Origin of the sequence: Aquipuribacter aurantiacus, from assembly GCF_051216895.1 — a bacterium.
Taxonomy (GTDB): Bacteria; Actinomycetota; Actinomycetes; order Actinomycetales; family JBBAYJ01; genus Aquipuribacter.
In genome coordinates, this window is record NZ_JBPKAO010000007.1 from 1 (window position 1) to 113563 (window position 113563).

A 113563-nucleotide genomic window follows, 5' to 3' on the forward strand; every position below is an offset into this window, starting at 1 on the left:
GCCGCGGGGCAGGGACGGGGGGGTGCCGAGCTCGGGGGAGGGGTGGCTCACGTGCACGCTCCTAGGTGGTGGGACAACGGGTCGATCAGGTCGGTTGGCGTGTCGTCGGGGGCCGCCAGCAGGCAGCCGCGCCGCGTCACGCGAGACCTCGACCGTAGCGTGCCCGAGCCCTCGCCCCGCTCAGACCGGGCCGATCACCTGGTCCACGGCCTCGGCGACCGGGGTCGGACCGCCGACGCACTCCACGACCAGCCTCGACGGCGTGGTCCCGGCCTCCGCCCGGCCGAGCAGCTCCACGACCACCGCGGCGACGTCGTCCCGGGGGACCTGCCCCATCTCGACGGAGCGGGCCAGCTGCACGCGCTCGGTGGCGTCGTCGTCGGTGAGCCCGCCCGGGCGCAGCACGAGCGAGCGCAGCGCGTCCCGCGCCAGCACGTCCTCCTCCGCAGCCAGCTTGGCCCGCAGGTAGGCGAGGAACACGTCGTCGACGCCGTCCGGGGTGGCCCCGTCCCGGACCTGGTCCACGCCCATGCTGGAGATCAGCAGGTACGTCGCGACCCCGGCCAGCTCGGCCGCCTCGGCCAGCAGGACGGCGGCCCCGCGGTCCACGGTGTCCTTGCGGGCCACCCCGCTGCCCGGACCCGCACCGGCGGCGAACACGACCGCGTCCGCCCCGGCGAGGGCCTCGGCGACCTGCGCGGTCCGGGCGGTCTCCAGGTCGATCACGACGGCGCCGGCGCCGTCGGACACCAGGTCCGGCACGTGGTCGGGGTTGCGGACCATGCCCACGACCTCGTGCCCGTCGGCGACCAGACGCCTGGTGCTCAGGCGGGCGATCGCGCCGTGCCCTCCGGCGATGACGACCTTCATGTGAGCTCCTCGTCCTGCGCCCGGCCGGTCCGCGACGTCGCCCCCATCCCACCGCGCCCGGGCGCCCGACGCGACCCGTGGCACCGCGACGGCTCCCGCGACGTCGGCCGGGACCCACCGATGAGTTGGACGTGGTCGCGCCGTCTGCACCGTCGTGGACCGGTCGCTGGAGCAAGGCCGGCGCGACGACGAACGCAGGAGGACCCATGGAGACCGCCGTCCTGGCCATCGGCACCCGCAAGGGCCTGTGGCTGGCCACCAGCGAGGACCGGACGAGCTGGCAGCTGTCACCCCCGCACTTCCTGATGCACGAGATCCCCAGCGTCGCCGTGGACACCCGCGGCGGTCGGACCCGCGTGCTGGTGGGGATGCGCTCGGAGCACTGGGGACCCACCGTCGTGCACTCCGACGACCTGGGGGCGACCTGGAGCGAGCCCGAGCAGGGCGCCATCACCTTCGGCGCGGGCGACGGGGCCGCGCTGGAGCGGGTGTGGCAGATCCAGCCGGACGGCGAGGACCGGCCCGGCGTCGTCTGGGCCGGGTGCGAGCCGATCTCGGTGTGGCGCTCCACCGACCACGGCGAGCACTTCGACCTCGTCCGCGGGCTGTGGGACCACCCGCACCGCGGCGAGTGGGGGGCCGGCTACGGCGGGGCGGCCGCCCACACCGTCCTGCCCAGCCCTGACGACGACACGGTCCACGTCGCGATGAGCACCGGCGGCGTCTACCGCAGCACCGACGCCGGGACGACCTGGCGACCCCGCAACTCCGGCATCTCGGCGTACTTCATGCCCGGGTCGGAGCCGGAGTTCGGCCAGTGCGTGCACAAGGTGGCCCGCGACGCGGAGGACCCGCACCGGCTCTACGCGCAGAACCACCACGGCGTGTACCGCAGCGACGACGACGGTGACACCTGGACGTCGATCGCGGACGGGCTGCCCAGCGACTTCGGGTTCGTCATGCTCGCCCACCCCCGGCGCGGCGGGACCGTCTGGGTCGTCCCCCTGGTGGCCGACGGCGAGCGGGTGCCGCCGCAGGGACGGCTCGCGGTGCACCGCAGCGACGACGGTGGCGCGACCTGGACGGAGCTCGCCGACGGGCTGCCGGACGGTCACTTCAACGCCGTCCTCCGCGACGCCGCCTGCGTGGACGCCGCGGACCCCACCGGGGTCTACCTGGGCACCCGGGCCGGGGACGTGTACGCCTCGGCGGACGAGGGCGGGGCGTTCGTCCGGGTGGCCGACCGGCTGCCGGACGTGCTCAGCCTGCGCGCCGCCGTGGTGTCGCGTTGACGGCGGCTCGCTGATGGGGCCCGAGACCCCCGCCGGGGTGCTGCTGCGGGTGCCGCGCGTCCTGGCGGCCGACCTCGGGGGGCACCGCGAGGTGGTGCTGCCCGTGCCCGGGGACGGCCGGCTGGTGGGTCTGCTCGACCAGCTGGTGGGCCCCCACCCCGCCCTGGCCCGGCGGCTGCGGGACGAGACCGGCACGCTGCGTCGCTTCGTCAACATGTACGTCGACGGGCTCGACGTGCGACGCAGCGACGGCCTGGCCACCCCCGTGGGGGTGGGCCAGACCGTCGAGGTGATCCAGTCGGTGGCCGGGGGCTGAGCCCCGGCCACCGACGGGATCGGTCGAGCAGGTGCTCAGTCGAGCCAGAAGGCGTTCGCGACCTGCTCGAACATGCCCTCCGGGTGCGAGCGGTACATCGGCTCGGTGCCGAACAGGGTGACGTCCGCCCCTCGGGCGGTGCCGCTGACCACGACGGGCTGACCCGCCGCGGCCTCCTGGCCGATCCAGTGCCCGGCGAGGAAGAAGTCCCCGGTGGCCAGGCGCTGGTCGACCCGGACCCCGGCCCCGACGGTGCTGAACCACCGCGGCGAGCTGACGAAGGACTCGGTGATGGCGTCACCGGTGATGGGGGAGGCGGGGTCGTTGACGACGGCCGCGATCCCGTTGGCGTCGCCCCGGCCGGCCGTCGCCGTGACCGGGAGCAGGCCCGCCCGGGTGTTGAAGGTGACCCCGTTGGCCCCTCGACCCACCACGTTGTGCCCCTCGGCCAGCCACGCCTCGAACGCCGCGGCGGCCTCGGGGGTGAACGACAGCGGGTTCAGCGCCGTGGACGACACGTACAGCGCGTCCAGGTCGTCGAACGACACGGTGCCGTCGTTGACGGTGGCCGTGCTGACCACGGTGACCTGGAAGCCCATCCGACGCAGCGCGAAGAGCTCGTCGGCGGGGCCGGAGAAGCCGATCCGCAGCGCGTCGACGGGCTCCGCCGCGGGCAGCTGCCCGGGACGGACGGCCGTGAAGTCGACCCCCAGGTCGGTGGCGACCGCCCGGACCACGGCGTAGTCGGCCCGGACGACGAACTCACCGCTCGGGGTGCGCGAGACCGCGACCCCCTCGGCCTGGAGCCGGTTGACCGCCTGGACGCCGGCGATGCTGTCGACGTCCAGCACGTACGCCGGGCGGCGGCCGGTGGGCGCGCTGCCGGTGGGGGCGGCCTCGGTGGCCTCACGCAGCTGCCGCTCCGGGAGGTCGCCGTCCTGGACCGTCACCACGTCGGCACCCCACAGGGAAGCCAGGCTCCACGCGGAGATGTCGTACATCGTCGGGTAGAAGGTCGTGACGTCGGTGCCGACGTCGAGGATGACGTTGGCCATGCCGCGCTTGGCCTGGTGCATGTCCACCACGTAGGAACCGGCGGCGTACCGGGTGCCGTCGATGGTCACCGGCGCGATGGTCCGGTCGACCTGCACGTCGTTGTCGAGCAGGAACTCCACGACGCGGGCGGTGGCGGTCTCGCTGCGCTGGGCGTCGCCCGCGGGCAGCACGTAGGCGCGGGGGTAGTCCTTGTCGAGGGTGTCGATGTTGGTCCCGAGCGCCAGCTCGATGGCCAGCGGGTCGTCGATCGGGCGGGACGACTCACCGGCGGCCCCACGGCGGAACAGCTCGATCTGGTCCGCGAGCAGGGTCGACTTGTTCTCGGTGGCCCAGGCCAGGTTGGCCTGCATCGTGTCGTGGGCGATGTTGGTGTTGATCCGGGTCCGGTTCCAGCGCTCGTCCTGCGTCAGGTTCCCGCGGGGGTTCAGCGGGAACTCGATGGTGTGCCCGATCGCGCCGTGGAACATGGCGTACATCGGGGTGAAGATCGGCGGCCAGTCGTCCCAGCCGGTGGCCCGGTCCCGGAACGGGATGCTCACCTGGGTGTACTCGCCGTAGTACGGCGCCAGGTCGGCCGCGTTCTCCGCCACGACCTGGGCCTCCATCGCCAGCGCGTTGCGCAGGGCGTTGCGGATGTAGAGGTCGTACTCGTAGTTCTCCCCGTGCGGGCCCGTGGTGGGCTCGATCAGGGTCCGGCCGACGTAGCCGTGCAGGTCGATCATGGTCAGCGGGTCGTAGCGGATGAGCTGGTCCCGCATGACCTGGACCTCGGGCTGGGACTGGGTGATGAAGTCCCGGTTCATGTCGAAGCTGTTGGCGTTGGCGCGGGTGGCGTTGACCCGGCCGTCCGGGTTCATCGACACCACGACGGCGACGACGTTGCGGTCCAGCAGGTCGTCGGTCGTCGCGTCCTCGCCGAACGCCAGCTCGTCCAACAGCCGGAACGCCGCGTCGGTGCCCTCCCACTCGTTGCCGTGGATGTTGTTGTTGATGAAGAGCGGGGACTTCCAGTCGTCGTACTCCCCGGCCTCCAGCGCGGCGGCCGCGGCGACGGGGTCGGAGGTGCGCAGGTCGGACAGGCGCTGCCACTCGGCCCACTCCGCGTCCGTCATGGGGTTGGTGACGACCACCATGTGCAGGTCGCGGCCCTGGACGGACTGGCCGATGATCTCCACGCTGATGCGGGGGCTGGCCTGCAGCGCCCGCAACCGCGGCGCGAACTCGTGGTACGGGATGAGGTTGAGGGGGATGGACGCGTCGGCGGGGTTGACCGGGACGTCGACGATGACGTCGTTGCGGGGCTTGCCGGCCAGCTGGCCGACGGACTGGGCCGCGCTGACCGAGGCGATGCCGCTGCGGGCCGAGGCGGCACCGGCGGAACGCCCGGCGGAGCGCTCCGCCGCGACGGCGGCCCCCGGGACCGCGCTGCGGTCCTCGGTGACGCGGGTGGGGGACTCCTCGGGTTCGGCGGGGGCCGCGTTGGCGGCGGGGACGAGCGATAGCGCGAGTGCGGACGCGACAGCGGCCGGCACCCAACGTCGACGGTTCATCGGGACCTTTCCGGAGCGGAGCCCGGTGGCGACGGCGCCACCGGGGCGAGGGGCGGGGGTCGCCGTCACTATGGTCCGAACGGGTGACGCCCGACAAGGGTCGGCGACCGTCCGGTCGGGAATTGACACGCCCGAAACACGACGACGCGCAGGCCGGACGGGCCCACAGTCAGGCCAGGCCGACGAGGACCAGCACCGCGAGGGCAGCCGCCGCCACGCAGAACCACACGGCCGCGGCCAGGACCACGGGCGCCCAGCCGGCACGCGTCACGTCCCGCAGCCGGGTCGAGCAGCCGACCGCCGCCAGCGCCCAGGTGATGAGCACGTCGACCGCCAGGGCGACGGCCTGCGCGACGGCGTCCGGCACCACGCCGGTGGCTGCGACCACCACGGCCAGCACGAAGAGCAGCAGGAACGGCGGCACCAGCCGACGCCCCGCGCCGGAGCCCTGGTTGAGCCGGGCGAGCACCAGGGTCACCGGCACCAGGGCCAGCACCCGGGTCAGCTTGACGACCACCGCGACGGCGAGGGCGCTGCCGCCCCAGCCGCCGGCGAGCGCGACCACGGCGCTGGTGTCGTTGACCGAGCTGCCCACCCAGGCCCCGAACCCCTCGTCGGACAACCCGAGCCCCCGCGCCGCGACGGGCAGGGTGAGGATGGCGACCAGGTTCATCAGGACCACCACCGACAGCGCGTAGGACACGTCGGCCGGGCGCGCCCGCAGGACGCCGGCCGTCGCGGCGATCGCCGACGCGCCGCAGATCCCGGTGCCGGCCGAGACGAGCGTCCGCAGGTCCCGACCGACCCCCAGCGCGCGGCCCAGCAGGGACCCGACCAGGAACGCGGTGGCCACGGCCGCGACCACCACCGGCAGGGCGCGCGGCCCGACCTCGAGCAGGCTGCTCACGGGCACGGTCAGGCCGAGCAGGACGATGCCGGCCTGCAGCAGCCGGCCGGACGCCCAGGCCAGCCCGGGACCGGCCCGCGGCCCCGGGGCACGGACCGCGGTCAGGACGAGGCCCAGCACCAGCGCGAGGACGGCCGACCCCGGCGAACCGGTCGCGGGGCCCAGCAACCGGTCAAGCCCCGTGGCCAGGGCAGCCACGACGAGGGCGAGCAGCAGCCCGGGCAGCACCCGCCCGACGCCGCCCGGCTGCGGCGCACGGAGCGACGGCTCGGCCGGTCCGTTCACGCGCCGGGGACGACGGCAGGCAGGTCGCCCCGCAGGGCCGTCGCGACCTCGGCGAGAGCGTGCCGGGTGCGGACCCGGTCCACCCCGGCCACCGCGAGGAACCCGTGCACCGCGCCCGGGTAGTCGCTCAGGCGCACCGGCACGCCGGCCGCCCGCAGGGCCTCGGCGAACCGGGTGCCGTCGTCACGGAGCGGGTCGTGCTCGGCCGTCAGCACCGTGGTGGGCGGCAGGCCGACCAGGGAGGGGGCGTGCAGCGGGCTCAGCCACGGATGACGCGTGTCGACCCCGGTCCCCGCGGTGTACAGCTGCAGGAAGCGCTCCATGTCCGCCCGCGTCAGGATCGGCGCGTCGGCGTTGGCGGCGACCGACGGCGAGGACAGCGTGGCGTCCACCGCGGGGTAGACCAGGGCCTGGTGCACCACGACCGGGTCGCCCGCGACCGGTTCGTCGCGCAGCCGGGCCGCGGTGACCGCCGCGAGGTTGGCCCCGGCGCTGTCGCCGACCAGTGCGAGCCGGTCGACGCGCACCCGGGCCTGCGCCCCGACGTGCTCCGGGTGGGCCGCCACCCAGCGGACCGCCTCCAGGCAGTCGTGCACCGCGGCCGGGTACGGGTGCTCGGGAGCGAGGCGGTAGTCCACCGACACCACCACCGCGGGGACCGCCCGGGCCAGGGCCGCGACCCACCAGGGCGTGTCGTCGACCCCGCCGAGCACCCAGCCGCCGCCGTGCAGGTGCACGACGACCGGCAGGACCGTCCCGGGGGCGACGCGAGGCGTGTGCACGACCAGGGCGACCCCGGACGCGGTGCGGGCCCGGCTCCGGCGGACGTCGGCCGCGGGACGGCCCAGCACCCAGCCGGAGACGGTGCCGAGCGCAGGGTGGGGCACCCGGTCCCGCGAGGCCACCACCTGCTGGGCCTCGACGCCGCTGATGCCGACGGCGCCGAGGCGTCGGCCCACGGCCGACACCAGCCGGACCGCCGCGGACGGCGGCAGCGAGGTGTCGGACGTCACCGCCGTCCTGCTCAGTCCTGGCCGAGGTCGGCCAGCAGGCCCGTGAACCAGTCCGTGGAGGTGTCGAACGCCTTGCCGCCGGCGATCCGGTCGAACTCGATCGCCCGCAGCCGGCCGTCGGCGCCCTCGTCGTGGCCGACGACACCGCCCTCGCGGCGCAGCGCGCACTCCACGGCCAGGTCGGTGCAGGACTTGATCAGGCGCAGGTCGTCGGCGTTGGCCGCGGCCGAGCGCGAGAAGTAGCCGGACTTCTGGACCATGGTCTTCTCGGCCCCGATCCCGGCGGCGAACTGCTTGGCGAACCAGGCCCCCGGGTTGATCGTGTCGATCTTGACGTGGCCGAACGGGTCGCGGCCGACCTCCTCGCCCGCCTTCTCCAGCTCGGCCACGATGGTCTGCACGCCGGCGCCCTCGGACACGAACACGTTGACGCAGCCGGTCTCGTCCATGACGGTGCGCAGGCGCGCGGACTCGGCGGCGACGTCGAACTCGCGCTCCGGCAGGTACACCCCGTGGACGTCCCAGCGCCGGGGGTCGTTGCCGATGCCCGGCACGTACTCCTGCTGCGCGACCCAGCGGTGGTGCGCCAGCGCGGTCGCGGCCGTGAGCCAGCCGCAGCCGCGGCCCATCACCTCGTGGACGACGAGCATCCGCGGGTTGGAGGAGTGCTCGGCGATGATGTTGCGGGCGAAGAGCGCCCCCTGCTCGGCCGCGGTCCAGGCCCCCAGCGACTGCCGGATCGGGATGACGTCGTTGTCGACCGTCTTGGGCAGGCCCACGACGGTGAGCTCGTAGTCGTTGCGGGCCAGGAACGCGGCCAGGTCGGCGGCCGTGGTGTTGGTGTCGTCGCCGCCGATGGTGTGCAGCACGTCGACCCCGTCGGCCGTGAGCTGGTCCGCGGCGACCTTGAGGGCGTCCTGGCCCTCGGTGATCAGGCCCCGCTCGACGAGGTTGGCCGCGTTGGTCAGCTTGACGCGGCTGTTGCCCAGCGGGCTGCCGCCGAAGCGGTGCAGCAGGTGGGCGTCGCGGCGGACCTCCTCGGTCACCGTGACCGAGCGGCCGGACAGCAGACCGGCGTACCCGTCCAGGTAGCCGATGATCTCGATGTCGGGGGCGATCTCGGTGTACCGCTCGATGAGGCCGCCGACGGCCGAGGACAGGCAGGGCGCGAGGCCTCCGGCCGTGAGCATCGCGACCTTGCGGACGGGGCGGTCGGACATGCGTTCCTCCTGCGGGGCGTGGCGCAACGGGGCGGTGCGGACGTCGCGGGCCACCCTAATGTCCGCGCCGGAGCTGTCCCGGCCATGATCGACGGGCGAGCGACGCCGGGCAGGCGCAGAGTGGTCCGCGACGTCCGGCCCGGGCGTCGACCACCGAGCCAGCAGGGGAGCCACCCATGTCCGAGAGCACCGACGTCCGAGGGTCCGGGACCACCAACATCGCCGACTTCGGCCGCGAGATGTGGTCGTTCCTCACCGGCAAGGGCGCCGTCATCGACTACACCTTCGTCGACATGACCATCGAGGTCCCCCGCGAGACCGGCCCGGACTCCCCCCGCGCCACCTGGAAGGTCGACGGGACCGTCCGCATCACCACCACCGACCGCGACGCGGCCGGCGCCATCGGGTCATGAACGGGGCCGGGGGAGCCCGGCTCGTCGTCGACGCGGACCTGACCGTCCAGGTGAGGGACCCCCGGGGCCGCACCGCGACCGTGGTGGTGGACGACCACGGGGGCGCGGTGCGCGTACGGGTCGCCGGGCCCGCCGACCTGCCCGTCCTCCTCGGATCGCTGCCGCGGCCCGGGGCGGGCGGTCGCGGGGCGGCCCAGGCCCTGCACGCCCTGCGCCCCGGCGCGGGGCCCGGCGGGTTGCGCTGGGACCAGGACGTGGAGGTCCTCCTGGGGCGGCGGCTGCTGCTGCGCCGACGGGACGGCCGGTGGCGGCCGACCCCGACCGCCGTCGTGCCGGTCGCCCTCGCCGCCACCTCGGCGCTGGTCGCGACGGGGGTCGCGGTGTCGGTCGTCGTGCTGCTCGTGCGCCGGGTCCTGGGGGCCCTGGCGCGACGTCGTCCCGGTGGTGGTGCGACCGGGTGACACCGCGGCGCCGGCCTCCGGGCCGGGCGTCGTCGCGCCGATGCTGCCCGGGTGACGGCGACGGCGACCACCTCGTCGCGCCTGCTGGTGGCGCTGCTCACGGTCCTGCTCTGCTCGGGCGGGGCGCTCGGGGTGCTGCTCGTCGACCAGGCCGGTGGACCGACGGCCTCCGGGGGGCAGCCGCTGGCGACGCCCCCGCAGGTGCCCGACCCCGGCGGCTACACGTTCCTCGCCACCACGGCCGACGGCGACCCGGTCCGCTGGGACCCGTGCCGCCCCGTGCAGGTGGTCGTCCGCCCCGACGGCGAGCCACCCGGTGGGCGCGAGGCGGTCGTCGCGGCCCTGGCGGACGTCGGGACCGCCAGCGGGCTGGTGCTGCAGGTGGAGGGCGAGACGGACGAGGCGCCGTCGGTCGACCGACCGGGCGCGGACGTCGCCCGCTACGGGGACCGGTGGTCGCCCGTGCTGCTGGCCTGGAGCGACGGCTCGGAGCACCCCCCGCTGGCCGGTGCCCTCGGGGTGGCCGGACCCGTCGCGAGCGCGCCCGGCCCCGGTGCGGGGGCCACGTCCAGCTGGGTGAGCGGCACGGTCGTCCTGGACGCCACCTGGTTCGGCGACAACCTGGCCCACGCCACGGGCGCCCGGCGCGCGGCGGCGGTCCTGCGCCACGAGGTGGCCCACCTGGTGGGCCTGGGCCACAGCCAGGACCCCTTCTCCCTGATGTCGCCGGCCTACCAGTCCGTCTTCGAGCCGTCCCTGTCCGACCGGGCCGGGCTGGCGCGGCTCGGAGGCGGGCCCTGCTCCTGACGGCTCGGGGGATCATCCGGGGACGACGTAGCGTTGGCACCCACGGGCGGCCCCTGACGGGCCCGTCCGACCCGCCCACGAACCCGGAGGACCCCGTGCACCGTCCCGACAGCGACCCGCTCGTCCGGTTCGTCGACGACGTCGACGTGCCCGACGGCCTGGTCCTGGCCCACCACCTGACGGGGTTCTCCGACGCCGGCTCCGCGGCCAGCAGCGCGGTGACCGCGCTGCTCACCGACCACCACCGGGTCGACGTGGCCCACCTCGACGCGGACGTGCTGGTCGACCACCGCAGCCGGCGCCCGACGATGCACTTCGACACCGACCGCTGGGTGTCCTACGAGGCGCCCCACATCACGGTGTCGCTGCTGCGCCGCCACGACGACCCGGGCCAGGCGCTGCTGCTGCTGCACGGCCTGGAGCCCGACGTGCGCTGGGAGGCGTTCACCCGGGCCGTCATCGGGCTGGTGGAGCAGCTCGGGGTCCGCCTCGTGGTGGGTCTGAACGCCATCCCCATGGGCGTGCCGCACACCCGACCGGCCGGTGTCATCACCCACGGCACCAGCGCGGAGCTCGTCCGCGGGCGGCGCGCGTGGATCGGGCAGGTGCGGGTCCCCGGCAGCATCGGCAACCTGCTGGAGCTGCGGCTGGGCGAGGCCGGGCTCGACGCCGTCGCGTTCACCGTCAACGTGCCCCACTACGTGGCCTCCTCGGAGTACCCGGACGCCGCCGCCGTCCTGCTCGAGCACCTGTCCGGCGTCAGCGGGGTGCCGATCGACGTGGACGGGCTCAGGGTCCGCGCGGTGCAGACCCGCGGCGAGATCGACGCCGAGGTGGCCAAGAGCCCCGAGGTCGCCGCCGTCGTGCAGGCCCTGGAGGAGCAGTACGACAACCTGGCCGAGACCGCGGCCACCGACCTGCGCAACGACCTGCCTGACGCCGACGAGCTGGGGGCCGAGCTCGAGCGGTTCCTGGCCCAGAACGACCGCGAGACCGGGGCCGGCGACGCGGGTGGGTCCGGTACCGGCGGGCCCGGAACGGGTGGACCCGGCGGCAACGGCCTGTGAGCGTGCGGGCGCTCGACGCGGCGGAGGTGCTGCCGGTGGCGGCGGGCCGTGCGCTGCGCGAGGCGGGCCTGGGGTGGCGCCCCACCGCCGGGGACCGTTTCGTCCTGGCCGACCGCGACATGGACGCCGAGGTGTTCGTCGTGTCGGACATGGTGGCCGACGTCCACGACTTCCCGTCGGGGCCCGTCATCGGGTTCAACGGCACGGTCGAGTGGGCCCTGGACAGCGTCGGCACCGAGCAGGCCGTCTGGCTGCCCGCGGAGGACCAGCTCCGCCGCCTGCTTCAGGGCACGTTCCGCCGGCTGGAGCGGACGCAGGACTCGTGGGCCGTCACGGTCCACCTCCCCGGGGACCCCGCCGAGACCGTCGCGGTGGCCGGCACGGCCGCAGAGGCCTACGCCGACGCGCTGCTGCAGCTGCTCCGCCGTGCGCTGACCTGAGGCGGGCGGTCCGGGGCGGCTCACCCGGTTGCGCCGCGGCCCCACCTCAAGGGCGACCGCCCGGGCGCCGACCAGGTAGGGGTGACTGACCCCGTCGTGCCGATGGTCCGCCCCCGCCGCACGGCCACGGCCACGCTCCTGACCCCCGACCCGACCCCGACCGCCGGCGGTCCCGGGGTCGCCGCCATGGTCGCCGCGCTCGGGCAGGGGGTCCTGCTGCACGACAGCGTCGGCCGGCTGACCCACGTCGACGAGACCGCGGCCGCCGTCCTGGGCGTGGCGGCCGACCGTCTCCTCGGGCGGACCTGGCACGACCCGTCCTGGTCCGCGGTGCGGGAGGACGGCCGTCCGCTGGCCGGGCACGAGCACCCCGTCATGCAGGTGCTGGCCGACGGCCGGACCCGCCACGGGGACCTGGTCGGGATCGGCACCGGCGACGGTGTCCGCTGGTTGCGCTTCGACGTCGCGCTGCTGGAGCAGCAGGACGGCCCCGCGGTGGTGGGCGCCCTCGTCGGCGACGTCACCCGCGACGTGCACTCCGGCTTCGCCCTGGCCGTGGAGACGCTCCGGTCGCGTCGGCTGCTGTCGCCGGAGCGCGACGTGCTGCTGCGCGTGTCCCGCTGGGGCCGGGTCGTGGGCGCCGGTCCGGCCGTCGAGGACGTCCTCGGCCGGACCGTCGACGAGGCCGTCGGCTGCTCGGTGGTCGAGTTCGTGTCCCCGGCCGACCGTCCCGCGGTCAAGGCACGCCTGGAGTCCCTGGCCTTCGACGAGACCGCCGTGATGCGCGTCCGGGTCCGACGCCGCGGTGGCGAGCGGCGCTGGACCCGCCTGGGCATGCGCTGGATCGACCCGGACATGTCCGAGGCGCACGTCGTCCTCGCCGACGAGCACGACGCCGTGGTGGCCTCCGACGACGCGGACGAGCTCCGGGCCCGGCTCCGGACGGTCAGCCTGCTGTCCCAGGACACCGTGGCCCTGCACGGCGCCGACGGCACGTACACCTGGGTCTCCGCGCGCGCGACGCAGGACCTGGGCTGGGAGCCGGAGGACCTGCTCGGTCGACCGCTGCACTCCCTGGTCCACCCGGACGACCAGGGCCGGGTGGACGGCGCGCACTCCGTGGCCGCGTCCGGGGACACCGTGGCCGTCCGGTACCGCTTCCGCGGCGCCGACGACGTCCACCGGGTCGTGGAGACCTCGCTGTCCGGCACCCTGGACCCCGCCACCGGCCGGCTGGTGGAGCTGCGCTCGGCCACCCGGCCCGCCGAGGAGCTGCAGCGCAGCGAGCAGCGTCTCGACGTCGCCGAGGCGCTGCTGCGCCGCTGCATCGAGCAGTCTCCCGTCGGGCTCGCCGTGCTCGGCCCCGACGGGTCCTGGCGCACCGTCAACGACGCCCTGCTGCGCGCCGTCGGTCACGCCCGCGGGTCGTTGCTGCGCCGCCGGCACGACGACCTGCTGGTGGGCGGCACCCGGCCCGACGCCGTCGACGGCCTGGCCGCCGTCGCGGCCGGCCGTCGAGACGTCTGGCAGGGCCGGGCCGAGTACGCCGGCGCCGACGGTGCGCCGGTGCCCGTGCGGCTGTCCGCGTCGTCGGTCCGGACCGCCGAGCAGGAGCTGGTCAGCCTCGTGCTGCACGTGGCGCCCGAGTCCGGCAGCACCCCGGCGGTCCCGCGCACGGCGGCCGGCGACACCGACGACCTGACCGGCATGTCACCGTCGGAGCTGGCCGTCGACCGGCTCGTGAACGCCCTGGAACGCTCCACCCGGACGGGACGCTCCGTCGGGGTGGTGTGGATCGTGCTCGACGGGTTGGACGACGTCGTCGCGCAGCACGGCCAGGCCGCGGGCGACTCGGTGCTGGTGGAGGTGTCCTCGCGGCTGCGGAGCACGCTCCGGCTCGGCGACACGCTGGCCCGGGTCGGTGGCGACGCGTTCGTCGGGGTGTTCGAGGACGTCCACGAGCTCGAGATCTCCCGCGTCGCCGCGCGCACCGCCGGCTGCGTCGAGGTCCAGGCGCCCGGCACGCCCCGTGGTCGGGTGACCGCCAGCGTCGGCTCCGCCGCCCGGCCCTGCTCCGGCACCGAGGACCCCGCGCAGGTGGCGGAGGACCTCGTCGCCGCGGCCGACGCCGCGGCGCGCCAGGTGCGCCTGCGGGGCGGGGCGGGCTGGCACCACAGCAAGCGCACGTTCCGCTGACCGCCGCCCCCGGCGCACGCACGGCGCCCCCCGCCGCACCCTGCCGCACCACGTCGGCCGGCAGCGCCATGACCTGAGCCAGCTGCGGTGGTGAGGCACCCGGCGGCGGCGTGCTTGCATGGCCTCCCGTGAGCACAGACGACACCGCCGAGGCCCGAGACGTCCGCGCAGTCCGTCGGGTCGCCGACGACTACGTGCGCGCCTGCACCGTCCTCAACCCCGTGCTGGCCACGCAGCTGGGCACGGACCCGCTGGCCGACGGGCTGCCGGACCTCACCCCGGACGGCGCCGACACCCTCGCGGCGCTGCAGCGGAGCACCCTGGCGGACCTGCGGGGGCTGGAGGCCCACGACGGGGTCGGCCCCTCGGACGCCGAGCGACGGTGCGCGACGCTGCTGCGTGAACGGCTCGGGGCCGACCTCGCCGCCCACGACACCGGGGAGCACCTGCGGTCGCTGAGCAACCTGTTCAGCCCGGTGCAGTCCGTCCGCGCCGCGCTGCTGGTCATGCCCACCGGCACGCAGGACGCGGTGGCGGCCGCGGTACGACGCGTCGCGCGGGTGGGGCAGGCCTACGACGAGTACGCCGCCACCCTGCGCGAGGGCCTGCGTCGGGGTCTGCTGGGAGGACCGGCCCAGGTCGGCGCCGTCCTCGGCCAGCTGGACGACTGGGCCGCCGTCGGGGACGGGCGCGGCTGGTTCGCCGAGCACCTGTCGGGCCTGCTCGGGGAGCTGGGCGACGCCCCGGCCGGTCTGCGGGCCGACGTGGAGGCCGCCGGGGCCTCCGCGGCGGACGGGGTCCGACGGCTGCGGGTCGTGCTGGCGCAGGAGTACCTGCCCGCGGTCGCCGACGCCCCGGACGCGGTCGGCCGCGAGCGCTACCTGGTCGGCGCGCGCCGCTGGACCGGCTCCGACATCGACCCCGTCGAGGCCTACGACTGGGGCTGGCGCGAGCTGGCCGGCATCCACGCGGAGATGGTCGAGGTCGCCGCCCAGGTGCTCCCGGGGTCGACGCCGGCCGAGGCGATGGCCCACCTCGACCGGCACGGCGAGGCCGTGACCGGCGTCGAGGCCGTCCGCGAGCGGCTGCAGCAGATCATGGACGCCGCGATGGACGAGCTCCACGGGACGCACTTCGACATCGCCGAGCCCATCCGGGTCGTCGAGGCCAGGATCGCGCCGCCCGGCTCCGCCGCCGCGCCGTACTACACGCGCCCCAGCCTGGACCTGGTCCGGCCGGGCCGGACCTGGCTGCCGACGCTCGGCCGGGAACGGTTCCCGATGTGGGACCTGGTGTCCACCTGGTACCACGAGGGCGTGCCCGGGCACCACATGCAGCTGGCCCAGTGGGCGCTCCTGTCCGACGAGCTGTCGATGTTCCAGACCAGCACCGGGTCGGTGTCGGCGGCCACCGAGGGCTGGGCGCTGTACGCGGAGCGGTTGATGACCGAGCTGGGTCACCTCGACGACCCGGGCCACCGGATGGGGTACCTCAACGCGCAGGCGCTGCGCGCGGTGCGGGTCGTCATCGACATCGGGATGCACCTGGGCCTGACCGTCCCCGACCACCAGCACGGGCTGCCGGTGTTCGCCCCCGGCCGGCGCTGGACCCCGGACCTGGCCGCCCGGTTCCTGGCCGAGCGGACCGGTCTGGACGAGGCGTTCCGGTCCTCGGAGATCGTCCGCTACCTGGGGATGCCCGGGCAGGCGATCAGCTACAAGCTGGGGGAGCGGGCGTGGCTGGCCGGACGAGAGGCCGCCCGGGCCCGGGCGGCGGCGCAGGGCCGGGACCTCGACCTGAAGCGGTGGCACATGGCGGCCCTCAGCACCGGCGCGCTCGGGCTGGACGACCTGGCCCGGGAGCTGGCCGACCTGGGTTGAGGTCCTCGACGGCGGGGAACCTCGGGGCGGTCGGAACGGCGACGGTCGGCGTACCGTTGTGCTTCTCGAGGAACGGGAGGACGAGGATGAGACCAGGACGCGTGGCAGCCCTGCGGGTGCTGCTGGAGGTGTTCCGCGGTGGAGGCCCCTACGGCCTCGCCCAACGGCTGGGTGCGCTCCCACGGCTCGTGCTCACCGCTGCCCGCGGGGCCTACCGCGACTGGGACCGCCGACGGGCGCTCGGGGTCGTGGCCGGGATGCTCTACGTCCTGTCCCCGGTCGACCTCGTGCCGGAGGCGCTGCTCGGCGTCTTCGGCCTGGCCGACGACGCCCTCGTGGCCGCCTGGCTCGCGGGCGCGGTCCTGTCCGAGGTCGACCACTTCCTGGACTGGGAGAAGGCCCGGGACCGGGTCGTGCAGGGGTCCGTCGCCTGAGCGGTCGTCCACAGCCCTGAGGGTTCGTCCACAGCCCGAGGTCGCCGGGTCGCCGGGGGGCTGGCGGGGCCAGCCTCGGGGGATGGACCCGCGAGCGACCCCGACGCCCACCGCCTCCCACCCCCCGCCCGACATCCGGCTGCGCGACCCGGCCGGGGCGGTCGCGGCCGTGCCCTACCTGCTCGGCTTCACCCCGCAGCGGTCGTTGGTGGTGATCGGGGTCGCCGACGACCGCTCCGTGGGGGCGTCGCTGCGCTGCGACTACGAGCCGGGCGGCCCGCCGGCCACCACCGGGCTCCTCTGGGAGCACCTGCAACGGGTGCTGCTGCGCAACGGCTGCAGCACGTCGCTGCTGCTGGTCTACACCGCGCAGGACCCCGACGACCTGCCGACCGGGTGGGCCGACGCGCTCCTCGGGGCCGCCCTGCCGGTCCGTGGGGCCGGTGACCCGGCCGACAGCCACCCGGACGACGGAGACCCGGCGGACGGCGACCCGGACGACGAGGAGGTCGTCGACGGAGCACCGGGACGGCTCGGGGTGCTCGACGTGCTCGTCGTGGGTCCCTCGCGGTTCCGGTCGGTGCTGTGCGAGGACCGGGCCTGCTGCCCGCCGCAGGGGACGCCCGTCACCGAGGCGCGCCACCACCCCGTCGCGGCCGGCTTCGTGCTGGCCGGTCGCAACCCCGCGACGGACCGGGACTCCGTCGCCCCCGAGGGCACCGTGACCCAGGCCGAGCGGGCCCGGGCGCTGGCCGCAGCGCGGTCGGTCGCCCCCACGCCCGCATCGACGCCCGCATCGACGCCCGCCCCCACGCCCGCACCGACCGGTGTCACCGACGCCGTGTCGGACCGGTTGCTCGCCCGGTGGGTCGACTGCCTGCCCGAGGGGCCGGACCCCGAGCTCGCAGGCACCCTGGCCGCGGCGTGGTGGGTCAGCCCCGCGCTGCGGGACGCCTGCCTGGCCGTCCTGCTGCCCGGGGGGTCGCTGCGCCCGGCCGGGCCGGCCCCGGTCGCGCCGACGTCCTCCGCGGCCCTCGCGGCGCGGCGGGACAGGGCGGGGGCGCGTCTGCACGAGGTGCTGACCGACCCCGCCTGCGCCCGGGCCACCCGGGTGGGCTCACCGGTGCTGCGTCGCATGGCCGCGCTCACCTCCGGGCCCGAGCGGGCGACGGTGCTGGCCGCGCACGCCTGGCTCTGCTGGGCGGCGGGCGAGGGGACCGCGGCCGGGGTGCTGGCGGAACGGGCGCTGCTGGGCGGGGACGACGAGCCCCTGGCCGCGCTGGTCCTGCGGTGCCTCGACCACGGCCTCGGGGCGCCGTGGACGTCCTCGGCCCGGGGCAGGGCGGCCGGGCCGCCGCGTCGGTGGTCATGATGCTGCGGCGGGTATCAACCGCCGGCCATGACCGCTCCTGCGGTCATGGCTGGAGGCTGGTGGTGGTGATCGGGGAGCGGGTACGGTCCGTCCGCACCCGTCCTACGTCGGCAGCCTGTCCAGCGACGGAGCCGCCGAGCACCCAGCGCGTACCCGACGAGACCCGTCGGCGTCCGTCAGGAGGTCCGATGGTCAGCAACCGCACCGTCCCCCCTGCGGGTACGGCCGGTACCGCGGCCGTGCCGGGGGCGCGGGACGCCACGGCGCGACGCCCCGGTGACGCGCTACCGGACCTGGCCGTGGTGCCGGCGCCACCCGGGCCCAGGCGGCACGAGCTCGCGGACCGCTCCGCGGCGCTGTTCCGTGCCTGGTGCGACGGGGACAACCGCGCCAGCGCCGAGCTGGTCACCCTGCTGACCCCCACCCTGTGGCACACCGCCCGGGCCTACCGGGTCGACCACGCCACCGCCGAGGACGTCGTGCAGAACGCCTGGATGGCGCTGGCGCGTCGGCGGGACCAGGTCCGGGACCCGCAGGCGGTCCTGGCCTGGCTGCTGGTGACCGTGCGCCGGGACGCGGCCCGCACGGCCGCGGGCGCGCGGGTCGCCGTCGCCGACCCCGAGCCGCTCCTGGCGGTCAGCCCCGACCCGTCCCCCGGTCCCGCGGCCACGGTCATCGACGACGACCGGGCCCGGCGGCTGTGGTCGGCGGTCGGGAGGCTGTCGGAGCGCTGCCAGCGGCTGCTGCGCGTGGTGGCCTTCTCCGACCGGCCCGACTACGCGTCGCTGTCGGTCGACCTGGGCATGCCCATGGGCAGCATCGGCCCCACCCGGGGCCGGTGCCTCAAGAAGCTGCGGGAGCACCTGGGCGAGGAGTCGCAGTGGACGACGACGTGAACCGCGCCGATGGCCGGCCGGACCGGGCGGGGGACGCCGGGGACCGCGTCGCCGAGCAGCGCGGCGGGGAGCACGAGCCGGCCGCGGCGTCGTCGTTGGCGGCCGAGCTGCGCCAGATGTGGCAGCAGCTGGACCCGGTGCCGTCGGGGCTGTCGGAGCGGGTGGTCTTCTCGCTGGAGGTGGAGGCGTTCACCGGCATCGACCTCGACCTGGAGCTCGAGCTGATGCGACTGCAGCAGACCCAGTCCACCGGGGTCGGCGCCCGCGGCGACGACGAGGTGCGCACCGTCACCTTCGGCAGCGAGTCGATGACCGTCATGCTCGCCATCAGCGACGTCGAGGGCGGGCACCGGATCGACGGCTGGGTCGCGCCCGGCGGCCGGCGGGGGATCGAGGTCCGCACCGCCGCCGGGGCCAGCCGGGAGGAGTGCGACGAGACGGGACGGTTCGCGCTCGCCTTCGTGCCCCCGGGGCACTTCCAGCTCGTCCTGGTCGGCGACGACCCGGGCGACGCGCAGCGCGCGGTCGTCACCCCCGCGCTGACCCTGTGACCCCGGCCGTCCCGGCCCTCGCGGTCGGCCCGCTCGTCGCGGTCGGCCCGCTCGAGGCCACGCACGCGGCGGGTGACCCGTCCGGGTTCCGTCATCCGGACGCCTGGCGGCCTGCCGACCCCGTGTCGTAGGCTCCGCGCAGGTCATGAGCACCAGCGTCAAGCCCCGGCTCGCTGGTCGGCAACCCTCCTCCGCGGTGGGGTGCCCCGGGTGAGGACCTGGCCGTCACCGATCGGTGACGGCAAGCGCGGGCCCGCTCGGCGGGCCCCGGTGACCACGGAGGTCCACCCCTGATGAACGACGCCTGGTCCTTCGAGACCCGTCAGATCCACGCCGGCCAGCAGCCCGACCCCACCACGGGAGCCCGGGCGCTGCCGATCTACGCCACCACCTCCTACGCCTTCACCAGCACGGAGCACGCGGAGAACCTCTTCGCGCTCAAGGAGTTCGGGAACATCTACACCCGGATCATGAACCCGACGCAGGACGCCGTCGAGCAGCGCATCGCCAGCCTCGAGGGCGGGGTCGGAGCGCTCCTGCTGGCCAGCGGCCAGGCCGCCGAGACCGTCGCGCTGCTCAACGTCGCGGAGGCGGGCGACCACATCGTGTCCAGCCCCCGCCTCTACGGCGGCACGTACAACCTGCTCCACTACACGTTCCCCAAGCTGGGCATCCAGGTGTCGTTCGTGGAGGACCCCGACGACCTGGACAGCTGGCGCGCCGCGGTACGGCCGAACACCAAGGCGTTCTTCGGCGAGACGATCTCCAACCCGTACCAGGACGTCCTCGACATCGAGGGGGTCGCGACCGTCGCGCACGAGGCGGGTGTCCCGCTGGTCGTGGACAACACGGTCGCCACGCCCTACCTGATCCGGCCCCTGGAGTGGGGCGCGGACGTCGTCGTGCACTCGGCGACCAAGTTCCTCGGCGGGCACGGCACCGCGGTGGCGGGCGCCATCGTCGACGGCGGCCGCTTCGACTACACCACCCAGCCCGAGCGGTTCCCGGGCTTCAACACCCCGGACCCCAGCTACAACGGCCTGGTCTACGGCCGTGACCTGGGCGTCGGCAGCCCGCTCGGCGCCAACCTGTCCTACGTCCTCAAGGCGCGGGTCCAGCTGCTGCGTGACATGGGCTCCGCCGTCAGCCCGTTCAACGCGTTCCTCGTCGCCCAGGGCATCGAGACGCTGAGCCTGCGCATGGAGCGGCACGTCGACAACGCCCGTGCCGTCGCCGCCTGGTTGCAGGACCGCGACGAGGTGCAGCGCGTGGCCTACGCGAGCCTGCCCGGCAGCCCGTGGTTCGACCGGGCGCAGAAGTACGCCCCGCGTGGTTCCGGGTCGGTGCTCGCCTTCGAGATCGCCGGGGGGGTCGAGGCCGGGCGTCGTTTCGTCGAGGCGCTCGAGCTGCACAGCCACGTCGCCAACATCGGCGACGTGCGCAGCCTGGTCATCCACCCCGCGTCGACCACGCACAGCCAGCTGAGCGAGGCGGAGCAGGCGGCCAGCGGGGTCACGCCCGGACTGGTCCGGCTGTCGGTCGGGCTGGAGCACCTCGACGACATCCTCGCGGACCTCGAGGCGGGCTTCCGGGCGGCCAAGGGCGCCTGAGGTGAGGTCATGGCGGGACGGAGACCCCCTCGGCGGGCGCACGGTCGTCGGGGTCGGGGCGGTGGGCACGGAGTCCGGGACGGTGCTGCCTGACGTCCGGGTGTCCTACGAGAGCTGGGGCACCCCGCGGACCGGGCCGGACGGGACGGTCGAGAACGCGGTGCTCGTGCTGCACGCACTCACCGGCGACTCCCACGTCGTCGGACCGGCCGGGCCCGCCCACCCCTCGCCCGGCTGGTGGGGCGGTGTCGTCGGCGACGGCCTGGCGCTGGACACCCGGCGCTGGTTCGTCGTGGCCCCCAACGTCCTGGGCGGCTGCCAGGGCACGACCGGCCCCGGCAGCCTGGCCCCGGACGGCCGGGCCTGGGGGAGCCGGTTCCCGCGCATCAGCATCCGCGACCAGGTCGCGGTGGAGGCCCTGCTGGCCGACCGGCTCGGCGTCCGGCGCTGGGCCATGGTCACCGGCGGGTCCATGGGGGGGATGCGCGCGCTGGAGTGGGCCGTGGGCCACCCCGGGCGGGTCGCCTCCGTCGCGGTGCTCGCCAGCACGGCGGTGGCCAGCGGGGACCAGATCGCGTGGTGCGCGCCCCAGGTCGCCGCCATCACCTCCGACCCCGGCTGGCACGGCGGTGACTACTACGACCGACCGGGCCCCGGACCGGTCGACGGGCTGGGGGTGGCACGCCGCATCGCCCACGTGACCTACCGCTCGCGGTGGGAGATGGACACCCGCTTCGGTCGCGACCCGCAGCCGGGCGAGGACCCGGACCTCGACGGTCGCTACGCCGTCGAGTCCTACCTGGACCACCAGGCCGGCAAGCTGGCCGGCCGCTTCGACGCCGGTTCGTACGTCACGCTGACCCGGTCGATGAACTCCCACGACGTCGGTCGAGGCCGCGGCGGCACCGCCGCGGCCCTGGCGACGGTGAGCGCCCGCACCACCGTCGTCGCCGTCGACTCCGACCGGCTGTACCCGCCGGAGCAGCAGGAGCAGGTCGTCGAGCACGTCCCCGACGCCCGGCTGGAGCTGGTCAGGTCCCGGTACGGCCACGACGGGTTCCTCGTGGAGACGGAGGCCGTGGCCGCGGTCCTGGCCCGGACCCTGGCCGGGGCGGACCACGACCTCAGGCCACGCGACGACGACCGCTGCCGGGCGTAGGGGCGGACGCCTCGGCGCCGCCTCAGCCCGCGGCGGCGCTGCGGACGTGCTCGGACAGCCGCTGCCAGTCCCGCGCCAGCCCGTGGTGCAGCGGCAGGTCGGGGACGAGCGTCACGGGCACCCAGCTGAGGTCGGCGGTCTCGTGGTTGGCGGCGTGCACCCGCGCGTCCTCACCCGCCCGCGCCAGGACGTAGTCGTAGCGCCAGTCGTCGTGGTCGGTGCCGGTCAGCGTCGCCCACACCTGCACGTGCCCGGCGGAGACGCCGACCTCCTCGTTGGCCTCCCGCAGGGCTGCGGCGACGGGGTCCTCGTGGGAGTCCCGGGCGCCCCCCGGCACCGCCCAGGTACCGCCGTCGTGGACCCACGAGGCTCGGTGCTGCAGCAGCACCTCGGCCCCGTCCGCGCCGTCGCGGTAGAGCACCAGGCCCGCCGCGCCGTTCAGCCCCCAGTGTCGCGAGCCGCACCGGCAGCTCACCCACCCGTCCCCGTCACGGCTCGCCACCGTCCCAGCGTACGAGGCCCGGCGGGGACCGTTACGGTGGCACCGGTAGAACCCGTCCGACGAGGGACGGGACCGTCGACCAGGAGGTGCCATGGCCGTCGTGGTGGGCTATCTGCCCAGCCGTGAGGGACGAGCGGCGCTCGCCCACGGGGTGGACGCGGCGGTCCGTCGGAACGTCCGCCTGGTGGTGGTCAGCAGCAAGGAGGACACCGCCGAGGCGGTGGAGGCCGACCTGGCCTCCTTCACCGAGCAGCTGCACGAGCACGGTCTGAGCTACGAGGTGCGGCACCTGCCGCGCAGCAGCGACCCGGCCGACGACCTGCTCGCGGTGGCCGACGAGGTCGAGGCCCACGTCATCGTGATCGGCCTGCGCCGTCGTTCGCCCGTCGGCAAGCTCATCCTCGGCAGCAACGCCCAGCGGATCCTGCTCGACGCGACCTGCCCCGTGCTGGCGGTCAAGGGCGACGGCGGCTGATCGTGGCGGGGCTGCGGCTGACCGGCGACGACCGGGCCGACCACCTGCTGGGCTCCGACCCGTTCGCCCTGCTCGTCGGGATGCTGCTCGACCAGCAGATCCGGATGGAGACCGCGTTCGCGGGCCCGCGGCGGCTCCTGGACCGGATGCCCGGCGCCCCGGAGCGGCTCGACCCGGTCCAGGTCGCGCAGATGGACCCCGAGGAGCTGGGCGCCGCCATGGCGGGTCCCCCCGCCGTGCACCGCTACCACGCCAGCATGGCGCGGCGCCTGCAGGACCTGGCCCGGGCCGTGAGGGACGAGTACGACGGCGACGCCGCCGCGCTGTGGGACACGACCGACGGGGCCGAGCTCCTGCGCCGGGTCAAGGCCCTGCCCGGCTTCGGCGAGCAGAAGGCGCGCATCTTCGTCGCGCTGCTGGGCAAGCAGCTGGCGGTCCGGCCCGAGGGCTGGCGCGAGGCGGCGGGGGAGTACGGCGAGGACGGCGTGCACCGCTCGGTCGCCGACGTCGTGGACGACGACACGCTGAACCAGGTCCGGGACTTCAAGCAGGCTCGCAAGGCCGCGGCCAAGGCCGCCTCCGCGTCCACCTGACGACGGCCCTGCACGGCCCTGCACGCCGTCCCGGCCGGGCCCTCCGCGGGCCCCCGGACGGCGACGAGGCGCGACCCTCCGGCCTGCCGGCGGCCCGGCCGGACCCGCCTCCCGGCGGAACAGGTGACGCCGTCGCGGCGTTGCCGCAGTGGTAGCAGGAGTGAGTGCGCCGTGGGCCACACGCACGGCGACGTGTCGGGCCGGAGGCCACGATGGCACTACAATGGTACTACAATGGTACTCGCTGGTCGTCGCGTTGACGGACGACGCCAGTCCCCCTGACCGTAGTCGACGAAGGGCTGTGCGTGTCGTCGGAGCACGAACCTCGTACCTTGCAAGACATCCTCTCCCACCCCGCTCTCACGCGGATGCGTGAGCGCATCGGGAGCGGTGCCCCGGTCTCGGCGGTCGACCTCCGTCAGGTGGTCACCGAGGCGGACGTCCCCTCCGGCCGGATGAAGGCCGTCATGGCCGACCTCGTGGGTGCCGGACTGGACATGGGCTCCATCGGACTGCCCCAGACCACGGCGCGACGCACCGTGGCGGCCGCCCGGACGCGCACGCCGGCGGCCACGGCCACGATCGACGACGGGAGCGTGATGACGATGACGACGACGACCAGCAAGACGACGCCCAAGAAGGCGACCGGCGCAGCGGTGGCCACGCCTGAGGCCAGCGAGGCCGCGGCGGAGCCCAAGAAGACGGTCAAGAAGGCCGCGGCCAAGAAGACGGCCGCAAAGCCGGCCGCCAAGGCTGCGGCCAAGCCGGCTGCGAAGAAGACCGCCAAGAAGACCGCCACCAAGGCCACCAGGGCGAGCACCGCCGCGACCGACGCCGACGACGTCGAGCCCGACCTCACCGAGGTCGTGGACGTCGTCGTGGACCCGGTCGCCGAGGTCGCTGCGGTCGCCGCCGTGCCCACCCCGGTCGTGGCCGACGACGAGGACGACGACGACGAGGACGCCAAGCCGGCGGCCCCCGTCACCCGGGGCAAGGGCGCCTCGGAGTCGTTCGTCCTCACCAACAAGGACGACGACGACCCGGCCCCCACCGTCGTGCAGGCCGGCGCGACGGCCGACCCGGTCAAGGACTACCTCAAGCAGATCGGCAAGGTCGCCCTGCTGAACGCCGAGCAGGAGGTCGAGCTGGCCAAGCGCATCGAGGCCGGCCTGTTCGCCGAGGAGCGGATGAGCGCCGAGGGCGACTCGATCGACCCCAAGGCCAAGCGCGAGCTGTGGTGGATCTCCGAGGACGGCCGCCGGGCCAAGAACCACCTCCTCGAGGCCAACCTGCGTCTGGTCGTCAGCCTGGCCAAGCGGTACACCGGGCGCGGCATGCTGTTCCTGGACCTGATCCAGGAGGGCAACCTGGGCCTGATCCGTGCGGTCGAGAAGTTCGACTACACCAAGGGCTACAAGTTCTCGACCTACGCGACGTGGTGGATCCGCCAGGCCATCACCCGCGCCATGGCCGACCAGGCCCGCACCATCCGCATCCCCGTCCACATGGTCGAGGTCATCAACAAGCTGGCCCGCGTGCAGCGCCAGATGCTCCAGGACCTGGGCCGCGAGCCCACCCCGGAGGAGCTGGCGGTCGAGCTCGACATGACGCCCGAGAAGGTCGTCGAGGTCCAGAAGTACGGTCGCGAGCCCATCTCGCTGCACACCCCCCTGGGGGAGGACGGCGACAGCGAGTTCGGCGACTTGATCGAGGACTCCGAGGCCGTCGTCCCCGCCGACGCGGTCAGCTTCACGCTGCTGCAGGAGCAGCTGCACTCGGTGCTGGACACCCTGAGCGAGCGTGAGGCCGGCGTCGTCAGCATGCGGTTCGGCCTCACCGACGGCCAGCCCAAGACGCTGGACGAGATCGGCAAGGTCTACGGGGTCACGCGCGAGCGGATCCGTCAGATCGAGTCCAAGACGATGTCGAAGCTGCGGCACCCGAGCCGTTCGCAGGTCCTGCGCGACTACCTGGACTGAGATCGACCGGCACCACCAGCAGGCCCGTCACCGACCCGGTGGCGGGCCTGCTGCACGCCGGCCCACCGGCTCGACCCGCCCCGGGCCCGGCGACGACGTAGGGTCGTATCGGCGACGGGGCGAGAGGGGCGACGTGCGACGCAGCGGCATCGTGGCGGGCGCGACAGCGGTGGCGCTGCTGGTCGCGGTGGTGGCCGTGCGGGGCGGCACGGCCGCCGACGAGGCCGACCTCGCGGTGAACCAGCCCGAGCCGTCGCCGGCACCGTCGAGCGCCGGGGCGGGACCGGTGCTGCTCGCGGCCAACGGGGTGCCGGGGCTGCGGCTGGGCACCGCGCCGCCGTCCGCGACGGAGTCCCTCACGCAGGAGACCGGAGCCGGTTGCCTCATGGTGTGGGCACCGCTGGACGGACCGTCCGGGGTCGGCGGGACCCCGCCCCAGGTCACCTGGGAGACCACCGCCTGGGTGGTCGACGGCGAGGTCGTGTCGGTCGTCCTCGCCTCCTGGTCCGACGGGACCGACGTCACGGCCGACCTCGAGACCTGGCTGGGACCCACCTTCGGGTCGCCGATCGAGGCGGCCCAGGAGCTGCCGGGCGCGCGCAGCGTCACCGAGCGGCCGTTCGGGACGCTCGGGCCCGCGGTCGAGGTGGTGACCGTCCCGGCCCGCGGGGTCGAGGTCGTCGTGTCCGACCTGCCCCCGTTCGGGACGTCGGACCGGGCCGGGACGCCCGCCGGGCGCATCACCACGATGGAGGTGCGCAAGCCGGCGGCCCGGGACTGCGCGCTCGCCGACGTCGCCGACCCCACGGGGACAGGTTCCCGGGGCTGGACCGTCGACCTCGACGGCATCGGGCCGCTGCGGCTGGGGCTCGCCGCCTCCGAGCTGCAGGACGCCGAGGGGGTGACGGCGGACGGGCTCCCGTACGACACCGGCGCCGTCCTGTCGTGCCAGTCCTTCAGCCTGGCCGGGGGCGAGGGCCTGACGGGCGTCGCCCGGGCGGTCGCGGTCGACGGGGTCGTCACCGAGGTGCAGGTCTACGACACCGACCTCGCCACGTCGTTCGGGCTGCCCGCCGGCGCGGACGCCGACGACGTCCGCGCCCGCTTCCCCGAGGTGTCGGGCCGGACCGGCAGCATGATGGGGTCCGGGGTCGTCCAGGTGGTCGTGGACGGGGTGACGGTCGAGCTGCAGCTGCAGAGCCGCACCGAGTGGGTCCCCGACCTGGAACGACCCGCCGAGGGTGGTGTGCCCACGGTGTCGGGCGTGGTGGTCCGCTCGGTCGGGGCGCCCCTGTACCCCTGTTGAGGCCGGGTGCCCGGGCCGACGCAGCAGGACGTCCGGGAGACCGCCGTCCCGTGCCGCCTCGCTCCGGGCTGCCCCGTCCGGTCGGGCGTGCGACGCTGAGGCGTGGCCCGACCCCGCCCCGCCCGGCTGCTCGTCGTGGCCGGCTGCGTGACCGCCCTGGCGGTGGTGGCCGTGCTGGTCCGGCCGGGGACCGCGGCGGACGAGGGTGCCGTCGCGCGGGCCCAGGCCTCGCTCGCCCCGCCGTCGGCCCCGGCGGCGCCGGCGGTGCCCGACCTCGGTCCCGGCGACGACCTGGTGGTCCGCGCCGAGGGGGTCGACGGGCTGCGGCTGGGCATGGGGGCCGACGAGGTCGCGGCCGCCGGGTTCTCGCTGCCCCCCCGTTCCTACGACGGCTGCCGGCGGGTGCTGCCCGGTCTCGCCGACACCGGGCCCGGACCGGGGGTGGCGGGCTGGCTGGTGGACGGGGAGGTCGTGGCGGTGACCGTCGACGCGCGGGCCGGGTCGGGTCCGTCGTTCCTGGGAGCGGGCCTGGGGGACCGGCTCGACGACCTGCCGGACGGCGAGGGCCTCGTCCGCGCCTCCCGGTCCCACCCGGTGCCGTGGCAGTCGGCACCCGTGCGGGTGGACGTCGCCTCGTTCGTGCCGTCGCCCGGCCGTCGGGCCTCGTTCGTCGACCTGACCGGGGACGGGACCATCGACCACGTGCAGCTGCGCACCGACGAGGGCGCCCGGTGCGGCCGGGCGTACGACGAGGGCACCGAGGCGGACCGGGCCGCCGTGCCCGTGCTCCGGCCCGACGGCTGGGGGGAGGTGTCGGTAGGCATGCCGCTGGCGGAGGCGGGCGAGCGGGTCGACCTGCAGCCGACGGCCGCCGCGCTCGGCGACCGGGGGCGGTGCCGGCTGGTGCTGGGTGACGGCGTACCGGGCCTGGCCTACCTGCTGGCCGGGCTCACCACCAGCAGCGGGGCGCGCGAGGGCACGTACGTCGTCCGCGCGGTGGCGGTCGACGCGGGGGCCACGGTCACCGGTCTGCGGGTGGGGGACCCGGCGGAGCAGGTGCAGGAGCACTACCCCGGTGTCACCTCGGCGTTCCTGCTGGACCGCTGGGACCAGGGTCTGGTGGCGGAGTGGCAGCTGCCGGAGGGCCCGCTGCGGTTGGCCCCGACCCGTGAGCGGGTCCTGGTCCCCGACGTGGACGCCGTGCTGACCGGGCCCCGCAACGTCGTGGGGACCGTGCAGCTGGGTCCCGGCTGCTGAGCCCGGGTCGGCCGACGGCCGGCGCGGTGCCTCAGCGGCTCGCGAGGGTCCAGGCGATCACGTAGGTCGCCACGCACAGCATCCCGCCGGTCAGCTCGATGAGCTGGGAGATGCCCACCGCGATGACGGCCTGCCAGGTGGAGGCCACCGACCGACCCAGGTGCTTGGCCCGCAGCGACTGGACGAGGTAGATGGTGCCCACGAAGAACAGCGGCAGCCCGAGCACCGGGATGACGAAGAACCCCACCACGCCCGCGAGGCCCGCCACCACGATCACCCAGGTCGGGACCCCGGCGTCGACCAGGCGCTTGCCGGGGACGAGGTACTGCAGCAGGAACGCCGTGCCCCACAGGAGCAGGCAGACCGCCAGCGCCACCCAGCCGTAGGGGCTCTGCTCCAGCAGCGCCCACACCAGCACGGCGGCGTTGATCAGCCCCAGGCCCGGCAGGACGGGGATGATGATGCCCGCCAGCCCGACCAGCATCACCAGCAGCAGCAGCGTGCCGGTCAGGACGTCGGTGCTCATACGGCGACCCTAGGGGCCAGGACGACGAAGGCACCCCGGCCGCGGCCGGGGTGCCTTCGTCAGGACGTGTACCGGGTCAGCTGTTGGTCGCGTCCTCGGTGAGCCGAACCGTCTCGTCGACGACGTCAGCGCCCTGCGCCTCGAGGGTGGGGGCGAACGCACGACCGTGGTGGCCGCAGAACAGCAGCTCACCCCCGCCGGGCAGGACCGCCTTGACGTAGGCCTGGGCGCCGCAGCGGTCGCAGCGGTCGGCGGCGTTCAGAGCCGGAGCCGTCAGAGTCGTCATGATGCGGATACCGCCTTTCCGGGCAGTTCGGATGCACCCGTGAGGGTGCGGGGGGAGGGGGTCGGTGCTGTGGGGTTCTCACTCATGTCGTCCGGTACAACCATGCCCGTTGCCGAGTCGTTCCCGTCGGACATTCGTTCCGCTCGCCGCGAAACCGGTGTGTCCCACCCCACTGGCCCCCTGCCCCCGGCGAGCGCTGCCGAGGTGGGCGTCCGGGCGTGGGTACCGTGACGACGTGCCCGACACCACGACCCGACGACGCGCCGTAGCCGCCGGCGACTCCTCCTACACCGCGAGGCACCTGTCGGTGCTGGAAGGCCTGGAGGCCGTGCGCAAGCGGCCCGGCATGTACATCGGCTCCACGGACACCCGCGGGCTCATGCACTGCCTGTGGGAGCTCATCGACAACTCCGTGGACGAGGCCCTGGCCGGTCACGCGACCGTGGTCGACGTCACGCTGCACCCGGACGGCTCGGCCGAGGTCCACGACGACGGTCGCGGCGTCCCGGTCGACACCGAGCCGCGCACCGGGTTGAGCGGCGTCGAGGTCGTCTTCACCAAGCTGCACGCCGGCGGCAAGTTCGGCGGGGCCTCCTACGCGGCCTCCGGCGGGCTGCACGGGGTCGGCGCCAGCGTGGTCAACGCCCTGTCGGCCCGCCTGGACGTCGAGGTGGACCGCGGCGGCCGCACCCATGCCATGAGCTTCCGCCGGGGTGAGCCGGGGGAGTTCACCGACGGTGACGCCCCGGCCCCGGGGTCGCCGTTCACCGCGTTCACCGACGACTCGCGGCTGCGGGTGGCGGGGAAGGTGCGCAAGGGCGTCAGCGGCACCCGGGTCCGGTTCTGGCCCGACGCGCAGGTGTTCGTCGCCGGCGCGACGTTCGAGCGGGACCACCTGGTCGCGCGGCTGCGGCAGACCGCGCACATCGTCCCCGGTCTCACCCTGACGATCACCGACCGCCGCGGCGGGGACGCCGTGCACGAGGAGTTCCGCTACGACGGCGGGATCGCCGAGTTCGTGGACTACCTCGCCCCCGGGGAGGCCGTCGCCGGCACCTGGCGGCTGCAGGGCAGCGGCACCTTCACCGAGACCGTGCCCGTGCTGGACGCGACCGGGCACCTGGAGTCCCGTGAGGTCGAGCGGACCTGCGAGGTCGACGTCGCCGTGCAGTGGGGGACCGGGTACGAGACCGTCGTCCGCTCCTTCGTCAACGTGGTGGCCACCCCGCACGGCGGCAGCCACCTGCTGGGTTTCGAGCAGGCCATGCTCAAGACGCTGCGCGCGCAGGTGCACGCCAACGCCCGCAAGCTCAAGATCGCGGCCAAGGACGGCTCGGACCGGGTCGAGAAGGACGACGTCCTGGCCGGGCTGACGGCCGTGGTCGCCGTCCGGCTGCCCGAACCGCAGTTCGAGGGCCAGACCAAGGAGGTGCTGGGCACCCCCGCGGTCCGCCAGATCGTCGCCCGGGTCGTGGAGACCGAGCTGACGGGTCTGCTGACCTCGACCCGGCGCGAGGACAAGGCCCCGGCCGCCGCCCTGCTGGAGAAGGTCGTCGGCGAGATGCGGGCCCGGGTCGCGGCCCGGCTCCAGCGCGACACGCAGCGGCGCAAGAACGCCCTGGAGTCCAGCTCGCTGCCGGCCAAGCTGAAGGACTGCCGCAGCAGCGACGTCGGGCGCAGCGAGCTGTTCATCGTCGAGGGCGACAGCGCCCTCGGCACGGCGATGAGCGCCCGCAACTCCGAGTTCCAGGCCCTGCTGCCCATCCGCGGCAAGATCCTCAACGTCCAGAAGGCCTCGGTGACGGACATGCTCCGCAACGCCGAGTGCGCGTCGATCATCCAGGTGATCGGCGGCGGGTCGGGGCGGACGTTCGACCTGGACGCCGTCCGCTACGGCCGCATCGTGATCATGACCGACGCCGACGTGGACGGGGCCCACATCCGGACGCTGCTGCTCACGCTGTTCTTCCGGTACATGCGCCCGCTGGTCGACGCGGGCCGGGTCTACGCGGCGGTGCCCCCGCTGCACCGCATCGACATCGGGTCCGGGTCGTCGAAGGAGGTCGTCTACACGTACTCCGACGCCGAGCTGGCCAAGGCCCTCAAGGACGCCCAGCGTCGTAACCGCGCCGTCAAGCAGCCGATCCAGCGCTACAAGGGCCTGGGCGAGATGGACGCCGACCAGCTGGCCGAGACCACCATGGACGTCGGTCGCCGCACGCTGCGACGGGTCCGGGTCAGCGACGCGGCCGCCGCGGAGCGCGTGTTCGAGCTGCTCATGGGCTCCGACGTGGCCCCGCGCAAGGACTTCATCGTCGAGCGCTCGGACCACCTGGACCGGGACCGCATCGACGCCTGAGCCCGGTCGCGGTCCGGGGCCCGCCCGCTCAGACCGGGGGGCCGGCGGGCACGAGCACCGGGTGCGACACCGGGTCCCAGCCGGGCACCGGGGCCCCGGCGACCCCGACGTGGGCGGTGAAGAGGCGCCCGGAGTCCGGGTGGGCCTGCGCCTGCTCGGGCGTCAGCTGGGAGCTGCCGGTGGTGATCACCAGGACGTCCAGGTCCGGCCCGGCGAAGGCGACGCTCGAGGTGTGCGGGGCGTCCACGGCCACCGTGGCCAGCACCGACCCGTCCGCGGCGGAGTAGCAGCGGACCTCGCCCGCACCCCACACGGCCACCCACAGGTCTCCGTTCGCGTCCAGGCACATGCCGTCGGGGCTGCCGTCGGTGACCTGCAGGTGCACCGACCGGGGCCCGGCGGTACCGGTGGCCGGGTCGTAGTCGCGGACGTAGATCGTGCCCGCGTCGGTGTCGGTGCTGTAGAGCCGCCGACCGTCCGCGGTCCAGGCCAGGCCGTTCGACAGCGTCAGGTCCTCGTCCAGCGCCCGCAGGTCGGTGGCGTCGTGCACCACGACCAGCCGTTCCTGACCCGTGCGGTCGTCCAGCGCCATGCTGCCGACGACGAAGCGACCCGCCGGGTCGCAGGCCCCGTCGTTGAGGCGGCTGCGCACCCCGTCGGGCAGCACGTGCACCCCGGGGCGGACCCGGCCGTCGGTCTCCACCACGTGCAGGGCGCGGGTGCCGGCCACCAGCAGCCGCCCCTGCTCGTCGGGCACCACGGCACCCACGGTCCGGTCGACGTCGACGACGCCCGTGGCGTGCACGGTCCCGCGGGTGAGCGAACCCTGGTGCACCTGGCCCGCGTCGACGTCCACCCACAGCAGCCGGTGCCGGGGGGCGTCCCAGAACGGGCCCTCGGCGAGCTGGTGGACGTCCTGGGACGCCGGTTCGGCGACGTGGTGCTCGGTCACGGTGGGCCTCCTGCGTGGGCGTTCGGTCGACGGGGGCCGCGACGAGGCTCGAGCCACCCCGTGCGGGTCGGGCAAACCCGTGGCACCGCCGGTGGGCATCCTGCCAGGATCCGGGCGTGGCCCACGTCTCCGCCCCGGTCGCCGGGCTGCGCTTCCGTCCGCCCACGGCCGCCGACGCCGGCGGGCTCCACGCCCTGATGCTGGCCTGCTACGAGGCGGACGACGCCCAGGAGCGCGAGACCCTCGAGGACGTCCAGGAGCTGTTCGCGACCCCGTGGTGGGACCCGGCCACCGACGGCCTGGTGGCCCTCGACGACGAGGACCGGGTCCGGGGCTACGCGCAGACCGTGCACCGGCCCGGTCAGCTGCGGACCCGGCAGGTGCTGCTGCTCGGCGGGGTGCACCCCGACGTGCGCCGCCGCGGGGTGGGTCGGTCGCTGCTGGCCTGGCAGGTCCTGCGGGGGCGGCAGGTGCTCGCCGACGTCGACGCCGGCCTGGACGTCCCGCGGCTGCTGCGCACCTACGTCGAGGACCACGTCGAGGACCGGCCCCGGCTGCTGCGCTCGGCCGGGTTCGAGCCGCGGCGGTTCTCGGCCACCATGGACCGCCCGGTGGCCCCGCCGCTGCCGGACGGCCCGCTGCCGGACGACGTCCGCCTGGTCGGCCTCGGCACCGCCGGCGACGAGCTGCACGAGCGGACCCGGCGGGCGCACAACGACGCGTTCGCCGGTCACTGGGGCAGCGAGCCGATCGAGCCCGACGACTGGCGCCGGGCGGCGGTCGAGGGTCCCGGCGCCCGGCCGGACCTGTCGTTCGCGGTCCTCGACGGCGAGGACCGGGTGGTGGGCTACCTGATCAGCGGGACGTACCCCCAGGACTGGGGGCCGCAGGGGTTCTCCGAGGGCTGGACCAACCTGCTGGGGGTGACCCCCGCGCGGCGGGGCCAGGGCCTGGCCCGGGCGCTGCTGGTGCGGGCCATGGGCGCCTACGCCGCCGCCGGGCTGCAGCGCGCCGGGCTGTCGGTCGACGTGGACAACCCCCGGGCCCTGGAGCTGTACACCGGCCTGGGTTACGCCGAGCGGGGCCGGGAGACCAGCTGGGTGCTGGACGTGCCGGCCCACCCCTGAGGGCCTCCGTCCGGTGGGGGCCCCGTTCCTGGGGGCCCGGTCGCTCAGACGCCCACGTAGATCCCGGGGACGTTGTCGGAGTCCACCTCGGTCGAGAACACCACGACCGGGCCGGGCGGGGCCCCGCAGGTCACGGGCCGGAGCAGGTCGGTCTCGACCCGCTCCACCAGCACCCGGAACGTCCGGCCGCCGCTGTGCCGGACGAACACGCGACGGAGCGGCTCGGCGGGGTCGAGCGCCTCGCTGCCGTCCACCCGCACGTCGTCGGGACCGGCGTTGATGCCCAGCATCGCCAGGTGCCGGCGCACGGCGGTCTCGGCGGCCTGCTCCGCCGCGGGGTAGGTGGACCGGCCGCGGTAGCCGTCGAGCACGGGACGACCGTCCAGCAGGGCCTCGACGCCCTCCACGAGGCCGGCCGGGTCGGGGCCGAGGCCGCCCAGCACCATCCCGGAGGGCAGCAGCGCCGCGGTCGGGGCGAACCGGCCGCCGTCCAGGTGGGAGGACTCCCAGACGTCCGCCCGGGACGTGGTCCTCCGGCGCAGCAGGGTGGTGCGGGTGGTGGACAACCGGGAGCGGAGCCCGGTGGCGGCCGGTGGGCCGTAGCGGGCGCAGCAGGGGTCGCAGGCCCCGTCGACGCAGACCAGGACGGCCGGGCGGTCGGTCGGCCGACCCAGACCTGGGTCGCGGGCGGTGCCGAGCCGGGTGACGGCCTCGCCCCGGGGGTCGGCGAGGGCCTGCAGGGCGGCCGGGGTCTGCTCGGTCGGCACCTCCCGCAGCCAGGACCGACCGGGGACCGTCCCGGCCAGCAGCAGCCCGGTGGTGCTGCGGACGCCGCCGGCGGGCCGCACCAGGACGACCCGGACCCCGGGCGAGGCGGCCAGGCCGGCCCGCAGCTGCTCCGGCACCCGGCTGCGGTCGTCGCGGGGCCACGCACCGGGGACCACGACGCCGACCCAGGCCACGGCGTGCGGGGCGGTGGCCTCCACGGGCTCGTCGGCCTCGCGGGAGGCGGTCCCGCAGGCCACGTCCTCGGCGCCGGTCGGCCCCGCCCGCGGCCCAGGGCTCGGTCCCGCGGTCCCGTCCTCGAGACCGTCCGCGGGCCCGGTCACCGGGGCACCCCACCCAGCACGACGACCGTGCCCGCCGGCCGGGCGCCCGAGCCGTCGCGCCGGGTGTCGGTCGGGGGCATCCCGACCGGGACCCCGGTGGCTCCGGCGGCCAGCGCGGGACCGACCCCCACCCAGGCCGCGACCAGCACGTCCTCGCCCTTGAGGAAGCGGTGGGCCCGCACCCCACCGGTGCCTCGGCCCTTGGCCGGGTAGAGCTCGAAGGGGGTGACCTTGACGGAGGAGGCGGGGCTGCCCGGAAGCTGCCCGGCGCCGCCCGCCGCGGTCGCGAGCACCACCGGCGCCTGCGCCCCGTCGTCCCCGGTGGGCGCCACCGTCCCGGCGAACAGCACCCTGGCGCCGGCGGCCAGGCGGATCCCGGCCATCCCGCCTGCGGGGCGGCCCTGCGGCCGGACGGCCGTGGCCGGGAAGTGCAGCAGGCTGGCGTCGTCGGTGACGATGACGATCTCGTCGTCGTCGGCGACGTCGAACGCCGCGACCACCTCGTCACCGTCGACCAGCCGCACCACCTCCCACTCCTCCCGCCCGGGCGGGGCGTCCGGGACGACCCGCTTGACGACCCCGCGCGCGGTGACCAGGCCGGGCCCGGCCCCCGGCCGGGAACCGGCCGCCAGGTCCACCAGGCCCACGACCCGCTCCCCGGCGGCCAGACCGGCGGCCTCGCTGACCGACACCCCGCCCGACAGCGACACCGGGGACGCGGTCGAGGGCAGTGCGGGCAGGTCGACCACCGGGAGCCGCACCAGACGGCCCGTGCTGGTCACCACCCCGACGTGCGCCCGCGCCGACGTCGTCACCGCGGCGAGCATGACGTCGTGGCGGCTGCGGTCGCGGGCGGTCAGCGGCAGGGTCAGCGGGCTCAGGTCGGCCGTACGGGCCAGCAGTCCGGTGGCCCCCCACAGCACCCGGCAGGGCTCGTCGGCGATCTCCAGCGTGACGTCGGCCGCCCGGCCGCGCTGGACGGGCAGGTCGCCCTCCAGCAGGACGGTGCGCCGGGGGGTGCCGTGCTCGGCCACCACGGCGTCGAGCTCGTCGGCGACCAGGTCGCGCAGCCGCTCCTCGCTGCCCAGCAGCTCCCGCAGGCCCTCGATCCGCTCCCGCAGCTCGTCGCGGCGGGCCTCCAGCTCGATGGTCGAGAACCGGGTCAGCCGGCGCAGCCGCATCTCGAGGATGTGCTCGGCCTGCACCTGGGACAGCTCGAACACCGTCATCAGCCGGTCCCGGGCGGTGCCGGAGTCGTCGCTGGTCCGGATCACCTGGATGACCTCGTCGATGTCCAGCACGGCCACGAGCAGGCCCTCGACCAGGTGCAGGTCGCGCTCGGCGACCTGCAGCCGGTGCGCCGTCCGGCGGCGAACCACGCCGATGCGGAAGTCGACGTAGACCCGGAGCAGCTCGCGCAGGCCCAGGGTGCGGGGCTGGCCGTCGACCAGGGCGACGTTGTTGACGCTGAACGCCTCCTCCAGGGGGGTCAGGCGGTACAGCTGGTGCAGCACGGCGTCGGGGTCGAACCCGGACTTCAGCTCGACCACGACCCGCATGCCGCGGGTCCGGTCGGACAGGTCGGTGAGGGCGGAGATGCCGTCCAGCTTCTTGGCCTGGACGGCGTCCTTGATCTTCTCGATCAGCCGCTCCGGGCCCACGCCGTAGGGCAGCTCGGTGACGACCAGGCCCTTGCGGCGCGCGGTGACGGCCTCGACCTCGACCCGCCCCCGCACCCGGAACGACCCGCGGCCGGTCTCGTAGGCCTCACGGACGCCGTCCAGGCCGACGACGATGCCGCCGGTGGGGAAGTCCGGCCCCGGCACGAAGCGCCCCAGGTCGGCCGTGGTGGCCTGCGGGTGGCGGACCAGGTGCCGGGCGGCGGCCACGACCTCGGCCAGGTTGTGCGGCGGCATGTTGGTCGCCATCCCCACCGCGATGCCGCTGGCGCCGTTGACCAGCAGGTTGGGGAAGGCGGCCGGCAGCACCTCGGGCTGCTGCAGCGACCCGTCGTAGTTGTCGACCGTGTCGACGACGTCCTCGTCCAGGCCGGCCGTGAGCAGGGCGGCGGCGGGGGCGGGGCGCGCCTCGGTGTAGCGGGCGGCGGCGGGACCGGCATCCAGGGAGCCGAAGTTGCCGTGCCCGTCGACCAGCGGCAGCCGCATGGTGAACGGCTGCGCCATCCGGACCAGGGCGTCGTAGATCGCCCCGTCGCCGTGCGGGTGGAGCTTGCCCATCACCTCGCCGACCACCCGGGCGCTCTTGACGTGCCCCCGGTCCGGCCGCAGCCCCATGTCGGCCATCTGGTAGACGATGCGCCGCTGCACGGGCTTGAGCCCGTCGCGGGCGTCGGGCAGCGCCCGGGAGTAGATGACCGAGTAGGCGTACTCCAGGAACGCGCCCTGCATCTCCTCCTCGACGTCGATGTCGACGACGTGGCCGCCGTCGACGGAACCGTCGGGCGCGTCGTCCGGGCGTCGTCGTGTGGGGCTCACCCCCCGATTGTGACGGAGCCCACCGCCTCGACCCGCGACCGGTGCGGCGGCGCGTCGCGCGGGCGGCCCGGTAGCGTCGGGGTCGTGAGCGAAGCCGTGGTCGCGGCCTACCCGTCGCACTGGGAGGCGGACGTCGTCCTGAGGGACGGCGGGGTGGCGCACGTCCGTCCGGTCCGCCCCGACGACGCACCCCGGATCGAGCGCTTCCACGCGGCGCAGAGCCCCGAGAGCATCTACTTCCGCTTCTTCGCGCCGATGCCCCGCATCAGCGCGGCCGACATGCGCCGTTTCGTCCACGTCGACCACGTCCGTCGGGTGGCCCTGGTGGCCACGGTCCGTGACGAGATCGTCGGCATCGGCCGGTACGAGGGCACCTGGCGCGCGGGGGCGGCCGCGGCCCGGGACCGCACGGCGGAGGTGGCCTTCAACATCGCCGACGCCCACCGCGGACGGGGGATCGGGTCGGTGCTGCTGGAGCACCTGGCGGCGGCCGCCCTGGAGAACGGGGTGTCGCGCTTCACCGCCGACGTCCTGCCCACCAACCAGCGCATGCTGGGCGTGTTCCGCGAGGCCGGCTACGAGGTCGCCCACCACCTGGACGACGGCATCATCGAGGTCGGCTTCGACATCGACCCGACCGAGCGGTCGATCGCGGTGATGGCGGCCCGGGAGCACCGGGCGGAGTCGCTCAGCATGCAGGCGCTGCTCAACGCCCGCTCCGTGGTCGTCGTGGGGGCCAGCCGGGACGCGTCGTCCTTCGGGGCCCGGATGCTGCACGCGGTCACCCAGGGGCGCTTCGCGGGCCCGGTCCACGTGGTCAACCGCGAGGCCCTCGAGGTGGGCGGGGCCCCGTCCTACGCCTCCGTCGACGAGGTGCCCGGACCGGTCGACCTCGCCCTGGTCGCGGTGCCGGCCGCGTCGGTGCCGGAGGTGCTGGGCCAGTGCATCGACCTGGGCGTCAAGGGCGCCGTGATCGTGTCCAGCGGGTTCGCCGAGGTCGGTCCCGAGGGCGTGGCCCTGCAGCACGAGGTGGTGCGGATCGCGCGCGCCAACGGCATCCGGGTCATCGGCCCCAACAGCTTCGGGATCATCAACACCGACCCGATGGTCAGCCTCAACGCCTCCGTCGCCCCGGCGATGCCGTCCGCGGGCCACCTGGCCCTGTTCAGCCAGTCCGGCGGCCTGGGCGTCGCCGTGCTGTCCAGCGCGGAGCGACGGGGCCTGGGCCTGTCGTCGTTCCTGTCCGCGGGCAACCGTGCCGACGTGTCCGGCAACGACGCCATGCAGTACTGGCTGGACGACCCGCGGACGTCCGTGGTGGGGCTGTACCTGGAGAGCGTCGGCAACCCGCGCAAGTTCTCGCGCATCGCCCGCCGGCTGGCCCGGGTCAAGCCGACCATCGTCGTCAAGTCCGGGGTCAGCGCCTTCGGGGTGCCGCCGGGCCACGAGGTGCGCGAGTCCGCGGCACCCCCCGAGGCGTTCGACGCCATGCTCCGCCAGGCCGGGGTGATCCGGACCGAGAACCTGCACCAGCTGTTCGACGTGGCGCAGATCGTGCTGCACCAGCCGCTGCCGGCGGGTGACCGCGTCGCGGTGGTGGGCAACTCGCCCGCGCTCAGCGCCCTGGCGGCCGACGCCTGCGCCTCCTGGGGCCTGACGGTGGTGGGGGAGCCCCTGTCGGTGCGCTCGGAGGCGGACGCGGCGGAGTTCGACGCGGCGCTGAAGCAGGTCTACGACCGCGACGACGTCGACGCCGTGGTCGCCAGCTTCATCCCCCCGCTGCAGGCCGACACCGACCAGGTCCAGCTGGCGCTGCAGGAGCGGGCCGACGGGTCGGGCCGCACCACGGTGGCGTGCTTCATCGGCCCCCGCCTGGTGGGCTCGGCGACCGGTGACCTCGCCCCGGTCCCGGCCTACCCGCTGCCCGAGGACGCCGTGCGGGCCCTGGCCTCGGTGGTCCGCTACGCCCAGTGGCGGCGACGGGAGACCGGTCCGCCGGTCGACCCGGCCGGGGTCGACACCCGGGCCGCCCGCGCCCTGGTGGACTCCGTCCTGGCCGGGGCCCCCGCCGGTCGGGACCTCACCCGCGCGGAGGTGACGAGCCTGCTGGGCGCCTACGGCGTGGACCTGTGGGACAGCCGTGAGGTGCGCGACCCCGCCGCGGCGGCGGCCGCCGCCGCCGAGCTCGGCTACCCGGCCGTGCTCAAGGCCGCCGGGCTCCGGCACCGCCTCGACACCGGGGGGATCCGGATGAACATCGACGACGAGGACGAGCTCCGCGCCGACGTCCAGGGGATGCAGGCCGAGCTGGGGGCCGACGACGCCGGCATGCTGCTGGTGCAGCGGCAGGCGCCGCGCGGGGTGTCGACGGTGCTGACCACCACCGAGGACCCGTTGTTCGGCCCGATCGTGTCCTTCGGGCTGGCCGGGGACGCCATCGACCTGCTGGGCGACGTGGCCCACCGGATCCCGCCGCTGACCACGACCGACGTCCACGACCTGGTCCGGGGGGTCAAGGCCGCGCCGCGCCTGTTCGGGCACGGCGGCCGGGTCGCGGTGGACGTGGGCGCGCTCGAGGACGTCGTGGCGCGGGTCTCGCGACTCGCCGAGGACCTGCCCCAGGTCGCCCGGCTGCGCCTGCAACCGGTCCACGTGCACCCCGGCGGCGTCGCGGTGCTGGACGCCACCGCCCGGGTGGCGCCGCCACCGACCCGCGCGGACGGCGTCCGGCGGGCCCTGCTGGCGCTGCCCTGATGGGCACGCCGTGAGGCCCACCCGGGCGAGCCTGTGGGCACCCGTCCACGGCCGGGCCTCCCCGGTGGCAGGATCGTCCCGTGCGTGAGACCCGGCCCGGCGCCCGCAGCGCCGACGACGTCCAGCTCCCCCCGCAGCTGCTCCGCGCCATCGAGCGCGCCGGGTACTACCCGGCGGTGGTGGCCGACGTGGTCCGCACGGCCGTGGCGGGCGAGGAGTGCGTCGACCACTTCGTGCACCCGGAGACCACGTTCGACGAGGGCGACCAGGTCCGACGGCACGTCACGGTGCTGGTCCTCACCCCCAACCGCCTGATCGTCGCCCACGCCGACGACCACAGCGAGGCCGACGGCCACGCCGCGACGGCGGCCACCCACCCGGACCCGGTGCGCGCGGTCGACGCCGGGCGCACCTACGCGGCGGCCAGCACCGAGGCCGTACCGCTGGACCGGGTGACGGCCGTGGTCGTCACCCACGTCATCGACCGGCCCGAGCGCTACCGACCCGGCGGGATGCCGCGCGAGGTCACCCTGGGCGTGGCGTGGGGCATCGCCAGCCGGGTGGACCTGGAGCCCGCCGGCTGCGCCGACCCGGAGTGCGAGGCCGACCACGGCTACACCGGCAGCGTGACCGGCGACGACCTGTCCCTGCGGGTCAGCGCCGAGGCCGAGGGGCACACCGCGGTGGAGGAGGCGCTCCGCTTCGCCCGCACGCTGTCCGCCGCGACGTCCCGGCCGCGGGCGTGACCTCGCCCGACCCCGGTCAGCGCGTCCAGGTCGGCGGGGCCGGGGGACCCGCGCTGCCGGACTACTCGGCCGGGTCGCTGGCCCAGCTGCTGCCGTCGGTGGCCGGGGCGATCGGGGTGCCCGGCTACACCGACTCCCTCGGTCTGGGCGAGCAGAACCGGGTCTGCACGGTGCTGGTCGACGGCCTGGGGGCCCGGCTGCTCGCCGAGCGGGGGGGCCATGCCCCGTTCCTGCGCCGCGCCGGGGGCTCGCAGCCGGACGGCGTCCCCGCCGAGCTCCGCACGGCCGTGCCGTCGACGACCGCCACCGCGCTGACGACGCTGGGCACCGGGCGGGCCCCCGGCGCGCACGGCGTGATCGGCTACCGCGCGTTCGAGCCGGGCACGCTGCGGGTGGTCAACCACCTGACGTGGCCGGCCGACCTCGACCCCGAGGCGTGGCAGCCGTGCGCCACGGTCTTCGAGCAGGTGGCGGCGGCCGGGGTGCCGACGACGATGGTGGGTCCGGCGGCCTTCGAGGGCTCCGGGCTCACCCGGGCGGCCCTGCGGGGACCGGCCTACGTCCGCGCGGAGTCGCTGGAGGCCCGGGTCGAGGCCGCGGCCGCCGCGCTGGCGGCCTCCCCGCGCGCCCTGGTGAACGTGTACTGGGGGGACGTGGACAAGACCGGCCACGCCAAGGGCTGGCTGTCGCACGAGTGGGCGATGGAGCTCGAACGGGTCGACGAGGCGATGCAGGCGCTGCGCCGTCGGGCCCCTCGCGACGCCCTCGTCCTGCTGACCGCCGACCACGGCATGGTCGACTGCCCCCCGGCCGCGGTGTTCGACGTGGCCGACCACCCGCAGCTGCGCACCGACGTGCTGGCCACGGCCGGCGAGCCCCGTCTGGTGCAGCTGCGGGTGCGCAACGGCAGCGCCGAGGACGTGGCGTCGCGCTGGCGGGCCGTCCTGGGCGACCGGGCCTGGGTGCTCACCAGCGACGAGGCCGTGGCCGCCGGGTGGTTCGGGGCGACGAGCGCGGACGCCGCGACGGGCGCCGACGGCGGCGCCATGCGTCGCGTGGGCGAGGTGCTGGTCGCCGCCCGCGGGGACCTGGCCGTCGTCGACAGCGAACGGGACGACCGGGCGGCGCTGTCCATGGTGGGCCAGCACGGGTCGCTCACCGACGACGAGACCGCCGTCCCCCTGCTCCGGCTGCACGGCTGACCCCGGTAGCGTCGCCGTCCATGGCCGAGCTGGTGTTCTTCTGCGGCACCATGGACTCCGGCAAGTCGACGTTGGCGCTGCAGGTCGACCACACCCGCGCGGCCCGCGGGCTCGTCGGCCTGCTGTTCACCCGTCGTGACCGGGCCGGTCGGGGCCTGCTGTCCAGCCGCCTCGGCCTTGAGCGTCCGGCCCGTGAGGTGGACGACGGCGACGACCTGTGGCAGGCCGTGGTCGAGGAGCGCCTCGCGGGCCGGCGCACCGACTACCTGGTCTGCGACGAGGCGCAGTTCTACACCCCGGCCCAGGTGGACCAGCTGGCGCGCGTGGTCGACGAGCTCGACGTCGACGTGTTCACCTTCGGCATCACCAGCGACTTCCGGGCCAAGCTGTTCCCCGGCTCCCAGCGCCTGGTCGAGCTGGCGGACCGGGTCGAGGCCCTGCAGGTGGCCGCGCTGTGCTGGTGCGGCTCGCGGGGGACCCACAACGCCCGGACCGTGGACGGGCGGATGGTCGTGGACGGCGCGCAGGTGGTGGTGGGAGACGTCACCAGCGCTCCCGGCGTGGAGGAGACCGAGGTCGCCTACGAGGTCCTCTGCCGCCGGCACTTCATGCGACGGATGACCGCGTCCGCGGCCCGGGCGGCGAGCCTGTCGCCCGACGTGCTGCCCTGGGCCCCGGACCAGTGCCCGATCGACCCCCAGGCCCAGCTCGCGGTCACGCTCGAGGCGACCTGAGCCGGTCCGCCCCACCGAGCAGGACGCTCAGCCGTCCTCGCGCTTGGCGCCGAACACGATCTCGTCCCAGCTGGGGACGGCGGAGCGTCGCGCCCGCCGCGAACGGCGCTCGCCCGCGGCCACGGGCGTCGCCCGCACCACCGGGGTGCTGCTCGGGACCGCGTCGCGGTCCAGGTCGAGCTCGGTGAGCAGGTCGGGCTCGATGCTGACCTCGCGGCCGTTCTCGTCGTCGCGGCCACGGCGGCCGGCGCCGGGGCCCGCTCCGGCGGCCCCCGTGCCCACCTGCACCACCGGAGCGGCAGCGCTCCCGGCCTGCTCCTGGTCGGGGCCGCCGGGCTGCGCGCCCGGCTGCTCGGGGGCGTCGTCGTGGTCCGGCTCGCCGTCGTGGCCGTCCGACGTCTGGGTGGCGTCGTGGCCGCGCCCGGTCCCGGGGGCGCCCGTCCCGGGCTGCGGCCCGCTGGTGTCGGACCCGGTGGTGTCGGACCCGGTGGTGTCGGACCCGGTGGTGTCGGACCCGGTGGTGTCGGACCCGGTGGTGTCGGACCCGGTGGTGTCGGACCCGGTGGTGTCGGACCCGGTGGTGTCGGACCCGGTCGCCTGCTCGGCGGCGGAGGCCTCGGCGTGAGGGGCCCCGGAGCCAGCGGGGGTGTCCACGGCGGGGACGGGGCGTCGGCCCCGCTGACGGGCCAGGGCGTCCAGCAGGTCGACCGTGCCGCCGCGCGGGGCCGTGGCCGCGGGTCGCTCGACGTCGAAGACCGTGTCGCGCACCGCGCTCAGCCGGCGACGTCGTTCGACCCCGGTGAGCCGCTCGGCCTCGCCGTCCACCGGCTCCAGGGAGCGGGTGCTGGTGTCGAAGGCCCAGGTGGCCTGGCTGCGGGTGGTGCCGGCCCCGGCGACCACGACGACCTCCCAGCGGGTGCCGTCGCTACGACGGGAGTCCCAGGTGATGTCGTCCACGTCGTGGCCCTCGCCCGTCAGCACGTCCAGGACGACGCGTTCCAGGGTCAGGGTCGGGTCGCCGCCGCGGTCCACGGCCGTGGCCTGGGCCAGCTCGGCCACGTGGGCCCGCTCGGCCAGCACCGGCCCCTCGAAGCGACGCACGTAGTCCACGTCCAGGCCCGTCTGCAGGGCCACCTGCTCCGCGTCGGCGCCCGCCCGGATCCGGGACTGCACCTCGCGCGGGCCCGGCCGGTCGGAGGTGGGTGCGACGTGCGTGCCGTTGCGGGAGCGGCGCACCGCCGACCGCACCTGCTCGTCCACCGACAGCGAGAACCGGCGACCGTCGCCCGTCATCAGCACGAGGTCTCCCTCGGCGGTGACCTCCACCAGTCGCAGGGTGTCCATCCGTGGTCCTCCGTCCCGACGCCGGCGACCTGCAGTCGCAGGGGCATCCGTCCCAGCACTGTGCCATCGCCGGGCACCTCGGTCGCGCAGGCCGGGCCGTGTGTCTGCGACGCCCGGCGTGCCGACCCCCGCGGTCGCAGGGGAGGATGGGCGTGTGACCGATGCCGACCTCAGGCCCTACGACGCCCTGCTCCTGCTGTCCTTCGGTGGTCCCGAGGGCCCCGACGACGTGATGCCGTTCCTGGAGAACGTGACCCGCGGGCGCGGCATCCCCCGCGAGCGGCTCACCGACGTCGCCGAGCACTACCTGCACTTCGGCGGGAAGAGCCCCATCAACGACCAGAACCGGGCCCTGCTGGACGCCCTGCGGGCCGACCTGGACTCCCGCGGGCTCGACCTGCCGCTGTACTGGGGCAACCGCAACTGGGCGCCCTACCTGACCGACACCCTGCGCGAGGCGCACGAGGCCGGCGCCCGCCGGGTGCTCGCCGTCATCACCTCGGCGTACTCCTCGTACTCCGGCTGCCGCCAGTACCGCGAGGACGTCGCCGCGTCGGTCATCGCGCTCGCGCAGGAGGGCCGTCAGGTCGCGGTGGACAAGGTCCGCCACTACTTCAACACCCCGGGGTTCGTGGGGGCCAACACCGACGGCGTCGTGGCCGCCTTCCGTCGGCTGGCACCGGAGCTGCGCGACGAGGCCCGGCTGGTGTTCGTCACGCACTCCGTCCCCGACGTGATGGAGGCTGCGTCCGGCCCGCAGGGCGGCGCCTACAGCGCCCAGCACCGCGAGACCTGCGCGGCCGTGGCCGCGGCGGCGGGCCAGGAGCTGGGCACCACGCCGCAGTGGGACCTCGTCTACTGCTCCCGCTCCGGACCGCCCACCCAGCCGTGGCTCGAGCCCGACGTCAACGACCACCTGCGGGCGCTCAAGGCCGCCGGGGTGCCCGCGGTCGTGGTGTCCCCGGTCGGGTTCGTCTCCGACCACATGGAGGTGAAGTTCGACATCGACACCGAGGCCGAGGAGACCGCGGCCGAGATCGACCTGCCCTTCCAGCGGGCGGCGACCGTCGGGGTCGCCCCGCAGTTCGTCGGCCAGCTGGTCGACCTCATGGTGGAACGGGCCGAGGTGGCGCGCGGCGGGACCCCCGCCCAGCCCGCCGTGGGGCCCTGGGGTCCCAGCCACTCCGTCTGCCCGGTCGGCTGCTGCGTCAACCAGCGCACGCCCGACAAGCCGGCGGCGTGCGGCGACGACTGGCAGCAGCCGGAGGTGGCCGGTGACCGCGTCGCCGGCGGCTGAGCAGCACCCGTCGTCGGAGGACCTGCGGGCCCTGGCCCGCGACCTGGCCCGCGCGGCCGGGGCCGTGCTGCGCGAGCACCGCCGGGGCGTCGTCACCGTCGCCCGCACCAAGTCCAGCGGGACCGACGTGGTCACCGCGGCCGACCTGGCCTCGGAACGCGAGCTGCGCCGCCTGCTGGCCCTGGCGCGCCCCGACGACGGCGTCCTGGGCGAGGAGGAGGGGGGCGAGGCGGGTCGGAGCGGTCTCACCTGGGTGGTCGACCCGCTCGACGGCACCGTCAACTTCCTCTACGACACCGGCACCTGGTCGGTCAGCGTGGCCGTCGTGTCCGGCCCGCCCGACCCGGAGCACTGGCAGGTGCTCGCCGGGGCCGTCTACGACGTCGAGCGGGACCAGATGTACTCGGCCTCGGCCGGCGGCGGGGCCGACCTCGACGGCACGGCGCTGCAGGCCTCCGCCTGCGCCAGCCTCGACGCCTGCCTGCTGAGCACCGGGTTCGCCTACGACGCGGCGGTCCGGGCCGAGCAGGCCCGCGCGGTCGCCCGGCTGCTGCCGCAGGTCCGGGACGTGCGGAGGATCGGCTCGGCCGCGGTCGACCTGTGCATGGTGGGCGCGGGTCGCCTCGACGCCCACGTCGAGCGCGGGCTCAACCCCTGGGACCACGCGGCGGGCGCCCTGGTCGCCGCCGAGGCCGGCGCCGTGGTGACCGCACGTGACGACCGACGCCCGGGTGCCGACCTGCTGGTCGCCGCGGCGCCGGGCGTCGCGGCCGCGCTGCGCGCCGCCGTGACGGCGTCCGGCTACTGAGGGACGACGCCGCGGGACGGCTGCGGGACGTCCAGCGGGTGACCCCGACGTGGTGCTCGACGGCAAGGTAGGGCACAATCCGCGCCGCACCACCGTTCCGGGCATCAAACGCGGCCCGCGAGCGTTGGCGTGACAGCCCCAACGGGACCGATGGGGCAGACGACTTCCAGACGTGGAGTGACGACGCCAGTGGCGACCGACTACGACGCACCGCGCAAGACCGAAGAGGACTCCGAGGACTCGATCGAGGAGCTCAAGGCTCGTCGCGGCGATGCCAAGACCGGACAGGTCGACGAGGACGAGACCGATGCGGCGGAGGGCTTCGAGCTCCCCGGTGCCGACCTGTCCAACGAGGACCTGTCCGTGCAGGTCCTCCCGGCGCAGCAGGACGAGTTCACCTGCGGCTCCTGCTTCCTGGTCCACCACCGGAGCCAGCTCGCGGGCGAGAAGGACGGCTTGCCCATCTGCTCCGAGTGCGCCTGAGCGCACACCCCGGACGGTGACGTGCGGTCGCGCCTGCGGGTGCGACCGCACGCCGCACGTGCCGGGACGGCCTGCCGGCACCGACCGCGACGTCCCGGCGCTCAGCCGTCGTGGGGGACCGGCTCCGACGCGAGGGCTGCGGCCAGCGCGGCGGGGTCCCGGCTGCTGACCAGCCAGTACGGCACCGGGTCGCGCACGTCGGTCACCGGCAGGCGGACCCCGGTCGCGACCCACCCCCGGATGCAGCGGTGCGAGCGGGCGTCCAGGTCCGGGCCCAGGGCCGAGCGCATCTGCTCGGCGTCCAGCGCCACGGCGGCGCCGAGCGCCACCGCCGGGATCCTCGCCTGGCCGGCCTGCAGCCACAGGCCGGCGCCCTCCCCGGGCTCCACGACCTTCAGCACCGGGCTCCAGTACCGCAGCAGCAGGAACATGCCGACCAGGGCCAGCAGACCCACCACCACCGCGGTCGGGATGCTGGTGGCCGGGACGAACACGACTCCCAGCGTGGCGGCCACGAGGACACCACCGGCCCAGACCCAGGCCGCGGGCCACAGTCGTTCGACATAGACGGTGCGCACGGGAACAGCCTGCCACGGCCGTGGCTAGAGTCGTCGGGTGCACCTGCAGCAGGACGAACCCGTGGCCGGACCGCCGCATGGCTGACGGCGAGGACGTGCACGTCCTGCTGCGCCGCGCCGACGGGGTGCCCCGGCCGGCCCACGCCCGCCCCGGTGACGCCGGGCTGGACCTCACGACGACCGAGGAGGTCACCCTGCCGCCCGGGGAGCGACGCACCGTCGGGACCGGGGTGGCGGTCGCCCTGCCCGCCGGCACCGCGGCGTTCGTGCTGCCGCGGTCCGGGCTGGCCGCCCGTCACGGTGTCACGGTGCTCAACGCCCCCGGCACGGTGGACGCCGGCTACCGCGGCGAGATCCGGGTGACCCTGCTCAATACCGACACCTCGACGCCGGTGACGCTGCTGGCCGGGGACCGCGTGGCGCAGCTCGTCGTGCTGGCGCTGCCCACGGTGCACCTGGTGGAGGTGGACCGGCTGCCCGGCTCGGACCGCGGCGAGCACGGCTTCGGCTCCACCGGGACCGGGGCCGTGGTGGCCACGCGTGCGACCGGCCCGACCGGTACCGACCGACGTACGGACACGAGCGCCCCGACCCACCCCGCGTCGGGCGCAGACAACGGAGGACACCAGTGAGCCCCTTCTGGAGCGGCAGGACCCGCCCCGACCCCAGCGAGCCGGACCCGGCGACCGCCGAGCAGGTCGTCTCGCCCGAGACCGGGCCGATGGACTCCCGGGACCCCGCGGCCCCCACCGAGGGCGTGCTGGACCTGGGTGCGCTGCGGCTCCCGGCCCGCAAGGACCTCAAGATCCGGCTCGACGTGGACAAGACCTCGGGCAACGTCGCCGCGGTGACCGTGCAGGCGGACGCCTCCTCGGTGCAGCTCACGGCGTTCGCCGCCCCCCGCAGCGCCGGGGTCTGGGACGAGGTGCGGCCGGAGATCGCGGCCGCCGTCGCGTCCGGCGGTGGCTCGACGGAGGAACGCGAGGGCAGCTTCGGCACCGAGCTGGTGGCGCGGGTCCCCACGACCCTGCCCGACGGCCGCAAGGTGCTCCAGGTGCAGCGCTTCTGCGGGGTCGACGGGCCCCGCTGGTTCGTCCGGGCGGTGTTCAGCGGACCCGAGGTGCTCCAGTCGGTGGGGGCCACCCTGCCCGAGGAGCTGGCCTCCCGCGCCCGCGGCGGCGACCTGGAGGACCTGGTCCGGACCACGGTCGTGGTGCGTGGCACCGACCCGATGGCCCCCCGCGAGCCGCTGCGGCTGCGGGTGCCGGAGTCGGCGCGTCGCGTCGGCCCGACGGAGGGGACCCGGTCCGCCGCCGCGCAGCCGGGGCTCGCCGGGCCCGAGGCCGGGCAGCCGGTCCCGGACCGGCCGGCGACGGCGCCGGCCGTGGACGGTGACGCGGGCGGGGCCGCCGACGGCGACCGATGACGCTCCGGCCTCACGTGCACGAGCACCCCGTCGGCGGTCGTAGTCTCGACACATGAGCGATCGCAGCTGGCGGAGCGCGCTGTCGTCCCTGACGCGCAGCGACGACGAGGTGGCCGCCCGGCGTCAGGCCGAGACCTCCGGGCGCCACGGCGGCACCCCGGTCACGTCGCTGCCGGACCGGTGCCGCGCGACCCTGTGCGGCACGCTCCGCTCGGTCACCGTGGAGCCGGCCGCCACGTCCTGCACGGTGGAGGCGGAGCTGTTCGACGGCTCCGGGACGGTGCGGCTGCGCTGGATCGGCCGCAGCGCCATCGCCGGCATCGAGCCCGGCCGCCAGCTCAAGGTGACCGGCACCGTCAGCCACTGCAGCGGTGGCACCCGGGTGATCTACAACCCGTCCTACGAGCTGCTCCCGCTCCGCTCGTGACCGTGGAGCCCACCCGCCCCGACGACGAGGACGGGGCCCCGGCGCCGACCACCGTCGAGGAGGTCGTCCGGACCGAGCTCCTCAAGGCGCTGGGGGGCTGGCGCGGCACGCTGGAGGCCGCCGTCCCGATCCTGCTCTTCGTGGTGTCCTGGGCCCTGACCGACGAGCTGCGGACCTCGATCGTCGTGGCCGCCGGGGGGCTGGGCGTGTTCGTGCTGCTGCGCCTGCTGCAGCGCCAGACCCTGGTGCACGTCCTGTCCGGGGTGATGGGCCTGGTGATCGCCGCCGTGGTCGCCACCCGCACCGGCAACGCCAGCGACTTCTTCCTGCCGGGGATCCTCTACAACGCGGCCCTGGCGGTCGTGTTCGGTGTGTCGATGGTCACCGGCTGGCCGGTCGTCGGGTTCCTGTTCGGCGCCGTGACCGGTGACGCGACCGGCTGGCGGCGGCGTCGTGGCGTGCGGCTGCTGTTCCAGAAGCTCACGGGCGTCCTGCTGGCCAACTACGTGATCCGGGTCGTCGTGCAGCTGCCGCTGTACCTGGCGGGGTCGGTGGTCGTCCTCGGCGCGTCCAAGATCGTCCTGGGCTGGCCGTTGCTCGGGGTGTCGGTGCTGATCATCGGCGGCCTGCTGGCGGCGGGGCGGACCCCGATCACCGACGAGGACGAGGTCCTCAGCCAGGACGAGCAGCCGGCCTGACGACCGAGCCGCCCGCCTAGCGCCGCCCGGTGACCTCGTCGCTGCGCCAGGACGCCAGCAGGGCCGCGAGCGGCTGCTCCTGGTCGGGGGTGGTGAGCAGCATGAGCTCGTCGCCGGCCTCGACGGTGTCGTCGGGGGACGGGGCGATGGGCCGGTGGTCCCGCACGATGCACGTGAGGACCGTGTCCTCCGGCAGCGTGATGGACCGGATCACCGTGCCGGCCACGGGGGAGCCCGCGGGGACGGTGAACTCGAACAATGACGCCGAGCTCTGCTGCAGCTGGAACAGCCGCACCATCTCGCCGATCTCGACGGCCTCCTCGACCAGGGCCGTCATCAGCCGTGGCGTGGAGACGGCGACGTCGACCCCCCAGGCGCCGTCGAAGAGCCACTCGTTGCGCGGGTTGTTGACCCGGGCCACGACACGGGGGACGCCGTACTCGGTCTTGGCCAGCAGCGACACGACCAGGTTGACCTTGTCGTCGCCCGTCGCGGCCACCAGCACGTCGCAGGTGTCCAGACGGCCCTCGTCGAGGGTCTCGATCTCGCAGGCGTCGGCGTACAGGAACTCGGCCTGCTCGAGGGTGTCCTTCATGCGTGCGGCCTTGGACAGCCGGTCGATGAGCAGCACCTGGTGACCGTTGCCGATCAGCTCCCGGGCGATGGACCGGCCCACGCTGCCCGCCCCGGCGATCACGACGCGCATCAGCCGCGCTCCACCGCGGCGGCGGCCGCGTCGACGGCCGCGCGTCGACGGGAGTGCTCGACGACCACGAAGACGCGGTCCCCGTCCTGCAGGACGGTGTCGGTGCGGGGGATGACCGGGTGCCCCAGCCGGGTCAGGTACGCCACCCGCACGTCAGCGGCCTCCTCGAGCTCGCGCACGGGGCGGCCGAGCCAGCCCGCGTGGGGGGACAGCTCCACCATCGCCACCCGCGTGCCCTCGTCGGTCCACAGCGGGACGGAGTCGGTCGGCAGCAGCTCGGCGATCATCTCCCGCGAGGTCCAGGGGACCGTCGCGACGGTGGCTATGCCCAGCCGGCGGTACACCTCGGCGCGGCCCGGGTCGTAGATGCGCGCGACCACCCGGGCGACGGAGTACGTCTCGCGCGCGACCCGCGCGGAGATGATGTTGGAGTTGTCGCCGCTGCTGACGGCGGCGAAGGCGTACGCCTCCTCGATCCCGGCCCGCAGCAGCGTGTCGCGGTCGAAGCCGATCCCGGCGACCGTCCGGCCGGAGAAGTCCGGCCCCAGCCGCCGGAACGAGTCCGGGTTGGAGTCGATGACGGCCACCGAGTGGCCCTGCTCCTCGACGTCGTGCGCCAACCGGGCGCCGACCCGTCCGCATCCCATCACCACGAAGTGCACGACGTCACGGTAGCGCCGCCGGCACCGCACGCCAGGGCACGGGCCTAGCATCGGCGCGTGACGTCGCTGCTGTCCGTGCCCAAGCGGCTGCTCCTGGGCCGGGCGCGACCCAGCAGCCGCGAGGACGACACCCTGCTGCCCAAGCGCCTCGCGCTGCCGGTGTTCGCCGCGGACCCGGTCTCCTCCGTGGCCTACGCGACCCAGGAGCTGCTCGTCATCCTCGCCCTGGGCGGGGTGGCCACCCTGGTCCTGGCCCCCGAGGTGGCCCTGGCGGTGTGCGTCGTGGTGGCGGTCGTCGTCATCTCCTACGGCCCGCTCGTGCGCGCCTACCCGGGCGGCGGCGGCTCGTTCGCGGTGGCCTCGCGCAACCTGGGCCCCCGCGCGGGCCTGGTCGCCGCCGCGGCCCTGCTGGTGGACTACACGCTGACGGTGGCGGTGAGCGCGGCCGCCGCGATCGACAACCTCGTCTCGGTCCTGCCGGGGCTGGACTCCGCGCGGATCCCCCTGGCCGTGGGCGCCGTCCTGCTGGTCATGGTGGTCAACCTGCGCGGGCGCCACGAGGCCGGCTGGTCGGCCATGCTCCCGGTGTACGCCTTCGTGCTGGTCATCGCCGCCCTGGTCGTGACCGGCCTGGTCCGCTGGGCCGCCGGGGACGCCCCGGTCGCGGCCAGCGCGGGGTACGAGGTCGTGCCCAACCCCGACCTGACCAACCTGGCGCTGGCCCTGATCGTGCTGCGGGCGTTCGCCGGGGGCGGCGCGGCCCTCGCGGGCGTCGACGCCATCGCCAACGGGGTGCCCGCCTTCCGCCGCCCCAAGGGCCGCAACGCCGCGGTGACCCTGTTCGGCCTGGGGGCCATGACCATCGCCCTGATCGCCGGGGTGGTGTCCCTGGCCGTCATCAGCAGGGTGACCGTGGCCCGCGACGCCTGCGACCTGGAGGGCCTGCCGCGCGCCTGCGAGACGTTCACCCAGCAGACGGTCATCGCCCAGCTGGCGGAGGCCGTGTTCGGCCCCGGCAGCGTCGGCGCGGTCCTGGTGGCGGTGGTGACGGTGGCGGTCCTGCTGGCCGCGGCCAACAGCGCGTTCAACGGCTTCCCGCTGCTGGCGGCCACCCTGGCCGACTCCGGCTACCTGCCGCGCCAGCTGGCCCGGCGCGGCGACCGGCTGGCCCACAGCAACGGCATCCTCGTGCTGGCCCTGGGCGCGGTGGGTGTGCTGCTGGTCCTGGAGGCGCGTGTCGGGCCGCTGCTCGACCTGTACCTGGTCGGGCTGTTCACGTCGTTCACGCTGGCGCAGGTGGCGATGGCCCGGCACTGGTGGTTGCGGACCCGCCCCGGCTGGCGCGGCCCCCGCGGCGGCCCGCGCGCCGGGATGGGCCTGGCGGTGGTGGCCGCGACGTGCACCGGCACGGTGCTGCTGGTGCTGCTGGTCAGCAAGGTGCCCAACGGCGCGTGGGCCACCGTCCTGGTGATGGTCGTCCTCGGCCTGGCCATGCAGCGCATCCACCGCCACTACGACCGGGTGGCCGTGGAGGTGGCCCTGCCCGACGACGACCTGGGCGAGACCATGCCCGCCCGGGTGCACGCCGTCGTCCTGGTCTCGCGCCTGCACCGGCCCGTCACCCGGGCCATCGCCTACGCGCGGGCCACCCGGCCGTCGACCCTGGAGGCCGTGACGGTGGCCTCGGACCTGGCCGCCGCGCAGGAGCTCACGCAGGAGTGGGCCCGCCGCCGCATCACGGTGCCGCTGCGCGTGCTGGACTCCCCGTACCGCGAGGTGACCCGTCCGCTGGTGGACCACGTCAGGTCCCTGCGCGCCCGCGGGCCGAGGGACGCCGTCACCGTGTTCCTGCCGGAGTACGTCGTGGCCCACTGGTGGGAGGCGGTGCTGCACAACCGGTCCAACATCTGGTTGCGCGCCCGGCTCGCCGCGACCCCCGGCGTCATGGTGGTCATCGTGCCGTGGCAGCTGGCCTCGACGCTGGCCGACGGCGACCTGGCGGCCCGGGCCGCAGGGGAGCGCACCCTGGTGCAGGAGGCCACGCGAGCCGGGGCCGCCGACAGCGACCGGGAGCCGCTCTCGTGAGCGCCCAGCAGCCGACCGAGCCCGCACCGCGGGCCGGCGGGGACGACCTGGTCGAGCTGACGACGGGGGCGTTCGCGCACGGCGGCCACGTCGTCGCCCGGGTCGGGGACGTGCCCGACGGCCGCGTGGTGTTCGTCCGGCACGCCCTGCCCGGCGAGCGGGTGCTGGCCCGCCTCACCGACGCGGGTGAGGGGGACCGGTTCTGGCGGGCCGAGGCCGTCGAGGTGCTCGACGCGTCGCCGGACCGGGTCGTCCCGCCCTGCCCCCACGCCCGTCCGGGCGGGTGCGGCGGCTGCGACCTGCAGCACGCGAGCCTGCCGGCGCAGCGCCGGCTCAAGGCGCAGGTCGTGACCGAGCAGCTCGTCCGCCTCGGTGGTGTCGACCCGGAGCAGCTCCTCGGCGGGCCCCTCGTGGTGCAGGCCCTGCCCGAACCCGGTCGGGCGCCGGGGGAGGAGACCGGCCTGGGCTGGCGCACCCGGGTGCGGTACGCCGTCGACCGGCAGGGCCGGCCCGGCTTCCACCGTCACCGCAGCCACGACGTGCTGCCGGTCGAGCGCTGCCCGTTGGTGACCGACGAGGTCGACGCCACCGGGGTCACCCGGCTGCCCTGGCCGGGGGTCTCCTCGGTGTCGGTGTCGTCCGGCGACGACGGCAGCGTGGTCCGGGCCGAGCACGGACCACAGCGGGTGCGCCTGCCCCGCGTGGACACCCTCGGCCTGGTGGGCGGGCCCTCCGACCGCGGGGTCCGGGTGGCCGGCCGGACCTGGGTCCGGCACGACGTCGCCGGGGCCGGGCGCCTGCGGGTGGGTGTCGACGGGTTCTGGCAGGTCCACCCCGCGGCGGCCGAGACGTTCGTCGCCCTGGTCCGGCGGTGGGCGGGCGTCCGACCGGGTGACACCGTCCTGGACCTGTACGCCGGGGCGGGGCTGTTCACCCTCGCCCTGGCCCACGACCTGGGGGACCGCGGCGAGCTGGTCGCGGTGGAGTCCGACCGGGGGGCGGTGGCCGACATGCGCCGCAACGTCCACGACCGACCGCAGGTCCGCGTCGTCGCCGACCGGGTCGAGCGCGCGCTGCGCGGACCCGACGTGCCGGCCCGCGCCGACGTCGTCGTGCTGGACCCGCCGCGCGTCGGCGCCCGTTCCGCAGTCGTCGACCAGGTGGTCGCCCGCGGGCCCCGTGCGGTCGTCCTGGTCGCCTGCGACCCGGCGTCCCTCGGTCGGGACACCGCGCTGCTGGCCGGGCACGGCTACCGGTTGCGCCGGCTGGAGGCGCTCGACGCGTTCCCGATGACCCACCACGTGGAGTGCGTGGCCCTCTACACGCCCGAGGGCCCCACCTGATATCTTGACGTCAAGAGACTTTGGCTGTCCGGCCCGCCGCGACTGCGGCAGGATGGAGGGCCGGGAGCCCAGACCCGATGCACGCACTCGACGCCGAGAGGGACGCCCATGAGCGCAGGACAGCACCCCAACACCTTCGACAGCCGTGACAGCCTGGAGGTCGGCGGCCGGTCCTACGACTACTTCCGGCTCGACGCCGTCGAGGGCTCCGCCGACCTGCCGTTCAGCCTCAAGGTGCTGCTGGAGAACCTGCTGCGCACCGAGGACGGCGTCAACGTCACCGCCGACGCCGTGCGGGCGCTGGGCGCCTGGCAGGCCGACGCCGACCCGGACGTCGAGATCCAGTTCAGCCCCGCGCGCGTGGTCATGCAGGACTTCACCGGGGTGCCGTGCATCGTCGACCTGGCCACCATGCGTGAGGCCGTGGTCGACCTGGGTGGGGACCCCGGCCGGATCAACCCGCTGGCCCCCGCCGAGCTGGTCATCGACCACTCGGTCATCGTCGACTCCTTCGGCCAGGCGGACTCGCTCGAGCTCAACATGGCGATCGAGTACGACCGCAACCGGGAGCGGTACCAGTTCCTGCGCTGGGGCCAGAGCGCGTTCAGCGACTTCGTCGTGGTCCCCCCGGGCGTGGGCATCGTGCACCAGGTCAACCTCGAGCGGCTGGCCCGTGGCGTGATGACCCGCGAGGTGGACGGACGCACCGTCGCCTACCCGGACACCCTGGTCGGCACCGACTCGCACACCACCATGATCAACGGCATCGGCGTGCTCGGCTGGGGCGTCGGCGGCATCGAGGCCGAGGCGGCCATGCTCGGCCAGCCCGTGTCGATGCTCATCCCGCGCGTGGTGGGCTTCAAGCTGAGCGGCCAGATCCCCGTGGGGGTCACCGCCACCGACGTCGTGCTCACGATCACCGAGCGGCTGCGCCAGCACGGCGTCGTCGGCAAGTTCGTCGAGTTCTACGGCGACGCGGTGTCGGCCGTCCCGCTCGCCAACCGCGCCACCATCGGCAACATGAGCCCGGAGTTCGGCTCCACCTGCGCGATCTTCCCGATCGACTCCGTCACCACGGAGTACCTGCGCCTGACCGGCCGCAGCGAGGAGCAGGTCGCCCTGGTCGAGGCCTACGCCCGGGCCCAGGGCATGTGGCACGACCCGGGTGCGGCCGACTACGTCGAGCCGCGCTTCAGCGAGTACCTCGAGATGGACCTCTCGGAGGTCGTGCCGAGCATCGCCGGGCCCAAGCGCCCGCAGGACCGGATCGCCCTGTCCGAGGCGCGCGAGAAGTTCCTGGCCGTGCTGCCCGACTACGCCGGGACCGACGGCACCGCCGACGGCGGGGTCACCACGATGACCGACCAGTCCTCCGCCGAGAGCTTCCCGGCCTCGGACGCGCCCGCCGTGAGCCCCGGCGCCGCCGACGACGAGCCCGCCCCGGGCGCGGGCGTGGGGTCGGTCCCGGCCCAGCACCGGCCGAGCCGGGTCACGGCCGTGACCATGGCCGACGGCACCACCACCGAGATCGACCACGGCGCCGTCGTCATCGCCGCCATCACCTCGTGCACGAACACGTCCAACCCGTCCGTCATGATCGCCGCGGCCCTGCTGGCCAAGAAGGCCGTGGAGCGCGGCCTGTCCAGCCGGCCGTGGGTCAAGACGTCGCTCGCCCCGGGCAGCAAGGTCGTCATGGACTACTACGACAAGGCCGGCCTGACCCCGTACCTGGACAAGCTGGGCTTCAACCTCGTCGGCTACGGCTGCACGACGTGCATCGGCAACTCCGGGCCGCTGCCGGTCGAGGTGAGCGAGGCCGTCCAGGCCAACGACCTGGCCGTGACCAGCGTGCTGTCCGGCAACCGCAACTTCGAGGGCCGGATCAACCCCGACGTCAAGATGAACTACCTGGCCAGCCCGCCGCTGGTGGTGGCCTACGCCCTCGTCGGGACCATGGACTTCGACTTCGACAGCCAGCCCCTGGGCACCGACCCCGACGGCGGCGACGTCATGCTCGCCGACGTGTGGCCGAGCGCGGAGGAGATCCAGCAGGTCATCGACTCCACCATCACCGAGGGCATGTTCACCGCCGGGTACACCGACGTGTTCGCCGGGGACGAGCGCTGGCAGTCCCTGCCCACACCCAGCGGCGACCGGTTCGCCTGGGACCCGGAGTCGACCTACGTCCGCAAGCCCCCGTACTTCGACGGGATGACGATGGAGACCTCCCCGGTCGCCGACGTCACCGGCGCCCGGGTGCTCGCCGTGCTGGGCGACTCCGTCACCACCGACCACATCAGCCCCGCCGGCGCCATCAAGCCGGGCACCCCGGCCGCGGCCTACCTGGACGCCCACGGCGTGCAGCGCACCGACTACAACTCCTTCGGCTCCCGGCGCGGCAACCACGAGGTCATGATCCGCGGCACGTTCGCCAACATCCGGCTGCGCAACCTGCTGCTGGACGGGGTGAGCGGCGGCTACACCCGCGACTTCACCGCCGGCGGCGAGCAGGCGTTCATCTACGACGCCGCGCAGCACTACGCGGCGGCCGGCACCCCGCTGGTCGTGCTGGCCGGCAAGGAGTACGGCTCCGGGTCGAGCCGGGACTGGGCCGCCAAGGGCACCGCGCTGCTGGGCGTCAAGGTCGTCGTGGCCGAGAGCTTCGAGCGGATCCACCGCTCGAACCTCATCGGGATGGGCGTCCTGCCGCTGCAGTTCCCGGCGGGGGAGTCCGCGTCCTCGCTCGGCCTCGACGGCACCGAGACGTTCGCGGTGACGGGCGTGACGGCCCTGAACGACGGCACCACGCCCCGCACGGTGCGGGTGGTGGCGACCCGCACCTCCGGCGAGGAGGTCGGCTTCGACGCCGACGTCCGGATCGACACGCCCGGGGAGGCCGACTACTACCGCAACGGCGGGATCCTCCCGTACGTCCTGAGGAGCCTGGTTCGCGGCTGATGCCCGGGGCCGTCGGAGGCCCCGCGACTACGCAGCGGTACGCCCGGGAACCAATTAGTTGTGTGTCCGAACCGTGACCAGGAAGTGCTGGTCACGGCCGGTTCCCGGGCCTACCGTCGGTCCACCCCGTAGGGGCCCCGAGGGCTGCCGTCTGCTTCCCTGCAGCGACGACCCAGAGGTGCACTGTCGCATCCAGGAGGCTTCACCCATGAGAACAAATCGTGCTGTCGTGGCAGCGACCGGCGTGGTGCTCGCACTCGCCGTCGCCGCGTGCGGCGACTCCGGTACGGCCGACGACGCCGACGCCGGCGCCGGTGACACCGGCTCGGAGGCGCCCACCGACGAGGCCGGCGACGACGCCGCTGCCGGTGGCAGCGCCGAGGGTGGTCGGGTCGGGGTCATCCTCCCCGACACCGCCAGCTCCGCCCGGTGGGAGACCGCCGACCGGCCGTTCCTGCAGGAGGCCTTCGAGGCCGCCGGCGTGGAGGCCGACATCCAGAACGCCAACGGCGACACCGCCGCCTTCCAGACCATCGCCGACGGCATGATCAATGCCGGGGTGGACGCCCTGATCATCGTCAACCTCGACTCCGAGACCGGGACGGCCGTCATCTCCGACGCCGCCGCCGCGGGCATCCCCGTCATCGACTACGACCGCCTGACCGTGGGCGGCGGCGCCGACTACTACGTGTCCTTCGACAACGTGGCCGTCGGCACGACCATCGGCGAGGGCCTGGTGACCTGCCTGCAGGACGCCGGCACCACCGAGGGCGACGTCGTCCTGCTCAACGGCTCCCCGACCGACAACAACGCCACCCTGTTCAAGGAGGGCTACCAGGCCGCCATCGAGGCCGCCGGCTACGGCATCGTCGACGACCAGGCCGTGCCCGACTGGGACAACACCCAGGCCGGCACCATCTTCGAGCAGATCGACACCAACACCGGCGGCGGGTACGTCGGTGTGGCCGCGGCCAACGACGGGCTCGGCGGCGCGGTCATCTCCGTGCTCGAGCGCAACGGCACGGCGGGCACCATCCCCGTGACGGGGCAGGACGCCACCGACGAGGGCCTGCAGCGGGTGCTGCTGGGCACCCAGTGCATGACGGTCTACAAGGCCGTCCGCGCCGAGGCGGAGGCGGCTGCCGAGCTGGCCATCGCCGTCATCGCCGGTGACACGGCCACGGCCGACGGGCTCGCCGACCAGGACGTCGACGGCACCCCGTCGCTGCTCCTGGAGCCCGTGGCGATCTTCCGCGACAACGTCCAGGACGTCGTCGCGGACGAGTACACGACCGCCGAGAACCTCTGCACCACGCCGGAGCTCCAGGCGGCGTGCGACGAGGTCGGCGTCGAGTAGTCGCGACGCACCGGTGACGGGGGTCGTGGCCTGGCCACGGCCCCCGTCACCGTCCCGCGACCCGATCGTCCCCGTCCCGCCGGACCGCCGAGAACCCGTGGCGGAGAGGAACAGACATGGCAGAACCGCAGCCCGTGCTGCAGCTGAAGAAGGTGGACAAGCACTTCGGTGCCGTCCACGTGCTCAAGGGCGTCGACTTCGAGGCCTACCCCGGTGAGGTGACCGCCCTGGTCGGTGACAACGGCGCCGGCAAGTCGACGCTGGTGAAGTCCGTGGCCGGCATCCACGCGTTCGACGCGGGGGAGTACCTGTTCGAGGGTCGCCCCGTGCACGTGGAGTCGCCGAAGCAGGCCAACGCGCTCGGCATCGAGGTCGTCTACCAGGACCTGGCGCTGTGCGACAACCTCGACGTCGTGGCCAACATGTACCTGGGTCGCGAGTCCACCTCCGGCGGCGTCCTCGACGAGATCGCGATGGAGCGCTCGGCCACCGAGACCCTCAAGGGGCTGTCGGTGCGGACGCTGAAGTCCGTGCGTGCCCCGGTGTCCGCGCTGTCCGGCGGCCAGCGCCAGACCGTGGCCATCGCCCGCGCCGTGCTCTGGAACAGCAAGGTCGTCATCCTCGACGAGCCCACCGCCGCCCTCGGCGTGGCCCAGACCGAGCAGGTCCTGCAGCTGGTGCGCCGGCTGGCCGACCGCGGCCTGGCCGTCATCCTCATCAGCCACAACATGAACGACGTCATCCGGGTGGCCGACCGGGTCGTCGCCCTGTACCTGGGTCGCACCGCCGCCCAGGTCAAGGCCTCGGAGTCCAGCACCAGCCAGATCGTCGAGCTGATCACCAGCGGACGCAGCGGCAACATCGGCCTCACGGCCGAGGAGAGCGGGGCCGTCGCATGACCGCCGCCAACGCGACCGGGGCCGCCCCGGCCCCGGTGGACCACGAGGAGCCCCGCGGCTCGCTGTCGCAGGCCGTCCAGGACTACGTGGCCAAGGTCAAGTCCGGCGACATCGGCTCGCTGAGCTCCGTGCTCGGCGTGGTCGTGCTCGTCGTGCTGTTCACCGCGCTGCGACCCGGCGTCTTCAACACCTCGGCCAACTTCGCCAACCTGCTCAACCAGTCCGCCGCGGTCATCTTCATCGCGATGGGCCTGGTGTTCGTGCTGCTGCTGGGCGAGATCGACCTGAGCGCCGGCTACACCGCCGGCACCTCGGCGGCCGTGCTGGGCGTGGCCCTGAGCAGCTGGGGCGTCGAGTGGTACGTGGCGATCGTGCTCTGCGTGGTCACCGGTGCGTTCATCGGCCTGCTGATCGGCCTGCTCGTCGCCCTGCTGGGGATCCCGTCGTTCGTCGTCACGCTGGCGGCGTTCCTCGGTCTGCAAGGCGTCATGCTGCTGGTCATCGGGACCGGCGGGACCATCCCGGTGCGTGACCCCGCCATCCTGCGGATCATGAACAGCAACCTGCCCGAGTGGGGCGGCTGGGTGTTCTGGGCCGCGGTCGTCGGCGGCTTCGTCGCCTCGGGGCTGCTCAACCAGGCCCGGCGTCGCCGGGCCGGGCTCGACCCGGGCAACCAGACCCTGTTCTGGGCCGGGGCCGTCGGCCTGGCCGTCCTGCTGGGCCTCGCGGTGTACGTGCTCAACCTGGAGCGTGCCCGGCCCAACGCGCCGGTCTCGCTCTCGGGCGTGCCGGTGGTGGTGCCGATCGCGGTCGTCTTCCTGGTCGGGCTCAGCTTCCTGCTCACCCGGACGACGTTCGGGCGGCACGTCTACGCGGTCGGCGGCAACGCCGAGGCCGCCCGCCGCGCCGGCATCAACGTGGCCCGGGTCCGGATCACCTGCTTCATGATCGGCTCGTCCATGGCCGCCGTGGCGGGCATCCTGCTGGCCTCGCGGGACAACAGCATCTCGCCCACCACCGGTGGCGCCCAGACCCTGCTGTTCGCCGTCGGGGCGGCCGTCATCGGCGGCGTCTCGCTGTTCGGCGGGCGGGGCAAGGTGCACAACGCGATCCTCGGTGGCCTGGTCATCGCCGTCATCGCCAACGGTCTGCCCCTGGTCACCAGCCAGGCCGGCATCCAGTTCGTCGTCACCGGCCTGGTCCTGCTGCTCGCGGCCAGCGTCGACGCGATCTCCCGGCGCAAGTCCTTGGCGACCTAGCCGGGGCCGGCGACCCCGACCTGCGAACCGTCCGCGGGCCCGCCGAGACCGGTGGGCCCGCGGTGGCACGGGTGACGCGCGCCCGCGGGTGCGGGCGGAACACCACGGCGTGCCATGCTGTTAGGACGAGAGCAACGCGTGCTCCGGGGTCGGTGAAAATCCGAACCGGCGGTGACAGTCCGCGACCCGACCGCAGCCAGCGGCCGGTTGACCTGGTGAAAATCCAGGACCGACGGTGAGAGTCCGGATGAGAGGCGCACGCGACGGCACGGGCACCCGCCCGCTGCCGGTGCCTGGGTACCCCTTGTACCCGACCCCCCGGAGCGCCCTGACGAAGGAGCGCAGACCGGGTGGACACCGCCGCAGGGCCCTACGGGTCCACGCCTCGGGAGACCGACGCGATGCTGCGTGCCCTCGACCTGGCCGCGCGGGGCAGCGCCCACGGGCCCAACCCCCGGGTCGGCTGCGTCCTGCTGGGACCCGACGGCACGGTCCTGGCCGAGGGCCACCACTCCGGGGCCGGCGCACCGCACGCCGAGGCGGAGGCGCTGACCGCGGCCCGCGCCGCCGGGGCGGACCTGTCCTCGGCGACCGCGGTCGTCACCCTGGAGCCCTGCTCGCACACCGGGCGCACGCCGCCGTGCGCGCGCGCCCTGCTCGAGGCGGGGGTGCGCCGGGTCGTCGTCGGGGCCCAGGACCCGAACCCCGTCGCCGCCGGTGGGACCGCGGTGCTGCGGGCGGGCGGGGTCCAGGTCGTCACCGGTGTGCTCGCGCAGGAGTCCACCGCGCTCAACCGGTACTGGAGCCATGCGGTCACCCGGGGGCGCCCGTTCGTCACCCTCAAGTGGGCCGCCACCCTGGACGGTCGCGTGGCCGCCGTCGACGGCACCAGCCGCTGGCTGACCGGTCGCGCCGCCCGGGCCGACGTCCACACCCGCCGCGCGTCGGCCGACGCCGTCCTGGTCGGCACCGGCACCGCCCTCATCGACGACCCGTGGCTCACCACCCGGCGCACGGACGCCGACGGCACCGTGGTGCTGGACCGCCACCAGCCGCTGCGGGTGGTGCTGGGCGAGCGGGACCTGCCCCCCGGGGCCCGGGTGCTGGACGACGCCGCCCCCACGGCGCACCTGCGCACCCGGGACGTGACGGCGGCGCTGGCCGACCTGGCCGCCCGTGAGGTCCGCCACGTCTGGGTCGAGGGCGGGCCCACCGTGGCGGCCGCGTTCCTGCGCAGCGGCACGGTCGACGAGCTCGTCTCCTACGTCGCGCCCGCCGTCCTGGGTGCGGGCGCGCCCGCCGTGGGCGACGTGGGCGTCGGCACCGTCGAGGACACCCTCCGCTTCCGCCTGTCCGACGTCGCCCGCCTGGGCGAGGACGTCGTCCTGGTCAGCACCCCCGAGAAGGAGCCCGTCTGATGTTCACAGGGATCGTCGAGGAGCTCGGCGAGGTCGTCGCGCTCGAGCACGGCGCCGACTCCGCCCGGCTGGCCGTACGCGGACCGCTGGTCACCTCCGACGCCGTGCTCGGGGCCTCCATCTCCGTCAACGGCGTCTGCCTGACCGTCACCGCCGTGACGGGCGACGAGTTCGTCGTGGACGTCATGGCCGAGACGCTGCGACGCAGCTCGCTGGCGGCGCTGGCCCCGGGCGAGCCGGTCAACCTGGAGCGGGCGATGCGGGCGGACGGGCGCTTCGGCGGCCACGTCGTGCAGGGTCACGTCGACGGGGTCGGCGAGGTGCTGGCCCGCGAGCCGGGGGACCGCTGGGAGGTGGTGCGGGTGTCCCTGCCGGAGGACCTGCGCCGCTACGTGGTCGAGAAGGGCTCCGTGGCGGTGGACGGGACGTCGCTGACGGTGTCCACGCTGCTGCCCGACGCCTTCGAGGTGTCGCTCATCCCGACCACCCTGGAGGCCACGACCCTGGGACGGCGGGCCGTCGGTGACCTCGTCAACCTCGAGGTGGACGTCCTGGCCAAGTACGTCGAGGCGCAGCTGGCCCACGGCGGCGCCCGATGAGCCCCGACCGGGTACGCCTGGCCGACGTGGACGCCGCCGTCGAGCAGATCAGGCTCGGGCGACCCGTCATCGTGGTGGACGACGAGGACCGCGAGAACGAGGGCGACGTCATCATGGCCGCGGCCGCGGCCACCCCGCACTGGGTCGGCTGGACCGTCCGGCACTCCTCCGGCTACATCTGCGCGCCCATGCCGGCCGAGCACGCCGACGCCCTGCAGCTGCCCCTGATGGTGGGCGAGGGGCAGGACCCGCTGCGTACCGCGTACACGGTCAGCGTGGACGCCCGCACCGGCGTCACCACCGGCATCTCCGCCTCCGACCGCTCACGCACCCTGCAGCTGCTCGCCGACCCCGCCACGGTCCCCGCCGACCTGGTGCGGCCCGGGCACGTGCTCCCGCTGCGGGCCCGGCCCGGTGGCGTGCTGGAGCGCAACGGCCACACCGAGGCCGCCGTCGACCTCTGCCGGGCCGCCGGTCTGGCCCCGGTCGGCATGATCTGCGAGCTGGTCGACGACGGGGGGGAGCTCCTGCGGCTGCCCCAGCTGCTGGAGCTCGGTGCCCGTGAGGGGCTGCTGGTGCTGTCCATCGCCGACCTGGTGGCCTGGCGCCGTGAGCGGGAGGGCCGCGGCGTGACCGCGCCGGGGGCCCCCGTCGGGGCGCCCTCGGGACCGGACGTGCGCCCGCGGGTGCGGCACGTCGCCTCCGCCGACCTGCCCACCGCGGCCGGGTCGTTCCGGGTCCACGCCTACGTCGACAACGTCACCGGGGCCGAGCACCTGGCCGTCGCGGCGGCCGGCCCGTCGGGTCCCGCCGGGCCCGGTGACACCCCCGGGCGCCGCTCCGTGCTCACCCGGGTGCACTCCGAGTGCCTGACCGGGGACGCCCTGTCCTCGCTGCGCTGCGACTGCGGCCCGCAGCTGCACGCGGCCCTGGCGCGGATCGCCCTCGAGGGCGGTGTGGTCGTGTACCTGCGCGGGCACGAGGGCCGCGGCATCGGCCTGGCCGCCAAGGTGGCCGCCTACGCGCTGCAGGACGCGGGGCTGGACACCGTGGACGCCAACACCGCGCAGGGACTGCCCGCCGACGCGCGGGAGTACGGCGCGGCCGCCGCGATCCTGGCCGACCTGGGGGTGCAGCGGGTCCGTCTGCTGACCAACAACACCGACAAGGTGGACGACCTCGAGGCCCACGGCGTGCAGGTCGACGAGCGGGCCCCGCTCGTCGTCGGCACCGGGCCGGACAACATCGGCTACCTCGCGGTCAAGCGCGACAGGATGGGCCACGTGCTGCCGGGCGTCCTGCCCGGTGGCGCTCCCGCACGACGCGGGGACGAAGGACCAGGGAGGACCGCATGAGCGGCGACGGAGCACCGGCAGTCATCGTGGAACCCGGGTCGGGGGCGGGCCTCAAGGTCGCCGTCGTCGCGGCCAGCTGGCACCCGGAGGTGATGGGCGGCCTGCTGGAGGGCGCGCGACGCGCCCTTGGACGCGCCGGGGTGACCAACGTCGTCGAGGTGCACATCGCCGGCTCGTTCGAGCTGCCCGTGGCCGCGGCCGCGATGGCGCCCGAGGTCGACGCCGTCGTGGCGCTCGGCGTGGTCGTCCGCGGCGGCACCCCGCACTTCGAGTACGTCTGCCAGGCGGCTACTCAGGGCCTGACCGACGTGGCGGTGCGGACGGTGACCCCGATCGGGTTCGGCCTGCTGACGGTCGACACCGTCGAGCAGGCGCTGGACCGGGCCGGGCTCGAGGGCTCCCGCGAGGACAAGGGCAGCGAGGCGGCCGAGGCCGCCGTCAGCACCGTCCTGGGCCTGCGTCAGGCCCTCAAGCGGGGCGGGGCCGTGGGGTTCGGCGTCCGCTGAGCCCCCGCCCCCGTCGTGTGGGACGTTCCGCGCGGCCCGGCCCGTCGTGTGGGACGTCCCGCGCGCACCGGGCCGTCGTGTGGGACGTTCCGCGCGGCCCGGCCCGTCGTGTGGGACGTTCCGCGCGCTCGCGGGCCTGGATCGGTACCGGAACGTCCCACACGGTGCGGGTGGGAGCGGTGCGGGTGGGAGCGGGGAGCGGGGCGCGGGGTGCGGACGCGAACGCGTGCGGCGGGAGGGCGAGGCGGGCCTCGGGCGGGTCGGGGCATGGCCCGGCTCAGGAGGGGCAAGGACTGGACACGGACATCCGACCCCGACGAGAGGCACCCCATGCGTCACCCCTCCACCCCAGTCACCACCGCCGCGGCCGTGGCCGCGGCGGCCCTCCTGCTGAGCGCCTGCGGGGCGAGCACCAGCGACCCCGTCCCCACCGGGGGCCAGGTCACCGGCGACACGTCGGTCATCGAGAGCCCGACCGGGGCGGCCACCGAGTCGACCACGGAGCCCGTCACCGACCCGACCGCTGCGCCGAGCAGCTGACCGGGCGACCAGGCGACCACCGCACGAGCGACCGCAGGCCACGGCGCGCCGAGGGCCAGGTCGACCGGTGCGGGTCGGCCACCGCCCGCGCGTAGCCTTCACCGGTGACCTCCGTCCCCGCGCCCGACGTGCCGCCGACCCCGCGCCAGGTCGAGCGCGCGGTCAACCGGGCCCGGGCCGGCAAGGCGCTGGACGCCGCCGAGGCGACCGTCCTGCTGCACGCCCGCGGCGACGACCTCGCCGCCCTGGCCGAGCCGGCCGGCCGGGTCCGGGACGAGGCCATGGCCCGCGCCGGCCGGCCCGGCACCATCACCTACTCCCGCAAGGTGTTCGTCCCGCTCACCCGGCTGTGCCGGGACCGGTGCCACTACTGCACGTTCGTCACGGTGCCCCACCGGTTGCCGGCCGCGTTCCTCGAGATGGAGGAGGTGCTGCAGATCGCGCGGGACGGTGCGGCGGCCGGTTGCAAGGAGGCGCTGTTCACCCTGGGTGACCGGCCCGAGGGCCGGTGGCCGGCGGCCCGGCAGTGGCTGGACGAGCGCGGGTACGACGACACGCTGTCCTACGTCCGCGCCTGCGCCATCGCCGTGCTGGAGCAGACCGGCCTGCTGCCGCACCTCAACCCCGGGGTGATGAGCTGGCAGGAGCTGCAGCGGCTCAAGCCCGTCGCCCCGTCCATGGGCATGATGCTGGAGACGACCGCCACCCGGTTGTGGTCCGAGCCGTCCGGCCCGCACTACGGCAGCCCGGACAAGGACCCGGCCGTGCGCCTGCGCGTGCTGGAGGACGCCGGTCGCCTGGCCGTCCCCTTCACCACCGGCATCCTGGTCGGCATCGGCGAGACCCCGGCCGAGCGGGTCGACTCGCTGCTGGCCATCCGGCGGGTCTCGCGCGAGCTGGGCGGGATCCAGGAAGTCATCGTCCAGAACTTCCGCGCCAAGGACGACACCGCGATGCGCGGGGCGGCGGACCTGGACCGGGACAGCTACCTGGCGACCCTCACCGTGGCCCGGCTGCTGCTGGGGCCCACGGTCACCCTGCAGGCCCCGCCCAACCTCAGCGACGACGACGACCTGACCGCCCTGCTGGCCGCCGGGGTCGACGACTGGGGCGGCGTGTCACCCGTGACCCCCGACCACGTCAACCCCGAGCGCCCCTGGCCCCACCTCGACGACCTGACCGCACGCACCGAGCAGGCCGGGTTCGCCCTGGCGGAGCGGCTGACGATCCACCCCGGTTACGCGCGCGCCGCCTTCGGCGAGGCACCGGGCTGGCTGGACGCGCGGCTGCGCGGGCACGTCGCGGCGCTGATGGATCCCGAGACCGGCCTGGCCCGCGTGGGCGCGGTGCCCCGGCCGATGGTCTGGCAGGAGCCCGACGGCGGTCTCGTCACCTCCGGCCGGGCGGACCTGCACGCCACCGTGGACACGACGGGTCGCACCGACGAGCGGCGCAGCGACTTCGACGACGTCTATGGCGACTGGACCGCGGTGGGGGAGCGGCGCCACGCCGAGGCCCCGGCCCTGCTGGGCTCCGACGACCTGGCGCTGGCCCTGCGGCGGGTGGCCGAGGACCCGGCCGGGCTGAGCGACGAGCAGTACCTGGCCCTGCTGACCTGCGACGGGGCGGACCTGGACGCCGTGACCTCGATCGCCGACGACGTCCGCCGTGACGTGGTCGGCGACGACGTCACCTACGTCGTCAACCGGAACATCAACGTGACCAACGTCTGCTACGTCGGCTGCCGGTTCTGCGCGTTCGCCCAGCGGGCCAGCGACCCGGACGCCTACACCCTGTCGCTGGAGGAGGTCGGCCGTCGTGCCGCCGAGGCGCAGGCCCTGGGGGCGACCGAGGTCTGCATCCAGTCCGGCATCAGCCCCGACCTGGGGCCGGGCGCCTACGCCGACATCGTCCGTGCGGTGCTGAAGGCCGCCCCGGGCATGCACGTGCACGCGTTCAGCCCGATGGAGGTGGTCAGCGCCGCCGCCCGGGCGGGGGCCAGCATCGCCGACTGGCTGACGGAGGTCCGCGACGCCGGCCTGGGCTCGATCCCCGGGACGGCGGCGGAGATCCTCGACGACGACGTCCGCTGGGTCCTCACCAAGGGCAAGCTGCCGACCAGCGCCTGGGTCGAGGTCGTGGAGACCGCCCACCGCCTGGGCCTCCCCAGCAGCTCGACGATGATGTACGGCCACGTCGACCACCCCCGGCACTGGGTCGGGCACCTGCGCACCCTGGCCGCGCTGCAGGACCGCACCGGCGGGTTCACGGAGTTCGTCCCGCTGCCCTTCGTGCACACCAGCTCGCCCATCTACCTGGCCGGCCTGGCCCGTCCGGGGCCGACCATGCGGGACAACCGCGCCGTGCACGCGGTGGCCCGGCTCATGCTCCACGGGCGCATCGACCACATCCAGACCTCGTGGGTGAAGCTGGGCGTGGACGGCACCCGCGCCATGCTCACCGGTGGCGCCGACGACCTGGGCGGCACCCTGATGGAGGAGACCATCAGCCGGATGGCGGGCTCGGCCCACGGCTCGGCGAAGACGGTCGAGGACCTGACCGACATCGCGGCCGGGATCGGCCGCCCGGTCCGGGAACGCAGCACCACGTACGACGCCCTGCACCGCGCGGCCTAGGCTCTACCCACGTGAAGACCTTCGAAGAGCTGTTCGCCGAGGTGTCCGAGCGGGCCGTGACCCGCCCGGAGGGCTCGGGCACCGTCGCCGCCCTGGACGCGGGCGTCCACACCATCGGCAAGAAGGTCGTCGAGGAGGCCGCCGAGGTCTGGATGGCCGCCGAGCACGAGGGGGACGAGCGGACCGCGGAGGAGATCAGCCAGCTGCTCTACCACCTGCAGGTCCTGATGGTCGCGAAGGGCCTCACCCTCGCCGACGTCTACCGTCACCTGTGATGAGCACCGACCACAGCACCACCCCGAGCACCGGCCAGGGCATGCTCCGCGTCGCCGTCCCCAACAAGGGCGCGCTGTCCGAGGCGGCCCACGACATCCTCTCCGAGGCCGGCTACCGCCGCCGCCGCGACCCCAAGCAGCTCCGCCTGGTCGACGAGGCCAACGGCGTCGAGCTGTTCTTCCTACGTCCGCGCGACATCGCCGTCTACGTGGGCAGCGGCACCCTGCACGTCGGCATCACCGGCCGCGACCTCATGATCGACTCCGGTGCACCCGCGAAGGAGCTGCTGGCGCTGGGCTTCGCCCGCTCGACGTTCCGCTTCGCGGCGCCCGTCGACGGCGGGGTCACCGACACCGCGCACCTGGCCGGCAGGCGGATCGCGGCCGCCTACCCGGGGCTGGTGCGCTCGTGGCTGGACACCCAGGGCCTCGACGCGACCGTCGTCGGGCTGGACGGGGCCGTCGAGTCGGCGGTGTCGCTGGGCATCGCCGACGTGATCGCCGACGTCGTGGAGACCGGCACCACGCTGCGCCAGGCCGGTCTGCGGGTGTTCGGTGAGCCGCTGCTGCGCTCGGAGGCCGTCCTGGTGGTGCCCGCCGGTGAGCAGCCGCACCCCGGCGTGGAGGTGCTCGCGCGCAGGCTGACCGGTGTCATCACCGCCCGGCAGTACGTCCTCATCGACTACGACGTGCGCAACGAGCTGGTCGAGGCGGCCGCCGCCGTCACCCCGGGCCTGGAGTCGCCCACGGTGTCACCGCTGCGGGACTCCGGCTGGTCGGCCGTGCGGGCCATGGTGCCGCGGGCTGACACCAACCGCGTCATGGACGAGCTGTGGGAGGTCGGCGCGCGCGCCATCCTCGTCACGGAGATCCACGCCTGCAGGCTGTGAGCGACCGATGAGCGGCACCCCGAACCGGCGCGACGAGCTGCACCGCCCCATCCGGCCGCGCGCCGGTCGCTGGGTGCCGCTGACCCTGGCGGTGGTGTGGCTGGTCGTGTTCGGGGGACTGGCCGCGGGGTACCCGCCCTACCCCGGCATCGGCACGGGCGACCGCATCGGGTTCACCCTGGTCGCCCTCGTGGGGGCCTGGGTCATGTACCGGTTCGGGTCGGTGGCGGTGCTGCCCGACGAGGACGGCGTGGTCGTCCGCAACGTGCTCGGCCGCCGCCGGTTGTCGTGGGCCGAGGTGGTCGGGGTGCGCTACGGCCGAGACTCCACCTGGGTGCGCCTGGACCTGTCCGACGGCAGCAACGTGGCCGCGCTCGGGGTGCAGACCGCCGACGGGGCCTGGGCCCAGGCGTGCGCGGTCAGGCTCGCCACCCTGGTGGAGCTGCACTCCCGCGAGCTGGGCGACCGGGACCTCGACCGCTGACGGGCTCGCGGGCCGGGGGCGGTGTCGGGGCACCTCGGCAGCGTCGGCCCGCAGCCTGGGCTCAGCTCTGGCCCGTGCGCCGGTCCACCTCGCTGCGACGGTCGACCTCGGTCGGCTCGACGGGGGTCGGCTGGTCGGACGTCGGGAAGTCGTCCAGGGCGCCGGTCTCCTGGCTGTCCCAGTCGGCGAAGGTCAGGTCGGTCTGCAGGTAGATCGCGAGCAGCTCGGCCAGGTTGAGCAGACCGTCCAGGTGGGTGCGCTCGTGCCCGTGCGAGGAGTCCAGGCCGAAGCCCAGCAGCGCGGTGCGCGCCTCGACGCCGGACTCGACGGCCGGGGCGGCGTCGGAGCGGTAGACCCGGTAGACGTCGCGGACCGCCGGGACGCCGAACTCGTCGGCCAGCGCGAGCAGCCGGCGGGTCAGGTGGTAGTCGTGCGGGCCGGTGGAGTCCATCATGCCCACGCTGACGGCCTCCTCGGTCGACTGCTGACCGGGGGCCACGACGCCGTTGTCGACCGCGACGATCTCGGCGGTCCCGGTGTCGAAGCCGTGGGTCGCGCCGTGGCCGACCTCCTCGCCGATGGTGACCAGCAGCCGGGCGGTCACCGGCGGGGTGATGCCGGACTCGATGAGCGCCTTGAACGCGGCCAGGCAGGCGGCGAGCCCGGCCTTGTCGTCCAGGTGCCGGCTCTTGACGTAACCCATCGGGGTGATCTGGGGGGCGGCGTCCAGCGCGACGAAGTCACCGACCTGGATGCCGAGGGCCATGACGCCGGTCACGTCGTAGACCGGGGCGTCGATCCGTACCTCGACCTGGTCCCAGCCGATGGCGGCGGTGTCGATCTCGTCGCCGTAGGCGTGCCCGCTGGACTTCAGCGGCAGGATCGTCCCGGTGTAGGTCCTGTCGATGTCGTCGGTGAGGATCGTCACGTGGGCGCCCTCGGCGAAGCGCGCCGAGTGGGTGCCGACCTGGACGACCTCGAGGCGGCCGTTCTCCTTGAGCCGCTTGACCATCGTCCCGATGGTGTCGGCGTGCACGACGACCGCGCGGTTCACGTCCTCGCGCTTGCCGGGCACCGTCGCCCGCAGCACGCCGCGCCGGGTCAGGTCCAGCGTCACGCCGGTCTCGGCGAGCAGGTCACCCACCCGCTGCATCACCCAGTCGGTCCGACCGGACGGGCTGGGGATGCGCAGCAGCTCGAGCATCACGTCGCGGAGGTAGTCGGCGTCGATCGGCAGCCGGACAGGGGTGGTCGCGGAACGGGGGTGCGGGGGAGTCACCGGTGCATCGTCGCAGAGTCGGGGACCCCCCTCGACCGACCCCGGCGGGCCCTGGTGTCGGGGGGCCGGCCGAGGCAGCATGGGGGCGACGACGAGGTCGGGAGGCGATCGTGGGTCGCATCGCGTGCTGGCTGGGGTGGCACCGTTGGCGCCGGCACCACGCCACCGAGGCCGACGGCAACGGCATCTTCTACCTGTGCGAGCGGTGCGGTCGCGAACGCACCCTGCCCAAGGGCGAGGGGGTGTGGGGCAACTACTCCTGAGCGGTCAGTCGTCGCGGTCGCTCGAGCGGGGCGCGCGACCCGCCGTGGCGGGGAACAGCAGGTCGACGAACCGTGCCGCCGTCGGGCGGGGCTGGTGGTTGGCCAGGCCGGGCCGCTCGTTGGCCTCGACGAAGGTGAACTCCTCGCCGCGCAGGTCCGGGACGAGGAAGTCGACCCCGGTGACCGGGATGCCGATGACGCGCGCGGTCCGCAGGGCCGCGTCCCGCAGGGACAGGGAGATGTCGTCGGTGCAGTCCTCGATCGTGCCGCCGGTGTGCAGGTTGGCCGTGCGCCGCACCTCGAGACGTTCCCCGCTGCCCAGCACGTCGGTCATCTCGTACCCGGCCGCCCGCACCACCGCGGTGGTGGTGTCGTCCAGCGGGATGGTGGACTCCCCGCCGGTGGCCCGCTCGCGGCGCCGCGACTGCGCACGGACCAGGTCGGCGACGGTGTCGCGACCGTTGCCGACGACCGTCGCGGGCCGTCGGATCGCGGCCGCCACGACCGCGTCGTCGATGACGAGGACCCGGACGTCGTCGCCGCTCACCCGTTCCTCCAGCAGCACGTCGGGGCAGTGGTGGTACGCCACGCCGACCGCCCGTCGCAGCTCCTCGACGTCCTCGACGCCGACGGTGATGCCGCGCCCCTGCTCGCCCCGGGCGGGCTTGACGACGAGGGGACCCACCTCGGCCAGGAACTGCTCCTCGGCCGGGCCGACGTGCCCGCCGGTCACCTCGTGGCCGCGGGCCACGGGCACCCCGGCGCCCTGCAGCAGGTTCCGGGTCACCCGCTTGTCGTCGCAGCGGCTCATCGCCACCGCGGACGTCAGCTCGGACAACGACTCCCGGGTCAGCACGGTGCGCCCGCCGTGGGTCAGCCGCATCTCGCCCCAGCGACCGTCGGTGACCTCGACGCGGACCCCGCGCCGCAGGGCCTCCTCGGCGATGATCCGGGCGTAGGGGTTCAGGTCCTCCAGCTGGTCCGGGCGGGGCGCGAACAGCGGCTCGTTGATCGGGTTCTTGCGCTTGACGCACACCGTGGCGGTGCGGACGAAGCCGAGCTTGTCGTACAGCGACAGGGCACCGGAGTTGGACGCGAGGACGGACAGGTCCATCCAAGAGCGGCCGCGGGCCTGGTAGCGCTGGGCCAGGGTGCGGGTCAGCGCCTCGCCCACCCCGGGGATGCGGGAGTGCGGGTCGACCGCGAGCGCCCACAGGCTGCTGCCCCCGTCGGGGTCGTCGAAGGCCAGGACGTGGTCCACCCCGGTCACCGTGCCGACGATGTCGCCCGACGCGGTGTCCTGCGCCACCAGGTAGGTGAAGGTCCGGGTGCGCTGGTTGGCCCAGAGCGTGTCGACGTCCCCGGTGACCATGCCGACCGACGTGCAGATCCGGTTGGCCTCCAGCAGGTCGTCCCGGGCGCCCACCGTGCGCACCAGCAGGCCCCTCGGCGGGGTGGTCTGACGGCGGTAGCGGTGCAGCGGCAGCCGCAGCGTGTAGCTGGGGTCGATGAACAGCTCGCTGGGGGCCAGACCGACGAGCACCTGCGGGTCCGGCGGGTAGATGCAGATGTCGCGCTGGCCGCTGCCCTCGGCGCGCAGCACGTCGAGGATGTTGGACAGCTCGCGGAAGGTCTGGCCGAACACCAGCCGCCCCCAGCCCATGTCCACCAGGACGTCGCCCCGCATGTCACGACGCAGGTGCTCGGGGACCTTGGACCAGGGCTGGGAGGTGATGGTGGGCCGGCTGCGGAGGCCGGCGACGCGGGGTCGACGCGGGGCCACCGGGCTCAACCCACCTCGTGCGACTGCAGCCACCACTCCAGCAGCCCCAGCTGCCACAGCTTGTTGCCCCGCAGCGGGGTCAGGTCGGAGTTGGGGTCGCGCAGCAGGTGCTGGACGTAGTCGTCGGCGAACAGCCCCCGCCGCCGGGCGGCCGGCGCCTGCAGGGCGTCACGCACCACGTCGAAGACCTTGCCCTCCAGGTGCGTGATCGCCGGCACCGGGAAGTACCCCTTGGGTCGGTCGATGACCTCGCTGGGCACCACGCGGCGGGCGGCGGCCTTGAGGACGCCCTTGCCGCCGTCGGCCAGCTTGTGCTCCGGCGGGATCCGGGCGGCCAGCTCGACCAGCTCGTGGTCCAGGAACGGCACGCGCGCCTCCAGGCCCCACGCCATCGTCATGTTGTCGACCCGCTTGACCGGGTCGTCGACGAGCATCACCTCGGTGTCCAGGCGCAGCGCGGCGTCCACGGCGGTGTCGGCCCGGCCCTGGGTCAGGTGGTCGCGGACGTAGGCGTAGGAGGGCCCCGACGGGTCGTGCGCGTTCATCGCGGCGTAGAGGTCGGGCGACACCACGTCCTTCATCTCGGCGTGGCTGCGGTCGAAGAAGGCCTTGGCGTAGGCGTCCGTGGCGTCCTCGACGCGCAGCCCGTCCAGCGGCGGGTACCAGTGGTAGCCCGCGAACACCTCGTCGGCACCCTGACCCGACTGCACGACCTTGATGTGCTTGGACACCTCGCGGCTGAGCAGGTCGAAGGCCACGACGTCGTGGCTGACCATCGGCTCGGACATGTTGGCCACGGCGTGCTCGATCGACCCGACGAGCTCGTCGGAGCCGACCCGGAGCCGGTGGTGGTCGGTGCCGAAGCGCTCGGACACCAGGTCGGAGTAGACGAACTCGTCGCCCTCGCGCCCGGCGACGGCGTCGAAGCCGATGCTGAACGTGGCCAGGCCGGCCTGGCCCTGCTCGGCCAGCAGACCCACGACCAGGCTGGAGTCGACACCCCCGGACAGCAGCACGCCCACCGGCACGTCGGCGACCATGCGTCGCTTGACCGCGGTGCGCAGGCTGTCCAGCGTCGCGTCGGTCCAGTCCTCGAAGCTCATCCCCTCGTGCTCGGGCAGGCGCTCGTAGGCGGGGCTCCAGTAGCGGACGTCGGTGTGGCTGCCGTCGCGCTCGTAGGTCCGCACCGTGGCCGGCGGCATCTTGCGGACGCCGTTGAGGATGGTGTGCGGCGCGGGGACGACGGCGTGCCAGGACAGGTAGTGGTGCAGCGCCACCGGGTCGATGCTGGTGTCCACGTCGCCGCCGGCGAGCAGCGCCGGCACGGTGGAGGCGAACCGGAGCCGACGCGCGCTGCCGGTGCCCTCGGACAGGTAGAGCGGCTTGATGCCGAGCCGGTCCCGGGCGACGACGACCCGTCCGGTGTCCCGGTGGCTGATGACGCAGGCGAACATCCCGAGCAGGCGCTCCACCCAGGAAGGGCCCCACTCGGCGTAGCCCTTGAGGACGACCTCGGTGTCGGACGTCGAGAAGAACCGGTGGCCCAGGCCCTCGAGCTCGACCCGCAGCTCGCGGTAGTTGTAGATCATCCCGTTGAAGACGATCGACAGCCCGAGGTCGTTGTCGACCATGGGCTGGGCGCCGCACTCGGACAGGTCGACGATCTTGAGCCGTCGGTGACCGAAGGCCACCGGGCCCTGCGACCAGACGCCGGAACCGTCGGGTCCTCGGGGGGTCATGACGTCGGTCATCCGTGACACGGCGGCCACGTCCGCCCGGGTCCCGTCGAAGGTGACTTCTCCACAGATGCCGCACATGGGGCCCAGCCTTCCAAAGATCCGGCCGCAGGGCAGTACGTCGTGATTCCCGCGCGGGTCCCGGTGACGACGCGGTGCCCGGGACCGGGCCTACTCCTGGGTGAGACGACGGGCCTGGGAGGCCCACGCGGACAGCGTGGGGGAGCGCCGCAGGCCCGCGGCCTCCAGCGCGACGACCAGGGTGGCGTCGTCGGTGGCGGCCAACCGGTCGAGGCCGTCGATGCCCGCGGCGACCAGCGCCTCGGCGCTGCGCCGTCCGATCCCGGAGACGCGCTGGAGCTCCTCCGAGGCCGCCGACGCCGCCGCCGAGGGCTGGACCGGCTCTGCGACCGCCGTGGGGGAACCGGCCGGCACGGGCTCGGCCGGCACGGGCTCGACGGGTGCGGGTTCGACGGGTGCGGGCTCGACGGGTGCGGGTTCGACGGGTGGGGCCGCAGCCACGTCGACCCGTCCGCTCGCGGGCGCCGGGGTCGGGGGGCGCGCGGTGGTGCCGGGACCGGGTCGCGCCTCCGCCGGGAAGGCCGGCAGCGCCGGGGCCCGTCGCCGCAGCGCGAACCAGGCCCCGGTGAGGACCGCGAGCACCGCCATCAGCACGGGCAGCAGCCGAACCCGTCGGCGTGCAGGTGCGGGCTCGGCCTGGGTGTCCGTCGTGGGCATCGGCGAATGTTCTCAGAATCCCTGGACGGTGCCCAGTGCGACCGGGCTGACGCGTGACATCTGCTCCAGACGTCGCACGGCCCCGCTGGTGTGCTCGTCGAGACGGCCGGCGGCGTGCAGCAACGGCAGGTCCAGCACGCCGGTGAGGACCGCGGGCAGCGACTGCACCGGCAGCGTGACGTCGGCGGTCCGGGTGGTGCGGCGGACCTCCGCGTCACCGGTCTCACCGACCGACACCTCCCAGCGGCCCGCCGCGGGTCCGTCGGGGTCCACGACCTCCAGGACGACGTCACCGGGGCCGGACCAGCTACGGCCGGCCAGCGCGGCCGAGGGGTCCAGGACGCGCCACCAGTGCCCGTCGACGGCCGACGTCACCCGCACCGCCCGGGGGTCGGCGGTCAGGTGCGGCAGCAGCTCGCCGTGGCCGCGGTGCTCGGCCACGAGCGTGCTGACCAGGTCCAGGTCGACGCAGAACCGCCAGAGGGCGGCCAGCACCTCGGGCGTGGCGCCGACCAGGTCGTCGACGCTGGCCTTGTTGCGGGGGGCGCCGTCGGTCCAGCGCATCTCCAGGCGGAGACGGACGTAGCCGTCCACCGTCCCGTCGGGGGCGAGGTGCACCGCCCGCAGCCGCGGCCCGTCCGGCTTGGGGGTGGGCGCGACCCGCTCCAGCAGCCGGAGCCAGCCGATGTCGCCGCGACCGACCGCCCCCGGCATCCGGCGCCGCGCGGCGTCGAACAGCGCCGGGCCCACCGCGGCGAGCTCGTCGTCGTCCGACAGCCGCATCCGGCCCGCCCCCACCGGGGCCCCGGCCTGCCAGATCGCCGCCGCGCGGGTGTCGACGGTCAGGTCGTGCACCCGGGTGGCGACCCCGAAGCCGTACCGGCCGTAGATGGCGGCCTCGCTGGCGAACAGGCTGGACACCACGGCACCGGAGTCCGCGGCGTGGCGCAGGCTGTCGCGCATCAACCGGGTGAGCAGGCCCCGTCGGCGGTGGGTCGGGGCCACGGCCACCGTGCTGACGAGGTCGGTGGGCAGCGTGCGAGGGGCGTCGGCGTGACCCGTCAGCGCGCCCCCGGGCACGGCGCTGTCACCGGGCCAGCTGCGGAATGTCGCCACCCACCGGCCGTCGTCGCGCACCCCGGTGAGGCGGTGCGCGCGGTAGGTGTCGCGGACCGCGTCCACCTCCTCGGTCGTGGCCGCCGGCAGGGCGAAGACGCCGGCGAACGTGTTCCGCCAGACGACGAGGTCCTCGCCGTCGACGTCGGGGCTCTCGATGGCCAGGTCCGCAAGTCCGCTCACGGGACCTGAGGCTAGGGGGCCGGGCTGACGGGCGACGAGCGTGTTCCGTCCGGCAGGTCCCCGGTGAGGACGACGACGTCGGCGCTGCGCTCCGGGCGCTCCGCGGCCAGGTACGCCTCCTCCTGGTCCGCCCAACGGCGCCAGTGCGGGGCGTAGGAGTCCCCGTCGCGAGCCATCGCCCGCCCGTGGCGGACCGGTTCCGGGGCCTCCAACCAGACCAGCAGGTCCACCAGGGAGCGCGAGGTCCGGCTGCCGGAGCCAACGCCCTCCACCAGGACGACCTCCGAGGGTCGGACCTCGACCTGCGGCCCGGGCCGGTCGCGCACCCAGCTCCAGGACGGGTACTGCGCGCTGAGACCGGCGCGCAACCGGGGGAGCAGCTGCTCGCCGAGACACGCCGACGCGGCCGCCAGGCCGTCCCAGCCGGGGTAGACGTGGTCCAGGTGCAGCACCGTGACGGCGACACCGCCGTCACGCAGCTCCCGGGTCAGCCGCCGGGCCAGCGTGGTCTTGCCGCTGCCGCTGCGGCCGTCCAGCGCGACGACGACCGGAGCCCCTGGCGGCCGGACGGCCAGCGTCGTCCGGACCCGGGCCGCCAGGTGCGCGACCGCGTCCGTCGTCGTCAACCGGTCAGCCACGACGCACGGACCCGACGTCGCCGTGGCCCGGGGCCCCGGCACGGGGACCGCGCGCGGCCCGGGATACTGGCGCCGTGATCGATGCCGTCGTGGTGGTGCTGGCCGCAGGGGCGACCGTGCTGACGGTCTGGGGCCTGGTGTCCGCCCGCCGGGGCTCTGCCCCCGGTCGGGCGATGCTCGGGACCGCGGTGGGCCTGGAGCTGCTGCTGCTCCTGCAGGCCGTGGTGGCCACGGTGCTCATCCTCTCCGGGCAGGCGCCGGTCGGCTCGATGGTGCTGTTCGTGTCGTACCTGGGGACCGTCGTCGCCGTCCTGCCGCTCGCGGTGTGGTGGGCGATGTCGGAGCGCGACCGGTGGTCCTCCGCGGTGGTGGCCGTCGCCGCCTTCACCGTCGCGGCGATGGTGCTGCGGCTGTGGGACGTGTGGCGCGGCGGGGTGCAGATCGGTGGCCCCGGTGCGTGACGGCTCAGGGCGCGGCCGGTCGGTCGTCGGCCGCGCCGTCGGCGGGAACGTCGCGGACGACCAGGCCGGCCGGTCCGCCGCGCCCGGTCGCGAACCGGGCGCCGAAGGCGTACAGCGCGTACTTCCAGCCGTACTTGCGGTGCAGCGCCGCCTCCAGGCGGGGCAGCAGGTCGCCGTCCACCGCGACGGCGACCCCGTCGACGGGCCCCCCACGGGGGTTGCCGCGGGCGTCGCAGGCCGTCAGCGTGACCGCCGGCGTGTTGCGCACCCGACGGACCTTCCAGGAGTCGGCCGGGGTGTGGACCACGAGCACGTCGCCGTCGGGCGCTGCCCACACGGGCGTCGGCTTGGCCCGGCCGTCCTTGGTGTAGGTCGTCAGCAGCAGGTACTCGCAGCCGGCGAGGTCGTGGACCGAGGCCGGGTTCACGGTGTCCACCATCCGCCCAGGGTAGGCCGGTGGTGAACGGGGCGCCGCAGGTGCGGGCGGGGTCCGGCGGCGCCCGGGCGACCCGCAGCGGCTTCGGCAAGGTGCTGGTGGTGCTGTACGCGGTGTTCGCCGTGGGGGCGACGAGCCGGGCCGTGTTCCAGGTCAGCACCAAGCTCGAGGAGGCGCCGCTGGCCTACGGGCTGTCCGGGGCGGCGGCGGTGGTCTACGTGGTCGCCACCGTCGCGCTGGTGGTGGACCGGGCATGGGCCCGCCGGGTCGCCTGGGCCGCCCTGACGTTCGAGGCGGTCGGCGTGCTGGTCATCGGCACCTTCAGCCTGCTGCGTCCCGAGCTGTTCCCCGAGCCCACCGTGTGGTCGGACTACGGCCTGGGGTACCTGCTCATCCCGCTCGTCCTGCCGTTCGTCGGGTTGTGGTGGCTGCACCGGACCCGGTCCTGACCGCGGGACCGGGGCCCGGACGGTGAGCCCGGCGCGGGCGCGCTGGGCCGTCGGCACGCTCTTCCTGACCAACGGCGCGCTCATCGCCAACGTCGTGCCGCGCTACCCGGACCTGGTGGAGCGGCTCGACCTCAGCGGGAGGGCGCTGGGGGGCGCCGTCGGTGCCTACGGTGCCGGGGCCCTGGTCCTGGGGCTGGCGGCCGGGCCCCTGGTCCACCGGTTCGGGTCGGCCCGGGTGTCGCTGGGGGCCGTGCTGCTCGCCTCGGCCAACCTGGGCCTGGTCGGCGTCGCGGGCAGCTGGGCCGTGCTGGCCTCGGCGCTGCTGCTGGCCGGAGCGGTGGACGCGGTCGCCGACGTCGCGGAGAACACGCACGGCCTGCGGGTGGAGCGGGCCCTGGGCCGGTCCGTGCTCAACACCATGCACGCGTTGTGGAGCGTGGGCGCCGTGATCGGTGGCTCGGTGGGCAGCGCCGCCGCGGCCCTGCAGGTGCCGGTGGCCGTGCACCTGCCCGTCGCCGGTCTGGTGCTCGCCCTCGTCGGCTGCGTCGCGTACCGGTTCCTGCTGCCCGGTCCCGACCGGGAGCCCCCCACCCCGGGCCCCGGCTCCGCCCCCGTCCCTCGGCTCGCCTGGAGGAGCAGCGTCCCCCTGCTGCTGGCCCTGGGTCTGGTGGCCTCCACCGCCCAACTGATGGAGGAGACGACGGCGACCTGGAGCGCCCTGTACCTGCGGGGCGAGCTGGAGGCCGGGGCCGGCGTGGCGGGGCTCGGCTTCGTGGCGCTGCAGTCCGCCCAGATCGTCGGGCGGCTGCTGGGCGACCCCGCCGTCACGCGGTGGGGCGACGTGGCCGTCGCCCGGGCCGGGGGGTGCCTGGCGCTGCTCGCCATGGGACCCGGTCTGCTGCTGGCGGAGCGGCTCGGCGTCGCGGCCGCGGTGACGGCGTTCGCCCTCGTCGGGCTGGGTATCGGCACCGTGATCCCCTCGGCCATGCGGCGGGCGGACGAGCTGCCCGGGCTCAGACCGGGGACCGGCCTCACCCTGGCCAGCACCGTGCTGCGGGTGGTCGTGACCGTGGCCCCGCTGCTGCTGGGCGTGGTGGCCGACGCGCGCGGGCTCGTGGCCGTCCTGGCGGTCATCCCGGGCGCCGCGCTGGTGCTCGTCCTCACGGCCGGGGTGCTGGGACCGGCCCCCACGACCGGCCGCTCCCACGATCGCTGAGTACTTCCCGATCGCGTAACCTTGTGGTTACATAAAAGGATGGACGCGTTCGACGGACTCTCCGACCCGGTCCGCCGGGACCTGCTCCGACGACTCGTGGCAGGCCCGGCCCGGGCGGGCGACCTCGCGACCGGGCACGGGATCAGCCGACCGGCCGTCAGCCGTCACCTGCGTGTCCTCGCCGAGTCGGGTCTGGTGCAGGCCCGTACCCGCGGCCGTGAGCGCTGGTTCGGGCTGCGGGGCGGAGGGGCCGCCCCGGTCCAGGCCCTGCTCGACGAGCTCGCCCACGCCGCTCCGGCGTGGGAGCGGGGGAGCGGACCCACCGAGGAGCAGCTCATGGCCCTGGACACCGAGGTCCGACGCACCACCCGCGACCGAGCGGCCGCCCAGTCGGCTCAGACAGCCCAGACACATCAGCCCACCAGCACCCAGGAGAGCGCATGAGCCCACGACCCACCGGCCGACTCGAGGCCCGGGACTTCGGCGAGGCGGTGGTCCTCGACCGCACCTTCCGCGCCCCGGTGGGCGACGTCTGGGCCGCCGTGACCGAGCCCGCGCGGATGCAGCGCTGGATCGGGACCTGGACCGGGGACCCGACCACCGGCGGGGTCGTGTTCCGGATGACCGCCGAGGGGGAGGACGCCGGTGACGAGCCCGTCACCATCCACGAGTGCACGCCTCCCCGCCTGCTGCGGGTGACGACCCGGACCGCCGACGGCGCCCAGGAGTGGCAGCTGGAGCTGCGCCTGGTCGAGGCCGACGGTGTGACGACCCTGACCTTCGCGCAGTCCACGGCCGGCGAGGTCCCGGTGGACAGCGTCGGACCCGGCTGGGAGTACTACCTGGACCGCCTGGTGACGGACCTGGACGGCGGGGACGTCTCGACCCTCGACTGGGACCGCGACTACTACCCCGCGATGAAGGAGCACTACGCCCGTCTGGTCGACCGCTGAGCACGGTGGTGCGTCGCGCCCGCGGCCTCGGCGTGCGTCAGGGGCCGACGACCACGTCGACGCCGTTGCGCCCCGCCCACTTGACCTCGTAGAGCGGCTCGTCGGCGCGCGCCAGCAGCCGCATGACGAAGTCCTCGCCGTCGTCGACCCGGGTGGGCGTCAGGCAGGCACCGCCCACGCTCACCGTGACCGGGGGGTCGGTGGGCGCAGCGGCGACGGTGGCCCTGAGCCGCTCGCCCGCCGCGGCGAGGTCGTCGGAGCCCCCGCAGACCAGCAGGACGCAGAACTCCTCGCCGCCGATCCGGGCCACCACGTCACCGTCCCGGGCGACCTCGAGGACGGCTCGCGCCAGCACCCGCAGGACCTCGTCACCGGCCAGGTGACCGTGCACGTCGTTGACCGCCTTGAACCGGTCGACGTCCATCAGCAGCACGCCCACGAGGTGCCCGCCGGCGGCGGCGCGGGCCACGAGCCCGCGTGAGGCGACGGCCAGGCCGTACCGGTTGAGCAGCCCGGTCAGGTGGTCGTGCTGGGCGACCCGGTCGGTGTCCAGGACGTCCCGCTCGAGCCGTCGCCGGAACCCGAAGAACAGCACCAGCCCCGGGACCACGCCGAGCACGGTGACCGTCACGGTCGTCAGCAGCAGAGTCGCCCCGGTGGTCCCCTGACCCGCGAGCAGCAGGGCCACCGAGACGCTGGAGCCGACCGCCACGACGGCCAGCGCGGTCCCGCTCAGGTGGGTGGCGGCGTTGACGACCACGAGCGCCACGGTGACGAAGCAGGCCGCCAGCACCCCCAGCTCGTCCGTGCTGGTCCCGAGCACCACCATGATGACGAGCGCCTCGACGAGCTGGGCCCCCAGCGCGAGGGGTCCCACGCGGCCCTGCACCAGGGCCAGCAGCCCGAAGGCGGCGAACGACACGACGCAGGCGAGGACCCAGGTGCTCCGCTCGGGGCGGAAGACGTCCCCGAGCGCCAGCAGGACCACCAGGACCGCGGGGAACGCCACCCCGGCCGCGATGCTCTGCCAGGCCAGCGGCTCCACCCGGCCCAGGTGCCGGCGCAACCGACCGGGCCCCGCGGGGGGCGGGACGGTGCGTGTCGGGGGAGTCCTCACAGGAGTGACATCGGCTCGTCACCCCCCGGACCTGAAGCAGCGGGCTCCCGACGTCACGCCGCTGGTGCGCCGGCCCTTGAGCTCGACCCCGGGGTGGCCGACGCGTTCCGGTAGAGCGCGGACCCGACGTTTTGCATATCTATGCATCCGCCTGGATACTGCTCCCATGTCCAAGGTGCTGAACTCCCTCCCTGTCGGTGAACGCGTCGGTATCGCCTTCTCCGGTGGCCTCGACACCTCGGTCGCGGTCGCCTGGATGCGCGACAAGGGCGCCGTGCCCTGCACCTACACCGCCCACCTGGGCCAGTACGACGAGCCGGACATCGAGTCCGTGCCCGGTCGGGCGAACGCCTACGGCGCCGAGGTCGCCCGGCTGGTCGACTGCCGTGCGGCGCTGGTGGAGGAGGGGCTCGCCGCCCTCACGTGCGGCGCGTTCCACATCCGCTCCGGTGGTCGCACCTACTTCAACACCACCCCGCTGGGGCGTGCGGTCACCGGCACGCTGCTGGTCCGGGCGATGCTCGAGGACGACGTGCAGATCTGGGGCGACGGGTCCACCTACAAGGGCAACGACATCGAGCGGTTCTACCGCTACGGGCTGCTGGCCAACCCGTCGCTGCGGATCTACAAGCCGTGGCTGGACGCCGACTTCGTCCACGAGCTCGGCGGTCGCAAGGAGATGTCGGAGTGGCTGCAGGCGCACGACCTGCCCTACCGCGACAGCACGGAGAAGGCCTACTCCACCGACGCCAACATCTGGGGCGCCACCCACGAGGCCAAGGCGTTGGAGCACCTGGACGCCAGCATGGAGACCGTCACCCCGATCATGGGCGTGGCCCACTGGGACCCCACGGTGGAGATCGTCCCCGAGGACGTGACCATCGGGTTCGCCCAGGGGCGGCCGGTCAGCATCAACGGCGCGTCGTTCGACAGCCCGGTCGACCTGGTGATGGCGGCCAACGCCGTCGGCGGCCGCCACGGCCTGGGGATGTCCGACCAGATCGAGAACCGGATCATCGAGGCCAAGAGCCGTGGCATCTACGAGGCACCGGGCATGGCCCTGCTGCACGTGGCCTACGAGCGGCTCGTCGCGGCGATCCACAACGAGGACACAGTCGCCAGCTACCACAACGAGGGTCGCCGGCTCGGCCGGCTGATGTACGAGGGCCGCTGGCTGGACCCGCAGTCGCTCATGCTCCGCGAGTCGCTGCAGCGCTGGGTCGGCATGGCCGTCACGGGCGAGGTGACGCTGCGGCTGCGGCGCGGTGAGGACTACTCGATCCTCGACACGTCCGGCCCGTCGTTCAGCTACCACCCGGACAAGCTGTCGATGGAGCGCACCGGGGACTCCGCCTTCGGCCCCGTCGACCGGATCGGGCAGCTGACCATGCGCAACCTCGACATCGCCGACTCCCGGTCCAAGCTCGAGCAGTACGCCGCGCTCGGCATGGTGGGCGGGTCGCAACCGACCGGCGTGGGCGCGGCCCAGGCCGCGGCCACCGGTCTCATCGGGGCGCTCACCGAGGGCGGGGCCGAGGCGATCGCCTCGCGCGGCGAGGTGTCGGGCGACGACGAGCTGCTGGACCGGGCCGCGATGGAGTTCGGGACCGACTGACCGCGAGCGGTCGACGCCTCAGCCGGCGAGAGCCTTGGTCTTGAGCTGCTCGAACTCCTGGGGCGAGATCACCTGGTCGTCGAGGAGGGCCTTGGCCTCGGCGACCTGCTGGGCCGGGGACGTGCCCGCCACCTCCCGGACGTAGGACTCCTGGGCCTCCTTGGCCCGCAGGGCGGAGTCCGTGGCCCGCTCGGCCATGCCGCGGCCCCGGGCGATCAGGTACACGACGACGGACAGCAGCGGGGTGACGATCAGGAAGATGATCCACACCGCCTTCGCGACCCCCCCGGTGTCGCGGTCACGGAACAGGTCGGTCAGGACGCTGAAGAACACCATCAGGTAGGCGACGAACAGGTAGGACAGCAGCAGGAGCCAGAGGAAGTCCCAGAACGACATGGCAGTCACCTTCCGTAGTGGTGGGGGTCCAGTGTTCGTGGTCCGTACGGGCCGGGACGTCATCCCTGCCAGATGAACCGGTCGTCCGCCTCAGCGGCGGTCGGCGCGACGCGCGACCCGGCGACGGTGCCGTCGGAGGATGCCCAGACCGAGCCAGACGACGGCGCCGACCAGCGCGGACGCCAGGGTCAGCAGCCACACGGGCCAGGTGAAGTCCCACAGCAGGAACGTCAGGGTGACGTCGTCCCGGTTCTGCAGCATGAACGCCAGCAGGGCGGCCACGCCGGACCCGGCGAGGACGGCGCTGCCGCTGAGGGCGGCGCCCGACGCCTCGGGCTCGGCCGTCGGTGGGCCGACAGGGTTGGTCATGGTCGGCCTCCGTCGGGTCGGGTGGCGTCGCGGGCGGACTGCTGCGGGATGGGCGAGTCGGGGTCGGCCCAGGTGGTGGGCACGTCCTCCCCGCCCTGCGGCGACAGCCGTTCGCCGCTGCGGAACAGCTGCGGGGTGGGGGAGATGCGGCCGGCCACGAGGCCCTCGCCGAGGCCGAACGCCGGTGCCTGCGCGATCAGGCCCCGCGGCACGTGGGAGAAGACCTCCGCCAGGTGCTCGACGTCGGCCGCCGAGTTCGTCTTCATCAGCAGGAGGTTCTCGCACTGCGAGAGGACGGCCGGGTGGAGCTTGCTCGGGCTCTGGGTGGCCAGCAGCAGGTACAGGCCGTACTTGCGCCCCTCCGCCGCGATCCGGACGGTGTGCTCGACGCCCAGGGCCTGCTGGGGGTCGGTGACCTCCCGGGGGCAGACGTTGTGGGCCTCGTCGATGACCACCAGCACGGGGGAGCGGGCGGTCCGCCTGGCCCACAGCCCGGTCAGGATGGAGGACACGACGGCGGAGCGTTCCTCGGCGTGGGCGATGCCGCCGAGGTCGGCGACGAGGGCGCGCCAGTCGGACGACACCTGGTCCAGCAGCGGTACCTCGTCGCGCCCGGCCCAGATGCTCCAGCCGGCGGCACCCAGGTTGTCGATGCGCAGCGCGAGGCTCCGGGCCGGTGACCCGGGGGAGAGGTCCTCCTGCTCCTCCAGCTGGTTCCTCAGGTCCGCGAGGGAGTACTCCGTCGTCCCCTGCCGCTCGGTGGCCCGGCGCAGCAGCGCGTACTCCTCCAGGTCTGCCAGCGGGTCCAGGCGCAGGACCATGGCCTGCTGCAGCAGCGGCAGCCGGCCGTAGCGGACCTGCAGCCGGTGGGCGCCCTGGGTCCGGAACACCGTCACGACCCCGGGGTCGGGCGCCCCCTCGACGCCGCGGACCCCGTCGAGCTGGTCCAGGCCGACGTAGTCGGAGTTGGGGTCGATGACGACCACCCGCAGCCGCGTGTCGCGCAGCACCCGCTCCAGGACCACCCCGAGGGAGTACGTCTTGCCGGAGCCGGACTGCCCGCACATGAAGGTGTGCCGGTTGAACCCGGCCGCCACCAGACGGGCCGGTTCGCTGGACGGCTGCCGGAGCCGACCGATGCGCAGCGACGTGCCGCTGCTCAGCGCCGACCGGCCGGCCGCGATGAGGGCGTCGCCGGCGGGGCGGGCGGGTGCGTCGGGGAAGGAGTCGTCGCTGGCGGCGGCCACGACGTCGTCACCGACGACACGAGCCAGCAGGGTGCCCTCGGCCAGCAGCCGTCGACCGCCGTCCTCGTCGGTCGTCTCGCCGCTGGTGGTCTGCACCACCTGCCCCAGGAAGCGTCCCTCCACGGCGTCGATCTCGACCAGGCTGCCGACGGGCAGGTGCGCGACCAGCGGTGCGTCGAGGCAGAAGCGGCGACCACCCAGGGACCACGCGGTGGCGGTCGTCGGTCCCGACCTGGTCTGCGCCGTCACCTCGTGATGATCAGGGACCGCCGAGCGTGCCCGCCTCACCCACCGCGGACGAGGCGGGCAGACCTGGCGTGAAGGGCCGCCGCCGTGACGTCCTCGCCCCGGCCGCCGCGACGGGCATCGTGGCAGGCTGACGGCATGGCCGCGTCAGACGGGTCCCTCGGCCCACGCCGCTTCGACCGCTCCGACCTGCGCGGGGCGCGGTTCGTCGCCTGCGACCTGACCGGGGTCGTGATGCGCGGGGTCGACATCACGGGCGCGGACATCGACGCACCGTGGTTGCTGGAGGGCGGCGAGGGCGCCCTGCTCGTCAACGGCGTCGACGTCGCGCCGTACGTCGAGGCCGAGCTGAACCGTCGCTTCCCCGGTCGGGCCGAGCGGAGCGCGCGCGAGCCCGACGGCCTCCGTGCGGCCTGGGCCGCGCTCGAACGCACCTGGGCCGGAACCCTGGCGCGCGTCGCGGTCATGCCGGCCGGGTCCGCAGACGTGTCGGTGGACGGGGAGTGGTCGTGCGCGCAGACCCTGCGGCACCTGGTCATGGCCACGGACACCTGGTTGCGGGGGGCCGTGCTCGGCGTGGAGCGGCCGTTCCACCCGATCGGGCAGCCCGACACCGCGGCGGACCTGGCGGCGACGCGCGCGAACCCGTGGGCGCCGCAGCACCCCGAGACCGTGCTGTCGTGCCTGCACACGATCCTGGAGGAGGAGTGGGAGCACCACCGGTTCGCCGTGCGTGACCTCGACGCGCTCGGGTCGAACCAGGCGGGACGGCCGCAGCCGTGACGGCCAAGGTCGACCTCAGACGGACCCTGGACTCGTTCCGGGCGCGACCGGGGGAGCTGCGGCTCGTCGACGTCCCGGACCTGCGGTACCTGATGGTCGACGGCGCGGGAGACCCCAACACCCCGGCCTTCGCGGACGCCGTCGAGGCGCTCTACCCGGTGGCCTACGCCCTGAAGTTCGCCAGCAAGCAGCAGCTCGGGCGCGACTACGTCGTGCCGCCCCTGGAGGGGCTGTGGTGGGCCGAGGACATGGCCTCGTTCACCGTGGCCCGGGACAAGTCCCGGTGGAGCTGGACGCTGCTGATCCTCGTGCCGGACTGGCTCGGGCCGGACGCCTTCGACGCCGCCATCACCCACGTGGCCCACCGCCGGCGACCGGACCGGCTCGACGAGGTCCGGCTGGAGTCCTTGTCGGAGGGACGCTGCGTGCAGACGCTGCACGTCGGGTCGTTCGACGACGAGACCGAGGTCCTGGCGAGGATCCACGACGAGTTCCTGCCGGCCCACGGGCTGCGACCTGCCGGCCGGCACCACGAGATCTACCTCAGCGACTTCCGCCGGGTGCCGCAGAGCCGACGACGCACCATCCTGCGCCAGCCCGTCGTGGACGCGTAGGCCGCGGCCGTCGTTGAGGAGAGCCGCGCCCCGAGCCGGGCCCCGAGCGGTCTGATCTGACATAACGTTCGTTATCGGTGGCTAACTACCGGGAGTCGGAGCAGGTGCAGGGGCTGTCGCCTCTCCGCGGTGTGACGTTGGCAGTGGCTACGGGCTGGACCCTCGGCGCAGAACCGTCGGGCCTGGACGCTGACGACTTCAACGAGGTCGTCAAGGCAGTCGAGTGCGCGCCAGCCACGACCGGGTGGCTGACGCCTACGTCGATCTTGCGGTGGGGCGCCTCGAGGACGAGCCCTGGCTTCGGGCGGCACGGACCCTGACCCGCGCTCCCGGTGCGGCTCTCGCGCACGGCCTGGGGCTGCCGGGTCGCCAGAGCCCCGCCGGGAATCCTGATTGCTGGGCCGGTGGGGGTGTGTGACGGTGGACGCATGCCGGTCGGGGGGACGCGCGTTCGCCTGCCGTTGCCCCTGGTAGTTCTGGTGGCCGGCACGCTGGTCTCGGTCCTGGGCGACAGCGTCGCGTCCTTCGCGCTGATCCTGGACGCTCGTGAGCTCGGCCCGCCCTGGTGGGTGACGATCGTCCTCTTCGCCGAGCTGGTGCCCCCGCTGTTCCTGGCGCCGGCGCTCGGTGTGCTGGTCGACCGGTTCGACGTGCGGACGGTCTGGATCAGCGCCGTACTCGTCCAAGCCGTCTGCTTCACGGCCGCGGCCGCCGTGCCCGACTTCTTCACCCGGGTCGCCCTGATCGCGGTGGCCAACGTCTTCGCCGTGGCCTCGTCGGCGGCGGCGTTCCGTCTCACCCCGGAGCTCGCGGGACCGGTCCCCACCCAGCGCGCCAACAGCCTCGTCGCGGGCGCGGTGTCCTTCGCGTTCATTCTCGGCCCCGGCCTGGCCGCCGCCGTGCACGACGTCGCGGGCAGCACGGTCCTGCTGGTCGCCAACGCGGTCTCGTTCCTCGTCGTCGCGGTCCTCGTCCGTGCGGTCGTCCGGGTCGCCCCTCGCGGTGACCTCGAGGTCGGCAGCCGGTTCTGGACGCAGGCCGGCGACGGCCTCCGCGTGCTGCGGGGCAGTCCCCTGGTCTGGGTGGTGCTGGGGCTGGCCGCCGGCATCGTCTTCACCACCTCCATCGAGGGCGTCGCCGGCGTGCAGTACCTACCCGAGGTGACCGGCAGCAACTCCCTGTTCGGCCTGCTCGTCTCGATCTGGGCCTTCGGCGCCTTGCTCGGGTCGCTGGTCTCAGGCCACCGATGGCTCGAGGGCCGCGAGATCGACCTCGTGGTGTGGGGCGGCGCGCTGATCGGGACGGCCCTGCTCGTGGAGGGCCTGGTCCCCCGCACCTGGGTCATCGCCGCGGTCTTCGTCCTGGGAGGACTGGGCAACGGTCTGCACAACGTCGGCATCCGCACGACCATCCACCGACACATCCCCGAGAACGCCCATGGGCGCGCCTGGTCCTACTACAGCGTCATGGTCAACGCCTGCGTCGTCCTCGGCTACCTCCTCGGGACCCCCTGGGGCGTCCTGTCCGCCCAAGCCCTCATCATCCTGTCCGGGGCCCTGACCCTTCTCGTCAGCACCTACGCCATCTGGCGCATCAGGAACCTGGCGAAGGACGCCACCTCCAGACGCGTCGCGTGACCGCCTGCACGATCTTCTAGGCGTCGACCTGCGCGGGACGACGGTCAGCGGCAGGGCTGCGGCGCGGGTAGAGCAGCTGCAGCACCTCGCAGACGACGAGCATGTCGTCGGAGAACTCGCGCCCGGCCTCCACGAGCTCCGCAGTGAAGACGCGTTCGTGGCTCTCCCTCCAGTGCGCCAGGGAGCGGTCGCCCTCCCCCTCGGCCCGGGCGTGTCCCTCCCCCACCTCGGAGAAGGGCACGACGTCGACCGCTGTGGTGCGCACGAGCGCCCGAGGGTGACCAGCACCGTCGAGGACGATGGAGAGCTCACCGGGACGGGGCATCTCCTGACCCTCGACCTCGTAGGCCCAGTGGGCGCCGGCCGTCGCCGTCTTCGTCCCGTCGAGCACGAGGGCCAGCAGCTCATCTGCTTGCTCGGGAGTCCCGCCGAAGGCCCACGCGGGCGGCGGCACGACGGTCGCCGCATTCATCCCGGTCACGACGGGAAGTCGGCCCAGACCGGCGCTGCTTCTCGCTGTCTCCCAGAAGCGAACGATCCCGCTGTCGCCCCCTGACGCGCCCGCGACGGTCTCCTCGACGTCCATGCCCTCAGTCTGCCGGAGAAGCGTTCCGCCAGAGAGACCACTTCCTCTCGGCTGGACGCATGCCCTTCGCACGGAGGAGCTCGTCGAGGTGGTCCGGGGTGACGATGAACATGATGATGGCTCCAGCCGGCAAGCAGCCCGTACTGGACCAACCGGCTGCCGTTCGACGCAGGTGAGCTGGACCCGCGCGAGTTCCGGTCCCGGGCGGCGGGGCGTCCGGTCGACGACGAGCTGCTGGACGAGCTCGAGCGGCAGGACGCGGTCCTCTGGTTCCAGCTGGACCCCGCGACCCTCCGCGTCCTCGACCGGCTGCGCGCCGGAGGCGCCGGCCTGGCCCTGCTGTCGAACATGCCCGCCGGCATGTCACGGCGCTCGTCCTGCTGCTGGTCGGAGGGCTGCGACGGGGACCGCCACCCCGACCCCGCGTCACGCCCCGACGTAGGCCGCCAGGTGCTGGCCCGTCAGCGTCGACCGGTCGGCCACCAGGTCCGCCGGCGTCCCCTCGAACACCACCCGGCCGCCGTCGTGGCCGGCGCCGGGGCCCAGGTCGATGATCCAGTCCGCGTGCGCCATGACGGCCTGGTGGTGCTCGATGACGACGACCGACGTGCCGGAGTCGACGAGGCGGTCCAGCAGGCCGAGCAGCTGCTCGACGTCGGCCAGGTGCAGACCGGTGGTGGGCTCGTCCAGCACGTAGACCGCCCCCTTCTCCCCCATCCGCGTGGCCAGCTTGATCCGCTGCCGCTCACCGCCGGACAACGTCGTCAGCGGCTGGCCCAGCCTCAGGTAGCCGAGCCCGACGTCGTCCAACCGGCGCAGGATCGTGTGCGCGGCCGGGATGCGGGCCTCGCCCTCGGCGAAGAAGGCCGTCGCCTCCGCGACCGGCATCGACAGCACCTCGGCGATGTTGCTGCCACCCAGGCGGTACTCCAGCACGTCGGCCTGGAACCGCTTGCCCTCGCAGTCCTCGCACGTCGACGCGACCCCGGCCATCATCCCCAGGTCGGTGTAGATGACCCCGGCCCCGTTGCAGGTCGGGCACGCCCCGGCCGAGTTGGCGCTGAACAGGGCCGGCTTGACGCCGTTGGCCTTGGCGAACGCCTTGCGGATCGGCTCCAGCAGCCCCGTGTACGTCGCCGGGTTGCTGCGCCTGGACCCCTTGATGCCCGCCTGGTCGATGGCCACCACGCCCTCGCGGCCGGCCACCGACCCGTGGACGAGCGAGCTCTTGCCCGAGCCCGCCACGCCGGTCAGGACCACCAGCACGCCCAGCGGGATGTCGACGTCGACGTCGCGGAGGTTGTGGGTGGCGGCCCCGCGCACCTCCAGGCGCCCCGACGGCTCACGGACGGACGGCTTGACGGCCACCCGGTAGTCCAGGTGACGCCCGGTCAGCGTGCCGCTGCTGCGCAGCCCCTCCAGCGACCCCTGGTAGACGACCTCTCCCCCGGCGCTGCCCGCCCCGGGACCGAGGTCGACCACGTGGTCGGCGATGGCGATGGCCTCGGGCTTGTGCTCGACGACCAGCACGGTGTTGCCCTTGTCGCGCAGCCGTAGCAGCAGGTCGTTCATGCGCTGGATGTCGTGCGGGTGCAGGCCGATCGTGGGCTCGTCGAAGACGTAGGTGATGTCGGTGAGCGAGGAGCCGAGGTGCCGGATCATCTTGGTCCGCTGCGCCTCTCCCCCGGACAGCGTCCCCGACGGCCGCTCCAGCGAGAGGTAGCCCAGGCCGATCTTCGCGAAGCTGTCGAGCAGGTGCTGCAGACCCGTCAGCAGCGGTGCCACCCCGGGCTCGTCGTCGAGCGCGCGCACCCAGTCGGCCAGGTCGCTGATCTGCATCGCGCACAGGTCGGCGATGTTGGCCCCCCGGACCCGGGACCCCAGGGCCTCGGGGCTGAGCCGGGTCCCGCCGCAGTCCGGGCAGGTGGTGAAGGTGACCGCGCGTTCCACGAAGGCCCGGATGTGGGGCTGCATCGCCTCGACGTCCTTGGACAGGTACGACTTCTGGATCTGCGGGACCAGCCCGAGGTAGGTGAGGTTGATGCCCTCGACCTTCATCTTGGTGGGCTCGCGGTAGAGCAGGTCGTCCAGCTCCTGCGCGGTGAAGTCCTTGATGGGGGTGTCAGGGTCGAAGTAGCCGCAGGTGCGGTAGATGCGGCCGTACCAGCCGTCCATCGTGTAGCCGGGGATGGTGAGCGCGCCCTGGTTGAGCGACCTGGTCTCGTCGTACAGCGCGGTCAGGTCGATGTCGGTGACCGACCCGCGGCCCTCGCAGCGGGGGCACATGCCGCCGAGGCGGTTGAACGTCGCCTTCTCGGTGGTGGTCTTCCCCGGACCCCGCTGGACGGTGATGGCGCCGCTGGCCTTCACGGACGGGACGTTGAACGAGTACGCGTTGGGCGAGCCGATGTGCGGGTCGCCGAGGCGGCTGAACAGGATCCGGAGCATGGCGTTGGCGTCGGTGACGGTCCCGACGGTGGAGCGGGGGTTCGCGCCCATCCGCTCCTGGTCGACGATGATCGCCGTGGTCAGACCGTCGAGGACGTCCACGTCCGGACGGGCCAGCGTCGGCATGAAGCCCTGCACGAACGCGCTGTAGGTCTCGTTGATGAGCCGCTGCGACTCTGCGGCGATGGTCGCGAACACCAGCGAGCTCTTGCCGGAGCCCGAGACGCCGGTGAAGACCGTCAACCGCCGCTTGGGCAGCTCGACGCTGATGTCCTTGAGGTTGTTCTCGCGCGCACCCTGCACCCGGATCAGGTCGTGGCTGTCCGCGCGGTGCGCTGCGGAGGTCCGCTCGTCGGTGGTCGTCGCCATGCTCGTCCGCCTCCAGGGTGGTGTCGGCGGGCAGTCTGCTGCACCCCGCCGACAACCGGGAACCCCTCGGCCGCTCAGCGCTGCTGCTGGATCCGGACCAGGTTGCCCGCCGGGTCGCGCAGGGCGCAGTCACGCACGCCGTAGGGCTGGTCCACGGGCTCCTGGACCACCTCGGCGGTGGTCGACTGCAGCCGGGCGAACAAGCCGTCGAGGTCGTCGGTGGCGAGCAGGATCCCGGCGTAGGTGCCCTTGGCCATCATCTCCGTGATGGTGCGGGTCTCCTGCTCGGTCACCCCGGGGTCGGACACGGGCGGCTGCAGCACGACCGACGTGCCGGGCTGCCCGGGTGGGCCGACCGTGATCCAGCGCATGCCCTCGTAGCCGACGTCGTTGCGGACCTCGAAACCGAGCACGTCCCGGTAGAAGGCCAGCGAGGCCTCGGCGTCGACGTGCGGCAGGAAGCTGGCGTTGATGGTGATGTCCATGCCGGTCACGCTAGGTCGGTGCCCGCGGGGTTCGCTTCTCGATTCCTGACCGGTCGGGTGACCTGCTTGGACACGCACGACGACGGCAGGTCGACGGTGTCCTGGGCCGCCCGCTGGCGGTACACGCTGGGCGGCATCCCGACCAGCTCGGAGAACCGGGTGCTGAACGTCCCCAGCGACGAGCAGCCGACGGCGAAGCAGACCTGGGTCACGTTGAGGTCGCCCCGACGCAGCAGGGCCATCGCCCGCTCCACGCGTCGGGTCATCAGGTAGCCGTAGGGCGGCTCGCCGTACGCGAGCCGGAACTCACGGCTCAGGTGCCCCGCCGACATGTGGGCGCCCCGGGCCAGCGTCTGCACGTCCAGCGGCTGGGCGTGGTCGCGGTCGATCCGGTCCTTGACCCGGCGCAGGCGGGCCAGGTCCTGCAGCCGCTGCTCGTCGGCGGGTGTGCCGTTCACCGGCACGATCCTGCCACGGGTCGCTCCCGGCGTCCCGGGCCTGGTTTGCCGGAACGGCAACAGGACTTGTCGGCCGGCCGGCGCCGGTTCACAGTCGAGCCATGACGGAGACGACCGCACCGCACGTGCACGGCCGCCAGGACGGGCGCACCGCCGCCGCGGACGACACCGACGCCACCTACTGGGAGGCGCGCTACGCCGAGGAGGACCGGGTCTGGTCCGGGCGACCCAACGAGCTGCTGGTCCGGGAGGTCGCCGACCTGCCGTCCGGTACCGCCCTGGAGATCGGCTGCGGCGAGGGGGCCGACTCCATCTGGCTGGCGCAGCGGGGCTGGCGGGTGACCGCGGTCGACATCGCGGCCACCGCGCTGCGTCGCGCCGCGGAGCACGCGGACGACGCGGGCGTCGGCGAGCGCATCACGTGGGCGCAGGTGGACCTCACGGACGGGGACCTGCCCAGCGGGGAGTTCGACCTGGTGTGCGCGCAGTACTACCACTCCCCCGCGGCCACGGCCGGTTCGCGCGAGACCGTCCTGCGCCAGGCCGTGTCCCGGGTGGGCGCCGGTGGGCACCTGCTCGTCGTGGGCCACGCCGCCTTCCCCACCTGGCTGGCCGAGGCGGACCGCCCCGACGTCCACCTCCCCAGCACGGCGCAGGTGCGCAGCGCCCTCCGGCTGCCCGACGGCTGGACCGTGCAGACCGACGAGCTGGTGCCGCGGGAGGCCGTGTCCCCCGACGGCGAGGTGGGGACGAGGGCCGACAACGTCCTGCTGGTGCGGCGGGGTCTCTGACCCGGCGGCCTCACCGGCCCAGCAGGCCACCGAGCGACCGGGTGGACCGGCCGATCGCGTGCTCCGCGCCGTCGACGACCAACCGTGCGCTCCCCTGCCCCACGGCCCGCAGCCCGTCGTGGACGAGCAGGACCCCGCCCGCCTCCGGCAGGCCCCACCGAGGGCCCGCGGGGTCGTCGGGGTCGACCCAGCCGCCGTCCCCGCCGTCGTCGTGGACCAGGGCCAGCCCCGGCAGCAGGCCGAGCCCGTCGACCACCGCGGGGCCGCCGACGCGACGCCGCTCCGGCAGCACCGTGCGGGCGCAGAGCACCATCGCCCCGGCGGACGCCCCGGACAGCGCCACCCCGTCCTGGTGCAGCTGCAGCAGCAGGCCGCCGAGGCGGGCGTCCTCGTCCTGCAGGGCGCCCTGCAGCCGGCTGGGCGAGCCACCGGGCAGCACGACGGCACCCGCCGCGAGCACGGCCTCCACGCAGGCGGCCATGTCGACCTGAGGGTGCGGGGCGACGACGACCGGGCGCGAGGTCAGGGCGCCGTAGTACCGCCGGGCCCGTCCGGCGGCACGGTCGTGGTCCGCGCCGGGCGTGGCCGCCCCCAGGAGGACGACCACGGCCCCGTCGGGGGCGAGGTCGAGCAGCTGGAGGTCCATCTCGCGGCAGGACGGCTGCATCTCGGCGCCGCCCTGCAGCAGCAGCGGGCCCGTCATCGCCGCCCACGCCCCGACGTCGCCGCAGGGGCGGGGCCCGTGCCCCGGACGTCGCGCATGGTCCAGGGTAGGTCTGCCGGCCGCCGGCTCACCCCGCTCATGCGCCGGGCCCGCCGGGGCGGTGCAGCCGGAGGCTCCCGCCGACATGGCCCGACCGGCTGAGCGAGCCCGCTACGACGGCGAAGCCCACGCCCTCGGCCAGCCGTCGCAACGCCGGGTCCCGGGCCGGCAGCCGCAGGCCGACGTCGGTGCCGTCGGGCAGGGCCGCGAGCAGCGTGGCGAACGCCGATCGACCGCGGCGGGTCCCCGGCACCACCACCCGGACCACGTCCAGTCCCCCGTCGCGCTCGACCCATCCCAGCATCGCCAGCACCGCGTCGGCGGGGGCCCCGACCCACACCGCGCGCGACTCGGCCCGCGCCTGCGGTCCCGGGTCGTGGTCGCCCGCCGCGACGTCGACGTGCATCGGGGCGACCTCGGGACCGGTGAGCCGGGCCACCTCCGTGCGTCCCCGCTCGAGCAGGTCGACGTCCTCGCCCCGCTCGGCCAGCGCCATCGCGGTGCGCGCCGCCACCAGCGCCCGGTCGCGTCGCCCGGACGCCTCGAGCCCGGCTGCGACGGCCAACCAGCCCTCGACCCGGGCCCGGCGGGGCTCAGCCACGCCCGCTGATGTCCTCCAGCTCGGCCAGGTCCTCGACGGTCGGCTCCCACAGACCGGCCCGCACGTTGGCCCGCACCTGCTCGGGGCTGGTGGCCCCGGCGATGACGCTGCCCACCGCAGGCTGGGCCGCGAGCCCGCCCAGCGCGACCGTGAGCAGGTCCAGGCCACGCCCGTCCGCGAACCGCTCCAGGGCCTCGATGGTGTCGAAGTCGGCGGACTCCAGCCGCGCCGCCATCCGCGGCGACGACAACCGCGACCCCTCGGGGGCGGCCTGTCCCCGGCGGTACTTGCCGCTCAGCAGCCCCGACGCGAGCGGGTAGTACGGGAGGATGCCGACGCCGGCGTGCTCGCACGCGGGGACCAGCTCGGCCTCGGCGGAGCGGTCCAGCAGGTTGTAGGCGTTCTGCGCCGACACGAACCGTTCCGTGCCGATGGCCTCGGCGGCGCGGTCGGCGTCCACCACCTGCCACCCGGCGAAGTTGGACGAGCCGAGGTAGCGGACCTTGCCCTCCCGCACCAGGTCGTCCAGGGCGGTCAAGGTCTCCTCGACCGGCGTCATCGGGTCGGGGGTGTGCATCTGGTAGAGGTCGACGTGGTCCGTCCCGAGCCGTCGCAGCGACCCCTCGACGGCCCGTCGCACCGCGGTGCGCGACCCGTGCGCCTCCCACGCGGGCGCGTCGACCCGGCCCGCCGGGTGGCCGAACTTGGTGGCCAGGACGACCTGGTCGCGCCGTCCCCGCAGGGCGGCCCCGAGCAGCTCCTCGCTCTGGCCCGGGTGGCTGCCGTAGAGCTCGGCGCAGTCCACGAACGTGACGCCGGCGTCCAGCGCGGCGTGGACGACCTCGCGGGTCGTCGCGGCGTCGACACGGGCGCCGAAGGTGTTGCCCCCGAGGCCGACGGTGGACACCACGAGGCCGGAGTCACCCAGGTGCCGGTACGTCATCTCGGGCAGGTCGGTCGCGGGGTCAGCCATGGTGGCGACGCTACGACAGACGGGCGCGGCCCGCCGGGCCGAGGCGCCGTCGGGGGTGGCCGTAGGGTGACGGCGTGACCGATGCCCGGCCGTGGTGGCGGCGTCGACCGATCCTCGTGGCCTCGCTGGCCCTGACCCTGCTCGGCCTCGCCGTGGTGGCCGTCCTGGGGGTGCGGGCCCTGCTCGTGGTGGGCTCGGTCGACCCGAGGGCCGACTACTGGGACGAGCGCGCCCAGCAGCCCGGCGACGTCGTCCACCTGGCGCTGGGCGACTCGCTGAGCCAGGGCATCGGGTCCTCCTCCCCCGCCACGTCGTTTGTGTCCGTCCTGGCGGGCGACCTGGCCGAGCGCACCGGGGAACGGGTCCGGGTCGTCAACCTGTCCGTCACGGGCGCCACCACCGCCGAGCTCGTCCGCGACCAGCTGCCCCGGTTCGTCGAGCTGCTCGCCGAGCTCGAGGCCGACGGGGTGCCCGTGGGCCTGGTGACGGTGTGCATCGGGGCCAACGACGCCGGCACCACGTCCCCGGAGGACTACCGGCGGGACCTGCGCACGGTGCTGGACGCCCTGCCGGCGGGCAGCTACGTCACCGACGTCCCGGACTTCAACGGCGGCCCCCGGCAGGAGCCCGCCGCCGCGCTCGCCGTCGTCGCCCGTGAGGAGGTGGCCGCGCGCGAGGACCTGGTGCTGGTGCCGTTGGAGGCCGCCACGGGCGACCAGTCCACCGAGGAGTACGCCGCCGACTTCTTCCACCCCTCCGACGAGGGCTACCGCCGCTACGTCGAGGTGTTCCGCGCCACCATCGAGGGGACGAGCCGATGACCGACCTCCCGCACCCGGCGCTGCGCGGCACACCCCTGGGCTTCGCCCACCGCGGCTTCACCCCACCCGGCTCCGGCGCCGTGGCCCACGCCTGGGAGAACACCCTCGTCGCCTTCGGCCACGCCCTGCAGCTGGGCCTGCGGCACCTGGAGACCGACGTCCACGCGACGGTCGACGGCGTGGCCGTCGTCCTGCACGACCCCGACCTGGCTCGCACCGCCGGGCGGCCCACGCCCGTGGGCCGGCTCACCTGGCAGGAGCTGGGCGAGGTGCGCGTCGCCGGGGCGCACCGCGTGCCGCGCATCGAGGAGGTCCTCGACGCCTTCCCCGACGCCGTCCTCAACATCGACGTCAAGGACCCCCGTGCGGTGCGCCCGCTCGCCGAGGCGGTCCTCGCCGCCGGTGCCACCGACCGGGTGCTCGTGGCGTCCTTCGACGGGCGCCGGGCCCGGGCCGTCCAGCACCTCGCCCCCGGCGTCGCCCGCTCCGCGGGGATCGCGGCCAGCACCGGTGTCCGGCTGGCCACGGCACTGGAACGGGTGTCACCCCGGCTGGGTCGGTTGCTGCTGGTGCAGGCGGCGGGCGGAGCGGACGCCCTGCAGCTGCCCGAGCGGGCCGGGCGCATCGAGGTGGTCACCCCCCGGCTGGTCGACCTGGCGCACGAGGTCGGGCTGCAGGTGCACGTGTGGACCGTCGACGACCCCGCCGACATGGAGCGGCTGCTCGACCTGGGGGTCGACGGCCTGATGAGCGATCGGGCCGATCTGCTCTCCGACGTGCTCGCCCGACGGCAGGATGGGCCCTCGTGACGACGAGGTCCCGCACCGCCGCGCCCGGCCCGCTCGCCGACCTCGTCGCCCGCCGCCGCGAGCAACGCTCCTGGTACGTCTACGACTGGGCCAACTCGGCCTACGTCACCACGGTCGGCACCGTCCTGATCGGCCCGTACCTGACTGCCGTGGCCACGGCCTCGGCCTGCCCCGACCTGGCCGACGGCGAGGACTGCACGGGCACGGTGGCCCTGCTCGGCGTCATCGACGTGAGCCCCAACAGCCTGGTCGCCTTCCTCATCAGCATCTCCACCGTCGTCATCGCCGTGCTGCTGCCCTTCGTGGGGGCCGTGGCCGACCGGTCCTCCCGCAAGCGGGTGCTGATGGCGCGCCTCGGCTGGGCCGGCGCCGCCTTCGCGTCGGCCCTGTTCCTGGTCACCGGCTCCAGCTGGGCCCTGGGGGCGACGCTGCTGGTGCTGGCCAACGCCTGCCTGGCCGCCTCGCTCACCGTGTACGACGCGATCCTCGTCGACGTCGCCACGATGGACGAGCGCGACGGGGTGTCCAGCCGCGGCTGGGCGTTGGGCTACCTGGGCGGGTTCCTGCTGCTGCTGGTCAACCTGGGCATCGTGCTGGGGGCGGAGACCCTCGGGCTGTCCGAGGGGCTGGCGGTCCGGATCAGCCTGGCCCTGGCCGGGCTGTGGTGGGCCGGGTTCACCGTCGTGCCGTACCTGGGGCTGAAGGACCGGCCGGCCACCGACGTCGTGGGCGGGCACCGGTCCGGGCTGGCCGGGATGGTCGGCGGGACGTTCCGTCAGCTGGGCGACACGTTCCGGGAGGCGCGCAACTACCCCCAGACCCTGCTGTTCCTGCTGGCCTACGTGCTGTTCAACGACGGGGTCCAGACCGTCATCGCCGTGTCCAGCATCTACGGCTCCCTCGAGCTGGGCTTCGCCACCGACCAGCTCATCATCGCCATCGTCGTCGTCCAGGCCGTGGCCTTCGGGGGTGCGCTGCTGTTCGGCCGGGTCGCACGGGTGCTGGGCGCCAAGCGCACCATCCTCGTCAGCCTGGTGATCTGGACCCTCGTCGTGGGCACCGCGTTCCTGCTCCCCGCGGGCGAGTTCGGCCTGTTCGTGGGGCTGGCGGCCGGCATCGGCCTGGTGCTGGGCGGCACGCAGGCCCTCAGCCGGTCCCTGTTCAGCCAGCTGATCCCCTTCGGCAAGCAGGCCGAGTACTTCAGCCTCTACCAGGCCGCCGAGCGTGGGACGTCGTGGTTCGGCACGTTCACCTTCGGGGTCGTGCAGATGCTCACCGGGTCGTTCCGGCTGAGCATCCTGGCCGTCGTCGCGTTCTTCGTGCTGGGTGGCCTGGTCCTGCTGCGCGTCGACGTCCGCAAGGGAATCACCGACGCGGGCAACGAGGTCCCGGCCGTCGTCTGAGCGCGTCGGTGTGACCGCCGACACCTCGTCCCGCCCCTTCTGCCCCGGAACACCCTGCATCCAGGCGGCGTTCTGGTGACGTAGTAGTGGTAGCGCGCCCGCCTGGGTGCGTGGCACGCGAGACGGAGGTGTGTGGTGGCTGAACGAAGCAGTCTGAGAGGTTCCAGGCTCGGTGGGGTGAGCATGGAGTCCGACACGGCCGTGGAGCCCGCGCCCCGGCGTGTGGCCGAGTACCTGTGCCCGAACGGGCACACCGTGGTGATCCCCTTCTCGGTCGAGGCGGACGTCCCGGCGCTGTGGGAGTGCCGGTGCGGCGCTGAGGCCCTGCTCCGGGACGCGACCCGTCCGGAGCCGAAGCCGACCCGCCCCCAGCGGACGCACTGGGACATGCTCCTGGAGCGGCGCACCATCGCCGAGCTCGAGGTGCTGCTCGAGGAGCGGCTGGCGCTGCTCCGCGAGGGCAAGCTCCCCCGCTCGGCCTGAGGACCACGACCCGACGGCCGGCACGGCCCGACCAGTCCGCTCAGCCCGACGACCACGACGCGCGTCTGCCCCCGCAGGCGCGCGTCCGGCGTCTGCGGGCGGGGCAGGTCGACGGGCGGGGCAGGTCGACGGTGGGTCGGGTCGGCGGCCGGGTCAGCCCGGTGTGGCGGCGCGCGGCCGGAGCCGGTCGCGGGCCTGCTGCAGCCGGTGCCGCACGCCCCACACCGTGACCCGCCACAGCGCCTCGCGGACGATGCCGGACGACATCTTGGACGCGCCCGCCTCCCGCTCGACGAAGGTGATGGGCACCTCGACGACGTGCAGGCCGGCGCGGACGGCGCGCCAGGCCAGGTCGACCTGGAAGCAGTAGCCGGCCGACGCGACGTCAGCCAGCGGGATGGTCCGCAGGGCCTCGGCCGTGAACGCCCGGTACCCGGCCGTGGCGTCGTCCACGGCGAGGCCCAGGGCCAGCCGGGTGTACACGTTGCCGCCCCGGCTGAGCAGCCGCCGCGACGCCGGCCAGTTGACGACCTCCCCGCCGGGCACCCAGCGCGACCCGATGGCCAGGTCGGCGCCGGCGGCCACGGCGTCGAGCAACCGGTGCAGCTGCTCCGGGGAGTGCGAACCGTCCGCGTCCATCTCGCACACCACGTCGTAGCCGTGCTGCAGGCCCCAGTCGAACGCGGCGAGGTAGGCCGCCCCGAGCCCTTGCTTGCCGGCCCGGTGGAGCACGTGCAGCCGGGGCTCGTCCGCGGCCCGCGCGTCCGCGTACTCCCCCGTGCCGTCGGGGCTGCTGTCGTCCACCACGAGCACGTCGACGTCGTCACGGGCGGCCAGCAGCCGGTCCAGCAGCCGCGGCAGGGACTCGATCTCGTCGTAGGTGGGGACGCAGACCAGGGTCCGGTTCACGGACGGGCCTCGTCCTCGGCCGCGGGCCGGGCGCCGAGGGCGCCCGCCCCGGCCCGTCGCGAGGAGGCGACGCCGTGGCCGAGCACCAGCAGCAGGGCCACCGCCACGAGCGCGAGCTCCGGGACCGGACCGAGCCGCGTCGCGGGTGTGCTGCCGCTGCGCAGCTCCACCTCGCCGACGAGCACGTCCGGGGTGAAGAGACCGGTCAGGCGACCGGTCGAGCCGTCCGGCGCGATCAGGGCGCTGGTGCCGACGTTGCTGATGTGGACGACGCTGCGCCCGTGCTCCACGGCCCGCACCCGCGACATCGCCAGCTGCTGGACGTTCTCGTCGGTGTCGCCGAACGTGGCGTTGTTGGTGGGCACGACCAGCAGGTCGGCCCCGGCCAGCACCTGACGGCGCACCACGTCGTCGTCGACGACCTCGAAGCAGATGGCCGGCCCGACCACGGCCCCGCCCATCTCCAGCACGGCCGCCCGGTCGCCCGGGGCGAAGTCGGTCACCCGGTCCACGAGCGGGGAGAAGGTGCGGAAGAAGTCCCGGTAGGGGATGTACTCCCCGAACGGGGCGATGGCCTGCTTGGCGTAGAAGCCGTTGTCCGCCCGGCCCTCGCCTGCCTCACCCACGTCGCTGCGACCGCGGTACCCGGTCTGCGGGTCCCACAGCAGCATGGCGTTGGTGACGTTCTCGCCGGGGCCCTGGAGCACGGCCCCGAGCAGCACCGGCGCCCCCACGGCGTCGGTGGCGCGGGCGATCTCGGTCGCGGCGTCCTCGTTGAGGAGCGGGTCGATGTCGGAGGCGTTCTCCGGCCAGAGCACCAGGTCGACCGGCTCCTCGTCGCCCGCCTCGATGCGGGCGGCCAGGTCGAGCGTGCCCGTGACGTGGTTGTCGAGGACGGCCCGGCGCTGGGCGTTGAAGTCCAGGCCGGCCTGGGGCACGTCGCCCTGCACGGCGGCGACGCGCACGGGGGCGTCCGTCGCGGGGTCGAGGGTGCCCTCGACCCGGGCGGCGCCGGAGGCGACGGGCAGCAGCAGCAGCGCCAGCGCCACCGGTGCCACCAGCAGCCGGCCGACCGGACGCCTGCCGTCCCCTCGCCGCACCCGACGGACCTCCAGCGCGGAGCACACCCCGATCGCGCTCAGCGCCACCACCCCGAAGCCCACCAAGGGCACCCCGCCCAGGGCCGCCAGGAGCACCATCGGGCTGTCGGCCTGCGAGAACGCGAGCCGGCCCCACCCGAAGCCGTCGAACGGCCAGCGCGAGCGCAGCGCCTCCGAGGCGACCCACACCGCGCCCGCGGTGACCGGCAACGTCCACAGGAGCCGCCCGTCGGAGCGGTCCGCCAGCCGCCAGGCCAGCGTGAACCCCGGCAGCACCAGGGCGAGCATCAGTGCCTCCAGGGTCGCCAGGGCCAGCCACGGCAGCGCGCCGACGTAGATCCCCGACCACTGCAGCTGGGGCACCATGAACCCGAGCCCGAGCAGGACGCCGTAGCCGTAGGAGGCGACGACGCCGCGGCCACGGCCCAGCAGGAGCGCCGCGGCCACCGCGACGTAGGCCAGCCCCCAGGCACCCACCGACGGGAACGCCGCGTCCAGCACGACGCCGGACACGACGGCCAGGGGCACCGCGACGGTCCACGGCACCATCGGCCGGTCGACCTCTCGCGGGACCTCGGGAGCAGGAGCAGCGAGCGCGGTCACCCCGTCAGCGTACGCAGCCTGCGGCGGTGGGCCTGCGCCCACTGCTGCGCGGCGCCGGGGTCGGCGACCAGCCACAACGAGGGCTCGGTGAGCTCCAGCTCCAGCAGCAGGGGCGTGCCGTCGGGACCCGGGACGGTGTCGACCCGGGCATACAGCAGCGGGGCGTGCTGGGGGAAGCGTCGGCGCAGGAAGTCCGTGACCACCCGGGCCACCTCGAGCTGCTCGGCGGTGGCGGTGGTCGCGGTGATGTCCTCCTCCGCGTACAGGCCGTCGGTCGCCTCGGCGTCGGCGTGCAGCAGCTGGCCCTTGCGGAACGCGTGGGACACCTCCCCGTCCAGCACCACCATCCCGGTCTCGCCCAGGGTGTCGACCCCGTCGAGGTAGGGCTGCACGAGCACGGCGCGGCCGGCGTCCAGCAGCTCTGCTGCGTGCGTCAGCGCCGCAGCGGCGCCACCATGGCGGCGCGTGTCCTTCGACCCGGCCGACACGGTGGGCTTGACGACGACCTCGGTCGCGACGTCGAAGGCCGCGGTCACGGCCTCGGCCGCGTCCTGCCCCGGGCGCACGGTGCGCGTCGGGACGACCGGCAGCCCCGCCTCGGCCAGCTCGTCCAGGTACACCTTGTCGGTGTTCCAGGCGATGACCTCGGCCGGGTTGGCCAGGTGGGGCACCGACGCCGCCCAGGCCAGGAACTCGCTGCGGCGCGAGGTGTAGTCCCAGGCGCTGCGCACCACGACGAGGGCGGACCGGACCTCCGGGTCCTGCCAGGCGGTCGGGTCGTCCCAGGACAGGTAGCGCACCCGCAGCCCCGCCGAGGCCAGGGCCGGCAGGGCCAGGTGGTCGTCGGGGTCGCCGTCGGGCAGCTCGGCGCAGGTCACCCACACGACGGTGGTCGCCCCGCCGTCCGGTGTGCCGTCCTGGGGCGCGAGCTCCTCGACCGGCGCGGCGCCGCTCACGCCGCGGTCCCGGCCGGGACGACGACGGTGCCGCGGGCGCTGGTGGCCAGCAGGGGCGGGTCCAGGACCTCCGACGCGGACGCCGACACCTCCGGCCGGGCCCGGCAGACCACCCGCGCCTCGAAGGCGACGTCACGGCTGCGGCGCCCGACCCGGAGCAGCTCCGCCGACACCTCCAGCACGTCCCCGGCGCGGACGGCGCCGTGGAACGCGACGTCGGAGTAGCCCGCGAACAGGCCCTCGTCGCCGTCGGTGCGGATGCACAGCTCGGTCGCGACGTCACCGAACAGCGCGAGGCTGAACGCACCGTCCACCAGGGCCCCGCCGTAGTGGGCGTCGGCGTGGGACACGTAGCGGCGGTGGACGACGACCGTGCCGACGCGTGCGCCTGTCTCGGGGCCGGCGTGCGGTGCGGTCTGCGACGTGGTGCTCACGTGCGGTCTCCTCCGGTGGGGGTGGTGGTGGTGGTGGCGCCTGGGTGTTGGCGTCCGGCGACGGCGTGGACCAGGTAGCTGGCGACCTCGCCCGGGGTGGTCCCCCGGCCGAAGATGCGGTCCACGCCCAGCGCGTCGGCCGCGTTCTCGTCGAAGCGGGGCCCGCCGACCACGAGCAGCGGCCGGGCACCGGCGGGGAACGCCTCGCGGAAGGCGGCGCTCATCGTGGTGGTGTTGTGGACGTGCGCGTCGCGCTGGGTGACCACCTGGCTGACCAGGACCGCGTCGGCCCGCTCCTCGCGGGCGCGCTCGACCAGGTCCGGCACCGACACCTGGGCCCCCAGGTTCACGACCTTCATCTCGCGGTAGTACTCCAGGCCCTTCTCACCGGCCCAGCCCTTGACGTTGAGGATGGCGTCGATGCCGACCGTGTGGGCGTCGGTGCCGATGCAGGCCCCGACCACGACGAGCTTGCGGTGCAGGGACTCCCGTACCGCGGCGTTGGTCTCCTTGGGGCTCAGCAACGGGTACTCCCGCTCGACGACCTCGACCGCGGCGACGTCGACCACGTGCGACACCGGTCCGTAGACCACGAAGAACGTGAACGCGTCGCTGATGGCCTTGGCGTGCACGACCATCGGGGCGTCCATCCCCATCCGCCGGGCCAGCTGGGCCGCGGCGCCCTCGGCCCGCTTGCCCGCCGGGAGCGGCAGGGTGAACGACAGCTGGACCATGCCGTCGCCGGTGGTGTCGCCGTAGGGGCGCACCACCGGCGGCAGGCCGTCGGGCAGTCGGGCGGGGCCGGTGAGGCCGGTCTCGTCGACGCCGCTCACGCGACCACCCCCTCGAGGATCTCGCTGACCGGGTTGACGTAGTGTTCGTCCCGGACCACGACGCCGTCCAGGCCGCGGCCACCGTCGGCGGGACGCTTCATGCCGCCGAACGTGCCGTGCTCGATGGCCGTCAGCAGACCGCCGTCGCTGTCGACGATGCTCTGGAGCAGGTCCACGGCCTCCCCCAGCACGTGCTGGGCGCGGGTGGCGATCAGGCCGTCCGGGGCGGGCACGAAGTCCTCGGCCAGGTTGCCGGCGGCGCGCTGCACGTACCGGACGTTCTGCAGGGCCAGGTCCCGGTCGGACAGCCACGGCGTGACGACGGCCTCGGTCATCATCCCGACCAGCAGGATGTCCTGGTCGGTGAGCGAGCCGACCAGGTTGAAGAACCCGTCCAGCAGGTAGCCGCGGAACACGTCGCCGGTCATGTGCCGGGTCGGGGGCATCCACTTCAGCGGGGCGTCCGGGAACAGGGTGCGGGCCAGCAGCGCGTGGGCCAGCTCGAGGCGGAACGACTCGGGCACCTCGGGGTCGATCTCGAACGCGTGCCCCAGGCCCAGCAGGTGGTCGGGCAGGCCCGCCTCGTGGGCGAACGTCTCGTTGAGAAGCTGCGAGACCGTGACGGTGTGCGCCGCGTCGACGGCGTCGGCGGTGGTGAGGTAGTTGTCCTCGCCGGTGTTGATGATGATCCCGGCGCGGGCGTGGACCTGCCGGCTGAACCGCTGGTCGACGAAGGTGCGCACCGGGTTGATGTCGCGGAACAGGATCCCGTACATCGAGTCGTTGAGCATCATGTCCAGCCGCGCCAGCCCGGCCAGGGTGGCGATCTCAGGCATGCACAGCCCCGAGGCGTAGTTGGTGAGCCGGACGTAGCGGCCCACCTCGTGGGAGACCTCGTCCAGCGCGGCGCGCATCAGCCGGAAGTTCTCGGCCGTGGCGTAGGTGCCGGCGAAGCCTTCGCGGGTCGCGCCCTCGGGGACGTAGTCCAGCAGGGACTGCCCGGTGGAGCGGATGACGGCGATGACGTCGGCCCCGGCCCGGGCGGCGGCCTGCGCCTGCGGGATGTCCTCGTAGATGTCGCCCGTGGCCACGATGAGGTAGATCCACGGCCGCTGCGGCGGGTCGCCGATCCGGGTCACCAGCTCCTCCCGCTCCGCGCGGGCCGCGTCGATGCCCGCGACGCCCCGGGTCGCGGCGGCCCGGGCCCCGACCAGGGCGTGCTCGCGCGCGTGGCCGGTGGGCAGGGTGAAACCGACCGCGTCGACGGCCGCCTTCTGGGCCAGCACCACCAGGTCGGGCGCCTCGGCCCGGGCCAGCGCGTCCCAGACCGGCACGGCGATGCCCTGCTCGAGGCCGACCTGGCGGCGGACGGCGTCGACGAGGTGGTTGACCCACGGGATGCCCTCGGCGTCGGCGCCGGCCAGGCCCGCGGCCCGCAGCACGGCCCGCTCGACGCTGACCGTGGTGCGGGTGCGGGCCAGGTCGACGACGGGGCCGGAGGCCGCGTCGGCCAGGGCGCGGGCCGTCCTCACCTGGTCGGGGTCGAGGTGGAGGCGGGGTCGTCGCCGGGTCACGGGGTTCTCCTCATCGGGTGCGTCTCACGGGGTGTCGCTCATCCGGTGCTGCTCGTCAGCTCGGTGGTGTCGTGGACCACCCGGCCACCGGCCACCGTGCGCAGGCAGCGGGGCGGGGTGGCCCCGGGCCGGACGTCCGGCAGGGCGGGGACGCGGGAGCGGGGGTCGGTGCTCCAGGCCTGGATCCGGTCGTCGGGGGCCTGCACCACCAGCTCGCCCGCCTCCCAGACCGCGAGGTCGGCAGGGGCGCCGGGTACGAGCACCCCGGCGTGCTCGTGGACGTGGACGTCGTCGCGAGCGGCCCGGTGGGCCCCGCGGGTGTGGGCGGCGAACGCGGCGCGGGCGCTGATCCGCTGGTCGTCGTCGTGGTGGAACGCCGCGGCGGAGATCGCGCCCCAGGGGTCGAGGGCCGTGACCGGCGAGTCGGACCCGAAGGCCAGCGGGACGCCCGCCGCGGCGATGCTGGCGACCCGGTTGAGCCGACGGTCGCCCAGCCGGCGCTGGTAGAGCCCCTCTCCCCCGCCCCAGAGACCGTCGAAGACCGGCTGCATGCTGGCGACCACGCCCAGCTCGGCCAGCGCGGCCACCTGCGCGTCGTCGGCCGTCTCCACGTGCTCCAGCCGCAGCCGGGCGGTGCGCAGCCGGGACCCGCCGAGGCGCCGGGCCGCGTCCTGGCAGCCGGCGATGACGGTGTCCAGGGCGGCGTCGCCGATGACGTGGAACCCGGGCTGCACCCCGGCCTCGACGCAGGCCGCGACGTGCGTGGCGATGGTGCCGGCGTCGAGGTAGCCGTGGCCCCGGTGGTCGGCGTGCTCGGGGTGGTTGTCGGCGTACGGCTCGCGGAAGTGCGCCGTACGGGACCCGATCGACCCGTCGGCGGACAGGTCGCCGGCCAGCCCGGCCAGGCGCACGCCCTCCGGCAGCCCCAGCGCGGCCACGACCCGCCGGACGTCGTCGGCGTCGGTGGCGGCCTCGCCCCAGTAGGGCACGACCCGGACCCCGACCCGCTCGGCCACGCCGAGCAGCACCCGCAGGTCGTCGGGGCCGCCGATGAACGGCCCGGACATCTCGTGCAGCGTCGCCAGGCCCCGCTGGGCCGCGAGCCGGAGGGCGGCCTCGTGCGCCGTCGCCCGCTGGGTCTCGGGCACCTGCCGGGCGTGGTGGCGGGCCCGGTGGTGGGCCTCGCGCTCGACCCGCGCGGTGCCGTCCCAGCCGGTCGCGTCGTGGCAGCCCGCCGCGGCGGCCAGCGCGGGGCTGACGAGCGCGGAGTGCACGTCGACGCGCGACAGGTACACCGCGGCGCCGCCGGCGGCGCGGTCCAGCTCGGCCGGCGTGGGCAGGCGCCCGTCGCCCAGCAGCGTCTCGTCCCAGCCGTGGCCCAGGACGGTGCGACCGGGGTTCGCCACGACGAACGCCGCGACGGCGTCCAGGACGTCGGTCACCGACCGCGCTCCCGTGACGTCCACCCCGGTCTGCAGCAGACCGGTGTCGAAGCAGTGGACGTGGCCGTCGACGAAGGCGGGGGTCACGAGCGCCCCGGCCAGGTCGACCACCTCGTCGGCGCTGCCGTCGGTGGCCATGGTGGCCGCGTTCTCGTCACCGCCCACCCAGGCGACGGTGCCGTCGCTGACCAGCAGCGCCTGCGCGTAGGGATCGGCCGGGGAGTAGACCGCACCGTGGCGGTAGAGGACGTTCGTCACGGACCCATCCTGGACCCGTGCCGCGCGCCGAACAGCGCCCGTACCCCGGCGGTGCGCCGGAACAGGTCCAGGGCCAGCTCGGCGTGCCCGGGGGTGTAGCCGTTGCCCACCAGCATGGTGACGTCGGCGGCCAGGCCCTCGGCCCCCAGCGCCGCGGCGCTGAACGACGTCGCCATCGAGAAGAAGACGACCGTGCCGCCGTCGTCGGTGCCCAGGACGGCCCCGTGCTCGCAGCCGGGTACGTCGACGCAGACGACGGTGACGTCGGCCCCGTGGCCCAGCGCGCCGTGGACCGCGTCGGCGGTGGCCACAGGGTCGGTGGCGTCGGCCAGCACGACGGCGTCGGCCAGGTCGGCCGCGGCCAGCGCCTCGGCCTCCTGCGGGACGGGGACCAGCCCCACCAGCCGTCCGGCGCCCGCCTGGCGCGCCGCGGCCAGCGACAGCGACCCGGACTTGCCGGCCGCCCCCAGCACCGCGACGTCGGCGCGCAGGCCGCGCGCGACCCGGTCGGCCACGACCCGCCGCACCAGCGCGGGCGCCCCGCAGACGTCCATCACGGCCAGCACGTCGGCCTCGTCGAGGTCGTCGGGCACCACCGCGGCGATGCTGCGGGCGAACAGCACGGCGTGACCGCTCGTCGGCACCTGCTCCGAGAGCCCGTCCCACCGCTCGAGGTTGTCGTCCAGGTGCAGCGGGGTGAGGGTGAGGCTGACCAGGGTGGCCACCCGCTGCCCGACCCGCAGGCCCAGCGGGCTCGCGGGCCCGACCTCGGTCACCGTGCCCAGCAGCATGCCGCCGGAGCCCGTGACGGGGTTGTGCATCTTGCCGCGGCTGCGCACGATCCCCAGCACGGCGGCGCGGACCCGGTCGGGGTCCCCGTCGGCGGCCTCGCGCAGCTGCCGGGCGCTGGCGGCGTCCAGGTTGAGCCGGTCGACCCGGACCAGGGTCTCCCCCGGCCACAGCTCGGCCCGGGTGTCGAGGACGTCAGCCCCCTGCGGCAGGACGCCCACCGGGTCGAGGACCCGGTGCAGCCCCACCGGGGACTCCGCGGGCATGGTCGAGGGCAGGGACAACTGAGGCACGAGGGGAGCCTACGCACAAGGTTCATGCGTGGGAAGCGTGACAGGCGCAACAATCCTCCGTACGGTGGCCTCGTGAGTGATGCCCGTGTCGACCAGCCCTACACCTACGACCGCCGGGAGCTCGTCGAGCCGGACTGGCGCCGCATGCCGGGCTGGTCCGACGTCACCGACGAGCAGTGGCGCGACGTGCAGTGGCAGCGCAGCCACTGCCTCAAGAACGTCCAGCAGCTGCGCGACGTCATGGGCGGCCTGCTGAGCGACGACGTCTACGACGACCTCGTCGCCGACCAGCAGCAGCGGGCCACCATGTCGATGCTGCTGCCGCCGCAGATGATGAACACCATCGTCCCCAGCACCGGTCCGGACGGGATGCCGGCGCCCGGGGCCGCGTACTCCGAGGCGTTCCGCGCCGACCCCGTCCGGCGGTACATGCTCCCGCTGCTCGGCGACCGGTTCGTCGAGTGGGCCTCGCACCCGTTCTCCAGCCGCGACTCCCTGCACGAGCACGACATGTGGGCCGTCGAGGGCCTGACCCACCGCTACCCCACCAAGGTGCTGGCCGAGGTCCTCCCGACCTGCCCGCAGTACTGCGGGCACTGCACCCGGATGGACCTGGTCGGCAACTCCACCCCCCAGGTCGAGAAGCTCAAGTTCACCCTCAAGCCCAACGACCGGCTGCAGGACATGCTCGACTACCTGCGCCGCACCCCCACGGTCCGCGACGTGGTGGTCTCCGGCGGCGACGTGGCCAACATGCCGTGGCCCCGGTTGGAGCAGTTCCTGGCCGCGCTGCTGGAGATCCCCAACATCCGCGACATCCGCCTGGCCACCAAGGCGCTGATGGGGCTGCCCCAGCACTGGCTGTCCGCCCCCGTGGTGGAGGGCATGACCCGCGTCGCCGGCACCGCCCGCCGCCGCGGCGTCGCCCTCGCGATCCACACGCACGTCAACGCCGCCGGCTCCCTCACCCCGCTGGTGGCCGAGGCGGCCCGGGCGATGCACGAGGCCGGCGTGCGGGACGTCCGCAACCAGGGCGTGCTCATGCGCGGGGTCAACGACTCCCCCGAGGCGCTGCTCGACCTGTGCTTCGGGCTGCAGGACGAGGCGTCGATCACGCCGTACTACTTCTACATGTGCGACATGATCCCCGCGGCCGAGCACTGGCGGACCTCGCTGGCCTCGGCCCAGGACCTGCAGCACGCGATCATGGGCTACCTGCCGGGCTTCGCGACGCCCCGGATCGTCTGCGACGTGCCCTTCGTCGGCAAGCGCTGGGTGCACCAGGTCCACGCCTACGACACGGTCCGCGGCATCAGCGAGTGGACCAAGAACTACCGGACGTCGGTCGAGATGGACGACCCGGAGGCGTTGAGCCGGACCTTCCCGTACTACGACCCGATCGACACCCTGCCGCCCGAGGGCCAGGCCTGGTGGGCGGAGCGGGCCCGCCTGGACGCCGGTCTGGGCGTGCTCGTCGGCGGGTAGCCCTCAGGTCCGGGGGGCGGACGGCCGATGTGCACCGCATGTCGTCCGCCTCCCCACCGCCGCGCCGCGGTGGGGAGCGGGTCGAGGCCGACCGGAGGGCGCAGACCGCCGACGCGATCCTGCCCGCGCTGACGGCCGCCGCGTCGGTCCTGCTCCTCATGGCCGGGCTGCGCCTGGTCCTGGCGCCGCCGGAGGAGCTGCTGGTGGCGCTGGTCATGGCGGGGACCGGGGCGGTCCTCGGCGCCGTCCGCCTGGCCTGTGCGCACTCTGGGGTCCGGGGCGCGGTCCGCCGGTGCGCGGACGAGGTCGGCCTGGCGGCCTGCCTGCTGGCGTCGGTCCCGGCGTTCACCGAGCTGATGGTCACCGGCAGCCCGACCGCGGCCGGTGGGCTGGTCGTGTTCCTCCTGGCGACCGGGGCGCTGCTCAACGACCGCCGGTACTCGCTGCTGGTGACGCTGGTCTGCCTGGCGCAGTGGCTGGCGGTCGCCGCGGCGCACGGGCTGCAGCAGGAGTGGGCCCCGCTGACCGTGCTCGTCCTGTGCGCCGCCGTGCTGGCCCGGGTGCTCAACGCCCTGCGCTGCCGAGCCGCGGACCAGCTGGCCACCGCGGAGGTCGCCATCCTCGAGGCCGCCGTCACCGACGACCTCACCGGCCTCGCCAACCGACGCGGGCTCCTCGCCGCCGGGGCCCCGCTGCTGCTCGCCGCCGACCGCGACGCCCCGCTCGCCTGCCTCTACCTGGACGTCGACGGGCTCAAGGCGACGAACGACCGGTTCGGGCACGCGGCCGGCGACGAGCTCGTGCGGGCCACGGCGCAGGCCCTGCTGACGGTGCTGCGCCCGGGCGACGTGCGCGCCCGGCTGGGCGGTGACGAGTTCGCCGCGCTCCTGCCCGCCACCACCACGGCCGAGGCCGAGGCGCTGGCGGGACGACTGCGCGTCGACCTGCTGCGGCGCGGTGTCCAGGCCAGCGCGGGCGTCGCCGGGACTGAGGGCAGCGGCACGGTCGAGGCCCTGCTCGACGCGGCCGACGGCGCGATGTACGCGGTCAAGCAGGACCGACGGGCGCTGCCCCGGCCCCGGACCGCGGAGCCGACCCCGGCCGGGGCCGCGCCGGTCGCCGCACCCCTGGTCGGCCCGCACGCCGCCGCCGCACCCCCGGCCGCGCCGCACGCCGCACCCCTGGTCCCGACGCCGGCCGAGCGCCACGGCACCGCCCGTCCGAGGCGTCGCTGGACCGACCCCGCCGCCGCCTCACGGGCGGACGTCCGGGACCTCACCCGCGCGGGGACCTGGCTGCACCTGGCCGTCGCGCCGATCCACCTGCTGCTGCTGGACGCCACCGCCGGGCCGGTCATGGCCGCCGTCAGCACGGTCGTGGCGGTGGGCATGGCCTCGCTGCACGTGCTCACGGTCGTGCCGCGGCTGCGCGGCTGGTCCGGCCGCCACGCCGACCTGCTGATGTGCGTGGCCATGCTCCTGCTGGGCGGCGAGACCGTGCTGTACGGCCACGTCGTCGCGCAGCCCTGGGCCTCCCTGACGGTCGTGCTGGCCGTGGTGGCCGCGGGGGGCACGCTGGTCCCGCGCGGCCACATGGCCCTCACCTGCCTGCTGGCGCTGGCCGGCTGGACGACGATCCTGCTCGTGCAGCCCGGCACCTGGACCTGGTCCGGGTACCCCGTGCTGGTGTCGGTCGCGGTGGCGGTCCTGCTGCACGTCACCCACCACCGCACCGTCGACCGCCTCACGGCCGCCCAGGCGCGGGTGCGCCTCGCCGCCCTGACCGACGAGCTGACCGGTCTGCGCAACCGACGAGGGTTCGAGGCCGACGGTCGGCCCGTGGTCGAGGTGTCGCTGCGGCGCGGCGAGCACGTGAGCATGCTGTACCTGGACCTGGACGGCCTCAAGGAGATCAACGACGTGCAGGGCCACGCCGCCGGCGACCGGTTGATCGTCACCGCGGCCCGCGTGCTGCGTCGCGGCGTCGGTCCGGAGGACCTGTGCGCCCGCCTCGGCGGGGACGAGTTCACCGTGCTGCTGCACGGCTGCCCCCCGACCGAGGTGCCCGGGCGGGTGCGGTGGCTGCAGTCCGCCCTGGCGGTGGAGCAGGTCCACGCCAGCATCGGGGTCGCGCACCTGCCCCGGGACGGCACGTCCCTGGACGGGCTGGTGCAGCACGCGGACCAGGTGATGCTGCAGGTCAAGCAGGCCCGACGGGCGGCGCGCCCCGACGGGGCTCAGATCCTGGGCGGCCGGTCCTCGTAGGGGGTGCTCAGCACGACGGTCGTCCGCGTCGACACCCCGGCCTTCTGCCGGATGGTCGTGAGCAGGTCCTCGAGGATGGCCGGGGACGCCACCCGCACCTTGATCATGTAGTTGGCCTCGCCCGCCACCGCGTGGATGGCCTCGACCTCCACCAGGTCCTCCAGCCGCACGGGGACGTCGTCCGGGGCGGACTGGTCCAGCGGCGTCAGCGAGATGAAGGCCGTCAGCGGCAGCCCGAGCGACGTCGCGTCCACGACCGCCCGGTAGCCCCGCAGGACACCCCGCTGCTCCAGGCGGCGGACACGGTGGTGGACGGCCGAGGTCGACAACCCGGTCAGCTTGCCCAGGTCGGTGTACGACATCCGCCCGTCGCTGGACAGCGCCCGGACGATGGAGCGGTCCAGGTCGTCGACGAAGGCCTTGCCGTCGATCGTGGTCATCGCCGCACACTAAGCCAGCGGGAGGTAACGACGGTGCAACGATCTGCGAGGCACGGGGGCTGACGCAGCAAGCACCGCCTGCGGCGGCGTCTCAGCCCCGCGCCAGCGCCCCGGCGACGACCACCCGCTGGACCTGGTTGGTGCCCTCGACGATCTGCAGCAGCTTGGCCTCGCGCATCAGCCGCTCCGCGCGGTGGTCGGTGACGTAGCCGGCGCCGCCCAGCACCTGCACCGCGTCGGTGGTCACCCGGACCGCCGCGTCGGTGCAGAACGTCTTGGCCATCGACGCCGTGGCCCGGACCCTCGTGGGGTCGTCCCCAGCGTCCAGCAGGCGCGCACCGTCCAGGTAGAGCGCCCGCGACGCGGCCACCGCCGTCGCCATGTCGGCCAGCATGAACCCGAGGCCCTGGAAGTCGATGATGCGGCGGCCGAACTGCTCCCGCTCGCGCGCGTAGGCCACGGCGTCCTCCAGCGCGGCCTGCGCCAGCCCGACCGCCACCGCGGCGATGCCCAGGCGACCGGCGTCCAGCGCCGACTTGGCCAGGCGGAACCCCTCGCCCTCGGTGCCCAGCAGCCGGTCGCCGTCCACCCGGACGCCGTCGAACGTGACCTGCGCCGTGCGCGACCCGGCGAAACCCATCTTGTGCTCGGGCGGGGCCACGCTGATCCCCTCGGCGTCGGCGGGCAC

General features: G+C 74.6%; 107 protein-coding genes, 1 pseudogene and 2 riboswitches (1 of these 110 cut by a window edge). Of the genes and pseudogenes, 65 read left to right on the forward strand and 43 right to left on the reverse strand.

All coding sequences use genetic code 11. The features are described from left to right. Window positions 1–180: 180 nt before the first annotated feature. Window positions 181–870, reverse strand: a complete 690-nt coding sequence (locus ACR80Q_RS10785) for an SDR family oxidoreductase (RefSeq protein ID WP_435377614.1) — start codon at window positions 868–870, stop codon at window positions 181–183. 206 nt (window positions 871–1076) lie between these two features. On the opposite strand from ACR80Q_RS10785, the gene ACR80Q_RS10790 reads away from it, so the two are divergent. Beyond that, window positions 1077–2162 carry a WD40/YVTN/BNR-like repeat-containing protein gene (locus ACR80Q_RS10790; RefSeq protein ID WP_435377615.1) on the forward strand — a complete coding sequence of 362 codons (1086 nt, stop codon included), beginning with the start codon at window positions 1077–1079 and terminating at the stop codon, window positions 2160–2162. Window positions 2163–2175: 13 nt separating this feature from the next. Further along, window positions 2176–2478 (forward strand): MoaD/ThiS family protein, encoded by a 303-nt coding sequence (locus tag ACR80Q_RS10795; RefSeq protein ID WP_435377616.1) that lies wholly within the window; start codon window positions 2176–2178, stop codon window positions 2476–2478. Between the two features lie 35 nt (window positions 2479–2513). Here ACR80Q_RS10795 and ACR80Q_RS10800 read toward each other — a convergent pair whose 3' ends face one another. From ACR80Q_RS10800 to ACR80Q_RS10815, 4 genes are all read right to left on the reverse strand, one after another. Further along, window positions 2514–5084, reverse strand: coding sequence for a M14 family zinc carboxypeptidase (locus tag ACR80Q_RS10800; RefSeq protein WP_435377617.1), 2571 nt, complete (start codon window positions 5082–5084; stop codon window positions 2514–2516). A 169-nt stretch (window positions 5085–5253) separates the two neighbouring features. Then, complete coding sequence (locus ACR80Q_RS10805; RefSeq protein WP_435377618.1) at window positions 5254–6276, reverse strand: YeiH family protein; 1023 nt, start codon at window positions 6274–6276, stop codon at window positions 5254–5256. Continuing rightward, window positions 6273–7289, reverse strand: a complete 1017-nt coding sequence (locus ACR80Q_RS10810) for an alpha/beta hydrolase (protein ID WP_435377619.1) — start codon at window positions 7287–7289, stop codon at window positions 6273–6275. The genes ACR80Q_RS10805 and ACR80Q_RS10810 overlap by 4 nt, the downstream gene beginning before the upstream one ends. An 11-nt stretch (window positions 7290–7300) precedes the next feature. After that, the gene (locus ACR80Q_RS10815; protein ID WP_435377620.1) at window positions 7301–8509 is read right to left on the reverse strand and encodes a pyrophosphate--fructose-6-phosphate 1-phosphotransferase; all 1209 of its coding nucleotides are present in this window, start codon (window positions 8507–8509) and stop codon (window positions 7301–7303) included. A 176-nt stretch (window positions 8510–8685) separates the two neighbouring features. Between ACR80Q_RS10815 and ACR80Q_RS10820 the strand changes: the two genes are divergently transcribed. From ACR80Q_RS10820 to metX, 13 genes are all read left to right on the forward strand, one after another. Further along, on the forward strand, window positions 8686–8922 hold the full coding sequence (locus ACR80Q_RS10820) for a hypothetical protein (protein WP_435377621.1): 237 nt from the start codon (window positions 8686–8688) through the stop codon (window positions 8920–8922). Next, window positions 8919–9383, forward strand: coding sequence for a hypothetical protein (locus ACR80Q_RS10825; RefSeq protein WP_435377622.1), 465 nt, complete (start codon window positions 8919–8921; stop codon window positions 9381–9383). Before ACR80Q_RS10820 ends, ACR80Q_RS10825 begins: the two co-directional genes overlap by 4 nt. Before the next feature lie 51 nt (window positions 9384–9434). Further along, window positions 9435–10190 (forward strand): matrixin family metalloprotease, encoded by a 756-nt coding sequence (locus ACR80Q_RS10830; RefSeq protein WP_435377623.1) that lies wholly within the window; start codon window positions 9435–9437, stop codon window positions 10188–10190. 95 nt (window positions 10191–10285) lie between these two features. Beyond that, the gene (locus tag ACR80Q_RS10835; protein WP_435377624.1) at window positions 10286–11257 is read left to right on the forward strand and encodes a proteasome assembly chaperone family protein; all 972 of its coding nucleotides are present in this window, start codon (window positions 10286–10288) and stop codon (window positions 11255–11257) included. 2 nt (window positions 11258–11259) lie between these two features. Beyond that, window positions 11260–11697 (forward strand): pilus assembly protein CpaE, encoded by a 438-nt coding sequence (locus tag ACR80Q_RS10840; RefSeq protein ID WP_435377625.1) that lies wholly within the window; start codon window positions 11260–11262, stop codon window positions 11695–11697. A gap of 81 nt (window positions 11698–11778) precedes the next feature. Next, window positions 11779–13893, forward strand: a complete 2115-nt coding sequence (locus tag ACR80Q_RS10845; RefSeq protein WP_435377626.1) for a PAS domain S-box protein — start codon at window positions 11779–11781, stop codon at window positions 13891–13893. Between the two features lie 128 nt (window positions 13894–14021). Beyond that, the gene (locus tag ACR80Q_RS10850; protein ID WP_435377627.1) at window positions 14022–15773 is read left to right on the forward strand and encodes a DUF885 domain-containing protein; all 1752 of its coding nucleotides are present in this window, start codon (window positions 14022–14024) and stop codon (window positions 15771–15773) included. Window positions 15774–15874: 101 nt separating this feature from the next. After that, entirely contained in the window at window positions 15875–16207 is a 333-nt protein-coding gene (locus ACR80Q_RS10855; protein WP_435377628.1) for a YkvA family protein, read from the forward strand. 82 nt (window positions 16208–16289) lie between these two features. After that, the gene (locus ACR80Q_RS10860) at window positions 16290–17579 is read left to right on the forward strand and encodes a DUF4192 family protein (protein WP_435377629.1); all 1290 of its coding nucleotides are present in this window, start codon (window positions 16290–16292) and stop codon (window positions 17577–17579) included. A gap of 188 nt (window positions 17580–17767) precedes the next feature. Then, window positions 17768–18475 (forward strand): RNA polymerase sigma factor, encoded by a 708-nt coding sequence (locus ACR80Q_RS10865; protein WP_435377630.1) that lies wholly within the window; start codon window positions 17768–17770, stop codon window positions 18473–18475. Beyond that, a complete protein-coding gene (locus ACR80Q_RS10870) occupies window positions 18460–19026 on the forward strand; it encodes a hypothetical protein (protein WP_435377631.1) in 567 nt (188 codons plus the stop codon). Before ACR80Q_RS10865 ends, ACR80Q_RS10870 begins: the two co-directional genes overlap by 16 nt. Window positions 19027–19167: 141 nt before the next feature. After that, window positions 19168–19280, forward strand: a riboswitch (SAM riboswitch). A gap of 39 nt (window positions 19281–19319) precedes the next feature. Continuing rightward, window positions 19320–20636, forward strand: a complete 1317-nt coding sequence (locus tag ACR80Q_RS10875; protein WP_435377632.1) for a bifunctional o-acetylhomoserine/o-acetylserine sulfhydrylase — start codon at window positions 19320–19322, stop codon at window positions 20634–20636. A gap of 61 nt (window positions 20637–20697) precedes the next feature. Beyond that, window positions 20698–21795 carry a homoserine O-acetyltransferase MetX gene (metX, locus tag ACR80Q_RS10880; RefSeq protein WP_435377633.1) on the forward strand — a complete coding sequence of 366 codons (1098 nt, stop codon included), beginning with the start codon at window positions 20698–20700 and terminating at the stop codon, window positions 21793–21795. A gap of 22 nt (window positions 21796–21817) precedes the next feature. On the opposite strand, the gene ACR80Q_RS10885 is transcribed toward metX, so the two are convergent. Further along, window positions 21818–22297 carry an NUDIX domain-containing protein gene (locus ACR80Q_RS10885; protein ID WP_435377635.1) on the reverse strand — a complete coding sequence of 160 codons (480 nt, stop codon included), beginning with the start codon at window positions 22295–22297 and terminating at the stop codon, window positions 21818–21820. Between the two features lie 91 nt (window positions 22298–22388). Between ACR80Q_RS10885 and ACR80Q_RS10890 the strand changes: the two genes are divergently transcribed. The 5 genes from ACR80Q_RS10890 to ACR80Q_RS10910 all read left to right on the forward strand — a co-directional run bounded on the left by ACR80Q_RS10890 (window position 22389) and on the right by ACR80Q_RS10910 (window position 27907). Then, window positions 22389–22772 (forward strand): universal stress protein, encoded by a 384-nt coding sequence (locus tag ACR80Q_RS10890; RefSeq protein WP_435377636.1) that lies wholly within the window; start codon window positions 22389–22391, stop codon window positions 22770–22772. After that, window positions 22772–23365, forward strand: coding sequence for an HhH-GPD-type base excision DNA repair protein (locus ACR80Q_RS10895; RefSeq protein ID WP_435377794.1), 594 nt, complete (start codon window positions 22772–22774; stop codon window positions 23363–23365). The genes ACR80Q_RS10890 and ACR80Q_RS10895 overlap by 1 nt, the downstream gene beginning before the upstream one ends. Window positions 23366–23733: 368 nt before the next feature. After that, the gene (locus ACR80Q_RS10900; protein ID WP_435377637.1) at window positions 23734–25344 is read left to right on the forward strand and encodes an RNA polymerase sigma factor; all 1611 of its coding nucleotides are present in this window, start codon (window positions 23734–23736) and stop codon (window positions 25342–25344) included. 133 nt (window positions 25345–25477) lie between these two features. Then, window positions 25478–26650, forward strand: coding sequence for a hypothetical protein (locus ACR80Q_RS10905; RefSeq protein ID WP_435377638.1), 1173 nt, complete (start codon window positions 25478–25480; stop codon window positions 26648–26650). Window positions 26651–26752: 102 nt separating this feature from the next. Continuing rightward, window positions 26753–27907: a hypothetical protein gene (locus ACR80Q_RS10910; RefSeq protein WP_435377639.1), complete on the forward strand. Its 1155-nt coding sequence runs from the start codon at window positions 26753–26755 to the stop codon at window positions 27905–27907. A gap of 31 nt (window positions 27908–27938) precedes the next feature. Here the strand turns inward: ACR80Q_RS10910 and ACR80Q_RS10915 are convergent, their stop codons facing one another. Both ACR80Q_RS10915 and ACR80Q_RS10920 read right to left on the reverse strand, forming a co-directional pair. Continuing rightward, on the reverse strand, window positions 27939–28433 hold the full coding sequence (locus tag ACR80Q_RS10915) for a DUF456 domain-containing protein (protein ID WP_435377640.1): 495 nt from the start codon (window positions 28431–28433) through the stop codon (window positions 27939–27941). Between the two features lie 76 nt (window positions 28434–28509). Beyond that, entirely contained in the window at window positions 28510–28719 is a 210-nt protein-coding gene (locus ACR80Q_RS10920) for a DUF7455 domain-containing protein (protein WP_435377641.1), read from the reverse strand. 235 nt (window positions 28720–28954) lie between these two features. Between ACR80Q_RS10920 and ACR80Q_RS10925 the strand changes: the two genes are divergently transcribed. Then, window positions 28955–31078, forward strand: coding sequence for a DNA gyrase/topoisomerase IV subunit B (locus ACR80Q_RS10925; RefSeq protein ID WP_435377642.1), 2124 nt, complete (start codon window positions 28955–28957; stop codon window positions 31076–31078). Window positions 31079–31106: 28 nt separating this feature from the next. On the opposite strand, the gene ACR80Q_RS10930 is transcribed toward ACR80Q_RS10925, so the two are convergent. Then, the gene (locus ACR80Q_RS10930) at window positions 31107–32030 is read right to left on the reverse strand and encodes an SMP-30/gluconolactonase/LRE family protein (RefSeq protein ID WP_435377643.1); all 924 of its coding nucleotides are present in this window, start codon (window positions 32028–32030) and stop codon (window positions 31107–31109) included. Window positions 32031–32146: 116 nt separating this feature from the next. Between ACR80Q_RS10930 and ACR80Q_RS10935 the strand changes: the two genes are divergently transcribed. Continuing rightward, a complete protein-coding gene (locus ACR80Q_RS10935) occupies window positions 32147–33157 on the forward strand; it encodes a GNAT family N-acetyltransferase (RefSeq protein ID WP_435377644.1) in 1011 nt (336 codons plus the stop codon). Between the two features lie 44 nt (window positions 33158–33201). On the opposite strand, the gene ACR80Q_RS10940 is transcribed toward ACR80Q_RS10935, so the two are convergent. Both ACR80Q_RS10940 and ACR80Q_RS10945 read right to left on the reverse strand, forming a co-directional pair. After that, entirely contained in the window at window positions 33202–34266 is a 1065-nt protein-coding gene (locus ACR80Q_RS10940) for a sucrase ferredoxin (RefSeq protein WP_435377645.1), read from the reverse strand. Beyond that, a complete protein-coding gene (locus tag ACR80Q_RS10945) occupies window positions 34263–36761 on the reverse strand; it encodes a DNA gyrase/topoisomerase IV subunit A (protein WP_435377646.1) in 2499 nt (832 codons plus the stop codon). Before ACR80Q_RS10945 ends, ACR80Q_RS10940 begins: the two co-directional genes overlap by 4 nt. Window positions 36762–36845: 84 nt before the next feature. Here ACR80Q_RS10945 and ACR80Q_RS10950 point away from each other — a divergent pair, with 84 nt between their 5' ends. The 4 genes from ACR80Q_RS10950 (at window position 36846) to ACR80Q_RS10965 (ending at window position 42197) form a co-directional block, all read left to right on the forward strand. Then, entirely contained in the window at window positions 36846–39515 is a 2670-nt protein-coding gene (locus tag ACR80Q_RS10950) for a bifunctional acetate--CoA ligase family protein/GNAT family N-acetyltransferase (RefSeq protein ID WP_435377647.1), read from the forward strand. Window positions 39516–39595: 80 nt separating this feature from the next. Continuing rightward, window positions 39596–40261 carry a DUF5998 family protein gene (locus ACR80Q_RS10955; protein WP_435377648.1) on the forward strand — a complete coding sequence of 222 codons (666 nt, stop codon included), beginning with the start codon at window positions 39596–39598 and terminating at the stop codon, window positions 40259–40261. Beyond that, a complete protein-coding gene (locus ACR80Q_RS10960) occupies window positions 40258–41463 on the forward strand; it encodes an alkaline phosphatase family protein (protein WP_435377649.1) in 1206 nt (401 codons plus the stop codon). The genes ACR80Q_RS10955 and ACR80Q_RS10960 overlap by 4 nt, the downstream gene beginning before the upstream one ends. A gap of 20 nt (window positions 41464–41483) precedes the next feature. Further along, window positions 41484–42197, forward strand: a complete 714-nt coding sequence (locus ACR80Q_RS10965) for a thymidine kinase (RefSeq protein ID WP_435377650.1) — start codon at window positions 41484–41486, stop codon at window positions 42195–42197. A 27-nt stretch (window positions 42198–42224) separates the two neighbouring features. On the opposite strand, the gene sepH is transcribed toward ACR80Q_RS10965, so the two are convergent. After that, window positions 42225–43541, reverse strand: coding sequence for a septation protein SepH (gene sepH / locus ACR80Q_RS10970; protein WP_435377651.1), 1317 nt, complete (start codon window positions 43539–43541; stop codon window positions 42225–42227). A gap of 154 nt (window positions 43542–43695) precedes the next feature. Between sepH and ACR80Q_RS10975 the strand changes: the two genes are divergently transcribed. From ACR80Q_RS10975 to ACR80Q_RS10985, 3 genes are all read left to right on the forward strand, one after another. Continuing rightward, on the forward strand, window positions 43696–44838 hold the full coding sequence (locus tag ACR80Q_RS10975) for a ferrochelatase (protein ID WP_435377652.1): 1143 nt from the start codon (window positions 43696–43698) through the stop codon (window positions 44836–44838). Further along, window positions 44816–45646 (forward strand): inositol monophosphatase family protein, encoded by an 831-nt coding sequence (locus ACR80Q_RS10980; protein WP_435377653.1) that lies wholly within the window; start codon window positions 44816–44818, stop codon window positions 45644–45646. Before ACR80Q_RS10975 ends, ACR80Q_RS10980 begins: the two co-directional genes overlap by 23 nt. Before the next feature lie 189 nt (window positions 45647–45835). Next, the gene (locus ACR80Q_RS10985; protein WP_435377795.1) at window positions 45836–46129 is read left to right on the forward strand and encodes a DUF4193 domain-containing protein; all 294 of its coding nucleotides are present in this window, start codon (window positions 45836–45838) and stop codon (window positions 46127–46129) included. A 101-nt stretch (window positions 46130–46230) separates the two neighbouring features. Here the strand turns inward: ACR80Q_RS10985 and ACR80Q_RS10990 are convergent, their stop codons facing one another. Beyond that, window positions 46231–46707, reverse strand: coding sequence for a DUF3093 domain-containing protein (locus tag ACR80Q_RS10990; protein ID WP_435377654.1), 477 nt, complete (start codon window positions 46705–46707; stop codon window positions 46231–46233). Window positions 46708–46784: 77 nt separating this feature from the next. Here ACR80Q_RS10990 and dut point away from each other — a divergent pair. The 4 genes and pseudogenes from dut to ACR80Q_RS11010 form a co-directional block, all read left to right on the forward strand. Beyond that, window positions 46785–47243, forward strand: a pseudogene (dut, locus tag ACR80Q_RS10995) (dUTP diphosphatase); the annotation flags it as partial. A gap of 92 nt (window positions 47244–47335) precedes the next feature. Next, complete coding sequence (locus tag ACR80Q_RS11000) at window positions 47336–48133, forward strand: DUF3710 domain-containing protein (RefSeq protein WP_435377655.1); 798 nt, start codon at window positions 47336–47338, stop codon at window positions 48131–48133. Between the two features lie 52 nt (window positions 48134–48185). Next, complete coding sequence (locus ACR80Q_RS11005) at window positions 48186–48560, forward strand: OB-fold nucleic acid binding domain-containing protein (RefSeq protein WP_435377656.1); 375 nt, start codon at window positions 48186–48188, stop codon at window positions 48558–48560. Continuing rightward, entirely contained in the window at window positions 48557–49258 is a 702-nt protein-coding gene (locus tag ACR80Q_RS11010) for a DUF3159 domain-containing protein (protein ID WP_435377657.1), read from the forward strand. Before ACR80Q_RS11005 ends, ACR80Q_RS11010 begins: the two co-directional genes overlap by 4 nt. A gap of 16 nt (window positions 49259–49274) precedes the next feature. Here ACR80Q_RS11010 and ACR80Q_RS11015 read toward each other — a convergent pair whose 3' ends face one another. Beyond that, window positions 49275–49964, reverse strand: coding sequence for a potassium channel family protein (locus ACR80Q_RS11015; protein ID WP_435377658.1), 690 nt, complete (start codon window positions 49962–49964; stop codon window positions 49275–49277). After that, window positions 49964–50626 carry a potassium channel family protein gene (locus ACR80Q_RS11020; RefSeq protein WP_435377659.1) on the reverse strand — a complete coding sequence of 221 codons (663 nt, stop codon included), beginning with the start codon at window positions 50624–50626 and terminating at the stop codon, window positions 49964–49966. The genes ACR80Q_RS11015 and ACR80Q_RS11020 overlap by 1 nt, the downstream gene beginning before the upstream one ends. A 57-nt stretch (window positions 50627–50683) precedes the next feature. Between ACR80Q_RS11020 and ACR80Q_RS11025 the strand changes: the two genes are divergently transcribed. The 15 genes from ACR80Q_RS11025 to ACR80Q_RS11095 all read left to right on the forward strand — a co-directional run bounded on the left by ACR80Q_RS11025 (window position 50684) and on the right by ACR80Q_RS11095 (window position 69230). Further along, entirely contained in the window at window positions 50684–52711 is a 2028-nt protein-coding gene (locus tag ACR80Q_RS11025; RefSeq protein ID WP_435377660.1) for an APC family permease, read from the forward strand. Next, a complete protein-coding gene (locus ACR80Q_RS11030) occupies window positions 52708–54054 on the forward strand; it encodes a class I SAM-dependent RNA methyltransferase (protein WP_435377661.1) in 1347 nt (448 codons plus the stop codon). The genes ACR80Q_RS11025 and ACR80Q_RS11030 overlap by 4 nt, the downstream gene beginning before the upstream one ends. 108 nt (window positions 54055–54162) lie before the next feature. Further along, on the forward strand, window positions 54163–57012 hold the full coding sequence (locus ACR80Q_RS11035) for an aconitate hydratase (RefSeq protein WP_435377662.1): 2850 nt from the start codon (window positions 54163–54165) through the stop codon (window positions 57010–57012). A 229-nt stretch (window positions 57013–57241) separates the two neighbouring features. Beyond that, complete coding sequence (locus ACR80Q_RS11040) at window positions 57242–58369, forward strand: sugar ABC transporter substrate-binding protein (protein WP_435377663.1); 1128 nt, start codon at window positions 57242–57244, stop codon at window positions 58367–58369. Window positions 58370–58485: 116 nt separating this feature from the next. Further along, window positions 58486–59268 carry an ATP-binding cassette domain-containing protein gene (locus ACR80Q_RS11045; protein WP_435377664.1) on the forward strand — a complete coding sequence of 261 codons (783 nt, stop codon included), beginning with the start codon at window positions 58486–58488 and terminating at the stop codon, window positions 59266–59268. Further along, window positions 59265–60527, forward strand: coding sequence for a sugar ABC transporter permease (locus ACR80Q_RS11050; protein WP_435377665.1), 1263 nt, complete (start codon window positions 59265–59267; stop codon window positions 60525–60527). The genes ACR80Q_RS11045 and ACR80Q_RS11050 overlap by 4 nt, the downstream gene beginning before the upstream one ends. Window positions 60528–60662: 135 nt before the next feature. Beyond that, window positions 60663–60790, forward strand: a riboswitch (FMN riboswitch). 87 nt (window positions 60791–60877) lie between these two features. Beyond that, window positions 60878–61945: a bifunctional diaminohydroxyphosphoribosylaminopyrimidine deaminase/5-amino-6-(5-phosphoribosylamino)uracil reductase RibD gene (gene ribD / locus ACR80Q_RS11055; protein ID WP_435377666.1), complete on the forward strand. Its 1068-nt coding sequence runs from the start codon at window positions 60878–60880 to the stop codon at window positions 61943–61945. Beyond that, window positions 61945–62544, forward strand: a complete 600-nt coding sequence (locus tag ACR80Q_RS11060; RefSeq protein WP_435377667.1) for a riboflavin synthase — start codon at window positions 61945–61947, stop codon at window positions 62542–62544. The genes ribD and ACR80Q_RS11060 overlap by 1 nt, the downstream gene beginning before the upstream one ends. After that, the gene (gene ribB, locus ACR80Q_RS11065) at window positions 62541–63899 is read left to right on the forward strand and encodes a 3,4-dihydroxy-2-butanone-4-phosphate synthase (RefSeq protein WP_435377668.1); all 1359 of its coding nucleotides are present in this window, start codon (window positions 62541–62543) and stop codon (window positions 63897–63899) included. Before ACR80Q_RS11060 ends, ribB begins: the two co-directional genes overlap by 4 nt. After that, entirely contained in the window at window positions 63896–64405 is a 510-nt protein-coding gene (gene ribH, locus ACR80Q_RS11070) for a 6,7-dimethyl-8-ribityllumazine synthase (RefSeq protein ID WP_435377669.1), read from the forward strand. Before ribB ends, ribH begins: the two co-directional genes overlap by 4 nt. A 330-nt stretch (window positions 64406–64735) precedes the next feature. Continuing rightward, the gene (locus ACR80Q_RS11075; protein WP_435377670.1) at window positions 64736–64945 is read left to right on the forward strand and encodes a hypothetical protein; all 210 of its coding nucleotides are present in this window, start codon (window positions 64736–64738) and stop codon (window positions 64943–64945) included. Between the two features lie 104 nt (window positions 64946–65049). Continuing rightward, a complete protein-coding gene (locus tag ACR80Q_RS11080) occupies window positions 65050–67581 on the forward strand; it encodes a bifunctional FO biosynthesis protein CofGH (protein WP_435377671.1) in 2532 nt (843 codons plus the stop codon). Window positions 67582–67592: 11 nt separating this feature from the next. Next, window positions 67593–67856 carry a phosphoribosyl-ATP diphosphatase gene (locus tag ACR80Q_RS11085; RefSeq protein ID WP_435377672.1) on the forward strand — a complete coding sequence of 88 codons (264 nt, stop codon included), beginning with the start codon at window positions 67593–67595 and terminating at the stop codon, window positions 67854–67856. A gap of 41 nt (window positions 67857–67897) precedes the next feature. Next, complete coding sequence (gene hisG / locus ACR80Q_RS11090; RefSeq protein ID WP_435377796.1) at window positions 67898–68746, forward strand: ATP phosphoribosyltransferase; 849 nt, start codon at window positions 67898–67900, stop codon at window positions 68744–68746. Between the two features lie 7 nt (window positions 68747–68753). Further along, window positions 68754–69230: a PH domain-containing protein gene (locus ACR80Q_RS11095; protein ID WP_435377673.1), complete on the forward strand. Its 477-nt coding sequence runs from the start codon at window positions 68754–68756 to the stop codon at window positions 69228–69230. Window positions 69231–69291: 61 nt separating this feature from the next. Here the strand turns inward: ACR80Q_RS11095 and ACR80Q_RS11100 are convergent, their stop codons facing one another. After that, the gene (locus ACR80Q_RS11100) at window positions 69292–70509 is read right to left on the reverse strand and encodes an osmoprotectant NAGGN system M42 family peptidase (RefSeq protein ID WP_435377674.1); all 1218 of its coding nucleotides are present in this window, start codon (window positions 70507–70509) and stop codon (window positions 69292–69294) included. A gap of 110 nt (window positions 70510–70619) precedes the next feature. On the opposite strand from ACR80Q_RS11100, the gene ACR80Q_RS11105 reads away from it, so the two are divergent. Further along, window positions 70620–70772, forward strand: coding sequence for a hypothetical protein (locus ACR80Q_RS11105; RefSeq protein WP_435377675.1), 153 nt, complete (start codon window positions 70620–70622; stop codon window positions 70770–70772). 4 nt (window positions 70773–70776) lie between these two features. Here ACR80Q_RS11105 and ngg read toward each other — a convergent pair whose 3' ends face one another. From ngg to ACR80Q_RS11130, 5 genes are all read right to left on the reverse strand, one after another. Then, complete coding sequence (ngg, locus tag ACR80Q_RS11110) at window positions 70777–72555, reverse strand: N-acetylglutaminylglutamine synthetase (RefSeq protein WP_435377676.1); 1779 nt, start codon at window positions 72553–72555, stop codon at window positions 70777–70779. 5 nt (window positions 72556–72560) lie between these two features. After that, entirely contained in the window at window positions 72561–74372 is a 1812-nt protein-coding gene (locus tag ACR80Q_RS11115) for an N-acetylglutaminylglutamine amidotransferase (RefSeq protein ID WP_435377677.1), read from the reverse strand. A 90-nt stretch (window positions 74373–74462) separates the two neighbouring features. After that, window positions 74463–75029, reverse strand: a complete 567-nt coding sequence (locus ACR80Q_RS11120) for a hypothetical protein (RefSeq protein ID WP_435377678.1) — start codon at window positions 75027–75029, stop codon at window positions 74463–74465. Between the two features lie 12 nt (window positions 75030–75041). Then, window positions 75042–76328, reverse strand: coding sequence for a GNAT family N-acetyltransferase (locus ACR80Q_RS11125; protein WP_435377679.1), 1287 nt, complete (start codon window positions 76326–76328; stop codon window positions 75042–75044). An 11-nt stretch (window positions 76329–76339) separates the two neighbouring features. Next, window positions 76340–76954: an adenylyl-sulfate kinase gene (locus tag ACR80Q_RS11130; RefSeq protein WP_435377680.1), complete on the reverse strand. Its 615-nt coding sequence runs from the start codon at window positions 76952–76954 to the stop codon at window positions 76340–76342. A gap of 86 nt (window positions 76955–77040) precedes the next feature. On the opposite strand from ACR80Q_RS11130, the gene ACR80Q_RS11135 reads away from it, so the two are divergent. Next, a complete protein-coding gene (locus tag ACR80Q_RS11135) occupies window positions 77041–77427 on the forward strand; it encodes a hypothetical protein (protein WP_435377681.1) in 387 nt (128 codons plus the stop codon). Between the two features lie 4 nt (window positions 77428–77431). Here the strand turns inward: ACR80Q_RS11135 and ACR80Q_RS11140 are convergent, their stop codons facing one another. Beyond that, window positions 77432–77866, reverse strand: coding sequence for a PPOX class F420-dependent oxidoreductase (locus tag ACR80Q_RS11140; RefSeq protein WP_435377682.1), 435 nt, complete (start codon window positions 77864–77866; stop codon window positions 77432–77434). A gap of 17 nt (window positions 77867–77883) precedes the next feature. Here ACR80Q_RS11140 and ACR80Q_RS11145 point away from each other — a divergent pair, with 17 nt between their 5' ends. Genes ACR80Q_RS11145 through ACR80Q_RS11160 form a run of 4 tightly spaced genes read left to right on the forward strand, consistent with a single transcriptional unit; the run spans window position 77884 to window position 80481 of the window. Next, the gene (locus ACR80Q_RS11145) at window positions 77884–78312 is read left to right on the forward strand and encodes a hypothetical protein (RefSeq protein ID WP_435377683.1); all 429 of its coding nucleotides are present in this window, start codon (window positions 77884–77886) and stop codon (window positions 78310–78312) included. 22 nt (window positions 78313–78334) lie between these two features. Beyond that, window positions 78335–79528, forward strand: a complete 1194-nt coding sequence (locus ACR80Q_RS11150; protein ID WP_435377684.1) for an MFS transporter — start codon at window positions 78335–78337, stop codon at window positions 79526–79528. A 39-nt stretch (window positions 79529–79567) separates the two neighbouring features. After that, window positions 79568–79972 (forward strand): ArsR/SmtB family transcription factor, encoded by a 405-nt coding sequence (locus ACR80Q_RS11155; RefSeq protein ID WP_435377685.1) that lies wholly within the window; start codon window positions 79568–79570, stop codon window positions 79970–79972. After that, window positions 79969–80481 (forward strand): SRPBCC family protein, encoded by a 513-nt coding sequence (locus tag ACR80Q_RS11160; protein ID WP_435377686.1) that lies wholly within the window; start codon window positions 79969–79971, stop codon window positions 80479–80481. The genes ACR80Q_RS11155 and ACR80Q_RS11160 overlap by 4 nt, the downstream gene beginning before the upstream one ends. A gap of 37 nt (window positions 80482–80518) precedes the next feature. Here ACR80Q_RS11160 and ACR80Q_RS11165 read toward each other — a convergent pair whose 3' ends face one another. Beyond that, window positions 80519–81598, reverse strand: coding sequence for a GGDEF domain-containing protein (locus ACR80Q_RS11165; protein WP_435377687.1), 1080 nt, complete (start codon window positions 81596–81598; stop codon window positions 80519–80521). A gap of 166 nt (window positions 81599–81764) precedes the next feature. Between ACR80Q_RS11165 and argG the strand changes: the two genes are divergently transcribed. Then, window positions 81765–83213: an argininosuccinate synthase gene (gene argG, locus ACR80Q_RS11170; RefSeq protein WP_435377688.1), complete on the forward strand. Its 1449-nt coding sequence runs from the start codon at window positions 81765–81767 to the stop codon at window positions 83211–83213. 18 nt (window positions 83214–83231) lie between these two features. On the opposite strand, the gene ACR80Q_RS11175 is transcribed toward argG, so the two are convergent. The 3 genes from ACR80Q_RS11175 to ACR80Q_RS11185 all read right to left on the reverse strand — a co-directional run bounded on the left by ACR80Q_RS11175 (window position 83232) and on the right by ACR80Q_RS11185 (window position 85474). Beyond that, window positions 83232–83609, reverse strand: a complete 378-nt coding sequence (locus ACR80Q_RS11175; protein ID WP_435377689.1) for a PLDc N-terminal domain-containing protein — start codon at window positions 83607–83609, stop codon at window positions 83232–83234. Between the two features lie 90 nt (window positions 83610–83699). Further along, window positions 83700–83978 (reverse strand): lipopolysaccharide assembly protein LapA domain-containing protein, encoded by a 279-nt coding sequence (locus tag ACR80Q_RS11180; protein WP_435377690.1) that lies wholly within the window; start codon window positions 83976–83978, stop codon window positions 83700–83702. Then, complete coding sequence (locus ACR80Q_RS11185; protein ID WP_435377691.1) at window positions 83975–85474, reverse strand: ATP-binding protein; 1500 nt, start codon at window positions 85472–85474, stop codon at window positions 83975–83977. Before ACR80Q_RS11185 ends, ACR80Q_RS11180 begins: the two co-directional genes overlap by 4 nt. A 135-nt stretch (window positions 85475–85609) precedes the next feature. Between ACR80Q_RS11185 and ACR80Q_RS11190 the strand changes: the two genes are divergently transcribed. The 3 genes from ACR80Q_RS11190 to ACR80Q_RS11200 all read left to right on the forward strand — a co-directional run bounded on the left by ACR80Q_RS11190 (window position 85610) and on the right by ACR80Q_RS11200 (window position 88505). Beyond that, a complete protein-coding gene (locus tag ACR80Q_RS11190; protein ID WP_435377692.1) occupies window positions 85610–86254 on the forward strand; it encodes a DinB family protein in 645 nt (214 codons plus the stop codon). Continuing rightward, entirely contained in the window at window positions 86251–86868 is a 618-nt protein-coding gene (locus ACR80Q_RS11195; RefSeq protein ID WP_435377693.1) for a GyrI-like domain-containing protein, read from the forward strand. The genes ACR80Q_RS11190 and ACR80Q_RS11195 overlap by 4 nt, the downstream gene beginning before the upstream one ends. Window positions 86869–87347: 479 nt before the next feature. Beyond that, window positions 87348–88505: an MFS transporter gene (locus ACR80Q_RS11200; RefSeq protein WP_435377694.1), complete on the forward strand. Its 1158-nt coding sequence runs from the start codon at window positions 87348–87350 to the stop codon at window positions 88503–88505. A 16-nt stretch (window positions 88506–88521) separates the two neighbouring features. On the opposite strand, the gene ACR80Q_RS11205 is transcribed toward ACR80Q_RS11200, so the two are convergent. The 4 genes from ACR80Q_RS11205 to ACR80Q_RS11220 all read right to left on the reverse strand — a co-directional run bounded on the left by ACR80Q_RS11205 (window position 88522) and on the right by ACR80Q_RS11220 (window position 92851). After that, window positions 88522–88977, reverse strand: a complete 456-nt coding sequence (locus ACR80Q_RS11205; RefSeq protein WP_435377695.1) for an ASCH domain-containing protein — start codon at window positions 88975–88977, stop codon at window positions 88522–88524. A 540-nt stretch (window positions 88978–89517) separates the two neighbouring features. Continuing rightward, window positions 89518–91908, reverse strand: a complete 2391-nt coding sequence (locus ACR80Q_RS11210; protein ID WP_435377696.1) for an ATP-binding cassette domain-containing protein — start codon at window positions 91906–91908, stop codon at window positions 89518–89520. A 74-nt stretch (window positions 91909–91982) separates the two neighbouring features. Beyond that, window positions 91983–92393: a VOC family protein gene (locus ACR80Q_RS11215; protein ID WP_435377697.1), complete on the reverse strand. Its 411-nt coding sequence runs from the start codon at window positions 92391–92393 to the stop codon at window positions 91983–91985. Between the two features lie 5 nt (window positions 92394–92398). Further along, window positions 92399–92851, reverse strand: a complete 453-nt coding sequence (locus ACR80Q_RS11220; protein ID WP_435377698.1) for a helix-turn-helix transcriptional regulator — start codon at window positions 92849–92851, stop codon at window positions 92399–92401. A 101-nt stretch (window positions 92852–92952) separates the two neighbouring features. On the opposite strand from ACR80Q_RS11220, the gene ACR80Q_RS11225 reads away from it, so the two are divergent. Then, the gene (locus tag ACR80Q_RS11225; protein WP_435377699.1) at window positions 92953–93642 is read left to right on the forward strand and encodes a class I SAM-dependent methyltransferase; all 690 of its coding nucleotides are present in this window, start codon (window positions 92953–92955) and stop codon (window positions 93640–93642) included. Window positions 93643–93652: 10 nt separating this feature from the next. On the opposite strand, the gene ACR80Q_RS11230 is transcribed toward ACR80Q_RS11225, so the two are convergent. From ACR80Q_RS11230 to ACR80Q_RS11240, 3 genes are all read right to left on the reverse strand, one after another. Further along, window positions 93653–94345: a Type 1 glutamine amidotransferase-like domain-containing protein gene (locus tag ACR80Q_RS11230; protein WP_435377700.1), complete on the reverse strand. Its 693-nt coding sequence runs from the start codon at window positions 94343–94345 to the stop codon at window positions 93653–93655. A gap of 97 nt (window positions 94346–94442) precedes the next feature. Then, window positions 94443–95006, reverse strand: a complete 564-nt coding sequence (locus ACR80Q_RS11235; protein WP_435377701.1) for a hypothetical protein — start codon at window positions 95004–95006, stop codon at window positions 94443–94445. After that, window positions 94999–95949, reverse strand: coding sequence for an aldo/keto reductase (locus ACR80Q_RS11240; RefSeq protein WP_435377797.1), 951 nt, complete (start codon window positions 95947–95949; stop codon window positions 94999–95001). The genes ACR80Q_RS11235 and ACR80Q_RS11240 overlap by 8 nt, the downstream gene beginning before the upstream one ends. A 104-nt stretch (window positions 95950–96053) precedes the next feature. On the opposite strand from ACR80Q_RS11240, the gene ACR80Q_RS11245 reads away from it, so the two are divergent. The 4 genes from ACR80Q_RS11245 (at window position 96054) to ACR80Q_RS11260 (ending at window position 99495) form a co-directional block, all read left to right on the forward strand. Continuing rightward, the gene (locus ACR80Q_RS11245; protein ID WP_435377702.1) at window positions 96054–96800 is read left to right on the forward strand and encodes an SGNH/GDSL hydrolase family protein; all 747 of its coding nucleotides are present in this window, start codon (window positions 96054–96056) and stop codon (window positions 96798–96800) included. Next, window positions 96797–97609 carry a glycerophosphodiester phosphodiesterase family protein gene (locus ACR80Q_RS11250; RefSeq protein ID WP_435377703.1) on the forward strand — a complete coding sequence of 271 codons (813 nt, stop codon included), beginning with the start codon at window positions 96797–96799 and terminating at the stop codon, window positions 97607–97609. The genes ACR80Q_RS11245 and ACR80Q_RS11250 overlap by 4 nt, the downstream gene beginning before the upstream one ends. Beyond that, on the forward strand, window positions 97606–99012 hold the full coding sequence (locus ACR80Q_RS11255) for an MFS transporter (RefSeq protein WP_435377704.1): 1407 nt from the start codon (window positions 97606–97608) through the stop codon (window positions 99010–99012). Before ACR80Q_RS11250 ends, ACR80Q_RS11255 begins: the two co-directional genes overlap by 4 nt. Before the next feature lie 135 nt (window positions 99013–99147). Continuing rightward, complete coding sequence (locus ACR80Q_RS11260) at window positions 99148–99495, forward strand: RNA polymerase-binding protein RbpA (protein ID WP_435377705.1); 348 nt, start codon at window positions 99148–99150, stop codon at window positions 99493–99495. A gap of 153 nt (window positions 99496–99648) precedes the next feature. Here ACR80Q_RS11260 and ACR80Q_RS11265 read toward each other — a convergent pair whose 3' ends face one another. The 8 genes from ACR80Q_RS11265 to kdd are packed head-to-tail and all read right to left on the reverse strand — an operon-like array spanning window position 99649 to window position 108686. Further along, a complete protein-coding gene (locus ACR80Q_RS11265) occupies window positions 99649–100404 on the reverse strand; it encodes a polyprenol monophosphomannose synthase (protein WP_435377706.1) in 756 nt (251 codons plus the stop codon). Further along, window positions 100401–102107 carry an apolipoprotein N-acyltransferase gene (lnt, locus tag ACR80Q_RS11270; protein ID WP_435377707.1) on the reverse strand — a complete coding sequence of 569 codons (1707 nt, stop codon included), beginning with the start codon at window positions 102105–102107 and terminating at the stop codon, window positions 100401–100403. Before lnt ends, ACR80Q_RS11265 begins: the two co-directional genes overlap by 4 nt. Further along, entirely contained in the window at window positions 102104–103063 is a 960-nt protein-coding gene (locus tag ACR80Q_RS11275) for an ATP-grasp domain-containing protein (protein ID WP_435377708.1), read from the reverse strand. Before ACR80Q_RS11275 ends, lnt begins: the two co-directional genes overlap by 4 nt. After that, window positions 103060–103497, reverse strand: coding sequence for a 3-aminobutyryl-CoA ammonia lyase (gene kal / locus ACR80Q_RS11280; RefSeq protein ID WP_435377709.1), 438 nt, complete (start codon window positions 103495–103497; stop codon window positions 103060–103062). Before kal ends, ACR80Q_RS11275 begins: the two co-directional genes overlap by 4 nt. Next, window positions 103494–104330: a lysine 5,6-aminomutase subunit beta gene (gene kamE / locus ACR80Q_RS11285; RefSeq protein ID WP_435377710.1), complete on the reverse strand. Its 837-nt coding sequence runs from the start codon at window positions 104328–104330 to the stop codon at window positions 103494–103496. Before kamE ends, kal begins: the two co-directional genes overlap by 4 nt. Next, window positions 104327–105904: a lysine 5,6-aminomutase subunit alpha gene (kamD, locus tag ACR80Q_RS11290; protein WP_435377711.1), complete on the reverse strand. Its 1578-nt coding sequence runs from the start codon at window positions 105902–105904 to the stop codon at window positions 104327–104329. Before kamD ends, kamE begins: the two co-directional genes overlap by 4 nt. Window positions 105905–105942: 38 nt before the next feature. Continuing rightward, a complete protein-coding gene (locus ACR80Q_RS11295; RefSeq protein WP_435377712.1) occupies window positions 105943–107604 on the reverse strand; it encodes an amidohydrolase in 1662 nt (553 codons plus the stop codon). Then, on the reverse strand, window positions 107601–108686 hold the full coding sequence (kdd, locus tag ACR80Q_RS11300) for an L-erythro-3,5-diaminohexanoate dehydrogenase (RefSeq protein WP_435377713.1): 1086 nt from the start codon (window positions 108684–108686) through the stop codon (window positions 107601–107603). Before kdd ends, ACR80Q_RS11295 begins: the two co-directional genes overlap by 4 nt. Window positions 108687–108758: 72 nt before the next feature. Here kdd and ACR80Q_RS11305 point away from each other — a divergent pair, with 72 nt between their 5' ends. Together ACR80Q_RS11305 and ACR80Q_RS11310 are read left to right on the forward strand one after the other, a co-directional pair. After that, window positions 108759–110171, forward strand: a complete 1413-nt coding sequence (locus ACR80Q_RS11305) for a KamA family radical SAM protein (RefSeq protein WP_435377714.1) — start codon at window positions 108759–108761, stop codon at window positions 110169–110171. A gap of 38 nt (window positions 110172–110209) precedes the next feature. Beyond that, window positions 110210–112435, forward strand: coding sequence for a GGDEF domain-containing protein (locus ACR80Q_RS11310; RefSeq protein ID WP_435377715.1), 2226 nt, complete (start codon window positions 110210–110212; stop codon window positions 112433–112435). Here ACR80Q_RS11310 and ACR80Q_RS11315 read toward each other — a convergent pair. Together ACR80Q_RS11315 and ACR80Q_RS11320 are read right to left on the reverse strand one after the other, a co-directional pair. Next, window positions 112408–112875: an Lrp/AsnC family transcriptional regulator gene (locus tag ACR80Q_RS11315; RefSeq protein ID WP_435377716.1), complete on the reverse strand. Its 468-nt coding sequence runs from the start codon at window positions 112873–112875 to the stop codon at window positions 112408–112410. The genes ACR80Q_RS11310 and ACR80Q_RS11315 overlap by 28 nt on opposite strands. 91 nt (window positions 112876–112966) lie before the next feature. Then, window positions 112967–113563: the 3' end of an acyl-CoA dehydrogenase family protein gene (locus tag ACR80Q_RS11320; protein ID WP_435377717.1), read on the reverse strand. It continues 609 nt past the right edge of the window; only the last 597 of its 1206 coding nucleotides appear in the window; its start codon lies beyond the right edge, outside the window; the stop codon is at window positions 112967–112969.

What these genes read in the sequence shown, in the direction of transcription:
- ACR80Q_RS10900 (WP_435377637.1), top strand. Translation starts at nt 23,734, where the DNA reads ATGCGTGAGCGCATCGGGAGCGGTGCCCCGGTCTCGGCGGTCGACCTC.
- ACR80Q_RS11140 (WP_435377682.1), bottom strand. Translation starts at nt 77,866, where the DNA reads ATGGTGGACACCGTGAACCCGGCCTCGGTCCACGACCTCGCCGGCTGC.
- ACR80Q_RS11315 (WP_435377716.1), bottom strand. Translation starts at nt 112,875, where the DNA reads ATGACCACGATCGACGGCAAGGCCTTCGTCGACGACCTGGACCGCTCC.
- ACR80Q_RS11050 (WP_435377665.1), top strand. Translation starts at nt 59,265, where the DNA reads ATGACCGCCGCCAACGCGACCGGGGCCGCCCCGGCCCCGGTGGACCAC.
- ACR80Q_RS10865 (WP_435377630.1), top strand. Translation starts at nt 17,768, where the DNA reads ATGGTCAGCAACCGCACCGTCCCCCCTGCGGGTACGGCCGGTACCGCG.
- ACR80Q_RS10920 (WP_435377641.1), bottom strand. Translation starts at nt 28,719, where the DNA reads ATGACGACTCTGACGGCTCCGGCTCTGAACGCCGCCGACCGCTGCGAC.
- ribB (WP_435377668.1), top strand. Translation starts at nt 62,541, where the DNA reads ATGAGCCCCGACCGGGTACGCCTGGCCGACGTGGACGCCGCCGTCGAG.
- ACR80Q_RS11310 (WP_435377715.1), top strand. Translation starts at nt 110,210, where the DNA reads ATGTCGTCCGCCTCCCCACCGCCGCGCCGCGGTGGGGAGCGGGTCGAG.
- ACR80Q_RS10800 (WP_435377617.1), bottom strand. Translation starts at nt 5,084, where the DNA reads ATGAACCGTCGACGTTGGGTGCCGGCCGCTGTCGCGTCCGCACTCGCG.
- ACR80Q_RS10790 (WP_435377615.1), top strand. Translation starts at nt 1,077, where the DNA reads ATGGAGACCGCCGTCCTGGCCATCGGCACCCGCAAGGGCCTGTGGCTG.
- ACR80Q_RS10890 (WP_435377636.1), top strand. Translation starts at nt 22,389, where the DNA reads ATGGCCGTCGTGGTGGGCTATCTGCCCAGCCGTGAGGGACGAGCGGCG.
- ACR80Q_RS11120 (WP_435377678.1), bottom strand. Translation starts at nt 75,029, where the DNA reads ATGCCCACGACGGACACCCAGGCCGAGCCCGCACCTGCACGCCGACGG.
- ACR80Q_RS11225 (WP_435377699.1), top strand. Translation starts at nt 92,953, where the DNA reads ATGACGGAGACGACCGCACCGCACGTGCACGGCCGCCAGGACGGGCGC.
- ACR80Q_RS11180 (WP_435377690.1), bottom strand. Translation starts at nt 83,978, where the DNA reads ATGACCAACCCTGTCGGCCCACCGACGGCCGAGCCCGAGGCGTCGGGC.
- ACR80Q_RS11035 (WP_435377662.1), top strand. Translation starts at nt 54,163, where the DNA reads ATGAGCGCAGGACAGCACCCCAACACCTTCGACAGCCGTGACAGCCTG.
- sepH (WP_435377651.1), bottom strand. Translation starts at nt 43,541, where the DNA reads ATGGACACCCTGCGACTGGTGGAGGTCACCGCCGAGGGAGACCTCGTG.
- ACR80Q_RS11190 (WP_435377692.1), top strand. Translation starts at nt 85,610, where the DNA reads ATGGCCGCGTCAGACGGGTCCCTCGGCCCACGCCGCTTCGACCGCTCC.
- ACR80Q_RS10915 (WP_435377640.1), bottom strand. Translation starts at nt 28,433, where the DNA reads ATGAGCACCGACGTCCTGACCGGCACGCTGCTGCTGCTGGTGATGCTG.
- ACR80Q_RS11240 (WP_435377797.1), bottom strand. Translation starts at nt 95,949, where the DNA reads ATGACGTACCGGCACCTGGGTGACTCCGGCCTCGTGGTGTCCACCGTC.
- ACR80Q_RS10785 (WP_435377614.1), bottom strand. Translation starts at nt 870, where the DNA reads ATGAAGGTCGTCATCGCCGGAGGGCACGGCGCGATCGCCCGCCTGAGC.
- ACR80Q_RS11230 (WP_435377700.1), bottom strand. Translation starts at nt 94,345, where the DNA reads ATGACGGGCCCGCTGCTGCTGCAGGGCGGCGCCGAGATGCAGCCGTCC.
- ACR80Q_RS10795 (WP_435377616.1), top strand. Translation starts at nt 2,176, where the DNA reads ATGGGGCCCGAGACCCCCGCCGGGGTGCTGCTGCGGGTGCCGCGCGTC.
- ACR80Q_RS11155 (WP_435377685.1), top strand. Translation starts at nt 79,568, where the DNA reads ATGGACGCGTTCGACGGACTCTCCGACCCGGTCCGCCGGGACCTGCTC.
- ACR80Q_RS11215 (WP_435377697.1), bottom strand. Translation starts at nt 92,393, where the DNA reads ATGGACATCACCATCAACGCCAGCTTCCTGCCGCACGTCGACGCCGAG.
- ACR80Q_RS11160 (WP_435377686.1), top strand. Translation starts at nt 79,969, where the DNA reads ATGAGCCCACGACCCACCGGCCGACTCGAGGCCCGGGACTTCGGCGAG.
- hisG (WP_435377796.1), top strand. Translation starts at nt 67,898, where the DNA reads ATGCTCCGCGTCGCCGTCCCCAACAAGGGCGCGCTGTCCGAGGCGGCC.
- ACR80Q_RS11015 (WP_435377658.1), bottom strand. Translation starts at nt 49,964, where the DNA reads ATGCGCGTCGTGATCGCCGGGGCGGGCAGCGTGGGCCGGTCCATCGCC.
- ACR80Q_RS11115 (WP_435377677.1), bottom strand. Translation starts at nt 74,372, where the DNA reads ATGTGCGGCATCTGTGGAGAAGTCACCTTCGACGGGACCCGGGCGGAC.
- ACR80Q_RS11250 (WP_435377703.1), top strand. Translation starts at nt 96,797, where the DNA reads ATGACCGACCTCCCGCACCCGGCGCTGCGCGGCACACCCCTGGGCTTC.
- ACR80Q_RS10965 (WP_435377650.1), top strand. Translation starts at nt 41,484, where the DNA reads ATGGCCGAGCTGGTGTTCTTCTGCGGCACCATGGACTCCGGCAAGTCG.
- ACR80Q_RS11205 (WP_435377695.1), bottom strand. Translation starts at nt 88,977, where the DNA reads ATGAATGCGGCGACCGTCGTGCCGCCGCCCGCGTGGGCCTTCGGCGGG.
- ACR80Q_RS11175 (WP_435377689.1), bottom strand. Translation starts at nt 83,609, where the DNA reads ATGTCGTTCTGGGACTTCCTCTGGCTCCTGCTGCTGTCCTACCTGTTC.
- ribH (WP_435377669.1), top strand. Translation starts at nt 63,896, where the DNA reads ATGAGCGGCGACGGAGCACCGGCAGTCATCGTGGAACCCGGGTCGGGG.
- ACR80Q_RS10825 (WP_435377622.1), top strand. Translation starts at nt 8,919, where the DNA reads ATGAACGGGGCCGGGGGAGCCCGGCTCGTCGTCGACGCGGACCTGACC.
- ACR80Q_RS10860 (WP_435377629.1), top strand. Translation starts at nt 16,290, where the DNA reads ATGGACCCGCGAGCGACCCCGACGCCCACCGCCTCCCACCCCCCGCCC.
- ACR80Q_RS11060 (WP_435377667.1), top strand. Translation starts at nt 61,945, where the DNA reads ATGTTCACAGGGATCGTCGAGGAGCTCGGCGAGGTCGTCGCGCTCGAG.
- argG (WP_435377688.1), top strand. Translation starts at nt 81,765, where the DNA reads ATGTCCAAGGTGCTGAACTCCCTCCCTGTCGGTGAACGCGTCGGTATC.
- ACR80Q_RS11095 (WP_435377673.1), top strand. Translation starts at nt 68,754, where the DNA reads ATGAGCGGCACCCCGAACCGGCGCGACGAGCTGCACCGCCCCATCCGG.
- ACR80Q_RS11075 (WP_435377670.1), top strand. Translation starts at nt 64,736, where the DNA reads ATGCGTCACCCCTCCACCCCAGTCACCACCGCCGCGGCCGTGGCCGCG.
- ACR80Q_RS11045 (WP_435377664.1), top strand. Translation starts at nt 58,486, where the DNA reads ATGGCAGAACCGCAGCCCGTGCTGCAGCTGAAGAAGGTGGACAAGCAC.
- ACR80Q_RS10820 (WP_435377621.1), top strand. Translation starts at nt 8,686, where the DNA reads ATGTCCGAGAGCACCGACGTCCGAGGGTCCGGGACCACCAACATCGCC.
- ACR80Q_RS10815 (WP_435377620.1), bottom strand. Translation starts at nt 8,509, where the DNA reads ATGTCCGACCGCCCCGTCCGCAAGGTCGCGATGCTCACGGCCGGAGGC.
- ACR80Q_RS10875 (WP_435377632.1), top strand. Translation starts at nt 19,320, where the DNA reads ATGAACGACGCCTGGTCCTTCGAGACCCGTCAGATCCACGCCGGCCAG.
- ACR80Q_RS11005 (WP_435377656.1), top strand. Translation starts at nt 48,186, where the DNA reads ATGAGCGATCGCAGCTGGCGGAGCGCGCTGTCGTCCCTGACGCGCAGC.
- ACR80Q_RS11210 (WP_435377696.1), bottom strand. Translation starts at nt 91,908, where the DNA reads ATGGCGACGACCACCGACGAGCGGACCTCCGCAGCGCACCGCGCGGAC.